We start from the raw sequence: 111,909 nt of genomic DNA, 5'->3' as shown, positions 1-111,909 counted from the left end.
CGACCTTCGTCCTCTTCGCGTCCGACGACATCGGCCAGGCCCAGACGTGGTTCAGCTGGCTGGAGACGTCCGCACGTGTGCTCCCCGTCCTCGGCCTCGTCCTGCTGGCCACCGCGGTCCTCGTCGCGCGCGACCGACGGCGCGCGCTGCTCGCGGCGGCACTCGCGGTCGCCGTCTCGATGGTCCTGCTCGGCCTCGTGCTCAACCTCGTGCGTCCGCTCTACCTCGACGCGGTCCCGGACGACGTCCTACCCGCCGAGGCGGCTGCGGTGGTCTACGACCAGCTCATCGGCTTCATCCGCACCGCGTTGCGGGCGGTCCTCGTCGTCGCCCTCGCGGTCGCGGTCACGGCGTTCCTGCTCGCGCGTGCCGGCCCTGGGGCAGCGATCCGGACCGGCGCTGCCGGGCTCGCCGCCCGCCTGCGCGAGCGCAGCGGGATCCGGCGCGGCCCGGTGTCGACGTTCGTCGCCACCTACCGCAACGGCGTCCGCGGCGCCGTGGTCGGCATCGCGGTCCTCTGGTACGTCATGCTCGACCACCCGACCGGCGGAAGCGCGCTGCTCATCGTCGTTCTTGCCGTCCTCGGGATCGTCGTCGTCGAGGTGGTGGCCGGACCCCGCACCGCTGCCCCTGTAGTCACCGACCCTGTCAGCTCGCGTCCGCCTCCCCCGCCGTCTCCACCGACGGGGTGACCTCGAGGAGCTCGACGCCCAGCTCTTCCAGCGCCTGGAGCGCCCCCATCAGCTCGGCCCGGTCGCGGAACGTGCCGCGGAGCGACACCGGCCCCTCGGTCTCGACGCGCAGCCGCAGGGCCGCCAGCACAGCGACGAGCGCCTCGCTCAGATGTCCCCGCACCACGATCTCGAAGGAGGTGGGGCGACTGGGCGAGGCGCTCGTCATGGCGGGCTCCGTCAGCTCTCGAAGTCTGTTGAGTAGGCCGTCAGTGCCCAGATCACCACGACGTCGAAAGCGATGATCACGACGGCCCAGATCGGGTAGTAGGGCAGCCACAGGAAGTTGGCGATGATCGAGAGGATCGCGATGCCGATACCCGCGCCCCGCGCGAACGCGTTGCCCGACATGATCGCGAACGCGATCACGATCAGCAGCACGCCGAGCACCAGGTGGATCCAGCCCCACGTGGTCGTGTTGAACGCGTAGACGTAGTCCTGGGTGCGGACGAGCACGTCGTCCTTGGCGATGGCAGCGATGCCCTGGAAAATCTGGACGAAACCGACGATCGCGAGCATCGACGCCGCGAAGATCGTGATGCCCTGTGCCCATGGGTTGCTTGCCGCGTTGCGGGTGGACATACGTGTCTCCTTCGTGAGGCGGCGGCCACCCCGCCGCATGACCTCAGCCTGTCGGCGCACCGGCGGGACAGCATCACTCCCGTGGGGTGATTCGCTCCCGGCCCGGCACCGGGAGGTTCGAGCGTTCAGCCGTTGAGGATCCTGGCCTTCTGCGCTGCGAACTCCTCAGGCGCCAGCCGGCCCTGCTGCTGCAGGGCGGCGAGGCGCTCGAGCTGGCTCACCGCGTCGGTGCCGCCCGACTCGGCGGGCGCGCTGGGCCTGCCACCGGTCAACGGCGGCGCTGCCAGCAGGGCGTGTGCCAGTGACGCCGCTCCTCGATGCCCGACGCGCTCAACAGACCCGGCTCGAGCGGCCAGACGACCACGTGCGGCGTGGCGGGCCGGATCTGCTGCGAGCAACCGGGGCAGACGTAGGTCTTGGTCGACGACGAGCCGGTGATGGACCGGACCACCCAGTCACCGTCCGTACGCTCCTCGACACGCTGGTTGCCTCCGTTCAGAGGCGGGGCTGCACCGCGAGGACCACGAGGCGTACGGCGGCGGCGCGACATGAGCCCAGGGTACGGGCCGGCCGCACGGGGACGGCCGGCCCGTACGGGTCAGCGACGGGCGTACTCGCGGAACCCGCGTCCCGTCTTGCGACCCAGGTATCCGGCCGTCACGAGGTGCTCGAGCAGCGGCGCCGGCGCCCAGGCCGGCTCGCGGAACTCCCGGAAGAGCGTCTGCTCGATCGCCAGCGACACGTCGTTGCCGACCACGTCGAGCAGCTCGAACGGTCCCATCGGCAGGCGGCAGCCGAGCTTCATCGCGACGTCGATGTCGTCGGCGGTCGCGTAGTGCGCCTCGAGCATCTTGACCGCATCGTTGAGGTACGGGAAGAGCAGCGCGTTGACGATGAAGCCCGCACGGTCGCCGCACGAGACGGCGTGCTTGCCGACGTTCGCACAGAGCGCGGTGACCGTCTCGGTGACGTCGTCGGCGGTCGCGACCGTGGACACGACCTCGACCAGCTTCATCACCGGCGCGGGGTTGAAGAAGTGCATCCCGATGACGTCCTGCGGACGGTCGGTCGCCGACGCGCAGGCGATGACGGGGAGCGACGAGGTGGTCGTGGCGAGGATCGCGCCCGGCTTGCAGATGCGGTCCAGGTCGCGGAAGAGCTCGAGCTTGACGTCGAGGTCCTCGGCGATCGCCTCGACGACGATGTCGACGTCGGCCAGCGCCTCCCGCTCGGTGCTGCCGGTGAGCCGGGCGAGGATCTCGGCCTTCTGGTCCTCGCTCGCCCGTCCGCGGGAGATCGCCTTGTCCATCGACTTCGCGATCGCAGCGCGGACGCCGTCGACCTTCTCGGTCGTACGGCCGACGTAGACCACGTCGTACCCGGCCTTCGCGAAGACCTGGACGATCCCCGACGCCATGGTGCCGGTGCCGACGACGCCGACCAGGCCGATCTCGCGCCGCAGCTGCGGCGCAGCGTCCGACGACGGCGTCGTGGCGTCCGCGACGACCTCGGAGGAGTACGGCTCGGCGTAGGTGTAGAAGCCACGGCCCGACTTCCGGCCGAGCAGTCCGGCCGTGACCATCTGCTTGAGGATGGGGGCGGGAGCGTGGACACGCTTGCGGTCCTGGAGGTACATCGTCTCGAGGATCTCGTACGCGGTGTCGAGCCCGATGAGGTCGAGCAGCGCGAGCGGCCCCATCGGGTAGCCGCAGCCGAGGCGCATGGCCGCATCGATGTCCTCGCGCGTGGCGTACTGCGCCTCGTACATGGAGGCGGCGTGGTTGAGGTAGGCGAACAGCAGCGCGTTGGCGATGAAGCCCGCCTTGTCGCCGACCGTCACCGGGCTCTTGCCCAGGCGCTGCGCGAGCGCGACCGCGTCCTCGACGACGTCCGGGGCGGACACCACGGTGCGGACGACCTCGACGAAGTCCTGGACCGGCGCGGGGTTGAAGAAGTGGAGACCGACGACGCGGCTCGGGAGCTTGGTGCTCGACGCGATCTCGGTCACCGACAGCGCGGACGTGTTGGAGGCGAGGATGGCGTCGTCGCGCACGATCTTGTCGAGCTGCTGGAAGACGTCGATCTTGACGTCGAGCTGCTCGACGACCGCCTCGACCACGAGGTCGGCCTCGGCGAGCGCCGTGAGATCGGTGGCGTAGGAGATGCGGCCCAGGAGTGCGTCGCGCTCGGCCGTCTCGAGCTTGCCGCGCTCGGCGGCACGTTGCGTCGAGTGCTCGATGGTCGAGCGCCCGTGCGCGAGCGCTTCCTCGTCCCGGTCGATCCCGAGCACGGTGATGCCGTTGCGGGCGAGAACCTCCGCGATGCCGGCACCCATGGTGCCCAGGCCGACGACTCCGACAGTGTTGATCTCGCGCGCCACGGGAGGCTCCTGATGCTCTGGGACGTAAGTTACTGGCAGGTTACTACCGGTCGTCCGGAGTCTGGCAGGCATGGGCATCTCCGCGCCGTGACTCAGGTCACGCCTGGCCTGTGGAGTTCCGGGCCGGAGCACGTCCCTGCCCCTAGCATGGCCTGATGCGCCGCCTCGACGAACCTCCCCGCCGCGCCCCCGCCATCGCCCTCGCCCTTCTCCTCGCGCTCGCCGGCTGTGGCGACGGCGATACCACCAGCGGGTCGGCCGATCAAACCTCCGCGTCGCCGGAGCCGACCGCCACCTCGCCCGCGCCGCCGGCCACCGAGACGACCGCGACCGCTTCCAGCAGCACGCCCACGCCGACCACGGCCACCACGCCAGCACCGTCGCCGACGGCCAGCGCTCCCTCGACTCCCAGCGCCGACGAGCTCTCCGCGGCCAAAGCGGGTCGCGGGCCGGTCGGAGTCTGGCGCAACCGTGATCTCCAGTGGGTCCTGCGGATCAAGAAGAGCGGTCGCTTCGTCGACGACTTCGCCGGAGTCAAGAACATCCGCTCCGGCACGTGGCGCCTCAAGGGCAAGCGGGTCGTCCTCAAGGGCGGCGACGGCATCACCACGCGCGGCAGGCTGCGCGCCAAGACCTTGACGATCAAGGGGACGGTCCTCGTCCGCGTCCGCTGACGTCCAGGCTCCGCCGGCCCCTGTAGGTTGTCCGGGTGCGACTCGTCATTGCCCGCTGCCAGGTCGACTACGCCGGGCGTCTCACCGCCCATCTCCCGATGGCCACACGGCTCATCCTGGTGAAGTCGGACGGCTCGGTCTCGATCCACTCCGACGACCGGGCCTACAAGCCCCTCAACTGGATGAGTCCGCCCGCCGCACTGCGCGAAGGTAAGACCGAGGACGGTGCGATCGAGTGGACCGTGTCGGCAACCAAGTCCGACGACACCCTCCGCATCCTCATCGAGGAGATGCTCCACGACTCCAGCCACGACCTCGGTGTCGACCCCGGTCTCCAGAAGGACGGCGTGGAGAAGCACCTCCAAGAGCTGCTGGCCGAGCACCCCACCACCCTCGGTGACGGGATGTCCCTCGTACGCCGGGAGTACATGACGGCAATCGGTCCCGTCGACCTTCTGTGCAGGGACCCCGGCGGCGCGTCGGTCGCGGTCGAGGTCAAGCGGCGCGGCGAGATCGACGGCGTCGAGCAGCTCACCCGTTATCTCGAGCTGATGAACCGCGATCCTCGCCTCGCGCCCGTCCGTGGGATCTTCGCGGCGCAGGAGATCAAGCCACAGGCCCGAACGCTCGCCCTCGACCGAGGGATCGAGTGCCGGGTCGTCGACTACGACGCCCTGCGCGGGATCGACGACCCGTCGCTTCGCCTCTTTTAGGACCCGGTCTGGTTCGAGGACGTGTCTCAGGAGCCTCGATCCGGTAAGCAGGAGACATGATCCGGATCGAGGTCGTCCAGGGCGACATCACGACCGTGCGCGCCGACGCGATCGTCAACGCGGCCAACAGCTCGCTGCTCGGGGGTGGAGGCGTCGACGGCGCGATCCACCGGGCCGGCGGGCCGGAGATCCTCCAGGCCTGCCGTGAGCTTCGCGCAACCACGCATCCTGACGGGCTCCCGACCGGGGAGGCTGTGTCCACGACCGGCGGACAGCTTCCTGCGCGGTGGGTGATCCACACGGTGGGCCCGGTGTGGTCGCGCGAGCAGGACCGTACGCCGCTGCTGCGGTCGGCCTATACGAGAAGCCTCGCGGTCGCCGACGAGCTCGAGGCGCGAGTCGTCGCCTTCCCGCTCATCTCGGCCGGCGCGTACGGCTGGCCGCTCGACGACGCGGTGGAGGTCGCGGTCTCCTCGCTGCGCGAGGCGACGACCGAGGTCGAACGCGTGGTGATGGTCGCCTTCGGCGCCGCCCCCGAACGGCTGTTGCGCGGCGCCGTCGACTGATCCGTGCAGACGGCTACGGCTACGGCTACGGCTGCGCGCTGGGTCGCGGCTCAGCCGTCGTTGCCGGGACCGGCGTCGGGGCCTTGCTGCCGTACCCGCTGCACGTTCTCGAGCGACTCCCGGAGCTCGTCGAGCCACGTGTCGGCGTGCTTCTCGACCAGACGCACGCACCAGGCGAGGGCCTCGCTCCTGCTGCGTGCGACCCCGCCCGCGATCAACGTATCGAGGACCTGCCGCTCGGGCTGGCGAAGTCGCGTCATCACGGGCGAGGCGAGGTGCGTGTAGAGCGCGCGGGTGCCGTCGCACTCGACGCCCCACGAGACGGTCCGGTCGAAACGGTGCTGAGCCTCCCGGGCGATCTCCATGCGGTCGGCGCGAGTACGCTCCCTGAACTCCCGGACACGGCCTTCCACGGCCCCACGGCGCTCCGCGTCCGAGGCGCCGGCGTCCAGCGCCGGGCCCGGAATCTCGCCGATGACGACGATCTCCTCGCGATCCACGGTCACACCGACGAGCCTCTCGAACAGGCCGTCGGGAAGCCTCCCGGCGAACCATCCACGAATCTCATCCACCTGCTGCTGCGTAATCATGTAATCCGGCTTACGCCGATGCTTTACCCACATGCAACGCTTGTCCGCTCTCCGCAGACGCTCGGGCTACCGGCCGAAGGGTGGGTGTCAGCAATCTCCTTCGACGGGTGGGGAGGATCGCTAGCATCGCTCGACGTGTGGACCTACCGCGGCGACGAGCCGACCGTCATCCAGTGGCTCGGCAGCATCCGGCTCGGCCACGAGGCCCACCGGATTGCCGCGAAGGCGGTTCGACGACGCCACCGCGCCCTCGCGCTGGTGACCGTGCTGGTCGCCGTACTGGCCGCCGCAGCCGCGTTCACCGCCGCCCTGGGGACGAGCCGCACCTGGCTGCAGGTCAGCGCCGGCACGCTGGCCGCCCTCGCCGCCGCGACCGCCCTGCTGCACGCCGTGGCCGACGACGCCGACGTCATCGCCGCGCACCAGCGCGCCGCCGCCGAGTACGGCGATCTGCGACGCCAGCTCGAGCAGGCCATCCTCTCCGAGCGGATCACCGACGACCGCCTGGCCGAGATCCGTCACGAGTGGACCCGCATCGAGGAGCGCGCGCCCAGCCTGTCCCACCGCACGACGCGACGCGCCGACGACCAGTTACGCCCGGGCGCGCACCTCCCGGTCCCGGCGTCGGCCACCGACGCCCCGCACGGCGGGGTGCCCCAGACCGAGATCGACGACGAGCCCGTCAAGGAGCTCACCGCAGGCTGATCCGTACGCGCCGATCAGCCTGCGGACTCCGCCAGGTCGACGACCTCCCGCGCGCAGCCCCACGACAGCGTCACCCCGGCGCCGCCGTGGCCATAGCAGTGGACGACCGGGCTCGCCCCATCGCGCTCCTCCCGCTCCACACGCACGCTCGGCCGTGCCGGCCTCAACCCGACCCGTACGCCCAGCACCGGGGCACCCTGGAGCTGCGGCACCAGCGCGCCGGCCCGCGCGAGGATGGCGGCAGTGTCCGCGTCGCGCGGTGCGAGGTCCCACACGTCGAGCTCGCTCGTGCCGCCCACGACGACGTCCTCGCCGCGAGGGACGACGTACGTCAGACCGCTGGGTCCGTCGGCGAGGAGCACGTCGTCGACGCCCGGCACCGGCGCCAGGCGTACGACGTGACCACGGATCGGCACGGTCGTCGGGTCCGCGGCGAGGAGGCGACTCCCGAGGCCGGAGGCGTTCACGACCACGTCGGCCCCACGTGGCAGCGCGGGCAGCGCCATCCGCGTCAGCGTGCCACCGTTCTCGGCGAGCCGGCGTACGAGGTAGTCGAGATAGGTCGGCATGTGGGCCACGAGACCGTCGAACGCCCACCCCGCGCCGAAGCCCTCCGGCACCTCGGCGAGCGTGTGGAGCGAGGGGACCGCGTCGGCCCACCAAGGGCGAGAGGCGGGATCGGCGACGAGCTCGGTCGACCGCCGTCTCCTCACCCCTGACGAACCGGGGAGCGCCGCCATCACCTCGTACGTCCGTCGCGACCACTCGAGCACGCGGTCGGCCGGGTGCACGAGAGGGGGGTGCCAGCAGGCGGCGGCGATCGCGGACGTGGTCTCCTGCGGCAGGTCGCGTGCGAGCACGTCGACCTGGTGGCCACGCTCGGCCGCCACCACGGCGCAGGTCAGCCCCGTGACCCCGGCTCCCACGACCAGCACACGCACGCGCCCACCCCCGGCGTCAGGCTCCGGCGACCGGTGGGGCCGTGGGATCGGCCGCCTCCGGCTTCTCCTCGCGCGCCACCCAGTGCTCGATGGCCTCGAGGTCCTCAGAGGAGCGCGTGACGACCGCGAGAAGGTCGCTCATCTTGGAGTTCTCCTCCACCTGCTCCTTGATGAACCACTGCATGAACTGGTCCGAGGCGAAGTCGTTCTCGTCTCGCGCCACCCGGGTCAGCTCGTTGATCTGCTCGGTGACCCGCTTCTCCTGGGCCAGCGCCAGCGCCACCGGCGCGACGACATCGGCGAAGTCGTTGGTGGGATCGGCGACGCCCGGGATGCGTACGGGGGCGTCCGCGTCGAGCAGGTACTGCACCATCATCATCGCGTGGTCGCGCTCCTCGACGGCCTGCTGGAAGAACAGCGACGCCATGCGGGGCATGGTGAGCCCGTCGTAGTAGCAGGCGATCGCCACGTACTGCTGATGCGCCGCGAACTCGTGACCGACCTGCTCGTTGAGCAACGCCGCGAACTTCTCCGATGCCATGACTGCACTCCTCGCTGCGGCCTCCGACCCTCTGTCGTCTGCCTCACCCCCGACGCTAGTGCGAGCGGGAGCGGGCATCCAGCAAGGACTGGCTAGCCTTCGGAGGCGCAGGTGCAGGCGGCGTCAGTCGAGATCGTTCGCGCGCCGGATGACGTCGACGATGTCGTCCATGATCTGCGTCATCCCGTAGTCCTTCGGCGTGTACACCGCGGCAACACCGGCCTCGCGCAGCCGGCGTGCGTCCGACTCGGGGATGATGCCGCCGACGACGACCGGCACGTCACCGACGCCGGCCGCGCGGAGCTGCTCGAGCACATCCGGCACGAGCTCCATGTGCGACCCGGAGAGGATCGAGAGCCCGATGCAGTCGACGTCCTCGTCCACCGCGGCGGCGACGATCTGGGACGGCGTCAGCCGGATCCCCTGGTAGACGACCTCGAAACCGGCGTCACGCGCGCGCACGGCGATCTGCTCGGCCCCGTTGGAGTGCCCGTCGAGCCCGGGCTTGCCGACCAGCAGGCGAAGACGTCCGCCGAGCTCCTGGCCCGTCGCCCGCACTCGCTCGCGCACGGCGGTGAGCTCGGATCCGCCCTCGCTCATGCCCACCACTCCCGTCACTCCGGTCGGTGCACGGAACTCACCGAAGACCTCCCGCAGAGCGCCGGCCCACTCACCCGTCGTCACTCCGGCACGCGCGCAGACCAGCGTCGCGTCCATGAGGTTGGCGTCGGTCTTGGCGTCGGCACGGAGCCGCTCGAGAGCCTCGGCGACCTCCGACTCGTCGCGCTGGCCACGCCACGCGGCGACGCGCTCGATCGCGCTCGCCTCGGCGAGCGGGTCAGCGGTCTGGATCGCGGCGTCGAGGTCGGCCGTCAGCGGCGACTCCTCGGTCTCCTTCCAGGCGTTGACCCCCACCACGAGCTGGTCGCCGGCCTCGATCTTGGCGCGCCTCGCCGCGTGCGAGGCGACCAGCGCCTGCTTCATGTAGCCCGACTCGACCGCCGCCACCGCGCCGCCCATGGCCTGGACGCGATCGATCTCCTCCTTGGCGCCAGCGACCAGCTCGGCGACCTTCGCCTCGATCACATGACTGCCCTCGAAGATGTCGTCGTACTCGAGGAGGTCGGACTCGTAGGCGAGCACCTGCTGGAGTCGCAGCGACCACTGCTGGTCCCACGGGCGCGGGAGACCGAGGGCCTCGTTCCACGCAGGGAGCTGGATCGCGCGCGCACGGGCGTCCTTGCTCAGGCTCACCCCGAGCATCTCCAGCACGATGCGCTGCACGTTGTTCTCGGGCTGCGCCTCAGTGAGCCCGAGGGAGTTGACCTGGACGCCGTAGCGGAACCGGCGCATCTTCGGGTCCTGGACGCCGTACCGCTCGCGGGTGATCTCGTCCCACAGCCGGCCGAAGGCGCGCATCTTGCACGTCTCCTCGACGAACCGCACCCCGGCGTTGACGAAGAACGAGATCCGACCGACGACCTTCTCGAACTCCTCCGGTGGCACCTGACCGGCGTCGCGGACGGCATCCAGCACGGCGATCGCGGTCGACAGGGCGTACGCGAGCTCCTGCACCGGGGTAGCGCCGGCCTCCTGCAGGTGGTAGCTGCAGATGTTGAGCGGGTTCCACTTCGGCATGGTGACGACCGTGTAGGCGATCATGTCGGTCGTCAGCCGGATCGACGCCTCCGGCGGGAAGACGTACGTCCCGCGCGACAGGTACTCCTTGATGATGTCGTTCTGCGTGGTCCCGGCGAGCTGCCCGACCCACTCCTGCGGGTCCTCGCCGGCATCGTGCGCCTGCTCCTCGGCGACGACCTGATACATCGCGAGCAGCCACATCGCCGTCGCGTTGATCGTCATCGAGGTGTTCATCGTCTTCAACGGGATCCCGTCGAAGAGACGGCGCATCTCGCCGAGGTCGGGGATCGGCACGCCGACCTTGCCCACCTCTCCCCGGCTCAGCTCGTGGTCGGGGTCGTAGCCCGTCTGGGTCGGGAGGTCGAAGGCGACCGACAAACCGGTCTGCCCCTTGGCGAGGTTGCGTCGATAGAGCGCGTTGGAGTCCGTCGCCGAGGAGTGTCCGGCGTACGTGCGCATCACCCAGGGGCGATCACGGTGGGTCGAGTCGGCCATGCGGCTTAGGTTAGTTCCTCGTGACCGACGAGTAACACCCACGTGAGCGGAGTCACGTGGGTCACATCCTCCGCCAAGAGGTGCACACTGAAGACATGACCAACAGCGGCTCGGTGGTGGACTATCTCTTCGTCCCGCTGTTCACTCTGCTCGCCATCGGCGGCCTGGCGCTGATCCTGAGGTGGGCGCACTCGCCCGGCAAGCGCATCCGCCTCCCCTCGTACGGGATGCTCGTGCCCGTGGCACGCTGCAAGGACCAGCATGGCGCCGACGTCACGGCGCAACGGCTGCGCGCCCGTGGCGTCCGCGCGAACGTCGCCCACGACGAGATACGGGGCTGGCTGGTGCTCGCCTGGAAGACCCAGGCCGACGTAGCCCGGGCCTGGATCGCGGAGGGTCAGCGTCCCCAGCGCCCGTGACCCCCTCTTTCGCTCGCGGGTCACCCTCTGGCGGCCGCGGGTCACCCTCTTTCGCTCGCGGGTCACCCTCTGGCGGCCGCGGGTCACCCTCTTTCGCTCGCGGGTCACGGCGCCGACATAGGGTGTCGCCATGGTCAACCTCACCCGCATCTACACCCGCACCGGCGATGACGGGACGACACGGCTCGTCGACATGAGCAAGACCTCCAAGCTCGACCTGCGCCTGATCGCGTACGCCGACACCGACGAGCTCAACAGCCAGCTGGGCTTCGCTCGCTCGCTCGGGACGCTCGACGGCGACGTCGACGCGGTGCTCGCACGGGTGCAGAACGATCTGTTCGACGTCGGCGCGGACCTCGGTGCCCCGGTGGTCGAGAATCCGGAGTACCCGCAGCTTCGGGTCGAGCCGGACTACGTGGACCGGCTGGAGGGCTGGTGCGACCACTACAACGAGCAGATCGAGTCGCTCCGCTCCTTCATTCTCCCCGGGGGCACCCCGGCGGCGTCGGTCCTCCATATCGCCCGTACGGTGTGCCGCCGCTCCGAGCGCAGTGCCTGGGCGGCGATCGGGGAGCACGGCGAGACGATGAACGTCCTTACCGCGAAGTACCTCAACCGGCTGTCGGACCTGTTGTTCATCCTCGCCCGCTACGCCAACCGCGAGGCCGGCGACGTGCTCTGGGTGCCCGGCGGCGAGCGCTGACCGACCCGCGGACGCCAGAGAGTGACCCGCGAGCGGCAGAGAGTGACCCGCGGTCAGATGACGTTGTTGACCTCGCGCCCGGGGGGCGAGGACTCGAGCCACGCGAGCAGCCCGGTCAGGGCCTGCGGGCTCAGTGCGAGCTGGATCGGGACGCCCCCGTCGAGCATGCACTCGACGATCGTGTTGCCGGCGTGCAGCGCGTAGGTCTCCGAGCCCACCGGCCGGCGGCGGCGCTCGACCTCCACGTGCCCGCGCTCGAAGCGCAGGACCGGGCGTGGTGAGAACGAGAACGTCCGGAACCACTCGAGATAGCTGTCGTTGTAGCGGCCGATCCCGAGGGTCCAGCCACGCGGGTCGCCCTCGTCACGAGTGGACTCCGGACGACGGTTGACGCTCAGGTCGAAGGTGCTGCCACCGCGGGCCAGCACCCGACGCCGCCCGGCGAGCGCCAGCACGGCCAGGACCGCCAGGCCCAGAAGCACGCCGAGGGAGTCGAGCACCCACAACCAGACCGGCATGTGTGCCCTCCTCCCTCGGCGACTACGTCAGGATTCTTCGGACGACCTCAGGACGCCATCTCGACCGCACGGATGCGGGCTTCGAGACGACGGACTTCTTCAGCGGCCTCGTCGTCGTCCACGCCTGCGGACTTGATCCGGGAGAGGTCGTTCTTGGCCCGCTCGAGGTCGATGTCGTGCGACATCACCGCGCTCTCGGCCAGGATCGACACCCGGTCCATGGCGACCGAGAGGAAGCCGGCGTCGACGGCCGCGACCCAGGTCTCCTTGTCCTCGGTGTCGATCTCGACGACGCCGTCGGCCAGCAACGACATCACCGGGGCATGCCCGGGGAGGATGCCGATGTCACCGTCGAGCGTGCGTGCGAGCAGCGACGTCGCCTCGCCCGACCACAGCAGCCGGTCGGCGCTGACGAGCTCGACGTGCAGTGTGCCTGCCATCAGAGGACTCCTTCTCTACGAACGTGCCGGGTCAGGAGCTCTTCTGGATCTCGGCCCACTTCTTCTCGACGTCTTCGAGACCGCCGCACATGAAGAAGGCCTGCTCGGCCACGTGGTCGTACTCGCCGTCCGCGATGCGCTTGAACGCGTCCACGCTCTCGTCGAGCGGGACGGTCGAGCCCTCGATGCCGGTGAACTGCTTCGCCACGTAGGTGTTCTGCGAGAGGAAGCGCTGGATGCGACGGGCGCGCGACACGACCGTCTTGTCCTCCTCCGACAGCTCGTCGACACCGAGGATCGCGATGATGTCCTGGAGCTCCTTGTTGCGCTGCAGGATCTGCTTGACCCGGGTCGCGACCTGGTAGTGCTCGGCCGAGATGTAGCGCGGGTCGAGGATGCGCGACGTCGACGTCAGCGGATCGACGGCCGGGTAGATGCCCTGCGAGGCGATCTCACGGCTGAGCTCGGTCGTGGCGTCGAGGTGCGCGAACGTCGTTGCCGGCGCCGGGTCGGTGTAGTCGTCGGCCGGCACGTAGATCGCCTGCATCGAGGTGATCGAGTGACCACGCGTCGAGGTGATGCGCTCCTGGAGGACGCCCATCTCGTCGGCCAGCGTCGGCTGGTAGCCCACGGCGGACGGCATGCGACCGAGCAGGGTCGAAACCTCCGAGCCCGCCTGGGTGAACCGGAAGATGTTGTCGATGAAGAGGAGCACGTCCTGCTTCTGGACGTCGCGGAAGTACTCCGCCATCGTCAGCGCCGACAGGGCGACGCGCAGACGCGCGCCCGGCGGCTCGTCCATCTGGCCGAAGACCAGCGCGGTCTGGCCGAGAACGCCCGACTCGTCCATCTCGGCGATGAGGTCGTTGCCCTCACGCGTGCGCTCACCGACACCGGCGAACACCGAGACACCACCGTGGTCACGGGCGACACGGGCGATCATCTCCTGGATGAGGACCGTCTTGCCGACGCCTGCACCACCGAAGAGGCCGATCTTGCCGCCGAGCACGTACGGCGTCAGCAGGTCGATGACCTTGATGCCCGTCTGGAACATCTCCGTCTTGGGCTCGAGCGAGTCGAACGACGGCGCCTTGCGGTGGATGCCCCACCGCTCCTTGATGTCGAGCACCTCGCCCTCGCTGAGGTTGAGGCACTCGCCGATCGTGTTGAACACGTGGCCGAGGGTCACGTCGCCGACGGGGACCGAGATCGGCTCGCCGGTGTCGCGCACCTCCGCACCACGGGTCAGTCCGTCGGTCGGCTGCATGGAGATCGCACGCACCATGCCGTCACCGATGTGCTGGGCGACCTCGAGGGTGAGCGGGCGACCCTCGGCGTCGAGCGCGGTGTGGACGTGCAGCGCGTTGTACATCTCGGGCATCTGGTCGGTGGGGAACTCGACGTCGATGACCGGGCCGATGACGCGGGCGATACGGCCCGTCGTCGTGGTCTCGTTGACAGTGGCAGTCATGGTTTCACTCACTCCCGGCGGTCGCGTCGGCGAGGGCATTCGCACCACCGACGATCTCACTGATTTCCTGGGTAATCCCGGCCTGACGGGCCTGGTTGGCTGTACGGGTGTACTTCTGGATCAGGTCTTCGGCGTTGTCGGTCGCGTTCTTCATCGCCTGCTGGCGTGCCGCGAGCTCCGACGCCGCTGCCTGGAGGAAGCAGAAGTAGAGCCGGTGGTTGACGTACTTGGGCAAGAGCCCGTCGAGGACCTCCGAGGCCGACGGCTCGAACTCGTAGAGCGGGTAGACCTCGCCCTCTGCGGGCGGCTCCTCCCCCTCGACGACCTCCAGCGGCAGCAGCCGGATGACCTCGGGGGTCTGGCTGATCATCGAACGGAAACGGGTGAAGACCACGTGCAGCTCGTCGACCTCGCGCTCCGGGTCACCCGTCTCGGGGTCCTCCGGGTCGATGAGGAACGCCGAGGTGAGCACATCTCCGACCTCGCGCGCGTCAGCGTACGAGGGGTGGTCGGAGAACCCGGTCCACGACTGCACGACCGGGCGCTGCCGGAAGCGGAAGTAGGCCTCGGCCTTGCGGCCGGTGACGTACATGTCCACGTCCTTGCCCTCGGCGTGGAGCTTCTCGACGAGACGCTCCGACTCCTTGAGCACGGCCGAGGAGTACGAGCCGGCGAGCCCGCGGTCGCTGGCGATGACCAGGACCGCGGCCCGCTTGGGCTCCGGGTTCTCGGTGAGCAGCTTGTGATCGACGGCACCGAAGGTCGCGAGGGCGGACACCGCGCGCGTGAGCTCACGGGCGTACGGCGTCGCCGCCGCAGCCTGCTGCTGCGCCTTGACGATGCGCGACGCCGCGATGAGCTCCATGGCGCGCGTGATCTTCTTCATCGACTGCGTCGACTTGATCTTCGCGCGGTACTCGCGCAGTGAGGTGGCCATGAGAGGTCAGCCTCGCTTCTGCGTGACGATCTGCTCCTGCGCGACGTCCTCGTCGGCGAGAGCCTCGTGCTCTTCCTTGCCCGGCTTGATCGAGCCCCCGGTGCTGGTCTCAAACTGGTCGGCGAACGTGTCGTACGCCGAGTCGAGCGAGCCCGCGGTGTCGTCGTCGAACTTGCCCGACTCACGGATCGTGTCCAGGATGCCCGGCTCGCTGCGTCGCAGGTAGTCGAGGAACTCGGACTCGAAGCGCTGGACGTCCTCGACCGGGACGCGGTCGAGCTTGCCGGTCGTGCCCGCCCACAGCGAGACGACCTGGTCCTCGGCCGGGAACGGCTCGTACTGGCCCTGCCGGAACAGCGCCATCAGCCGCTCGCCGCGCGCCAGCTGCTGCTTCGAGGCGGCGTCGAGGTCGGAGGCGAACATCGCGAACGCCTCCATCGCGCGGTACTGCGCGAGCTCGACCTTGATCGAGCCGGTGACGGCCTTCATCGACTTCAGCATCGCCGCGCTGCCGACCCGCGACACCGAGATGCCGACGTCGACGGCGGGACGCTGGTTGGAGTTGAAGAGGTCCGACTGCAGGAAGATCTGGCCGTCGGTGATCGAGATGACGTTGGTCGGGATGTAGGCCGACACGTCGTTGGCCTTCGTCTCGACGATCGGCAGGCCGGTCATCGACCCCGCACCGAGCTCGTCCGAGAGCTTCGCGCAGCGCTCGAGCAGCCGGCTGTGGAGGTAGAAGACGTCACCCGGGTATGCCTCGCGGCCCGGCGGGCGGCGGAGCAGCAGCGACACGGCGCGGTAGGCCTCGGCCTGCTTGGAGAGGTCGTCGAAGATGATGAGGACGTGCTTGCCCTCGTACATCCACTGCTGGCCGATGGCCGAGCCGGTGTAGGGGGCGAGGTACTTGAAGCCGGCCGAGTCCGACGCGGGAGCCGCGACGATCGACGTGTACTCCAGGGCGCCGGCCTCCTCGAGCGCGGAGCGCACCGAGGCGATCGTCGAGCCCTTCTGGCCGATGGCGACGTAGATGCAGCGGACCTGCTTGGTCGGGTCGCCGGTCTCCCAGAACTGCTTCTGGTTGATGATCGTGTCGATCGCGATCGCGGTCTTGCCGGTCTGGCGGTCGCCGATGATCAGCTGACGCTGGCCGCGGCCGATCGGGGTCATCGAGTCGATGGCCTTGATGCCGGTCATCAGCGGCTCGTGGACGCTCTTGCGCTCGACCACCGACGGTGCCTGGAGCTCAAGGGCACGACGTGCGGAGGTCTCCACCTCGCCGAGGCCGTCGATCGGGTTGCCGAGCGGGTCGACGACGCGCCCGAGGTAGCCGTCACCGACCGGGACGGAGAGGACCTGACCGGTCCGCTTGACCTTCTGCCCCTCCTCGATGCCGGAGAACTCGCCGAGGATGACGACACCGATCTGGCGCACGTCGAGGTTCAGGGCGAGGCCGAGCGTGCCGTCCTCGAACTCGAGCAGCTCGTTGGCCATCGTCGACGGCAGGCCCTCGACACGGGCGATGCCGTCCATCGCCTCAGCGACGGTGCCGATCTCCTCGGTCGTCGCCTGCGGCTTGTAGTCGCTGACGAACTGCTGGAGCGCGTCGCGAATGTCGTCGGGACGGATCGTGAGCTCCGCCATGTCAGTGCCTGCCTTCTTCTCGATCGTGCTGGGGAAGTTCTCGGGAGGGGTGTGTGGGGGCCATCGTCAGCCGACGAGAGCCCGTCGCGCGTCGGCGAGCCGCGTCTGGATCGTGGAGTCGATCCGCTCACCCGCGATCTCGACGGACAGGCCGCCGATCACCGACGGGTCCACGGTGACGTCCACGTGTACGTCTCGACCGTACTTGCGGGCCAAGGCTCCAGCCAAACGCTGCTTCTCGTCGGCGTCCAGCGCGTACGCGGTGACGACACGGGCCTGGAGCCGACCCTCGCGGGAGATGGCGTCCTCGGCGAAGGCGACCAGGGTCTCCTCGTAGCCGTGCTTGCGCATCGCCACGGCCTGGCGGGCCAGGGCCAGCGACACGTCGTCGACCTGCCCGTCGAGCAGGCGCGAGACGATGTCGCGACGGCCCTCGACCGAGGCCGCCCGGTCGTTGAGCGTCCGACGCAGCTGCGGGTCGTCGATGACCACCCGCGAGAACGCGAACAGGGTGTCCGCGACCGTGTCGAGCGTGCCCCGCTGGTCGGCCGTGGACAGCACCGCCTGGACACCTGCCAGCTCGAGGGCGTCGGCGAGGTCGCGGGCGCGGCTCCACCGACCGCGCACGGCGGCGACGGCCACGTCCAGCGCCCCCGTACCGATCTTGTCGGCGAACAGCGTCCGGACCAGGCCGGCCTTGGCGTCCGACTCCGTCGCCGGGTCCGACAGCACCCGGCGCAGGACCGGGTTGGTGTCGAGCGCGGCGACCACCGCGAACACCTCGGCACCGACGGTGACGCCCTGGGCGCCGTCGGCGGTCGACCCGCCCACGGTCTCGAGGACCTGGGCGAGCGAGGTTGCCGAGACGCCGCGCATCAGTTCGCCGATCCGTTCGACGAGCCGTCGAGGTCGGCGACGAAGCGCTCGACGGTGCGCCGCTGACGCGCCTCGTCCTCGAGCGACTCACCGACGATCCGCGACGCCAGCTCGGTCGAGAGCTGACCGACCTCACGGCGCAGCGACTGCACCGCCTGGGCGCGCTCGGCCTCGATCTGCTGGTGCGCCGAGGTGACGATGCGCTGGGACTCCTCCTGAGCCTGGGTGCGCATCTCGGCGATGATCTGCGCTCCCTGCTCGCGCGCCTCCTCGCGGATGCGGGCGGCCTCGTGGCGTGCCTCGGAGAGCTGGGCGTTGTACTTCTCCAGCGCTGCCTTGGCCTCGTCCTGCGCCTGCGCGGCCTCCTTCATGCCGCCTTCGATGGCGGCCGTGCGCTCGGCGTACGCCTTCTCGAAGTTGGGCACGACGAACTTCTTGATCAGGAAGACCAGGATCAAGAAGACGACGACGCCGAGAATGATCTCGTCGACGTGCGGGACGAGCGGGTTGAGCCCTTCCGCCGCAAGGATGGTGCTACTCATGAGCTGACCTCGTCATCAGGGATGGTCGGTGGAACGCCGTGGCGTCCGTCAGTTAAGGACGAAGGCGAGCGCGATGCCGATGATGGCGAGCGCTTCGGCGAGCGCGAAGCCGAGGATCGCGATGGTCTGGAGGCGCGACTGCGCCTCGGGCTGACGGGCGACGCCGTTGATGTACGCGGCGAAGATGAGGCCGATGCCGACGCCCGGGCCAATCGCAGCCAGGCCGTAGCCGATCATGTTGAGGGAGCCGCTCACGGCTGTTCCTTTCGTCGTGACGCTGGTTTGCGTCGCTGTGGTGAACCCATCGGGGGGTTCGCTACGGGTTCGGTATGAAGTTGTCGGTCAGGTGGTGGATCAGTGCTCGTCGGCGAGCGCGCCGCCGATGTACTGAGCCGTCAGGAGGGTGAAGACGTACGCCTGGAGGAACATCACCAAGGCCTCGAGGAAGCTCACCGCGATCGCCAGGAGCCAGGCGATGACGCCCACCGGGGCGTACAGGATGTTGCCCGACTCGAAGACCAGGTAGCTGCCGCCGAGGGTGAACAGGATGAGCAGCAGGTGGCCGGCGAACATGTTGGCGAAGAGTCGCAGCGCGAGCGTGACCGGCCGCACCAGGATGTTCGACATGAACTCCAGCGGCACGATCAGCAGCAGGATCGGACCGCCGACGCCGCCCGGCACGGCCTGCAGCTTGAAGTAGCCGGCGAACCCGTGCTTGGCGATGCCGACACCGTTGTAGAGGATCCAGGTCAGCGCGGCGAGCGCGTAGGCGTAGCCCGAGTGCGAGAACGTCGGGAACTGCAGCAGCGGGATGAGGCCGTAGTAGTTGTTGACCAGGATGATGAAGAACAGCGCCGTGAGGTACGGGACGAACTTCATGAAGTCGGCGGAGCCGATCGAGTCGCGCGCGATGCTGTTGCGCACGAAGTTGTAGGCGTACTCGCCGGCGAACTGCATCCGGCCCGGCACGACGGCGGCGCGGCGGGAGGCCGCGTAGAAGAGACCGAAGATGAGCACGCCCGACAGGACGTACAGGACCATCGGCTTCGTGACGTCGCCGAAGATCGGCGGCAGCTGGAAGTCAGCGGGGCCGGGCGGGTGGAACTCGGCGAGGACGGTCCGTCCGGGGGTGGTCACTCGATCACCTCATCTAGGGCGCGGGCGCACCGTGTGTCCACGGGCGTTACGGGTACGGCGGGCAGCGCGGCTGGGAACGTCCCGGGGGTCAGGACCTGTCCTGGAGCGCTGCGAACACGGTGTAGATCCCGAGCGCCGCCCCGAGGACGATGCCGATCACCACCATGAACGAGGTCCCCCACCAGAGGTCTAGCAGGTAGCCGAGGGCTCCGTAGACCAAGACTCCACCGCCGATCCGCCCGACAGCGACCCAAGGGTCGCGCGAGAAGGAGGGGGACGGTGAAGAGTCGCTCATTGCCAGGCACAAGGTAGCACGCCGACGTCATCGCTCCTCCCCCAGGTCGTAGAGAGGAGTGCGGCTCGATGTCGCAGCCACGACCTCGAGCCCGGTGACCACAAGGGTGCACACGATGACGGTGACGCCGAGGGCCTGGGCGTCGACGGGGTCACCCAGCAGCCCCGAGCTCGAGAGCGCCAGGGCGGCGGCCAGGAGGACGAGGATCTTGGTGCCGTAGAGCATGAGCGCGACGAGCATCGTCCCGCCGGTCGCGGGCCGGGTCAGCGGGCGCAGCACCGCGAACGTGGCGCCGAAGAAGGACAGGACGACCACAGCACCGATCAGTGCGCCGAGGGCGCCTGGTCCACCCGACACCGCCGCACCCACCGCGACGCATGCGATCCCGGCGGCGAGCGCAGCCCCACCGAGCACGCGGGTCAGGCGTGCGGTGTGGCGATCGGATCGCTGGGTGGTCGTCATGGGGCGGCCGTCCAAACGTGACTGGGTGGTGTTTGTGAAAAATAGCACAAGGGGTCTTTCACGCCAAAATCAGACGCCCCATCAGAGTCTCACGCGCTGCGAGGCCGCCCTGCGCGGGGTAGCCAGAACACCGCCAGCGCTGTGACGACGACCATGACGGCCACCCCCGCCACCGCGCGCCATCCCCCGATCAGGCCGAGTGCCACGGCACCGAAGGCCACGACCCCCGAGATCATGTACATGACCAGCACCGCCCGGCGGTGCGAGTGGCCGATCTCCAGCAACCGGTGGTGCATGTGCAGCTTGTCGGGCGCGAACGGCGAGCGCCCGGCACGGGTACGGCGTACGACCGCCATCAGCATGTCCACGAACGGGACGAGCAGCACCGCGAAGGGAAGCAGCAGCGGCAGCAGGGCGGGGAAGAGCGACGCCTGGGCGCCGCCGAGGCCCTGGATCGCCTCGGCAGCCGAGAACCTACCCGACAAGGAGATGGCCGAGCATGCGAGCACGAAGCCGAGGAGCATCGCTCCGGCGTCGCCGATGAACATCCGTGCAGGGTTGAAGTTGTGCGGCAGGATCCCCGCGCAGACGCCGGCGAGAGCGGCGCACAGCATCGCCGCGGCGATCGCGTTCGTCTGCCGGTTCTCGGAGACGAGGACGAAGGCGAAGATGAAGAACGACACCGCTCCGATGCCGGCGACGCCGGCGGCCAGACCGTCGAGCCCGTCGACGAAGTTCACCGCGTTGACGCAGATGACGATCGTCAGGACGGAGAACAAGATCGACTGGAGCGGATCGATCGCCCACGTGGTTCCCGGGAGCGGGAGATAGACGAGCTGCACGCCCATCGACACCGTAATGACCGCGGCGAGGACCTGTCCGGCGAACTTCGTGAGCGCGTCCAGCTCGTACATGTCGTCGATCACGCCGACGACCGTGATGACCGTCGCCCCGACCATCACTGCGCCCGCGTCCGAGAGCACGGCGTCCTCCGAGCGCGACAGGAACGGCATCTGCGACGCCACCAGGTAGGCCGCGAGCAGGCCGAGCAGCATCGCGATCCCGCCGAAGTACGGGATAGGGATGGCGTGCACGTCGCGGTCGCGCACCCGCGCGTAGGCCCCGACCTTCATCGCACTCTCGCGCGCCAGGACGGCCAGGACATAGGTCACCGCGACGGCGACGAGGAAGACGACGAGATACTCGCGCACGGGTCAGCCGACCTCGACCCCGAGCTCGACGATCTGCTCGACCGTGATCGCGCCGGAGCGCACGACTCTCGGGAGGTCGCCCGTGCAGTCGACGATCGTCGAGGGCACGCCGCTGCCCGCAGGCCCGCCGTCCAGATAGACCGCGACACTCTCGCCGAGCTGCTCCTCGGCCTCCTCCACCGTGGTGGCGGCGGGACGCCCGGTGAGGTTGGCGCTCGACACGGCGAGCGGCCCCGTACGGCGCAGCAGCGCCAGGGCGTTCTCGTCCGCGGGCATGCGGATCGCCACGGTCCCTCGTGTCTCGCCGAGGTCCCACACCAGCGACTCCTGCTGGCGGCAGATCAGGGTCAGCGGCCCGGGCCAGAACGCCTCGGCCAGCGTGTGCACGTACGGCTCCATCCGTGACGCCAGCGCGTCGAGCGTGGTGGTGGAGGCGACGAGGACCGGGGGCGGCATGTGCCGGCCGCGTCCCTTGGCGGCCAGCAGTGCTGCGACCCCCTCCGGCTCGAAGGCGTCCGCGGCGATCCCATAGACCGTGTCGGTCGGCATCACGACCAGGGCGTTGTCGCGGATCGCCGCCCGGGCAGCCTCCAGCCCGGCGTCACGCTGGTCGTCGTCGAGGCAGGAGAACCGTTCGCTCACAGGGCCATCGTGCCAGCACCGGTCCTGGACCCGCCGTACCCCTGCTGGTTGGGGCGGCAACAGGGCGGGAGGTCCCTACCGACGAGCGCGGCGCGCGGTGACGAACCGCGGCCTCCCGGCCAGGTCGGCGCGATCGCGGACCTCTTCGAAGGCACCGTGCGCGACGAAGACGGCGGGCGCGGAGGCCCCCTGAACGTCGGCGTGCTCGGCGCCGACCCAGCCGCCGTGGCGCAGCAGCCGAGCCGCCGTCGCGGCGACGTCACGCATCGCGTCGAGCCCGTCCTCCCCCGACCACAGCGCCAGGTCGGGATCGTGGTCACGGGCCTCGACGGCGACCGACTCCCACGCCGTGAGAGGGATGTACGGCGGGTTGGCCAGGACGAGGTCGACGGTCCCGTCGAGGTCGGGGAACGCCTCCGCGAGGTCACCGTGGCGAAGGTCGACGCCGAGGCCGGCCAGGTTGTTCTCGGCGTAGGCAAAGGCCGCGTCGCCCAGCTCGACGGCGTGGACGCGGGTGTGCGGCCGCTCGGAGGCGACGGCACCGGCGATCGCACCGGATCCCGTCCCGAGGTCGACGACCACGGGGTGCTCGACCTCGAACGAGTCGAGGACCGATAGGCCCCACTCGACCAGCGACTCGGTCTCGGGGCGGGGCACGAAGACCCCCGGGCCTACGGCCAGGTCGCGGTAGCGGAAGGCGGCCGAGCCCGTCAGGTGCTGCAGCGGCTCTCGGGCCGCACGGCGGACGACCAGCTCCTCGTACGCCGCCGCCTGGGCGTCGTCGATGCCGTCCACGAGCAGCAGACCCGACCGCCCGGTCCCGAGCACGTGGGCGAGGAGCAGCTCGGCGTCGTTGCGCGGCGAGGCGACCCCCGCCTCGGCGAGCCGACGGGCGGCCTCGGCCAGTGCCGTACGGACCTGGGTCACGCCGAGCTCTCGACGGCGGCGAGCCGCGCGGCGAGGTCGGCATCGACGCAGGCCTCCACGACGTCGTCGAGCGCGCCGTCCATCACCTGGTCGAGGTTGTAGGCCTTGAAGCCCACGCGGTGGTCGGAGATGCGGTTCTCGGGGAAGTTGTAGGTCCGGATCCGCTCGGAGCGGTCGACCGTGCGGACCTGTGAACGGCGGGCGTCCGAGGCCTCGGCGTCGGCGGCGTCCTGAGCGGCCTGCAGCAGCCGCGAGCGGAGGATCCGCAGCGCCTGCTCCTTGTTCTGGAGCTGGCTCTTCTCGTTCTGGCAGCTCACCACGATGCCGGTGGGAAGGTGGGTGATCCGGACGGCGGAGTCGGTCGTGTTCACGCTCTGCCCGCCCGGCCCCGACGACCGGAAGACGTCGATCCGGAGGTCGTTCTCGTTGACGTCGACATCGACGGACTCGGCCTCGGGGAGGACGAGCACGCCGGCGGCGGAGGTGTGGACGCGGCCTTGCGACTCCGTCACGGGCACGCGCTGGACCCGGTGGACGCCGCCCTCGAACTTGAGCTTCGCGTACGGCGCCTCCCCCGGCTCGGGCCTTCCCTTGGCCTTCACGCCGACCGTCACCGACTTGTAGCCGCCGAGGTCGGAGGCGTTCTCGTCGATCAGCTCGGTCTTCCAGCCGCGGCTCTCCGCCCAGCGCAGGTACATCCGGAGCAGGTCGCCGGCGAACAGCGCGGACTCCTCGCCACCCTCGCCCGCCTTGATCTCGAGGATCGCGTCCTTGGAGTCGGCGGGGTCCCGCGGGACCAGGAGGCGCTGCAGCCGCTCAGCGAGGTCGTGCTCGCGGCTCGCGAGGGACGCCACCTCGGAGGCGAAGTCGGGGTCCTCGTCGGCGAGCTCGCGCGCGGCCTGGACGTCGTCCACCGTCTGCTGCCAGTCGTGGTAGGTCCGGACGATGCTCGTGAGCTCGGCATAGCGCTGGCCGAGCCGCTTGGCGCGCGCAGGGTCGGAGTGGACGGCGGGATCGGCCATCTGCGTCTCGAGGTCGGCGTGCTCGCGCACGAGCGACTCCACGGCGTCGAACCGGTTGCTCATCGGTCTCCTCCCTCCCTGCGTGACGGGTCCTGACATGACAACGGCGCCGGCGCACGCGAGGTGCGTGGCCGGCGCCGCGACGGGGTTACTTCTTGCCGTAGCGCTTCTCGAAGCGGGCGACGCGGCCGCCGGTGTCGAGGATGCGCTGCTTGCCCGTGTAGAACGGGTGGCAGGCAGAGCAGGTCTCGACGCGCATGACGCCCTCGGTCGAGGTGCTGCGGGTCGTGAACGTGTTGCCGCAGGTGCAGGAGACCTCGGTCGCGACGTACTTGGGGTGGATGTCGTGCTTCATGTGTCTTCCTCTCGTCAGCCGCTGGGTCGTCCCGCTGGTCGGGCCGTGAACCAGAGCCGTAGGCATTGTGCCACCGTCGCTCGGTGAAACACGAATCGTCGGGGTTGCATTCCCTGGTCAGGCCGCGATCATCGAGCCCGCCAGGAGGATCACCGAGAGCGCCATGAGCCCCACCGCGACGGTGAGGTAGACCGCGGTCTCGGAGATCGGCACACCCTTGTTGGCCTCGGTCAGCGCGAACAGCACCGAGGCCCCGGCGAGTGCGTTGAGCAGCACCACCGTGACCACCAGAGGGTTCACCGCAGGAGCTTCTCGATGTCGTCGGCGAGGTCCTCGGGCTTGGTGGTGGGCGCATAGCGGTCCACCACGTTGCCCTCGGGGTCGATGAGGAACTTGGTGAAGTTCCACTTGATCCGGTCGCCGAGGACACCCGACTTCTGGTCGCGCAACCACTGGTAGAGCGGGTGCGCCTCCGGCCCGTTGACGTCGACCTTGGCGAACATGGGGAAGGTCACGTCGTAGGTCAGGGAGCAGAACTCCTTGATCTCGGCCTCGTCGCCCGGCTCCTGGTTGCGGAACTGGTCGCACGGGAAGCCGAGCACCACGAGGCCCGCGTCCTGGTACTCCCGGTACAGCTTCTCGAGCCCCTCGTACTGCGGGGTGAAGCCGCACTTGCTCGCCGTGTTGACGACGAGGACCGCCTTACCCCGGAACTCGTCGAGATCCCGCTCCGTGCCGTCGATGTCGACGGCGCGGAAGTCGTAGACGCTGCTCATCAGTCGTCGTCCCCATTGCCCCGGCGTCCGGTGGCGGGGGTGCTCTGGTTGATCTGCATGAGGAACTCGACGTTGCTCTTGGTCGTCTTGAGCTTCTCGATCATGAGCTCCAGGGCCTGCTGACCGTCCAGGCCCGACAGCACGCGACGCAGCTTCCAGATGATGGACAGCTCCTCGCGGCTCATCAGGAGCTCCTCGCGCCGGGTGCCGGAGGACTCCACGTCGATCGCCGGGAAGATCCGCTTGTCGGCGAACTCGCGGCGGAGACGCAGCTCCATGTTGCCGGTGCCCTTGAACTCCTCGAAGATCACCTCGTCCATCCGCGAGCCGGTCTCGACCAGCGCGGTGGCGAGGATGGTCAGCGACCCGCCGTCCTCGATGTTGCGAGCGGCGCCGAAGAACCGCTTCGGCGGGTAGAGCGCCGACGAGTCGACGCCACCGGAGAGGATGCGCCCGCTCGCCGGGGCGGCAAGGTTGTAGGCACGTCCGAGGCGCGTGATGCCGTCGAGCAGGACGACCACGTCGTGCCCGAGCTCGACGAGACGCTTGGCGCGCTCGATCGCCAGCTCGGCGACCGTCGTGTGGTCGGTGGCCGGCCGGTCGAAGGTCGACGCGATGACCTCGCCCTTGACGGTGCGCTGGAAGTCGGTGACCTCCTCCGGGCGCTCGTCGACGAGGACGACCATCAGGTGGCACTCGGGGTTGTTGGTCGTGATCGCGTTGGCGATCTGCTGCATCACCATCGTCTTGCCGGCCTTGGGGGGCGACACGATCAGTCCGCGCTGGCCCTTGCCGATGGGCGACACGATGTCGATGATGCGGCCCGCGAGCTGGGTCGGCTCGGTCTCCAGGCGGAGCCGCTCCGAGGCGTAGAGCGGGGTGAGCTTGGAGAACTCGACCCGCTGCTTGGCCTCCTCGATCGTCATGCCGTTGACCGACTCGATCTTGACCAGGGGGTTGAACTTCTCCTTGCGCTCGCCCTCACGGGGCTGGCGCACCTGACCCACGATCGCGTCGCCCTTGCGCAGGCCCCACTTGCGGACCATCGACAGCGAGACGTAGACGTCGTTCTCGCCGGGCAGGTAGCCGCTGGTGCGCACGAACGCGTAGTTGTCGAGCACGTCGAGGATGCCGGCAGCAGGGATGAGGACATCGTCGTCGCCCACCATTGGCTCGGACTCGCGCCCGGTCCGCTCACTGCGGTCACCCCGGTCGCCCCGGTCGCCCCGGTCGCTGCGGTCGCCCCGGTCGCTGCGGTCGCGATCACGGTTGCGGTTGCGGTTGCGGTTTCGGTTTCGGCGGCGTCCGCCGCCCTCGCCGTCGCGGTCGTTGCCGCGGTCGGCGTCACCGCGGTCGCGGCTCTCGGTCTTGTCGGCGCGCTGGGCGTCGGCAGCATTCTGGTCGCCGCTGCGGTCGTCGCGGGACTTCTCCGCGCGCTCATCCCGAGGCTTCTCCTCGCGGGGCTTGTCGCCGCCGCGGTCGCCCCGGTTCTCACGGGGCTTGTCGCCGCCGCGGTCGCCCCGGTCCTCGCGGGCCTTGTCGCCGCCGCGGTCGCCCCGGTCCTCGCGGGGCTTGTCGCCGCCACGGTCGCCCCGGTCCTCGCGGGGCTTGTCGCCGCCGCGGTCCTCGCGGGCCTTGTCGCCGCGGGCGTCCCGCTTGTCGCCGCGGGCCTGCTGGCCACGATCCTCACGCGTCTCCGCGCGAGGGGCACTCTCGGTCGTCGCGGCGGCCGCCTCGGGCGTGGTCGCCTCGGGAGCGCTCGTACGCGCCGGCGCCGCGGTGGTCGAGCCGCCCTGTGCAGACTGGATGGCTTCGATCAGCGCGCCCTTGCGCATCTTGCCGACCCCCTTGATGCCGAGGCCGGAGGCGATCTGCTGCAGCTCCGGGAGAACCATGGCGTTGAGGCCGGTCCCCCGTCGACGGGAGGTCTTCGCCACGGGCTCGGCTGCGGGCTCGCCGGCGCCACCGAGCAGGGTGGGTGTTTCGGTCACGTGAGGTCCTTCCCACGTCAGGCGGCACTCGGGCGCCGCTCGTTGTGAGCGGTCCGTACGAGGTAGCGGACCGCCAGGCCCGACCCCGTGAACCGGAGGCGGACAAGCATGTGCGGTTCCCACGCGGTCCTGGAACTTCTGAACATCGACGGACGTCAGGAGGATGCGGGGAGAGATGGGGTCGAGGAGGTGCGAGCGAGTCGTACCCTCTCGGATCACCCGATGCGACTGTAACACCCCCCACAGTCCACATGTTCCCCTGGTGAACAGATCGTGAGACAGCGCCCTCCGAGGATCGGTCAGGCCCGGCAGGCGCCGCGGGCGGCGATCTCGAGCGGGAGCGCCGCCCAACCCTCGGGCGCGCGTCCGACCAGCGGCGCCGCCTCGTAGATGTCGGTCGCGAAGGCCAGCACGGTCGGGCCGGCGCCGGAGATGATCGCCGGGACGCCGTCAGCCCTCAGCTCCTGCACGAGCGCGTACGACGCGGGCATCGCCGGCGCCCGATAGGCCTGGTGCAGCGCATCCTCGGTCGCGTCGAGCAGCAGCTCGGGCCGCCCGTCGAACGCGGCCACGAGCAGCGCCGCGCGACCGGCGTTGCGGGCGGCGTCGGCGTGCGGGACCTGGTCGGGCAGCAGCCCGCGCGCAACCTCGGTGCTCACCCCGTCCGGGGGCACGAAGGCCACCACGGAGGCCTGCACGTCGAGGCGTACGGCACGTGTCCGGGCACCGTCGTCCCAGGCGATGGTGAGGCCGCCGAGGAGTGCGGCAGCGACGTTGTCCGGGTGACCCTCGATCCGGGTCGCCAGCTGGAGAGCGCTGGCGTCGTCCACCGTCACCGCGCCGGGCGGCGCGATGGTCCCGGGAGCGGTCGCGGTCAACAGCGCCCGCGCCGCGGAGATCCCGCCGACGATCGCCGCGGAGCTCGACCCGAGCCCACGCGCGTGCGGGATGCGGTTGAGGCAGCGCACCCGCAGACCCGGCTGGTCGAGGCCGGCCTCGTCGAAGACGGCGCGCAGGGCGCGGACCACGAGGTGCGACTCGTCACGAGGCACGTCGTCGGCACCCACGCCCTCGACCGTCACCTCGAGCCCTGACCCGTCTACGACCTCGGCCGTGACCTCGTCGTAGAGGCCGAGTCCGAGGCCGAGGGTGTCGTAGCCGGGGCCGAGGTTCGCCGACGAGGCCGGAGTCACCACCGTCACCGGCCCCGAGACGAAGGGGCTCATGCCAGACCGGCGAGCTCGGCCGCCTTGCGGACATCGGCGTCCACGACGTTCTCGGCGATGTCACCGAGATGGGTCAAGGGAGTGTCGATGTCCTTGAGGCCGTTGCCGGTGACGACGACCGCCACCGTGGCGCCGGTCGGCACCTCACCCGCAGCCGTGGCCTTGAGCAGCCCAGCCACGCCGGCGGCCGACGCCGGCTCGACGAACACGCCGTCGTGCCGGGCCAGCTCGCGCTGCGCGTCGAGGATCTCGCGGTCCGACACCGAGGCGATGCGTCCGCCGGACTCCTCGCGCGCGGCGACCGCGAGGTTCCAGGACGCGGGGTTGCCGATCCGGATGGCGCTGGCGACCGTCTCGGGGTCGGGCACCGGAGCACCGAGCACGAGCGGTGCCGCACCCTCGGCCTGGAAGCCCCACATCTGCGGACGACGCGTCGCCACGCCGTCGGCGGCGTACTCGCTGTAGCCCAGCCAGTACGCCGAGATGTTGCCGGCGTTGCCGACCGGCATGACGTGCAGGTCCGGCGCGTCGCCGAGGGCGTCGACCACCTCGAAGGCGCCTGTCTTCTGGCCCTGGATCCGCACCGGGTTGACGGAGTTGACGAGCGCGACGGGATAGCTGTCGGCGAGCCCGCGGGCGATGTCGAGGCAGTCGTCGAAGTTGCCGCGCACCTGCACGACCAGGGAGTCGAACATCAGGGCCTGAGCCATCTTGCCCGCGGCGATCTTGCCCTGTGGGACGAGGACGATGGGGCGCAGGCCGGCGCGGGCGGCGTAGGCAGCCATCGACGCCGACGTGTTGCCGGTCGACGCGCACACGACCGCCTCGGCCCCCTCGGCCGCTGCCACCGTGATCGCGGCCGTCATGCCACGGTCCTTGAACGAGCCCGTGGGGTTGCTCCCCTCGACCTTCAGGTGGACGTCGCAGCCCGTGATCTCAGAGAGCCAGCCCGAGTGGACCAGGGGCGTGCCACCCTCCCCCAGCGTCACCGCCGGCGTGTCCCCGACGACGGGCAGACGGTCGCGGTACTCGTCGATCACGCCGCGCCACAGGCGGGCACCGTGCTGCTCGGTCACAGTCCTTCTCCTTCGACCCGCATCACCGACGACACGTCACGGACCATCGGCAGGTCACGGAGCTGTCGTACCGTGCGCGAGAGCGCGGCGTCGGTCGCGGTGTGGGTGATGACGACGAGCTGGGCGTCGTCGCCGTGGCCTTCCTGCTGGACGGCCGAGATCGAGACCTCGTTCTCCGCGAACGCCAGGGCGACCGAGGCGAGCACGCCTGCCTTGTCGTCGACGTCGAGGGCGATGTGGTAGCGGGTCAGAGCGTCGCCGATGCCGAGGACGCGGCGACGGGCGTGGGTCCGCTCGGGCGGGCCGGTCACCCCGAGCAGCCGGTTGCGGGCCACGGCCACGACGTCGCCGAGGACGGCGCTCGCCGTCGGGGACCCCCCTGCGCCGGGACCGTAGAACATCAGCTGTCCGGCGGACTCGCTCTCCACGAAGACCGCGTTGTAGGCCCCGCGCACGCTGGCGAGAGGGTGGTCCTTGGGGATCATCACGGGGTGGACTCGGGCGGAGACCGCCTGACCGTCCGAGCTCTGGTCGCAGATCGCCAACAGCTTGACGACGCAGCCCATGTCGTCGGCCGAGGCGATCTCTGCCGCGGTGACGCTGCTGATGCCCTCGCGGTGGACGTCGTCGATGGTCACCCGGGTGTGGAACGCGAGGCTCGCCAAGATGGCTGCCTTCGCGGCGGCGTCGAAGCCCTCGACGTCGGCGGTCGGGTCGGCCTCGGCGAACCCGAGACGCTGGGCCTCCGCGAGCGCCTCGTCGAAGCTCTGGCCGGTGCTCGTCATCGCGTCGAGGATGAAGTTGGTGGTCCCGTTGACGATGCCAAGGACACGACGCACGTGGTCGCCGGTCAACGACTCGCGCAGCGGCCGGACGATCGGGATCGCTCCGGCGACGGCCGCCTCGTACGACAGGTCGCGACCGGCGGCATCGGCCGTGGCGAAGAGCGTGGTGCTGTCCTCGGCGAGGAGCGCCTTGTTGCCCGTGACCACCGATGCTCCATGCTCGAGCGCCGCCAGCACCAGCGACCGGGCAGGCTCGATGCCCCCGATCAGCTCGATCACCACGTCGACGTCCCCGCGCGTGACCAGCGACATCGCGTCGGTGGTCAGGAGAGCAGGGTCGAAGACGGTCTCGCGGTCGCTGCGCGCGCTGTTGACGGCGACGCCGACCAGCTCGAGGCGGGCACCGACACGCTGGGCCAGCTCGTCGGCGTCACGGGTGAGCAGGCGAGCCACCTCGCTGCCGACGGCGCCGTGCCCGAGCAGCGCCACGCGCAGGGTGCGAGGTTGATCAGGGTGGGAGGTCACAGGGCCAGCCTAGTCGTGGAGGCGGGCGCCGGACGCCGGTGTCCGGCGCATGAGCGACAGGCGGGTCAGCCGACGTCGAGGCGCAGCAGGTCGTCCTCGGTCTCCCGGCGTACGATCAGCCGAGCGGCCCCGTCCTTGACCGCGACCACCGCGGGGCGTGGGACGTGGTTGTAGTTGGAGGCCAGCGAGCGGCAGTACGCGCCGGTGCCAGGCACCGCGATCAGGTCGCCCGGGGCCACGTCGGACGGCATGAACTCGTCCTTGACCACGATGTCGCCGGACTCGCAGTGCTTGCCGACGACACGACTGAGCACCGGCGTGGCCGTGGAGGCGCGGGAGGCGAGCGTGCACGAGTAGTCGGCGTCGTACAGAGCGGTGCGCATGTTGTCGCTCATCCCGCCGTCGACGGCGACGTAGCGTCGCATCGCTCCGCCGTCGAGCGCCACCTCCTTGGTGGTGCCCACCTCGTACAGCGTGAACGTGGAGGGTCCGGAGATCGCGCGACCCGGCTCGACGGACAGTCGCGGGACGGCGACGCCCAGCCCGCGGCACTCCCGCTCGACGATCTCGCGCATGCCGTCGGCGAGCTGCTGCGGGGTGGAGGGGTCGTCCTGGGTCGTGTACGCGATGCCGTAGCCGCCGCCGAGGTCGAGCTCGGGGGCGACGTAGCCCAGGTCGGCGCAGATCCGGGCGTGCAGGGCCAGCACCCGGTGCGCCGCAACCTCGAAGCCCGCGGTGTCGAAGATCTGCGACCCGATGTGCGAGTGCAGCCCGAGCAGCTCCAGCGACGGCCGCTCGAGCACCTGCCGCACCGCCTCGAAGGCGTCGCCCTCGGTGATGGAGAGGCCGAACTTCTGGTCCTCGTGCGCGGTGGCGATGTATTCGTGGGTGTGTGCCTCGACGCCGGCGGTCACCCGCACCATCACCCGCGCCGTCACCCCCAGCTCGGCAGCGACCGTCGCGACGCGCTCCACCTCGAGGAGCGAGTCGACGATGATCCTGCCCACCCCGGCCTCGAGCGACCGGCGGATCTCACTGATGCTCTTGTTGTTGCCGTGCAGGCCGAGGTTCTCCGGGGGTACACCGGCACGCAGCGCGACGGCGAGCTCGCCCCCGGTGCACACGTCCATCCGCAGGCCCTCCTCGGTGATCCACCGCGCGATCGCGGTCGAGAGGAAGGCCTTCGCGGCGTAGTAGACGTCCCACCCGGCGAACGCCTCGCGGAAGGCGCGCGCGCGTCCGCGGAGATCGTCCTCGTCGACGACGTAGAGGGGCGTCCCGAACTCCGCGGCCAGCTCTGTCGCGCCGACGCCGGCGACGGCCAGCTCGCCGTCCTCGCGCCGCTCGACATGGTCGGACCACAGGTGCCGCACCAGCTCGTTGGTGTCGTCGGGCTCGCGCAGCCATGCCGGACCCCGGCTCCCGGCCTGCCCGTGCAGCGCACCGGCCTCGTGCGAACGCACCGGATCACATCCGCTCGGGAGCGGAGACGCCGAGCAGCTCCAGCCCGTTGGCCAGGACCGTGCGGGTGGCGTCGATGAGGACCAGGCGTGCCGTGTGGACGGGCTGCACGTCCTCGTCGCCCTGCGGAAGGACGCGGCACACGTCGTAGAACTTGTGGAACGCCGCCGCTGTGTCCTCCAGGTAGCGCGCGACGCGGTGCGGCTCGCGCAGCTCCGCGGCGCGGGCCACGACCCGGGGGAACTCCGCCAGCGCGCGCAGGAGGTCGCCCTCGCGCTCGGTCGAGAGGTACGACAGGTCGGCGGCGTCGGGCGCCGGGACGATCCCGAGGTCGGCGCCGTTGCGCAGGATGCTGGAGAGGCGCGCGTGCGCGTACTGGACGTAGTAGACCGGGTTGTCCGGGCTCTGCCGCGTCATCTCGGCCACGTCGACCGTCAGCGGGGAGTCGACCGGGTGCCGTACGAGCGTGTAGCGCAACGGGTCCACACCGACCATGTCGATCAGCTCCGAGAGCGTGACGAGCGTGCCCGCCCGCTTCGACAGCTTGAGCTCCACCCCGTCGGAGAGGATCTTGACGAGCTGGCCGATGAGCACCTGGAGGTTGTAGCCCGGCTCGTCCCCGGCGCACGCCGCCATGGCCTGGAGCCGTCCGACATAGCCGTGGTGGTCGGCTCCCAGGAGATAGAGGCACTGCTCGAAGCCACGGGCCCGCTTGTCGAGGTAGTAGGCCGTGTCGGACGCGAAGTAGGTCTGCTCCCCGTTGGAGCGGATCAGGACCCGGTCCTTGTCATCACCGAAGTCGGTCGTCCGCATCCAGGTGGCACCGTCGGCCTCGTACAGATGGCCCTCCTCGGCGATGACCTCCAGCGCCCGGTCGACGGCGCCGGACGCGACGAGCGAACGCTCGGAGAACCAGGAGTCGAACACGGTCCGGAAGGTGGCGAGGTCGGCCTTCTGGTGGGCGAGCTGGAGCTCGTAGCCGTTCTCGCGGAACGCGGCGAGCTGCTCGTCGGCGGGCAGGTCGAGGATCCCCGGGACCGCGGCGACGACCTCCGCGGCGAGGTCGACGACGTAGCCACCGTGGTAGCCATCCTCCGGGACCTCGTCGCCGTTGGCCACCGCCATCAGCGAGGCCGCGAACTTGTCCATCTGGGTGCCGCGGTCGTTGACGTAGAACTCGGTCGAGACCTGGGCCCCGGCCGCGCTGACGACCCGGGCGATCGCGTCACCGACGACGGCCCAGCGGGTGTGGCCGAGGTGCAGCGGACCCGTGGGGTTGGCCGAGATGAACTCGAGGTTGACCCGTCGGCCGCCCAGCGTGTCCGTGATGCCGTAAGCGCTGCCGGCACGGACGATGTCGCCGGCGAGGGAGCCTTGAGCCCCCGTGTCGACGCGGACGTTGAGGAACCCAGGCCCGGCGACCTCGACGGAACCCACTCCCGGGGCCTTCGCGAGCTGCTCCGCGAGCGCGGCAGCCAGGTCCCGCGGCGCCATCTGGGCCTGCTTGCCGAGCCGCATCGCGACGTTGGTCGAGTAGTCGCCGTGGTCCTTGACCTTGGGTCGCTCGACGACCACCGACGCGGGAACCTCGGGCAGGGAGACCGTCCCCGACGCCACCAGGGCGTTGAGGGCGTCGACGATCGCATCGGAGAGCTGTTCGGGAGTCACCTACGAATCGTATCGAGGCCCGTCAACGCAGGCGCCGCAGTCTCACTCGGCTATCCGGGCTGGGACGCCCCCTCGATCACCGCGCGCACGGTACGGACCAGCACCGCGGGGTCGAAGGGCTTGGTGACGTAGGCGTCCACGCCGACGTCCTGGCCCCGCTGGAGGTCGTACGCCTGGGCCTGGGTCGTCACCATGACGACCGGGATGTCACGGGTGCTCGGGGACCTGCGGAGCGCGCGTACAGTCTCCAGCCCGTCCATCCGGGGCATGACGACGTCGATCGTCACCACGTCGGGCCGGGTGTCCACAACGACGTCGAGGCACTCCAGGCCGTCGGCCGCCTCCAGGACGGTCCATCCCTCCAGCTCGAAGTTGGTCCGCAGCAGCAGGCGGATCGAGTCGGTGTCGTCGACCACCAGGACACGCGGCGGCCGGCCGTTCGGGAAGGGCATGTGCGCAACCGTACTCGGCGTGCGCTACCGTTGTCGGGCTCGCTCGAGAAGCGCGCACGCCCCCGTAGCTCAGGGGATAGAGCACCGCCCTCCGGAGGCGGGAGCGTAGGTTCGAATCCTACCGGGGGCACCGACAGATCAAGCCGCTGACCTGCACCGACAGGTCAGCGGCTGTTCTTCTTCCGGGCGCTTCGTCCGTCGCGATGCTGTCCGAACGTGCCCGCGCCGACGTACCCTGGTGGGCATGCGAGCGAACCGCGGCAACCGCCTCCCCAGCTGGGCGGCCTGGCTCAGCGTGGCGGCCCTGGTCGGTCTCACCGTCGGACCGGTGGTCGCCGTGGTCGCAGCAGGCGCGTGCATGGCGGCACTGACCGCCGAGGAGGTGGGCTACCGTCGCCGCGCGCGGGCCTACTTCGCCCGCCTGCACCGTACGTCGCTGCACCGGCACGACGGGATCCTCGACGCCTGGATGGACATGCGCGAGGAGGTCCACGGCCACGAGTCCGCGGCGCTCGCCGACGACGTACGCCGTCGCCCGACCGCGCGCTTCGTGGCGCTCGCCTCGACCGCCTCCTCCCGGCGGGACGCGGCGCGGCCGCGCGACCACGCGAGCATCGCCGCCTACGCCGATGCCGTGGCCGACCTGGAGCGCGCGTGGCGGCGTCTCGAGCTGCAGGCACGCGGCCTCGACCTGTGGGGTGACGCTCGCCGCTGGGGTCGCCAGCACCTGCCGGCCTCGGCGACCGCCGCCGTCGCGCCGCTGGTCCCCGTGGTCCGTTCGGCCGCGCAGTCGGCCTGGCGCGCCGCCGAGGCACGCTTCGTCGCCGCCTCCGCCCGCGACGACCGGACGGCCTAGACGCTCGAGGCCGGCCGCCTACGACCTGCTCGCGGCGGCCGCACCGAGGACGGCGCCCGCGTGCCCGAGCAGGGCGACGTATGTTCCCGTGCCGGCCACGACGTCGACGACGACGCCGAGGAGGGCGAGGACGAGGAAGCCCGCCCACGCCCCGAGGACCCCGACCGCGACACCACGGGGCCTGCTCCTCCGTACCGGTGGAGAGGGCCGGAGGAGGAGACCGGCGACGATGCCGATGACGGTGACCGAGACCAGTGGCAGGAGCATGCTGTCATCCTGGGCGCACCCGGGGCCCGTTGTGATCGGGGACGCCCCCGGACGTGCCCCTGATCTGGACGTCCGAACCCGGACGTCACCGCCTGGATGTGAGCCTGGACATGCTTCGGTACCGTCGATGACGCCCCTTCCTTCGGGGTCTACCCTGGTACGCGTATGCCCTGCGGGGCGTCGGAGACAACGGACAACCCGGAAGAGGCGATCGAGGCCGTGGCCCAGAGCGACAGCCCCCTGCCAGATTTTGGCACCAACCAGTGGCTCGTCGAGGAGATGTACGAGCGCTACAAGTCGGACCCCGCGTCGGTCGACGCGTCGTGGTCTCGCCTCTTCGAAGGCGATGGAGCAGCGCCGAGCAGTCCCCCGACGTCGAACGGCTCGAGCAGCGCGCGGCCGGTGAAGGCGACGGCGACCGCTGTCCGTCCGCCCACAGCCAAGCCGACGGCGGCCGGGGACATCCCCACGCCGGCCGGTGACGGCGCCCGCCCGGCGGTAGCCTCGCCCCCGACCGAGAGCGTGGAGGCCGCACCCACGGGCGACGCCGACAAGGCTGCCAAGCCGGCCAAGGCGAAGCCGAAGCCCAACGCCCCGGCGGCCAAGACGTCGGCTCCCGCCCCCGGCGCCGACGTGGAGAAGAAGGTCCTTCGCGGCGCTTCGGCCCGTACGGCGCTGAACATGGACGAGAGCCTCTCGGTCCCGACCGCGACGAGTGTCCGCTCGGTGCCGGTCAAGCTCTTGATCGACAACCGCATCGTCATCAACAACCACCTCGCCCGCGCGCGTGGTGGCAAGGTGTCGTTCACCCACATCATCGGCTACGCGCTGGTCAAGGCGCTCACGGCGATGCCGGAGATGAACGCCGGCTTCGAGGTCGTCGACGGGAAGCCCAACCTCCTCCAGCCCGCTCACGTCAACCTCGGTCTCGCGATCGACCTCGCCAAGCCCGACGGCACCCGTCAGCTGGTCGTGCCGTCGATCAAGCAGGCCGACACGATGGACTTCGCCCAGTTCTGGACGGCGTACGAGGCCGTCGTCGACAAGGCGCGCAACAACAAGCTGACGGTCGCCGACTTCCAGGGCACGACGATCAGCCTGACCAACCCGGGCACGATCGGCACCAACCACTCGGTGCCGCGCCTGATGAAGGGCCAGGGCGCCATCATCGGCGTCGGCTCGATGGACTACCCGCCGGAGTTCCAGGGCGCCTCCGAGCACACCCTCGCCACCCAGGCCATCTCCAAGATGATGACCCTGACGTCGACCTACGACCACCGGATCATCCAGGGCGCGCAGTCGGGCGACTTCCTGCGCCGCGTGAGCGGTCTGCTCCTCGGCGAGGAGGGCTTCTACGACGAGATCTTCGCGTCGCTGAAGATCCCGTACGAGCCGATCCGCTGGGCCCGCGACATCGCCGTCAGCCACGACGACGAGGTCCACCGCCAGGCCCGCGTGCTCGAGCTCATCCACGCCTTCCGCGTGCGCGGCCACCTGATGGCCGACACCAACCCGCTCGACCACTCCCCCCGCAGCCACCCCGACCTCGAGATCTCCTCGCACGGGCTCACGCTGTGGGACCTCGAGCGCGAGTTCGCGACGGGCTCGTTCGGGGGCCGCGAGCGCCGCTTCATGAAGCTCCGCGAGATCCTCGGCATCCTCCGCGACTCCTACGCCCGCACCTCCGGCATCGAGTACATGCACATCCAGGATCCCGAGCAGCGGCGGTGGATTCAGGAACGTGTGGAGCGGGAGCACTCCAAGCCGCCCCGCGAGGAGCAGCTGCGGATCCTGCACAAGCTCAACCAGGCCGAGGCCTTCGAGGCCTTCCTCCAGACGAAGTTCGTCGGCCAGAAGCGCTTCAGCCTCGAGGGCTCGGAGACGACGATCCCGCTCGTCGACGAGATCTGCGAGGCCGCTGCGGCCGACAACCTCGACGAGGTCTGCATCGGCATGGCGCACCGGGGCCGGCTCAACGTGCTGGTCAACATCGCCGGCAAGAACCCCGGCTACGTCTTCCGCGAGTTCGAGGGCAACATCGACCCGCGGACCGTGCAGGGCTCGGGCGACGTGAAGTACCACCTCGGTGTCGAGGGCGAGTTCACGGCGGCCAGCGGTGACAAGATCAAGGTCTCCGTCGCCGCCAACCCGTCCCACCTCGAGGTCGTCGACCCGGTGCTCGAGGGCATCACCCGCGCCAAGCAAGACCGCCTGAACCGCGGCGAGGAGTTCCCGATCCTCCCGCTGCTCATCCACGGAGACGCGGCGTTCGCCGGCCAGGGCGTCGTGGCGGAGACGCTGAACCTCTCCCAGCTGCGCGGATACCGCACCGGCGGGACGATCCACCTGATCGTCAACAACCAGGTCGGCTTCACCACCTCGCCGAGCTCGTCGCGCTCGTCGACGTACGCGACCGACGTCGCCCGGATGATCCAGGCGCCGATCTTCCACGTCAACGGCGACGACCCGGAGGCGTGCATCCGGATCGCACAGCTGGCCTACGAGTACCGCAGGACCTTCAAGCGCGACGCGGTCATCGACCTGATCACCTACCGCAAGCGCGGTCACAACGAGGGCGACGACCCGAGCTTCACCCAGCCGCAGATGTACGACGTGATCGAGAAGAAGAAGTCCGTGCGTGTGCTCTACACGTCGGCGCTCATCGGTCGTGGCGACATCACGATGGAGGAGGCCGAGAGCGCGCTCAAGGACTACCAGGACCAGCTCCACCGCGTCTTCGCCGAGGCCAGCACCGTCGACGAGTACCAGACGGCGCCGGAGTACCCGGAGAAGCCGGAGCTCGCGCGACTCGAGACGGCCGTTTCTCCGGAGACGCTCAAGACCATCGCCGAGGCCTACACCAGCGTCCCCGACGGCTTCACGGTCCACCCGAAGGTCCTTCCGCAGCTCCAGCGCCGGGCTGCCGCGATCACGGCCGGTCCGATCGACTGGGGCACGGGAGAGATCATCGCCATGGGCTCGCTCCTGCTCGACGGGCGTCCCGTGCGCCTCGCCGGCCAGGACTCGCGTCGCGGCACCTTCTCGCAGCGCTTCGCGACGATCATCGACCGTCGCACCGGAGCCGAGTGGACGCCGCTGGCGCGCATGACGGAGGACCAGGGCACCTTCTACATCTACGACTCGCTCCTCAGTGAGTACGCCGCGCTCGGCTTCGAGTACGGCTACTCGGTGGCGCGGCCCGAGGCGCTCACGATGTGGGAGGCGCAGTTCGGCGACTTCGTCAACGGCGCCCAGTCCGTCATCGACGAGTACATCTCCGCCGGTGAGGCGAAGTGGGGCCAGAAGTCGGGCGTCGTGCTGCTGCTGCCGCACGGCTTCGAGGGCCAGGGGCCCGACCACTCCTCGGCCCGGATCGAGCGTTTCCTCCAGCTCGCCGCAGAGGACGCGATGGTCGTCGCCCAGCCGTCGACCCCCGCCTCGTACTTCCACCTGCTGCGTCGCCAGAACCTCGAGAGCGAGCACCGCCCGCTCATCGTGTTCACCCCCAAGCAGCTCCTGCGCCTGAAGGCCGCCACCTCGCAGCCCGAGGACTTCACGACGGGCACGTTCCAGCCGGTGCTCGCCGATCCGGCCGAGGGCGGCATGGACGCGAGCAAGGTCGAGCGGGTCGTGCTCACCTCCGGTCGGGTCGCGTACGACATCCTCGCGACCCGTGACAAGGTCGAGAAGGACGGCATCCGTACGGCGGTCGTCCGCGTCGAGCAGCTCTATCCGCTGCCGCTGGCGGAGATCGAGGCCGAGCTTGCCAAGTACGGCAACGCCCGTGAGGTCCGCTGGGTTCAGGACGAGCCTGCCAACCAGGGTCCGTGGCCGTTCATGGCGCTGAACCTGGCGCCGGAGCTGTCGCTGCCCGTGGTGCGGGTCTCGCGTGACGCGTCGGCGGCGCCGTCCGTGGGCAACCACAAGCGGCACGTGGAGGAGAACAAGGCGCTCATGGAGCGCACGTTCGCCTGAGGCGCGAAGGAGGAACGGTGTACTTCACCGACCGAGGGATCGAGGAGCTCGCCTCCCGCCGCGGCGAGGAGGAGGCCACGTTCGCGTGGCTCTCTGAGCGGCTGCAGGAGTTCGTCGACCTGAACCCCGAGTTCGAGGTGCCGGTCGAACGGCTCGCGACCTGGCTCGCGCGCCTCGACGACGAGGACGACTGAGCAGGACAGACGCACGAAGGCCCGCCGATCTCCGGATCGGCGGGCCTTCGTCGTCGGGTGGGTCAGCGCGTGAAGACGATCTTGCCGAACACGTCGCCGGACGCGACCGCCGCGAAGCCCTTCGGCGCGTCCGTCATCGGGATCACCTGGTCGATCAGGGGCCGGGTGCCCGTGACGTCGAGGAGCTCGACGAGCTGAGCCAGCTCCGTGCGGGTGCCCATGGTCGAGCCCTGCACCCGCAGCTGGAGGAAGAAGATCCGGGTCAGCTCGGCGTGCGAAGGGTTGTTGCCCGACGTGGCACCGGCGATCACGATCGTCCCGCCCGGCTTGAGCGACTTGACCGAGTGCGACCAGGTGGCGGCACCCACGGTCTCCATCACGGCGTCCACGCGGACGGGCAGGCGGGCACCGGCCTCGAAGACCTCGTGCGCGCCGATCTCAAGCGCCCGTGCCCGCTTGCCCTCGTCCCGGCTCGTCGCGTACACGCGCATCCCGGCAGCTCTCGCCAGGACGATCAACGCGGTCGAGACCCCGCCACCGGCACCCTGGACCAGGACGGTGTCGCCAGGCTTGAGCCCGGACTGGGTGAAGAGCATCCGATAGGCGGTGAGCCACGCCGTCGGCAGGCACGCGGCCTCCTCGAACGACAGCCCGGACGGCTTGGGCACCACGTTGCGACGCGGCACTGCGACCTTGTCGGCGAACGTCCCCTGGAACCGCTCCGACAGCAGCGAGCGCCTCGGGTCGTGCGTCTCGTCGCCAGTCCAGGAGGGGTCGCTGACGACAGCGTGGACGACCACCTCGTTGCCGTCCTCGTCGTAGCCCGCCGCGTCGCAGCCGAGGATCATCGGCAGCGACTCCTCGCGCAGGCCGACACCCCGCAGGGACCAGACGTCGTGGTGGTTCAACGAGGCCGCCTTGACGGTGACGGTCGTCCATCCGTCAGGCACCTGGGGGTCGGGACGCTCACCGACCACGAGGCCGGAGAGCGGGTCGTCGGGACTGAAGGACTCGGCATACACGGCGAACATGCACGCACCCTACGGGGTCCGGCGTCGCCCTACCGACGCGCGACCCCGTCGCCCTACCGACGCGCGACCCCGTCGCCCTACCGACGCGCGACCCCATCGCCCTACCGACGCGCGACCCCATCGCGACGCGCCGCCGCCATCACCGCCCCCGCCACCACCGGCGCCACCCGCTCGTCGAACGGCGACGGGATCACGTACGACTCGCTGAGCGCGTCGCCGACAAGGTCCGACAGCGCCCGCGCGGCGGCAACCTTCATGCCCTCGGTCACCCGCGAGGCACGCACGTCGAGCGCCCCGCGGAAGACCCCGGGGAACGCCAGGACGTTGTTGATCTGGTTGGGGTAGTCGGAGCGACCGGTCGCGACCACGCGGGCGTGGCGGCGCGCGATGTCGGGGTGGACCTCGGGCGTCGGGTTGGCCAGCGCGAAGATGATCGCGTCCTCCGCCATGCGCTCGATCGCCGACTCCCCCACGGTGCCGCCGGACACGCCGATGAACACGTCGGCGCCGTCGAGGGCGTCGGAGAGCTGGCCTGTGCGACCCCACTCGCGCGTCTCATAGGCGAGCTCGGCCTTGATCGGCGTGAGGTCTGTCCTGCCGCGGTGGATGACTCCACGGCGGTCGACCACCGCCAGCATGCGGACACCGCTGGCCTGGAGGATCCGGGCGATCGCGACACCGGCGGCGCCGGCCCCGGAGATGACGACCTTGGTGTCCTCGACCCTCCGACCCGTGAGCCTCAGGGCATTGAGCAGCGCCGCCAGGGTGACGATCGCCGTACCGTGCTGGTCGTCGTGGAAGACCGGGATGTCCACCCGCGCCTGGAGCGCGCGCTCGATCTCGAAGCAGCGGGGAGCAGCGATGTCCTCGAGGTTGATGCCGCCGAAGCTCGGCGCCATCCGGGCGACCGTGTCGACGAAGTCGCCGGGGTCACGCACGTCGAGCGCCAGCGGGATCGCGTCGACCCCGCCGAACTGCTTGAACAGGATCGCCTTGCCCTCCATCACCGGCAGGGACGCCGTCGGCCCGATGTCACCGAGTCCCAGGACCGCCGAGCCGTCGGTGACCACCGCGACCGTGTTGGGGACCCAGGTGTAGTCGTCGGCGACGGAGGGGTCCGCGGCGATGGCCTCGCACACACGGGCGACCCCGGGAGTGTAGGAGAGCGAGAGGTCGTGGGCGTCGCGCAGCGGGGCGGTCGCCGCGATCTCCATCTTGCCGCCGCGGTGTACGTCGAAAACCGGGTCTCCCACGTGCTGCGACGGGAAGGGGAGACGGTCGACTGATTCGGCAACCACGACAGAACCTCACTGGGAAGAAGGGTGAAAGCACGTCCACGACGGCACCAGAGTGCCGCGCAGAGGACGGCCGGTCAGGAACGGGACCGGGAACCGGAGCCCCGCACACGGCCGGTCTGGCCGCGGGAGCGGTGGAGAGGGGGTGACCCGAAGCCCATTGAACCACACGCGTCACTGCTGAGAGGCGCGCGACTCCTCGTCGACGGCCGCGAGGATCCGGCTCGTCCCCGGCGACAGGATGCCCCACAAGACGGCGCCGGCGACGACGGCGAAGAGCCCGGACAGCGGCGGGGCAGCCTCACGGAGGTTCCACGCCAGGCCGAGCTGGATGAGCTGCGTGAACACGATGGGTGCCCTCACCCAGGTCTGGAGGCGCCACAGTCCGCGCGCGGAGGCCAGGAGCAGACCGGCGTAGGCGAACAGGAACAGCGAGGTCCCGATCGCCAGGACGGCGCGGTCGGCGTGCAGGTCCAGGAGGTCGAGCGTGGCGAAGACGGCGAGCCCCAGCCCTTCGACGGCCACGAGGAGGACGGCGGCGACGATCCTGACTGTCCGCCCAGGTGTGGTGTGACCCACGGAACAGGCTCCTTCGTTCAGATTGCCCTTGTGTTAACCGGCGTTTATTGCGACGATCTTATTGCTGCTGTTCAGCGCCGGTTTCACGGTGTTTTCCTCCGGGCGCAGGACAAACAGATCGGACGCCCAGAACCCCCTCACCTACGGTAAGGGACTAGTAGGCTTCCGCCCCCGATCGTGAAGTGATTCACAAACCTAAGATCGCGCCCTCCCGCGGTCAGAAGAAAGGACGTTTCGCCATGGACTGGCGTCACCACTCTGCGTGCCTCGACGAGGATCCGGAACTCTTCTTCCCCATCGGGAGTACGGGGCCGGCCATCTCGCAGGTCGAGGAGGCCAAGGTGGTGTGCCGCCGTTGCGACGTCCGCGAGCAGTGTCTCACGTGGGCGCTGGAGTCCGGTCAGGACCACGGCGTCTGGGGTGGCATGAGCGAGGACGAGCGCCGCGCACTCAAGCGTCGCACCGCGCGTGCCCGGATCCGCACCGCCTGACCCAGCGCCCTTCACCGGGCTGCTGCACCTTTTCGTACCGAGGCCCCGTACCCGCCAACCGCGGGACGGGGCCTTCGTCCGTCAGCGTCCCCCGAGCGGCACCTGGATGCGCACGCGCGTGCCACCACCGCCGGTCGCCGGATGCCGTGGGCCGAAGGACAGCACTCCCCCGAGCTCGGACTCCACGAGGGTCGCGACGATCGAGACGCCGAGACTCGTCGTCCCGCGGGGGTCGAACCCCGCGGGCAGTCCGACCCCGTCGTCCAGGACCGCGATGTCGAGCCGGTCACCACGCCTGTGCGCCTCGACGACGACGTGGCCACGCTCCTCTTCTCCGAAGGCGTGCTCGGCGGCGTTCTGGATCAGCTCGGTGAGCACCATGGCCAGCGGCGTCGCCACCTCGGCAGGAAGCTCCCCGAAACTCCCGATCCGCTCCGTGGTGACGCTCCTGGCTGCCGAGGCGACCTCGGCGACCATGGTGCGGAGCCGGTCGGCGACGTCGTCGAACGGGACCTTCTCGTCGAAGGCCTGACTCAGCGTCTCGTGCACCACGGCGATCGACTCGATCCGTCGCACCGCCTCCTCGAGCGCCTCGCGACCGGCACCGGTGTCCATCCGGCGGGCCTGCAGCCGCAGCAGCGCCTGCACCGTCTGGAGGTTGTTCTTGACCCGGTGGTGGATCTCCCTGATCGTCGCCTCCTTGCTCATCAGCTCCCGCTCACGACGACGCAGCTCCGTCACGTCGCGCAGCAGCACCAGGGCGCCGGACGGCTCCCCCGAGGAACGGAGCGGGATCGAGCGCAGGCTCAGTGACGCGTCACCGTTCTCGAGCTCGGCCTGGGTGACGTTGCGTCCGGTGAGCGCAGGAAGGATCGCTTGCTCGGTGGGACGGTTCGGGGCGCTCAGCAGAGATCTGGTGACCTCCGCGAGGTCGACGCTCTCGAGGTCCCCTGTCACGCCGAGACGACGGAAGGCCGACACGCCGTTGGGGCTGGCATAGATGACCCGGCCGTCAGCGTCGGTGCGGATCAGCCCGTCGCCCACCCGCGGCGAGTGAGACAGGTCAGACTGCTCGCCCAGCAACGGGAACTCGCCCTTGCTGATCATCTCCGTGAGGTCGTCGGCCATCGCGAGGTAGGCGAGCTCGAGCCGGCTCGGCGTCCGCACTCCCAGGAGATTGGTGCTGCGGGCGATCACCGCGATGACGGCCCCGTCGCGGCGTACCGGGATGGTCTCGAGCCGGACCGGGATGTCGTCGCGCCACTCCGGGTCGCCCTCGCGCACCACGCGGCCCTGGCGGAAGGCCGCGTCGATGGTGGGTCGGCGGTTGCGGGGAACGAAGTCACCGACGACGTCGTCGAGGTGCGCCGTCACGCCGGTGGTGGGCCGCATCTGCGCCCCGGCCCAGAATCCTTTGCCCTCCGCATCGGGCAACCACAGGACCAGGTCCGCGAACGAGAGATCGGCGAGGATCTGCCAGTCGGCGACGAGCTGGTGCAGCCACTCCATGTCGGCAGCGTCGAGGCTGGTCTGGTGAGTCGCGACGTCGTCGAGGGAGGGCACGGAGTCCAGCGTATCCAGCGGGCGGCGGAGGCGGTCTGACTGCCGAGACGAGTGTGGGCCGGGTCTCGCCTGCACCGCTCGGCGTGCAAACATGTCCTCGTGTCCGAGTCGTACTGGCGTTCCGTGATCGACGCCGGGATGCATGTCCCGGACGACCGATCACTCAACGACCTCACGCTCGAGCTGATCGACATGCTGGCGAGCCCCGACGCCCACACGCGTGACGCCATCGCCTTCCCGCTGCTGGCGACGTGGATCCACTCCGGCGAGTACGACGCGTTGCTGCGCGGCTTCGGCAACGGCGTCGTCACCGGCCTCCAGACAGGACTCGGCACGCAGGGCGACCTGACGATCCTCCGGCGGTCCTACACGGCGCTCGTGCTGTCCGAGATCATCGTGCGCGACAACGAGATGCAGCTGCTGCCGGCGGCGACCGTGATGGGCTGGGGCGACCAGGCCACGTCGTGGTTCGTGCGCGAGAAGGACCTGCGGGGATGGATCCCGGACGTCGGATGGGCCAACGCCGGGTCTCACGGCGCCGACCTGCTCGGCGCCCTCGCGCGCTCGCCGCACTTCGACAAGCTCGAGCTGACGGTGCTCCTCGACGTCCTGGCCGACCGGCTGCTCTCCCCCACCGAGCACGTGCTGCACCACGGCGAGGAGGACCGGCTGGCGTACGCGGCGATGGCGGTGCTGCACCGCGACGTCGTCGCACCCAACGTCGTCGAGCCGTGGCTCGCTCGACTCGGAGCGGGAACCCGTCGCCCTCGTACCCGCGGCAGCTCGCCGGGTGAGTGGCCGACCCCGGCGGCGTACAACACCTCACGCTTCCTCCGCGCCCTCTACGTCCAGCTCGCGCTGGGCGTGAAGGGGCGCGTGGAGGTGATCGGCGACGACGCGCTCTTCGCCACGCCCACCCCGCACCGCGCCGACCTGCTGCTCGCGGTGATCGAGCAGATCCGTGCCGAGACGCCGTGGCTGTTCGCGACGGCCGGCGGGCGACGGACGGTGACCACCGCGCGGTGACCGAGGATTACCCCTGGGTAACCTAGGTCACATGACAGCTGAGACCCCCACCGCGCCCGACGCTCCGGCCCCCGAGGGTCGGGAAGGCCACGGAGGCGACCACGCCCTCGACGCAGCCCGCGCGCACGGCGTGGAGACGATGTTCACCCTCTCGGGTGCCCATGTCTTCCCGCTCTACGACGCCGCGGTGAAGGCCGACCAGCCGATGCGTCTCATCGACGTGCGCCACGAGCCGTCCGCGGTGTTCGCCGCCGAGGCGACGGGGAAGCTCACCCGTACGCCTGGCCTGGCCGTGCTGACGGCCGGACCGGGCGTCACCAACGGCGTCAGCCCCATCGCGCAGGCGCACTTCGCCGGGTCGCCGCTGGTCACGATCGGCGGCCGTGCGGCGACGCACACGTGGGGCATGGGGAGCCTCCAGGAGCTCGACCACCCGCCGATCGTCTCCACCGTCTCGAAGTGGGCGGGCACGGCCAAGACCACCGATGAGATCGGTCCGACGGTCGACCAGGCGTTCGCGCTCGCGGGCTCGTCGCACCGGGGGCCCACGTTCCTGGACGTCCCGATGGACCAGCTCTTCAGCCGGACGACGGCGCCCGCCGACGCCGCGTACGGGAGCCTTCCCGACACGATCGAGCCCGATGACGACCAGGTCGGGCAGGTGGCGCGTCTGATCGCCCGGGCAGAGCGTCCCCTCCTCGTCCTCGGGACGGACGTCTGGGCAGACGGCGCCGAGGAGGCGGCTCTGCGGTTCGTCGAGGAGACGGGCATCCCCGCCGTCTCCAACGGCATGGGCCGCGGGGTGGTCCCGCGCGGTCATCGACTGCTCGTCACGAAGGCGCGGTCCCAGGCGCTCGGCAAGGCCGACCTCGTCGTGGTCGTGGGGACACCGCTCGACTTCCGCCTCGGCTACGGCGTCTTCGGCGGCAAGGACGGCGCCACCCCCGCACAGGTCGTGCACGTCGCCGACAGCCCGGGCCAGGTGTCGACCCGCGCAGACCTCGCGGCCTCCCTCTCGGGCGACCTCACGGCGTGCTTCGACCAGGTGCTCCGCGCGCTGGAGGCGACGACCGGCACCCGCCCCTCCTGGTCCGGCTGGGCCGAGCAGCTCAGCGACGCCGTCTCGGCGGCGGTCACCCGCGACGCCGAGCTCCTCAGCGCCTCCGCCGACCCCATCCACCCCGCGCGCATCTACGGGGAGCTCATCCCGCGCCTGGCCGACGACGCGGTCGTCATCGGTGACGGAGGGGATTTCGTGTCCTTCGCCGGCAAGTTCCTCGAGCCGGCACGCCCGGGCTGCTGGCTCGACCCCGGACCGTACGGCTGTCTCGGCGCCGGTCTCGGCGCCGCGATGGCGGCACGGATCGCCCGACCCGACAGCCAGGTCGTCGTGCTCTTCGGCGACGGAGCCGCCGGCATGTCGCTGATCGACGTCGACACGCTCGTACGCCACAACCTGCCGGTCGTCATGGTCGTCGGCAACAACTCGGCATGGGGCCTGGAGAAGGCGCCGATGAAGTTCCTCTACGGCTACGACGTCGCTGCCGACCTCGCTCCGCAGACGCGCTACGACGAGATCGTGACGACCCTCGGCGGTGGTGGCGAGGCGGTCACCGACCCCAAGGAGATCGGTCCCGCACTCGACCGGGCGTTCGCGTCCGGCGTCCCCTACCTCGTCAACGTGATGACCGACGTCGACGCGATCTACCCGCGCAGCACCACCGGGGTCTGAGGTCGCGTACGGGCCACTCGGCCCCACGTGCGACCATGGGAGAAGCACAGTTCGAGGAGGACCCATGGGCAAGACTGGCCGCAAGCGCCGGGCGCGTCGCAAGAAGAACGCGAACCACGGCAAGCGTCCCAACGCTTGATCACACCGAGAGGGCCCCGCACCACACGGTGCGGGGCCCTCTCGTGTGTGGTCTCAGGCGACCGGCCGGCTGAAGCCGACGAGCTGCGTGCCGGGGACCGGCGACCAGTCGAGGTCGGTACGCCGGACGAACCCGTGCCGTCGATAGAGCCGGTGCGCAGCGGTCATCTCCGGCAGCGAGCTGATCACCACCTCGGCGAGGCCCTCCTGGTGTGCACGATCGAGGCACCACGTGATGAGCGCGGTGCCGACACCACGGCCCACGGCACCCGGGTCCACGCCGAGCATCCGGAACTCGCCCTGGTCATGGCGCGTCGCGAGCTCACGCATCGACGAGCCCGGCGTGCACCAGGTCACCGAGCCCACGAGTCGTCCGTCGAGCTCGACGACGAGGACGACAGAGTCCGCGGCACGCGTCGCCACGTCGGCGAGCTTGGCGGCGTAGGCGTGGTCCTCCGAGCCGTCGGAGAACCGGAGGTAGCCCTCGCTGCGGTAGGCCGTGACGACGATCTCGCCGGCGCGCGCGTACTCCTCAGGCCGGACCGGCCGGACGAGCAGCCGTCCGGCCCCGACCGACGCGGCCGAGGTCACGGGCGGACGCGGGCAAGGAAGCGGTCGGTGTCGACGACGACCCGGCGCACCTCGCCCTCGGCCAGCAGCGTGCCGTCGGCGCTCATGACGACGACCTCGAACGACACCATGCGGCCGTCGACCGCGGTCACCGCGGCGGCGACCGTCACGGTCGCACCGACCGGACTCGCCGCGAGGTGGTCGAGGCGGACCCGGGTCCCGACAGACGTCGACCCGTCCGCGACCGCCGACGCGATCGCCTCGCAGGTGGCTTCCTCGCACCACGCGAGCGTGCGAGGCGTCGCGAGGACCGGCAACGAGCCGCTCCCGAGGGCGAGCGCCGTGTCGCTGTCACCGACCGTCCGCGACAGCGTGGCGGACATGCCCTTCTCGAGCGCGCTCACGCGCCGGGCTCGACGCCACGGTCGCTCCGCGTGACCGTCACGGTCGTGCGGATGGACGTGAGCACCTTGGCCCGCAGGACCTCGGGGGCCTTCTCGCGGCACGAGCGGGCGACGAGCTCCTTGACGATGCGCTCCACGTCGAACTGAGAGAGGCACGGTGCGCAGTCGGCGATGTGCGCGTGCACGGCGTCCCAGTCGCCCTCGGCCATCTCGTGGTCGAGGAACAGGTAGAGGTTCTCCAGGGCGCTCTGGCAGTCGGGGCCGAGCCTGATGTCGTCACTCATGCTTTGTCACCTGCTGAGACCATGCCGCGCTCCCGTGCGTAGTCGGTGAGCAGCTCGCGGAGCTGCTTGCGTCCACGGTGAAGACGCGACATCACGGTGCCGATCGGCGTCTCCATGATCTCGGCGATCTCCTTGTAGGGGAAGCCCTCGACGTCAGCGAGGTAGACCGCGTAGCGGAAGTCCTCGGGGAGCTGCTGCAGCGCCTGCTTCACGTCGCTGTCGGGAAGGTGCTCGAGGGCTTCCATCTCCGCTGACTTCAGACCGCTCGAGGTGTGCGCGGCCGAGCGGGCGAGCTGCCAGTCCTCGATCTCCTCCGTCATCTGCTGCTGCGGTTGCCGCTGCTTCTTGCGGTAGGAGTTGATGTAGGTGTTGGTGAGGATCCGGTAGAGCCAGGCCTTGAGGTTGGTCCCCGGACGGAACTGGTGGAACGACTGGTACGCCTTGGCGAACGTCTCCTGGACCAGGTCCTCGGCGTCGTGCGGGCTCCGTGTCATCCGCAGCGCGGCGGAGTAGAGCTGGTCGAGGAACGGCAGCGCGTCCTGCTCGAAGCGGGCGGTGCGCGCCTCGGCCGACTCACCGGCCTCGGCCCGGTCCGTCCCCTCGTCGGCGGGCGTCGCGGCTACGTCATTGGGTTCGGTCATCGCAGTCCAGCCTACCCCGGCGATGCCGGCCGGGACCGGGGTGATGACCCCGGCGGGAGCCGGGCGGGTCAGAGTCGCGAGCACGCATCCTCCTCGGATCGAGGCGTCCGCCACAGTCGGGCGGCACCGTGTGGGTTCAACACGGGTCCGCCGGGCGTCATTCCCCGACGGGAGCCGCCCACCCGACCCGGCGGCGTACGAAGTCGTGCACGCCGTCGACGAGCAGGGCGTCCACCGCAGCCTGGTCGGGGACCGCGCGCTTGCCGACCCTGAGGGAGTGGTCGGCGCCCGGGAGCACCACCATCGAGGTGCCCGCCGGGAACTCCGGCGGCGTCCCGAAGGGGTCACGCTCACCCTGGACGACCACGGTCGGCAGTCCCGACCCCTCGAGCTCGGCCACCCGGGTGCGCTCAGGCTTCCCGGGCGGGTGCAGGGGGAAGGCGAGCGCCACCACGCCCACCGCACCCAGAGCCCGGGCGCGACGGCACGCCACCCGTGCGCCGGCGCTGCGCCCGCCGATCACGAGCGGGACCCGTGGACGCAGATGGTCGACGAGCGCCGTGAACGACGCGTCGAGCACCGAGGGTGCCGGGGCGATCCGCCTGCCGGCCGTACGCCAGGGCATCTCCACGCGGACGACGCCGATCCCGAGGCGTGGCAGCCCGCGGTTGAGCACCTCGAGATCGTGGCTCTCGATGCCTCCGCCGGCACCGTGGGTGAGGACCAGGGTCGCCCAGGGGCGGTCGGGGCGCCGTGAGACGAGCCGCCCGGGCCCGTGAGGAGTGTCGTACGTGGCCTCGGCCAGGGTCGTCATCAGAGGCCACCGAGCGTCGGCTGCTCGCCCTCCTCGGCTGCGCCGGGCTCGTCCTCGAGGGCGAGCGGCTCCACCAGCTGAGGGCCGTTGTTGCGGACGTTGTTGACCTCCCGGGACACCGGGTAGGCCTGCAGCGCCCCGGGTGCGGCGGGGACGAGCAGACGGGCGAGCTCGTCCTTGTCGTCGGTGTCAGGGTCGAGCCAGGTGGCCCAGCGGTCGCGCGGGACGAGCATCGGCGCCCGGTCGTGGATCCGGCCGACGTCATCGGTGGCGGTCGTCGTGATGATCGTGAAGCTCCACAGCCAGGCGGTGTCGTCGTCCTCCGGCAGCGAGCGGTCCCGCCAGATCTCATAGAGCCCCGCCATGGCGAGCGTGCTCCGGTCGGGCGCATGGATGAAGAAGGGCTGCTTGACCGGTCTGCCCTTGGCGTCGCGCTTCTCGCTCGCGTACCACTCGTAGAAGCCGTCCGCCGGCACCAGCGCGCGCCGCTTCGCGTAGGCCGCGCGGAACGACGGCTTCTCGGCGAGAGTCTCGGCGCGCGCGTTGATCAGGCGGTTGCCGATCGTCCGGTCCTTGGCCCAGCTCGGCACCAGGCCCCAGGTGACCGCCTTGACCAGCCGGTGCTTCGCGGCGGGGTCCTCGCTGGAGCGCCGCTCCAGGATGAGCGGGACGACCTTGGTCGGGGCGACGTTGTAGTCGGGGTCCAGCTCAGGCAGGTCCTCGGCCGGCTCGGCCTCGAACTCGGCGCTGAGGTCGGACGGGGATCGCGTGGTGGCGTATCGGCCGCACATGGCACCAGCGTTCCACACGTCGGTGACGGGGCCGCCGAGCGTGCACCGTGAGCCCCGGCGTCCGCCCGCCCCGAGAACGAGCGGACGCCGGAACAGTCAGCCGAGCCCGTCCGCGGATCCCCCGCGGCCGAGCTCGCCCAGCAGGCGGGAGGCCGCCTCGCTGGTCCCCGGGACACCCTCGATCCACACCCGCGTGGGCGGGACGTCGGGTGAGGAGTCGACAAGGCCCCGCAGCGCGCTGTAGCCGCGGGTCGCGTCCCAGCGTCGCACCAGCGCGACGGCTCGGCGCTCGCCGAGCCGTGAGACGGTCTCGTCGCCGTCGAAGCAGGAACGAAGGAGCTCGGCGACGACGATCATCGAGAGCGACCTCAGCAGGCCGCTCTCCGCACCGCCGCTCGGACGCACCTCGACGACCACGAACGCCCACAGGTCGGACGCGCTCGCACCGGCGCGCTCGGCGAGACGATAGGCATCGTCGAGCCGGGTCCGCAGGTGTGCGGGCGAGGTGAGCCCGGTGAGGGGGTCCTCGCAGGAGACGACGTAGCTGTCCTGCGCGGCGGTCTCGGTCCACGCGATGCTCATCGCGCGGACCAGCTCGTACGGAGGGAGCGAGCCCGAGACGCTGCGACTCACGTCCTCGACGTCGCGCAACAGCTCGCTCCAGCCGATCCCCTCCGTGGCTGCGGCCGCCCCGAGCTCAACCGCAACCCCTTCGGGGTCCTCACCACCGCGAAGCACGTCCCGCAGCGCGTCCAGATGACGCCGGGGGACGAGGAACAGAGACTCCGCGGCCAGCCCGCGTACGGCCGGAGGGTGCCACTGGTCCTGCCGACCGGAGCTTGTCGCCGTAGGGCGTGCCATGTCGTCGCGCTTCATGCGAGTGAGACGGGCGCTTCGCCGGTCCATGACGCGGGTTCGACAACTTTTTTGCGCGACACGCCTGCGACACGTCGATCTCGCCTACCGTGGGAGGCGCCATGACAGAGCCCACCGCCGATCCGAGCACGCCGAGCGACGCCGAGCTGATCTCGGCCGTCCGGGCCGGCGACAACGCCGCGTACGGCGTGCTGTTCGAGAGACACCGTGACGCGGCGCGTCGGATGGCCGCTCAGCTGGTCCGCAGCCCCGACGGTGACGACCTCGTGTCCGAGGCCTTCATCAAGGTGCTGGACCAGCTGAGGGCGGGCGCCGGGCCCGACGTCGCCTTCAGGGCGTACCTCCTCACCGCGATCCGCCGGCTCCACATCGACCGCGTGCGCGCCGACCGACGGGTTCAGCCCTCCGACGACCTCGAGAAGTACGACGGTGGCGTCGAGTTCGGCGACACGGCCGTGGCCAGCTTCGAGAGCTCCGCCGCGGCGCAGGCGTTCGTCGCCCTCCCCGAGCGTTGGCAGCTGGTCCTGTGGCACCTCGACGTCGAGGGGGCCAAGCCGGCCGACATCGCCCCGATGCTGGGCATGTCGGCCAACGGCGTCTCGGCGCTGGCCTACCGGGCACGAGAAGGACTGCGGCAGTCCTATCTCCAGGTCCACCTGGCCGACACCGCCGAGGAGAGCTGCCGTGGGACGACCGAGCGCCTCGGCGCTTACGTCAGGCAGGGCTTGGGCAAGCGCGAGACGACCAAGGTCCGTGAGCACCTCGACGGCTGCGCGCGCTGCACCGGTGTCTACCTCGAGCTGGTCGAGGTCAATTCGGGGCTCCGTGGACTGCTGGCTCCGGCGCTATTGGGGGCGGTCGGACTTCGGTACGTCGCCGATCTCCAGGGTCAGGTGGCGGCCGCCGGCGCCGGTGCGGGGGGATCCGCCGCCGGGGGCGCCGGTCACACGAACCCAGGACGCTGGGCCGGGAACACCGCAGGGCGCGCCCGCGACTGGGTGACGACGGCACCCGCCCATGGGGTGGCCGCGGCCGGGATCACGCTGGGCGTGATCGGCGCCGCGGTCGTGGCCGCGATGGCGTTCATGACGCTGGAGAGCCCGGGCGGTCCCACCTCCGACGAGGTGTCCGACGGGCCGTCGCTCTCGCTTCCCGGCCCTACGCGCCCCGGAGACTCCGACCCACGGGTCCGTCCCCAGACGGTCCCCCCGGCGGCGGTCATACCCCCGACCCTTCCCGGGTTGGTGCCACCCGGATCCCCGTCGACCATCCCGGGCATCCCGGGTGTCGAGGACCCCGGAGCTCCTGACGCGCCAGAAGGACCGGGCGCACCCGACGACCCCGGGCCTGGCGGACCAGGCCCGGACGACCCACGCAACCCGGAGGAGCCGCAACCTCACGACCCCGGGCCCAACGACCCCGGGCCAACAGAGCCGGCACCCCCCGAGCCGACAGAACCGACCGAGCCGGCACCGACCCCTCCCGTGGCACCACGAGACCTCGCGCTCACCGACGAGCCGGGCGGGCTCACACTCGCGTGGTCAGCCGTCGCCGGCGCCGACGGGTACGAGGTCTACCGGAGGGTGGGCACGGGCCTGGCGGGTGCGGGCCGCTCCGCAGCGGCGGTGGTGAGCGGCGACCTCGTGTCGGGCCCCGACCCACTCGTCACCACCTCGTTCGTCGACACCGGAGCACCGAACGGCGCCCGTGTGGTCTACGAGGTGGTCGCACTGAACGCCGCCGGGAGGTCGGAGACCGCGACCCTGGGCCCGATCCGGCTGCCCGCCGTCGCGCGCATCTCCGTGCGCCCGATCGGTCTCGGCACCCGCTGCATCGAGGCGACCGGTCGTCCCGGCTCCGCGTCGACGCGTCTCGGGAGCTGTGGCACCGCGACGGTGTGGCGGGTCTGGGACGCCGGCAGCGGCACGGGGTGGTGGACGATCCGCGCGGTCAGCGGGCCTGCGACCGGAGCATGCCTGACCTCGGCGGCGAGGCCCGTCGTCTCGACCGTGACGACGGAGGCCTGCGCCGGCAGCACCCGTCAGCAGTGGGCGTTCGACCCCGGCTCCACGGCGTCGCAGCACGTGTCGGCGAGGGCACGTCCGGGTCAGGTCCTGGACGCCACCACGGCGAGCGCCGGCGGCCCGCTCTTCACGCTGCCGCGCACCGCGAGTCCGCGGCTCGATCGCAACCAGCGGTTCAGCGCGCTGCTCGAGGACGTCGCTGCCACGTTCCGCTAAGACCTGGCATCCGTTCCGTGGCGCCCGTCACCGGGAACGGCGTACGGTCACCGGCATGAGCGATGAGACGTACGTGGTCGTGGGTGGCGGGCTGGCAGGCGGGAGCGCGGCGGCGACCTTGCGCGAGGAGGGCTTCGACGGCGCGGTCGTGCTGGTCACCGTCGAGGACAGGCCGCCGTACGAGCGGCCGGTGCTCTCCAAGGGCTACATGCTCGGGTCGGAGAAGGAGTCCTCGGCGTACCTGCACGACTCCGGGTGGTGGAGCGACCACGACATCGACCTCCGGACGGAGACGATGGTGACCGGGGTACGCCTCGAGGACAGGGTGCTCGAGCTCGAGGACGGCGGCAGCCTGGCGTACGACAAGCTCCTCCTCGCGACCGGCTCGTGGCCGCGACGGATCGAGGTGCCCGGCGCCGACCTCGACGGTGTCCTCTACCTGCGCGACATGCCCGAGGCGGAGCGGATCCGGGCGGCCATCGAGGCCGGTGGTCCGCTGGTGATCGTCGGCGCCGGATGGATCGGGCTCGAGATCGCCGCGGCCGCACGGACGCACGGCGTCGCGGTGACGGTCCTCGAGACGGCGACCCTCCCCCTGCAGCGGGTGCTCGGCGACCGCGTGGCCGAGGTCTTCGCCTCCCTCCACCGGCACCACGGCGTCGACCTGCGGCTCGGCAGCGGGGTGGCGCAGATCCGGGGAGACGGCGGCTCGGTCACGTCGGTCGTGACGAGCGAGGGTGAGGAGGTGCCCGCGGCGGCGGTGGTCGTGGCGATCGGCGCGGCACCGCAGAGCGACTGGGGACAGGCAGCGGGGCTGTCCGGCGACCCCGGCATCGACACCGACGCGTCGTTGCGCACCTCCGACGTCGCGGTGTGGGCAGCGGGCGACATCGCGGCGGTGGACAACCCTCGTCTCGGGCGGCGCGTGCGGGTCGAGCACTGGGCGATGGCGCACGACTCCGGTCCGGTGGCGGCGCGGTCGATGCTCGGCCAGGACGTCACCTTCGACAAGCTGCCGTTCTTCTTCACCGACCAGTACGACCTGGGCATGGAGTACGTCGGTCACGTGGAGGACGTCGACGAGACCGAGGTCGTCGTGCGGGGTGACGCCGACCCGGCGGGCCCGTTGGCCTTCCAGGCGTTCTGGCTGCGCGACGAGGTCGTGCAGGCGGCGATGCACGTCAACATGTGGGACGACGGTGTCGACCCGCTCGAGGCGCTCGTGGGACGCCGCGTGGACGCGGGACGCCTCGGCGACCGGGGCGTCCCGCTGGCCGACCTCTGAGGTGACCGGCGCCGGTGATGTGTGGCGGTGGGCCGAAGGGGGTAGTAAAGAACCATGACTCTGCTGCGTACCGTCGCCCGTCCGTTGCTCGCCTCGATGTTCGTCTACGGCGGAGCGAGCGCCCTCCGTAACGCTCCGATGATGGCCGAGCACGTAAAGCCGACGACCGACAAGATCGCCGGGTTCGTGCAGTCGGTGGTCCCGGGAGCGTCGATCCCGACCGATCCGGAGTCGATGGTGCGCATCAACGGCGCCCTCCACCTCGGCTTCGGCACGGCGCTGGCGCTGGGGCGTTTCCCGCGCCTGTCCGCGGCGGTCCTGGCCGCGACGTTGGTCCCGACCACCCTGGCGGGCCACTCGTTCTGGGACGAGGACGACGCCTCGACGGCGGCCAACCAGAAGATCCACTTCACGAAGAACCTCTCCATGATGGGTGGCCTGCTGATGGCGACCCTCGACCCCGAGCCGCACAAGAAGATCCTGCCCCGGCGCGCGAAGGACCAGGTCGTCAAGGCCGGCGGCCATGTCCAGGACTCGGTCCAGAGCACGGCCAAGCAGGTCAAGAAGTCGCTGCCGCTCTGAGCGTCGCCACGACGTCGTCGCAGTCGTGGTCGGATAGGCTCGGCTGCGATGACGTCACCGCTGTGGGCCGCCCCGTTCCGTCTCGATCCCGTCGACGCGACAGTGTCGCTCCCGGGGTCGAAGTCGCAGACCAACCGCGCGCTCGTCCTGTCGGCGCTCGCGGACGGCCCGTCGCGGCTCGCCCGCCCCCTCGTCTCCCGCGACACGTCGCTGATGGCCGAGGCGCTGCGGACACTGGGCGTGGGCGTCGTCGAGGACGGTGACGCCTGGGTCGTGACGCCGGCCGCGTGGGGCACGCCGCTCGGTGTGGTGCACATCGACGTCGGTCTCGCGGGGACCGTCATGCGCTTCGTGCCCCCGGTGGCCGCGCTGGCCGACGGCGAGGTGACGTTCGACGGCGACGTCCGGGCGCGTGAACGCCCCATGGCGACCACCGTCAGCAGCCTCCGCGCGCTGGGTGTCACGGTCGTCGACCGCGGCGACGGGCGGCTCCCGTTGGCGGTGCGCGGTGACGGGCACGTGCGCGGTGGCCAGGTGACCATCGACGCGTCGGCGTCGAGCCAGTTCCTCTCCGCGCTGCTGCTCGCGGGCGCCCGCTACGCCGAGGGCGTGGACGTACGCCACGAAGGCCCGCCGGTCCCCTCCGCGACCCACGTGGAGATGACGCTCACCGAGCTCAGGCGCCGTGGCGTGACGGTGGAGGCGAGCACCGACCGCTGGACCGTCGAGCCCGGCCCCATCGCCGCGTACGACACCGCGATCGAGCCCGACCTCTCCAACGCCGGTGCGTTCCTCGCCGGTGCCCTGGTCACCGGGGGGCGGGTCCGGGTCACCGGATGGCCCCGCGCGACCGACCAGGCTGGAGACCGGTGGCGCTCGATCGCCGAGGCGTTCGGGGCCGAGGTCTCGTTCGACGGCGACGACCTGGTCGTGACCGCTCCCCCCGCCCTCGACGGTGTGACGCTCGACCTCCGCGACGAGGGCGAGCTCGCCCCGGTGGTCGCCGCCGTCGCCGCACTCGCCTCGGGGCCGTCGACCTTGACCGGGATCGGTCACCTCCGCGGCCACGAGACCGACCGTCTCGCCGCGCTCGCCGCCGAGATCAGCCGACTCGGTGGCGAGGTCGAGGAAGGCACCGACCAGCTGACGATCCGTCCGCGTCCCCTGCACGGCGCCACGCTCCGGACGTACGCCGACCACCGGATGGCACACGCGGCGGCCGTGCTCGGGCTCGCGGTCAAGGACGTCCGTGTCGAGGACGTCGCGACGACCGCCAAGACCTACCCGGGCTTCGCGCAGGACTGGGAGCGGTTCGCGTCGTGACGCAGCGCTATGACGAGGACCGTCCGCACGAGCAGTTCGACCGCCCGCGCCGGCACACGCGTCCACGGACGAAGGAGCGCCCGAGCTACGACGACGCCGAGACCGGCTGGGTCGTCGGCATCGACCGCGGGCGCTACGGCCTGCTCGTCGGCGACGACGACCGCGTCGTGACGGCGATGAAGTCCCGGTCGCTCGGTCGCAAGGCGGTCGTGGTGGGCGACCGGGTCCGGATCGTCGGGGACACCTCGGGAACCCACGACACCCTCGCCCGCATCGTCGAGGTCGAGGACAGGACGACGGTGCTCCGCCGTACGGCCGACGACAACGACCCGATCGAGCGCGTCATCGTCGCGAACGCCGACCAGATGGTCATCGTCACCGCGCTCGCCGACCCTCCACCTCGACCTCGCCTCATCGAACGCTGCCTCGTCGCGGCGTTCGACGCGGGGATGCGCCCTCTGGTGTGCCTCACGAAGTCCGACCTCGGCGATCCGGACCCCCTGGTCGCGATGCTCGTCCCGCTCGAGGTCGACGTCGTCGTCACGCACCGAGGCGGTGACCTGGAGATGCTGCGCGAGCGGCTGCGCGGCCGGACCAGCGTGCTCGTCGGCCACTCCGGCGTCGGCAAGTCGACCCTCGTCAACGCGCTCGTCCCTGACGCCGAGCTGGCGACAGGCGACGTGAACGCCGTCAGCCGTCGCGGTCGGCACACCTCGACCTCGACCCACGTGCTTCCGCTGCCGTTCGGTGGCTGGATCGTCGACACCCCGGGGATCCGGAGCTTCGGGCTGGCCCACGTCTCGATCGACCGGCTGCTCGCTGCGTTCCCCGACCTGTCCGACGTCACCGAGGAGTGTCCACGCGGCTGCCAGCACACCGTGGACGACCCTGAGTGCGCCCTCGACGTCGCGGTCTCCGAGGGCCGCCTCGACGCGGCGCGGGTCGACTCCTTCCGCCGACTCGTGGTCAGCCGTGAGGACGCCGACTGACGTGGTCCGCGTGTGCGGCGGCGGCACCGATCAGGGAGTCAGGCACTCCTCGAGCGACGCCGTCTCGCCTGCCGCGACGCCGGTGGCGCACCACACCGCACGCGAGCCCCGGTCACCGGTCTCGTAGGTGATCCACGCGGCCGTGACCCCGGAGACGGCCAGCAGGACGGCGACCAGGGTCGAGGCCAGACCGGCCGTCCTGGTCGCGACGATGGCCGCGAGCACGGCCAGGACGGCGAGCACGATCGCGGCGTAGAGCAGACGGTTGCCCCACGTCTGGTGGACGTCGATGGCGTCCGCGATCTCGCCGCCCAGCTCGAGTCGATCCTTGAGCTGCTCCCCCGACCGGACGGTCGCGTACGTCCCAGCGGCGGAGATCACGGCCAGCACGGCGACGGGCCAGCGCAACGCCCACCGCCACCGCGGCACCAGGAACGCGAGCGTCAGGAGCGCGGTGACCGGGATCAGCACGATCGGCGCGTGAAGGAAGAGCGGGTGGAGCGGAACTCCGTCGATGAAACCGAACATGGCTGCCTCCCAGGACGGTGTCCATCGTAGGGGTGCGTACCTCTACTGTGGGCCCATGGCGCACTCCCACCACGACGATCTCCGGCTCTGCCACGTGCTCGCCGACAACGCCGATGCGATCTCGATGGAGAAGTTCAGGGCCGCCGACCTCGTGGTGACGACCAAGCCGGACACCACCTGGGTGACCGAGGCGGACCAGGCCGTCGAGCGGACGATCCGGCGTACGCTGCGCAGCGCGCGCACCCGCGACACCGTGCTCGGCGAGGAGTCGGGCGAGCAGGTCGGCACCGTCGAGGACGCCCCGCGGCGCTGGATCATCGACCCGATCGACGGGACCTCCAACTACGTGCGAGGCGTGCCGGTGTGGGCGACCCTGATCGCGCTGGCGGTCGAGGACGAGGTCGTCGCCTCGTGCGTCTCCGCTCCCGCGCTCGGTCGACGCTGGTGGGCCTCGAAGGGCGGAGGCGCCTACACCGGCAAGTCGCTCATGTCGGCGACCCGCCTCCAGGTGTCGAAGATCGATCGGATCGACGACGCGTCCCTGGCCTACGCGTCGCTCGGGGGCTGGGAGGACATCGGCAAGCTCGAGAGCTTTCTCGCGCTCACCCGGCGCTGCTGGCGCACCCGCGGCTACGGCGACTTCTGGTCCTACATGCTGCTGGCCGAGGGCGCTGTCGACATCGCCGCCGAGCCGGAGCTGGCGCTCTGGGACATGGCCGCGCTCGACCCCATCGTCCGCGAGGCGGGTGGCACCTTCACGGCGCTCAACGGCCAGCCCGGCCCGTGGCACGGCAACGCGCTCGCGACCAACACCCTGCTGCACGACGCGGCGATGGCCTACCTGGGCTACTTCCCCGACCCGGTCCCGCACGACGAGCCCGGAGACAGCGACGAGCACGAGGGTGCCCAGCGAGCCACCGCACCGACCAACGTCACGAACCTGGCGGCCCGTCGCCGCTCGGACTCCTGATCCACGCATCCCCGCCCTGCCGGCCTCGGTAGGATCAGCGTCATGTCCACGCCGACGCCGCCGTACCCCTCTGTGCCGGGCGGGCCGTCCGGATCCGGGCAACCGGCGTACGGACAGCAACCCCCGTACGGACAGCCGCCGTACGGACAGCCGCCGTACGGACAGCCCTCGCCGTACGGACAGCCCTCGCCGTACGGACAGGCACCGTACGGACAGCAACCCCCGTACGGCCCGCCCGGCTACGACCCGTACGCCCAGGGCCTGCCGCAGGCGAGCTTCCCCATCCCGAGAGATCCCGACGCACGCCCGGCCACCGTGACGATCGCCGGCTGGATCACGATCGTGACCGCGACGCTGGCCGTTCTCGGGTGGATCGCCATCCTGCTGGCCATCGACCCGCTCCTGGACGAGATCGCCAAGCGCCCCAACGACTTCGACCAGACCGGGCGCGACATCGCGACGATCGCCGACAGCATGTCCGTGATCTATACGACGGCCGTCGCCTTCATCGTCGCCTCGCTGGCCGCGGCGGCGCTTGCCGTCCTCACGTTGCGACGCGTCGGATGGGCCCGGATCGCCCTCGTCGTCCTCTCGGGTCTGACGATCGCCGTCGGGATGCTGATGATCATGGCGCTCGTCTCGCTCCTGTGGGTCGTGGCGGGTGTCGCGGTGGTGGTGCTGCTCTTCACCGGCGGCGCCAATGAGTGGTTCTCCAGGACCGGCTCGGAGTGGGACGCTTCAAGGAGCGGCTACGGCACCGGGTACGACGCCTACGGCAACTCCAGCAGCTCCTACCAGCGGCCCGGACCGCCTCAGGGCTGGTGACCGCGAGTCGGATCGCGCTAGGTTGACCCCATCGTCCACGCCTGGGGGGATCAACGATGAAGGTCAGCGACGTCATCACGTCCAAGGGGAGCACCGAGGTCTTCACGATCGCGCCTGACGCGCCGATCTCCGACCTCCTCGACGAGCTCGCCGAGCACAACATCGGTGCGCTCGTCGTCTGCGAGGACGAGCGCCGCCTGGTGGGGATCGTCTCCGAGCGCGACGTGGTCCGCAAGCTCCGTGGCATCAGCGACCCGACGTCGCAGCCCGTGTCGTCGATCATGACGACCGACGTCCACACCTGCGCGCCCGAGGACTCCATCACCGCGATGCTGGAGACCATGACGAACCTGCGCATCCGGCACGTCCCGGTGATCAGCGAGGACGGCGACCTCGTCGCGCTGCTGTCGATCGGTGACGCCGTGAAGTACCGGATGCAACAGCTGAAGTTCGAGCGCGACCAGCTCAACCAGTACGTCGCCTCCGCACGCTGACCTGGAGTGCCGACGACCCGCGTGACCCGCCTGGCCGGCAAGCAGCGCCACGACCGGGCCGCGCTCGACCGACTTCTCGACTCGTCACGGATCTGCCACGTCGCCGTCGACGTCGACGGATTCCCCACGGTGTTCCCCACCGCGTTCGCACGCGACGGTGACGTGCTGCTCATCCACGGGTCGACCGGCTCACCCTGGATGCGCGGGCTCGCCCGGGGTGCCCCGATCTCCGTGGCGGTGACGGCCCTCGACGGCATCGTGGTCGCCCGTTCGGCGTTCGAGTCGTCCTTGCACTACCGCAGCGCGATGCTGTTCGGCGCCGCGTCGCCGCTCACGGGGGACGCGCAGGCACGTGCTCTGGACCTGCTGACCGAAGCCCTGGTCCCCGGTCGCCTCTCGGAGGTCCGGCGCCCGACGTCACGCGAGACCGCGGCGACCCTGGTGCTCGGGCTGCCGATCGAGCACTGGTCGCTCAAGGTGTCCGAAGGCTGGCCCGAGGATGACCCCGACGACGTGGCCGGACCGGCCTGGGCGGGCGTGGTCCCGCTCACCGAGGCTGCGGGCAGCCCGCTGCCCGCTCCCGACCTCCGACGCGGTGTCGTCGTGCCTTCGTCGGTGAGGCGGCTGACGTCGCCCGACGGCATCGCGCAGCCGTCGTCGCGTCAGCCGTCGAAGTAAGACTCCATCAACCGCTGCGCCCACTCCGGCTGCTCGACGTGCTCGGGGAGGAACGCCGGCATCGCCGGCTTGATGTCGAGCACCGGTGTCCCGTCGACCGCGTCGAGTCCTCGCACGGTCAACCGCCGGCCCTCGACGGCGACGATCTCGCACGCCGAGTGTCCGAGCCTGTTGGGGCGGACCGGGCCACGGTCGGCGAAGATGCCGATCGCCGGCATGTCGCGGCGACCGAGCGGACGCTGCGGCTCACGGTAGTCGGCGCGCTCTTCGACCTCGTCGAAGACGAAGACGAGCTCCACGTGGGAGAACCCGTCCAGACCCTCGAACGGGCGTTCCCCAAACCTCTCGTCGACCTCGACCACGCTGTCGACATCACCCCAGCCGCGGTCACCGGACGGGTCCTCGGCGGGGCCGTGCACGACGCCCACCGGCTTCATCGGGAAGGTGGTCACTGCGCTCCTCTCGTCCTTTCTCTCAGGCGTGCGGGAAGTCGCTCCCGTCGTACGCACGCCGCTCGACGAGCACCAGCCAGTTGCCGGAGCTGTCGCGCATCACCGCCTCCACGCCGTACGGGCGCTCCGAGGGCGGCTGGACGAACGTGACCCCGCGGGCGGTGAGGTCCTCGTACGTCTTCTGGCAGTCGTCGACGGTCAGCCCGATCCCGCTCATCGTCCCGTTGTCGAGGGCTCTCGCGACCGCATCGGCCACCCCCGGGTCGAGGGGTGGGCCGGGCACCATCAGCGTGACCTCGAGCTCGGGCTGCGAGGGGTGACCGATGGTGAGCCACCGGAACCCGTCGCCGAGGCGCTGGTCGGTGCGCGTCTCGAAGCCGAGCAGGTCGACGTAGAAGTCTCGGGCAGAGTCCTGGTCGGTGACCCAGACGGTCACCAGCGAGATGTTTGTGATCATGACGTGACGCTACGACGGTCACCGGCCGAGGCGCTTCTCCGATGTTGCGCCGTGCTGGCGACATCGCTCGGCCCGCGCATGAAGACCCAGCACCCGGGGATGTGCGGAGCCCCGTCGGCGAAGCGTCGCTGGTAGTCCGACGGCGAGACGCCGACCAGCGTCGTGAAGGTCCGGCTGAACGTGCCGAGGCTGCTGTATCCGACGTGGTGACAGATCTCGGTGACGGTCAGGTTGGTGGCTCGGAGCAGGTCCTGTGCGCGCTCGATGCGGCGCTGTCGCAGGTAGGCTCCCGGCGTCACACCGTAGGCGGCGGCGAACGCCCGCAGAAAGTGGTGCTTCGACAGTCCGGCGGCACGGGCGAGAGCACCGAGGTCCAGCGGCTCGGCGTAGCACCGATCCGCCAGGTCGCGAGCGCGCCGCAGGTGGACGAGGAGGTCCCGCGGGACCTCGGTGACGGTGGGCGCCGTCACCCCTGCTGCTCCTCGGTGCGGTCCCCGCCCCAGCGTGTGTGGAAGGTGCCCGGCTTGTCGACGCGACGATACGTGTGGGCACCGAAGTCGTCGCGGAGCCCCTGGATCAGGGCGGCGGGCAGGCGCTCGGCCCGCAGGGCGTCGAAGTAGGCGAGCGACGAGGCGAACGCCGGCGCCGGGATGCCCGCGTGCGCCGCGATCCCGACGACCCTCCGCCACGACTCGAGCCCCTCCTGGACGGCGTCGACGAAGTAGGGCGCGACCAGCAGCGTGGGCAGGTCCGGGTCGGCGTCGTACGCCTCACGGATGCGGTCGAGGAAGCGTGCGCGGATGATGCAGCCACCCCGCCAGATCGTCGCCATCGCGCCCGGGTCTACGCCCCACTCGTAGTGCTTGCTGCCGGCCTGGATCTCGTCGAACCCCTGGGCGTAGGCCACCACCTTGGACGCATAGAGCGCACGACGGACGTCCTCGACGAACGCGTCCACGTCGTCCGGTCGCCACGCCGTGTCGGCGTGCCCGTCCGGATAGGCCGCACGCGCGGGCTCACGCTGCTCTGCGTGGCCCGAGACCGAGCGCGCGAACGTCGCCTCGGCGATCCCGGTCACCGGCACCCCGAGGTCGAGTGCGGTCTGGACGGTCCAGCGTCCGGTGCCCTTCTGCTCGGCCTCGTCGAGCACCACGTCGACGAACGGGCGTCCGGTCTCGGCGTCGGTGTGGCCGAGGACGTCTGCCGTGATCTCGATGAGGTACGACTCGAGGTCACCACCGTTCCACTCCCGGAAGATGTCCGCGATCTGGGCGGGCTCTGCACCCAGCCCGTGCCGCAGAAGGTCGTAGGCCTCGGCGATCAGCTGCATGTCGGCGTACTCGATGCCGTTGTGCACCATCTTGACGAAGTGCCCCGCGCCGTCGGGTCCGACGTGGGTGCAGCACGGCGTGCCGTCGACCTGGGCCGCGATCGCCTCGAACATCGGCCCGAGCGTCTCGTACGACTCCGCGGACCCGCCGGGCATGATGCTCGGTCCGTTGAGCGCCCCCTCCTCGCCGCCGGAGACGCCCGCACCCACGAAGTGCAGACCCTTCTCCCGCAGTGCTGCCTCCCGACGTCGCGTGTCGGCGAAGTGCGCGTTGCCGCAGTCGATGACGATGTCCCCCTCGTCGAGCAGCTGGACCAGCTCCTCGATCACGGCGTCGGTCGGCTCTCCCGCCTTGACCATCACGATGATCGGACGCGGGCGCTCGATCGAGGCGACGAAGTCACGCATCGACTCCGACGGGACGAAGGTGCCTTCGTCGCCGTGCTCGTCGACGAGGCTCTGGGTCCGCGCGTACGTGCGGTTGTGCAGCGCGACCGGATTGCCGTGCCGCGCCAGGTTGCGAGCGAGGTTGCGTCCCATCACGGCGAGTCCGGTGACGCCGATGCGGGCCTTCGGGGTGTCGTTCACGTCGTCCTCCTGATCTGTTGAGCGGTCAGGCACGCTGCGATGCGGCGGCGACCGGCTCGAGCTGAGAGAGCCTGAGCGGGTGTCGCAGCGGGCCGAAGGGAGAGGTGCGGGTCGTGACCAGGTCGCTGTCCACGTGCAGGAGCTCTCCTGGCTCCAGAGCGGTCCATCCCGCCTCCGCGTCCATCTGCTCAGAGGCGACGACCACGGTCCGCTCGCCGGTGACGCCGTCGGGCTCGACCTGGGCTCGAATGCGGTCGCTGGAGCGATCCCAGCCATCGCCGACCTCGCGCTCGGTGTGCTCGAGGAACCACAGCGCGTGCACCTCGGGGTAGCGCAGCGCCCACAGGTCGGTTGCGGTCGTGAGCACCAGATTGAGCGCGAGCACCGGCACGTTGTCGGCGATCCAGGCGATCGCCGTACGCAGGGCCGCCTCGATGTCCCCGCCGTTGCGTCGCGCGACCGCCGTGATCAGCGCGAACACGCGCTCGCTGTCGGTCTGTCCCCCCACGAGCCCGCCGGCGTCGAGCTCGTCCAGACGTGCGTCGAGCGCGTCGAGGCCACCCACCACACCGTTGTGGGCGAACAGGCGGCCGTCGAGCTCGAAGGGGTGGGTGTTGGCGACGGTGTGGGCGCCCGTGCTCGCATACCGGACGTGCGCCACGAAGGTCGTGCCGCGAAGCGTCTGAGCGTCCCGCGCGAAGTCGGTGTCGTCCCACGCGTCGATCGGCTGCTTGTCGAGCGTCGCGCTCCCGTCCGCCGCAAAGACCCCGATGCCCGTGCCGTCCGGATTGCGCCGACCCTGGGCGCGCAGGCTGTCGGGCGCGTCGAGCAGCCAGAACGTCGCGGTCGTCGGCTGACGCCCGCAGTGCAGACCGAACAAGCGGCACATGCTGGTCAGCCTCTCAGCGTGCGCGGGTTCTCGCTCATCACGCGACGGCCGAGTGAGCGGCTACGGTGCCGGGATGCTGTACGTGTGCCAGCGGCACCATGCCCGTGTCCTCCACCACGACCTCAGGCTGGAGGTCGCGGGGGTCCTCGTCTCGTGGGCCGTCCCGAAAGGGCCCTCTCCCGATCCGTCGGTGCGGCGGCTCGCCATCCGCACCGACGACCACGACCTCGCGCACGCCACGTACGAAGGGGCGTACGCACGCGACGGGGGCCGCCCCGGCAGCGTCATCGTGTGGGACAGCGGCACGTACGACCACCTCACGAACCGTGCCGGGACACCGGTCTCCGCAGGCGATGCGCTCGCCGATGGGCACCTGGTGGTCGACCTTCACGGTCGACGGCTGAGCGGGCCCTACGCGCTGACCCGAACGGGTGAGGCAGGCGGGAAGGAGCAGTGGATCCTGGTGAAGATGCGCGGGCCCGGGGTGGAAGCCGGTGCAGATCCCGCTCGCGACGGGCTCACCTCCGTGCTGAGCGGACGGACGAACGCCGAGCTCGAGCGGGCCTTCAAGCCCTCTGACGACGTGCGATAGCGGCCGCCTCGGTGCGTGTGGCCGCACCGAGCTTGGCGAGGATGTTGGAGACGTGCACCGACACCGTCTTGGTGCTGATGAACAGCAGCGTGGCGATCTCGCCGTTGGTACGGCCTTCGACAAGGTGGTCGAGCACCTCACGCTCGCGTGCGGTCAGGGGCTTCTCTCCGGCCGATGCCTGCGGCACCGCCGTCCGGCCACCCGCAACAGCCGTCGCCCCCGCGAGCTGCTCGAGCTGGCGCACCAGCGGCTCGGCGCCCAGCGACACCGCCGTCTCGTGGGCAGCGCTGGCCACCTGCTTGGCTCCGGCGATGTCGCCGGCGGCGTGCAGGACGGAGCTGAGACGCGAGGTCGAGCGCGCCTCCTCGTAGACATGGCCGAGCTTCGCGAACGCACCTGTCGCCCCGCGCCACGCCTCAAGCATCACTGGGAGGCCGAGGTCCTCTCCCGCTGTCCAGCGCACGCGCAGGATCTCGGCATCGAGCCGGCGCCCCCATGCCTCACCCTCGGGCCCGAACGGCCCGCGCTCCTCGACCGCCCGGTCGGCGTCGACGCGCAGCTGAGCGGCACGCTCGACGAAGGCGCTTCGCTCCGACGCCGACACGTGCGGCGCCGCGTCGGCGTAGCGGCCGGCGAGCAGCGCCCCCATCCGCAACCGCGCCGGGACGCGGCGGCCGCCCCAGTCGGTGACCAACGAGGCGACGAGATCGTCGTGCCAGGCCTGCGCCGACGCGACGTCGGGCGCGAGGTCGATGGCCGCCGTGCCGCTGTGGATCGCGAGCGCGATGTCTCTGTGCCAGAAGGAGTCGCGCAGGCGACGCGCGCGCGGCAGGACAGTCGTGTCACCACGCGCTGCGGCGACGAGCAGCTGCACCGACTCCAGAGAGCCGGCATGGACCGCCGGAGGGCGCAGGGCCGAGACGTCGCACAGCTCCTCGACGAGGTCCCACCGGCCACGGAGATAGGCCGTGAGGGCTGCGAAGAAACGGCCGTCGAAACCGTACGGGGCCCACCGTCGTCCCGCCTTCTCCGCCGCCTGCATCGTCGTGAGGAACTCCGCCGTGGCAGCGTCGAGGTCACCACGGTCGTGGTACAGGAACGCGAGATGCTGGTGGGCGCGCAGCTCGGTGACGACGTTGCCGGATGCTCGGGCGGTCTCGGCAACCTCCCGGAACCGCCGCTCGTCACCGGCCGGGTCGTCGCCCCTGAGAGCTCGCACCCGGGCCTTCGTGGCGGCAGCCTCGTCGACGACGCGGCTGAGGCCGAGGCGCTGGCCCAGCGTCATGGCCTGGGTCGCCCAACGCATCGCGTCGTCGTGGCGCCGCTGAGCTCCCGCGACGTGGGCGGCTACGGCCTCGAGCGAGGCGCGCAGCGCCGTCGGCTGCTCGGGCACGAGCGCGAACGCCTGCTCGACCGCCTGTGCGGCCTCGGCGTCGCGGTCGCCCAGGACGGTCGCGGTGCCGTAGGCGACGAGGAGCCGCGCGCGTTCGGTGTCGGAGAGCGTCGCCGCACCGTCCTGGAGGTAGTCGTCGACGACCCCTGCCGCCCGACGGACGTATCCCGACGCGGTCAGCGCCTCGCTGGTGGCGACGACGAGGTCGACCAGATCAGTGCCGGGTGGCGCCGCGGACGCGACCGACAGCGCGCGCTCGTAGTGCTGGGCGGCCTCGTCATGCCCACCGACCCGCCTCGCCCGGTCTGCGGCGCGCACGCTGGCGGTGAAGGCCATCTCCGCCATGCCGGCCTCGAACGCGTGACGCGCGACGTCAGCGGAGTCGCCACGACCCGCCAGTGCTTCGGCGTATGCCTTGTGGAACCGGCGACGCTCGGCGGGGAGGAGGTCGTCGCGGACCACCTCTGCGAGGAGGGCGTGGCGGAAGGCGTAGCCGTCGTTGCTCGTGCGGCTCAGGATGCGGTGGTCCAACGCGGCCCGGACACCGTCCTCGAGGGTGTCCGGAGGGAGGTTGACAACCGCGGCGAGCAGGTCGTCGTCCACCTCGGCACCGGCGCACGCGACCGCTCTCACCACCTGCCTGCCGCCGTCGTCGAGGCGGTCGAGACGCACGAGCAGCAGGTCGGCCAGCGTCGGGGGCAGCGGACCGTTCTTGTCGTCGACGTCGACGAGCTCCTCAGCGATGAACGCGTTGCCCTCGGCCCGACGGACGATCGCGGCGAGGCCGGTGGCGTCGATCGAGGCGGTCGCTCGTGACCGGACGAGCGCACGGACCTCGTCGTCTGCGAGGGGACCGAGGTCGAGTCGTTGCACGCCCGGCAGCCGACTCCACTCGGCCACGTCGGCACGCAGCGGATGGCGGCGGTGGAGGTCGTCGCTGCGGTAGGAGATGACGAACCGGACAGCGCCGTCGTAGCGCTGGGAGAGCACGTAACGGATGAGATGACGCGTCGAGGTGTCGGCCCAGTGGGCATCCTCGACGAGCACCAGCACAGGCTGGCTGGAGGCGAGCAGCTCGAGGGCGGCCACGACGGAGGCGAACAGCTCGCCCCGGTCGACTCCCGTGCCGTTGGCGGCGCCCCACATCAGGGGGCCGAGGGGCGGCAGGGCGTCGGACAGCGCCTTGCGGGAGGGGTCGTCGAGGGCGGCCAGCACCTCGGCGAACGGCTGGAACGGGATCGCGCTGTCACCGAGGTCGAGACAGTGGCCGACCAGCACACGGTGACCGGCGTCGGCGGCTCGGATCGCCAGCTCGCGCAGCAGACGGGTCTTGCCGATCCCGGCGTCGCCGCTCAAGAGGACACCCCCGCGGGCCTCGGGATCGGCGACACCGGCAGCGATCAGCAGCCGCTCGAGCTCCCCTTCTCGTCCGACGAGGGGCTCGGTCGTTCTCCAGTCGGCGGGCATGTGCCCATGATCGCGTACCCCACTGACAAGGTCCGAGCTCATTGACCCGGGGGCACCTCGATCGTGTCCACGACGGACATCATGCCGTCGGGTGCTCGGAGCGCGCTCCGGTCTCGCGTGCACGAAGCCGGCGGCGGACGGTGCGGCGCCTGACCGCGCCATGCGCCTGCTCCATCCGACGGTCCATCTCGGTCTTCACGTAGTACTCCGGCATGAGGATCATGACGTCGATCCTCGTTCTCTGAGGTAGGCGCCTCCATCGGGCGAACGCCTGAGTCGGCGCCTCCAGCTACCTCAGATCTCCACTTGCCATTTGTTTTTGCCTACGCAATATTCGGGTAACAGTATGACGTAGGTCACACCGGACCTGGAGGAATTCATGAACGTGAGACGTCGAGACAGAGATTCATCGGGCCGGTCGTACCGACCGTCCGCCCGCCGCGCGGCTCTGGTCACCGGTGCCGCAGCGGCTCTGGTCGCCGGCCTGGTCGGGGTGGGCGCCGGGTCCGCCCCGGCAGCCAGTACGGCCAGCGCGGCGTCAGCGACCGCGGGTGAGCGGGGCGGCACGCCGGCCTACCTGAACGAGCGGCTGTCGACCAAGAAGCGGGTCGCCGACCTGCTCTCCCGGATGACGCTGGCCGAGAAGATCGGCCAGATGACCCAGGCCGAGCGCGCCAACGCGTCGCAGGCCGACGTCACCGACCTCGCGCTCGGCAGCATCCTGTCCGGCGGCGGGTCCACCCCCACGCCCAACACCGCCGAGGGCTGGGCCGACATGGTCGACGGCTACCAGGACGCCGCCCTCGCCACACGGCTCAAGATCCCCGTCCTGTACGGCGTCGACTCGGTGCACGGACACGCCAACCTCAACGGCGCGACCGTCTTCCCCCACAACATCGGGCTCGGAGCCACCCGAGACCCGAGGCTCGTCGAGAAGATCTCCCACATCACCGCCGAGGAGACCCGTGCCACCGGCCCGCAGTGGAGCTTCGCTCCCTGCCTGTGCGTCGCGCGCGACGACCGCTGGGGCCGCACGTACGAGAGCTTTGGCGAGTCGCCGAGGCTCGTCTCGGAGATGGCGGTCGCAGTGCGCGGCTTCCAGGGACGGCGCGGCCAGCTGGACAACCCGGACCGCGTGCTGGCGACGCCGAAGCACTTCGCCGGTGACGGTCTGACCACCTACGGGACGTCGGCCGGTGACTACACGATCGACCAGGGCATCACGATCGTCAGCCGCCGAGACTTCGCTCGCCTCGCGCTCGCGCCGTACTGGCCCGCCATCCAGCGCTACGGCGCCGGGTCGGTCATGCCGTCGTTCTCGTCGGTCGACTGGACCGAGGACGGCGTCGGCACGAACGTCCTCAAGATGACCGCGCACAAGGAGCTGCTCACCGGCGTCCTCAAGGGCCGGATGGGCTTCGATGGCCTGGTGATCAGCGACTGGGAGGCCATCCACCAGCTTCCCGGCGACTGGAACACCCAGGTGCGCACGGCGATCAACGCCGGGATCGACATGGCGATGGAGCCGGCGCAGTTCGAGGAGTTCATCACCGCGCTCACCGAGGAGGTCCAGGCCGGTCGCGTCCGGATGTCGCGCATCGACGACGCGGTCAGGCGGATCCTCACGCAGAAGTTCGAGCTCGGGTTGTTCGAGAAGCCGTACACCGACCGGCGCAACATCGACGAGATCGGCAGCGCCCAGCACCGCAAGGTCGCCCGCGAGGCCGTCGCGAAGTCGCAGGTCCTCCTGAAGAACCGGGGGCGCGTCCTCCCGCTGTCGAAGCGGGCGCCGCTGTACGTGGCCGGCAGCAACGCCGACAACATCGGCAACCAGGCCGGCGGGTGGACGATCACCTGGCAGGGCGGGTCCTACCACCAGATCCCGGGCGACACGATCCTCGACGGCATCGACGACGCCTCCCGGCGCGACGTGACCTTCGACGAGACCGCGTCCACGCCGGTGCCCCGCAACGCGACGGGTGTCGTCGTGGTCGGCGAGACGCCGTACGCCGAGGGCTTCGGCGACGTCGGCGGGCCCCGGTGGGAGTCCGACCCGGGGGACAACGGCGTCCCCCGCCCGGTCAAGGACATGAAGCTGTCCACCGCCGACCAGCGGGCCGTGGACACCGTCTGCACCCAGGCCGCGGAGTGCGTCGTGATCGTCATCTCCGGCCGGCCGCTGGAGATCCCGCCGGCGCTGCTGTCGAAGATCGACGGTCTCGTGGCCGGCTGGCTCCCGGGCAGCGAGGGCGCCGGTGTCGCCGACGTCCTGTTCGGCAAGAAGCGGTTCACCGGCACGCTGCCCGTGACCTGGCCGCGGAGCGTCGACCAGGAGCCGATCAACGTGGGTGACGCGGACTACGACCCGCTCTACCCGTACGGCTTCGGCCTGCGAGCCCGATGAGACCAGGGCCCGTCATCGGCGCCCCCGACGCCGGTGACGGGCCCTGCCCAACTCTGCGGCCGCCAGCCTCAGCGGCGTCCGGACGTGTCGGTCGAGGTGGTCCAGGCCACCGTCTCGTCGACGTCCACGTGGTTGCCGCTCGGCGTGGTCGAGTAGGTGCCGGTGATGTCGTCTTCTGCGGAGCGCACGCCCGACGTGCCAGGGCCACCCCGTCCGAGATCGCGACCCGTCACCTTCTTGGCCTGCGCCACGATCTGGTCGTAGCGCTCCCGGCCCGCCCTGGCGCCGAGCACGTACCCCGCACCTGCGGCGAGGAGAAGGGAGATCTTGCGCATGGGGTTCCTCTCGATCGCTGACTTGAACCCTCGACGCTAGCGCGGTCTCGCGCCTTCAGCCACCCTCCTCGGGCGGCAGCTCGGCACCCTCGGCCTCGTCGCGATCGGCCCACTCGAGAAGCGGCTCGATCGAGAACACGGCGTCGTCGATGCCGGCGTGCAGATCCCCGAGCTCGGCGAACCGGCGGGGCATCGTCGCGATCGTCATGTCGGCAGGCTCGACATCGTCGACCTCGTCCCAACGGATCGGCCCCGAGACCCGTGCGTCCGCGACACCGCGCACGGAGTACGCCGCGGCGATCGTGTGGTCACGAGTGTTCTGGTTGTAGTCGACGAACAGGTTGGCCGGGTCGCGGTCCTTTCGCCACCAGGTCGTCGTCACGTCGTCGGGGACGCGTCGCTCGACCTCGCGTGCGAAGGCGAGCGCGGCGCGGCGGACGTCAGCGAAGCCGTGGTCGGGCGCGATCCGGACGTAGACGTGCATCCCCGCGCCACCCGACGTCTTCGGCCAGCCGACCGCGCCGAGCTCCTCCAGGATCTCGTGGCTCACGTGCGCGACACGGCGCACGGTGGCGAAGTCGCACTCCGGGCCCGGATCGAGGTCGATGCGCCACTCGTCGGGCTTCTCGGTGTCGGCACGGCGGGAGTTCCAGGGGTGGAACTCCACCGTCGACATCTGCACGGCCCAGACCACGCTCGCGAGCTCGGTGACGCACAGCTCGTAGGCGTGCCGGTGGTAGCGCGGGAACTCCACGCGCACCGTCTCCAACCACGGCGGGGCGCCGGCGGGGACGCGCTTCTGGTGCACCTTCTTGTCGGCGACGCCCTTGGGAAACCGGTGCAGCATGCAGGGCCGTTCGCGCAGGGCGTTGACGATGCCGTCGCCGACCGACAGGTAGTAGTTGACGAGGTCGAGCTTGGTCTCTCCCCGCTCGGGGAAATAGACGCGGTCCGGGTTCGAGATGCGGACGTCACGGGTCCCCACCTCCACCTCGATCGCGTCGCCCATGCGAGCGATCCTCGCACGGGCGACGCGATCTCGGGCGGCGCCGCTCAGTGGCGCCGTCCGCGGCGGCGGAGGGTACTCGCGCCACGGACGCTCTCGGCACGGCGGTCGTCTCCGGAGATCGACAGCCGCTCGATGCGGTGCTTCATCTCCGTCACGACGGAGGACTCGGGATCGATGTACATCAGGGTCTCCTTCTCTCGTCCTGATGCCTCGACTCTCGTCGTCTGAGGTAGCAGCCCACATCGGGCTCATGCCCTAGTCCGGCGCAGAGGTGCCTCAGATCGGTCCGACGCTCCGAGCGAAGACCCCCGGCGTCGTGCCGAGCACCCTGCGGAAGTGACGGGTCAGGTGCGCCTGGTCGTGGAACCCCGCCTGGTGGGCAGCGTCCGCGACCGCGTGGCCGTCAAGGATGAGCCGACGCGCCAGGTCCACCCGCCGACTCGTGAGGTAGCGGTGCGGAGCGATCCCGTAGGCCTGGGAGAAGGCGCGTACGAGGTGGCTCGGATGGGCGCCCAGGAGGTGGGAGGCCTCGTCGAGCGTCACGCCGGCGACCACCGCCTGGTCGAGCAGCTCGCGCAGCCGGCGTGCCAGCGGCGCGTCGGGTGCCGTCGACGGCGCGGGTCCGTGCAGGTGCTCGCCGAGAACGTCGTGGAGGCGCGCCAACCACGACTCCACCTCGAGGACGTCTCCGCCCGCGAGCGCGCGGTGCACGCCCTGGACGCCCTGGGCCGCGTCGGGACGGGCCACCGTCGGGTGGTCGACGCTGTGGCCCACCGCCCCGGTGGGCAGCCAGGACTCGTCGAGATAGAGCACGCGCTTGCGGAAACCGGTCCCGAGCCGCGCCGAGCGGCCGTCGTGGGGCACGTGAGGTGGGAGCAGCGTGACCGTCGTCGGCTCGGCGGTGTGCGGGTGCCGGTCGAGGTCGTATGAGACGGCCCCGGCGTCGACGACGAGCACCGTCCAGTCGCCGTGGGTGTGACTGGGGTAGGCGTGCTCGGTGAACTCGGCGTGCAGCACCTCCCGCAGGTGCGGCACGTCGGGTCGCCACGCGCGGACCCGGTCGACCATGCAAAGAACGTACAAGACCACGCTGCCGGGACGCAGCGATCCTGAGCGCATGACGACCGCCGTGGAACCGACGCCCACCACCCGTTTCGACACCAAGATCGCGATCGTCCTGAGCGACGACCTCCTCCCCTGGCAGGAGCTCAACGTCACCGCGTTCCTGGTCAGCGGCATCGCGACCAGGGACGACGCCATGGTCGGCGAGCCGTACGAGGACGCCGACGGCCGGCAGTACCTGCCGATGATGCGCCAACCGATGCTCGTCTTCAGCGCGACGTCCGACGACGTGCGCCGCATCCACGCCACCGCCCTGCGACGAGGGCTGCCGATGGCGATCTACACACGGGACCTCTTCGCCACCGGCCACGACGACGCGAACCGTGCGGTGGTGCGTGCCGTGCCGACCGAGGCCCTCGACCTCGTCGGCGTCGCCGTCCACGGACCGCGCAACGCCGTGGACAAGACGGTCAGAGGCGCACGGCTCCACCCCTAGACGGCTGCGGAGCCGGCTCCACCGTCAGCCTTCGCAGCCCGCACCACGTAGTTCTTGGGCATCCCGCTCGCGGTGTACTTCCAGCGCAGGTCCAGGCGCGCGAACACGCCGGAGAGCACGAAGGCCGTCGCCCGGGTCACGGCGAGGAACGGGCCGAGCACGACCCGCCGCCGCAGCGTCAGCGTCCGTGCTCGCGGGAGCTGGCGGTGCATCTGCTCGAGCTGGAATGCCACCGTGCCGAAGTAGCCCTCGAGCCACGAGACCGTCACGTCGGTGAAGCCCGCGTCCCTGAACATCGTGCGCAGCGCGAACTGCGTGTAGCGGAAGTAGTCGTAGGGCTCCTGGTGCTCGGGGTAGAACAACGGCGCCGACAGCAGGATCCGTCCGCCGGGCGCGAGAACGCGGTAGAGCTCCGCCAGTGCCTCGGCAGGGGCGTCCAGGTGCTCGAGCACCTGGTTGCACAGGATCCGCGCGAAGCGTCCGTCCTCGACCGGGATGTCGGTCAGGGTGCAGACGTAGTCGAGCGGCGTGTACCGCGTGCTGAGCTGGGCGAAGTCGGCCGCCTCGTAACGGGCGTGGGAGAACAGGCGCCGGTACGGCCCGTGTCCCGCACCGGCGTCGAGCACCAGCGCACCGGCAGGGGTCGACCTCGCAAACCTCCGGTTGACCCGGCGGAGCCGGACGCGCGAGGTGTTGATGAGCCAGGGCCGCTTCCGCCGCGTTGCCATGGCGGTCACCGTAGCGGCGACGCGGCTCACCCGGCCGAAGGCGTGATGGTCCGCCGGACGAGAGGAACGCCCGGCCGGTAGGCCAGGTGGACGGCGGACGGAGCGTCCAGCACGACCAGGTCGGCCCGGGCCCCGGGCCGCAGGTGTCCGACGTCGTCGCGGCGAAGCGAGGCCGCGCCGCCGAGCGTGGCGGCCCGCAGTGCCTCGTACGGGGTCATCCCCATCTCGCGGACGGCCAGAGCGATGCAGAAAGGGATCGACGAGGTGAAGCTGCTGCCGGGGTTGCAGTCGCTGGCCAGCGCGACGGTGACACCGGCGTCGAGGAGACGCCGGGCGTCGGGGTAGGGGTGACGGGTGGAGAACTCGACCCCCGGCAGCAGGCCCGCGACGGTGCCGGAGGACGCGAGCGCCTCGACGTCGGCGTCGCTCAGGTAGGTGCAGTGGTCCACCGCCGCCGCACCGAGCTCGCAGGCGAGCCGGACGCCCGGGCCGTGGCCCAGCTGGTTGGCGTGGACGCGCAGCCCGAGTCCCGCCTCGTGCCCGGCCCTCAGGACCGTGCGCGAGGCCTCGGCGTCGAACGCACCCTCCTCGCAGAAGACGTCGATCCACCGTGCGTGCGGGGCACAGGCGTCGAGCATCGGCCCCGTGACGAGGTCGACGTAGGACTCGGTGGTCGTCCCCTCCGGCACCACGTGGGCGCCGAGGTACGTCGTCTCGTCGGTGTGCCGGGCCGCGATCGCCAGGGAGCGCGCCTCGTCGTCGACGGTGAGTCCGTACCCGCTCTTGATCTCGACGGTGGTCGTCCCCTGCCTGCGCATCTCGGCGAGCAGCCTGCGCACCTGCCTGTCGAGCGTGTGGTCGCTGGCCTCGCGGGTGGCCGCGACCGTCGCGCGAATCCCGCCCGCGGTGTACGCCCGACCCGCCATCCGAGCCTCGAACTCCGCAGCCCGGTCGCCGGCGAAGACGAGGTGGCTGTGGGAGTCGACGAACCCGGGGACGACCGTGCCCCCGTCGACGTCCACCACGTCGTCGGCCGGCGGCGCCTCGGCGGCCTCGCCGACCCAGGCGATGCTTCCGTCGTCCACGACGAGCGCGGCGTCACGACGGACCGGGCGGTCGTCGTCCCACGTGACCAGCTCGCCGATGTCGGTCAGCAGGAGGCTGGTCACGCGCGCTCCCAGATCGTGGCGACCGCGCGTCGCATCATCTCCGCCACGTCCGCCTCGTCGTACGGGAGGCTCGTGGGCGGCTCCACGTCCGCCGCGGTCGCGGCCCACAGGGGCTCGGACACACCGGACAGGCGTACGGAGTCGCGCAGCCTGATCGCGTCGGCGTCCGCGAGCTCGGGCGGCAGGCCCAGGGATGCGTAGCCGGTCCGGGTCGCGGCCTCGCCGAGCTCCTCGGCGGTCCACCACCCTCGCCGCCCGCTCACCAGCCGCTGGTGCATCTCCACCGCCCTCGCCTCCGCGAACACGTCGATCACCGTGTTGCTGTCCGAGCCGAGCGTCAGGCGCGCGCCTGCCTCGCGCAACCGCGTCGACGGCCCGACGCCGTCGGCGAGCTCGGCCTCGGTGGTGGGGCAGAGGCAGACGTACGCCTGTGCGTCACCGAGGGCCGCGACGTCGTCGTCGGTGAGATGCGTGGCGTGCACGGCCGTGGTCCGCGGCGACCACACCCCCGCCTCGGCGAGCAGGGCCACCGGGGTACGTCCGGTGGCCGTGACGCAGTCGTCGTTCTCCCGCGGCTGCTCCGAGACGTGCACGTGCAGCGGGGCGTCGGGGAGGGCCTGCGCGACCGTGGCGAGCGCCTCGACGGGCACCGCGCGTACGGAGTGCAGCGCCGTACCGACCACGACGTCGTCCGCACCTGCGTGGCGACCGGCGAGGTCGTCGACCCGCGACGCCCACGCGTCGGCGTCTCCGTCGCAGAAGCGGTGCTGGACTCCCTCGACCGGCACCCCGAACCCGGCCGCGAGATAGCAGGTGTCGAGGAGGCAGATGCGAAGGCCGACGTCGCGAGCGGCGGCGACCACGGCCTCGCCCATCGCGTTCGGGTCGTCGTAGGGGGTGCCGTCAGGGCCGTGGTGGAGGTAGTGGAACTCGCCGACGGCACCGATCCCCGCCAGCCGCATCTCCGCGTAGGTCGCCACGGCGAGGTCGTGGAGGAGGTCGGGGTGGAGCACGGACGCGACGGCGTACATCCGCTCGCGCCATCCCCAGAACGTCCCACCGCCGACCTCGCGACCGCGCAGGGCGCGGTGGAAGACGTGGCTGTGGCAGTTGGCGAGGCCGGGGAAGGTGGTCACGCGAGCTCCCGCACCACGGTCGCCAGGGCGTCGACCCCGGCCGCACAGTCGGCGTCGTCGGCGTGCTCGTCCGGCGAGTGCGAGACGCCCGTGGGGTTGCGCACGAAGAGCATGGCGGTGGGGACCACGCGGCTCAGTACGCCCGCGTCGTGGCCGGCGCCGGTCGGCAACGACGGCGCCGCGAGCACCGCGGCGAGCCTCTCGCGCAGCGCCGTGTCAAACCCGACCGCGGGACTCGCGGACTCCACGGTGACCCCCAGTCCCACGCGGGCCTGCTCAGCCGCCGCGCGAGCCTCGACCAGGACGGTCTCGATCAGCCGCGCGAGGGCGCCGTCGTCCGGCGCGCGGGCATCGAGCCAGCCCGACACGCGCGACGGCACGGCGTTGGCCCCGCCCGGCTCGACGACGACCCTTCCGAAGGTCGCCCGCGCCTGGGCGTCGACGGCGCGCGCGGTCGCCGCGACGACGGTGGCGGCGTACGCGGGCATCGGGTCGCGCCGGTCCTCCATCGGGGTGGTCCCGGCGTGGTCGGCGCGACCGGAGAAGTCGAGGCGCCAGCGCCCGTGCGGCCAGATCGCCGTCGCTACGCCGACGGCGTCGCCGGAGTGGACCAGCGCGCGGCCCTGCTCGACGTGGAGCTCGACGAAGGCACCGACACGGTCCAGCCACGCGCTGCGGCCGACCCTGCGCGGGTCGCGGCCACGCGCCCTCATCACCTCGGCCAGCGTGCAGCCGTCGACGTCGGTGAGCGCCAGGGCCTTCTCCGGCGCGAGGGTCCCCGCTGCGAGGCGCGAACCGGCGCAGGCGACCCCGAAGCGTGCGCCCTCCTCGTCGGCGAAGCAGGCCACGGCGATCGGCCGCGACGGGACGAAGCCGTCCCGTCGCAGCTGGTCGAGCGCCGCGAAGGAGGACACGACGCCGAGAGGCCCGTCGTACGCGCCGCCGTCGGGCACGGAGTCCAGGTGCGACCCGAGGAGCAGGGCGTCCGCGCCCTCTCCCCCGCTGGCGCGGTGTCCTCCGCTGGGGCCGGCGCCCAGCCAGGCGACCTGGTTGCCGTTGCCGTCCTCCTCGTACGCCATGCCGCGCGCCGCCGCCTCGCCGGCGAACCACTCGCGCAGCTCCATGTCCGCGTCGTTCCATGCGAAGCGGCGGTAGCCTCCCGTGCGACGGTCGCGGCCGATGCGCTCGATCGCGTCGAGCATGCTCACCGCGTTCACCCCTCCTCCATCGGGATGCGCACGCCGCGCTCGTGCGCCACCTCACGCGCCCGGTCGTACCCGGCGTCGACGTGCCGCATCACGCCCGTCCCGGGATCGTTGGTGAGGACGCGTTCGATCTTCTCGGCGGCGAGGCTGGTCCCGTCGGCGACGACGACCTGACCGGCGTGGATCGAGCGCCCGATGCCGACACCGCCCCCGTGGTGCAGCGACACCCAGGTCGCGCCCGAGGCGGTGTTGAGCAGGGCGTTGAGCAGCGGCCAGTCCGCGATCGCGTCCGAGCCGTCGGCCATCGACTCGGTCTCGCGGTACGGAGAAGCGACCGAGCCGGAGTCGAGATGGTCGCGTCCGATCACGACCGGAGCGGTGAGCTCCCCGGAGGCGACCATCTCGTTGAACCGCAGTCCGGCGCGATGACGCTCGCCGTACCCGAGCCAGCAGATCCTGGCAGGCAGCCCCTCGAAGTGCACCTTCTCCCCTGCCCGGGTGATCCAGCGGCGGAGGTGCTCGTCCTCGGGGAAGAGGTCGAGGACCGCGCGGTCGGTCGCGGAGATGTCGGCCGGGTCGCCGGACAGCGCGACCCACCGGAACGGTCCCTTGCCTTCGCAGAACAACGGGCGGATGTAGGCCGGGACGAAGCCCGGGAAGGCGAACGCACGGTCGTACCCGCCGAGCCTCGCCTCCTCACGGATCGAGTTTCCGTAGTCGAAGACCTCGGCACCGGCGTCCATGAAGCCGACCATGGCCTCGACGTGGCGGGCCATCGATGCGCGGGCGCGGCGGGTGAACTCCTCGGGGTCGCGGTCTGCCAGCGTCCTCCAGTCGGCGACGGAGACCCCTTCGGGGAGATAGCTCAAGGGGTCGTGCGCGCTGGTCTGGTCGGTGACCACGTCGATGGCGACACCGCGCGCGAGCAGCTCGGGGAACACCGTGGCGGCGTTGCCGACCACCCCGACCGAGAGAGGGAGGCGGTCCTTCTTGGCGGCGAGGACGCGCTCGACCGCCTCGTCGAGGTCACGGGTGTGCTCGTCGAGGTAGCCGTGCTCGACCCGCCGGGCGAGCCGCGACTCGTCCACGTCGACCACGAGCGCCACGCCCTCGTTCATGGTGACCGCGAGGGGCTGGGCGCCTCCCATGCCGCCGCAACCCGCGGTCAGGGTCAGGGTCCCGGCGAGGCTGGGCTGATCGAGCCGGCCGGACGCATGGAGCGTGCGCGCCACCGCGCCGAACGTCTCGTACGTGCCCTGGAGGATGCCCTGGGTCCCGATGTAGATCCACGAGCCCGCGGTCATCTGGCCGTACATCGTGAGCCCTTCGGCCTCGAGCCGCCGGAACTCCGGCCAGGTCGCCCAGTCACCGACGAGGTTGGAGTTGGCGATGAGGACGCGCGGTGCCCACGCGTGGGTACGGAACACGCCCACGGGCTTGCCGGACTGCACCAGCAGCGTCTCGTCGTCGGCGAGGGTGCGCAGGGCGTCCACGATCGCGTCGTACGCCGCCCAGCTCCGGGCGGCGCGTCCCGTACCGCCGTAGACGACGAGGTCCTCCGGGCGCTCGGCGACGTCGGGGTCGAGGTTGTTCATGAGCATCCGCAGCGGAGCCTCGGTCTGCCACGAGCGGGCGGTGAGGGTGGTCCCTCGGGCCGCCCGTACGGGTGGGTGCGTGCTCATCGTGGTGCCTCCTGTGTCGGTCCCGTCCCCGATGTGTGCACGTCATCAGGGTTTTCGGTACCGGATTCCGTGACCAGCTGCACAAATCGGGGACGGAGCGCGCCGCTGCGTACGAGGGCCACCGCCGCGTCGATCTCGGGGGCGAGGAAGCGGTCGGGACCGGGCCCGGGGACGTGCTCGCGCAGCAGCCCGACCGCGGCACCGGTCATCGCCGCCGGGGCGAGCGGCGCGCGCAGGTCGAGGCCGCGTGCCGCCACCATGACCTCGATCGCGAGGACGCGCGTGAGGGCGTCCAGCGACCGGCGGAGCTTGCGCGCCGCCGACCACCCCAGCGAGACGTGGTCCTCCTGCATGGCGCTGGACGGGATCGAGTCGACGCTGGCCGGTACGGCGAGGCGCTTGAGCTCGGCGACCAGGGCGGCCTGCGTGTACTGCGCGATCATCGCCCCGGAGTCGACGCCGGGGTCGTCGGCGAGGAAGGGGGGCAGCCCGCGGCTGCGCGCCACGTCGAGGAACCGGTCTGTACGCCGCTCGCTGATGCCCGCGACGTCCGCGACCGCGATCGCCAGGAAGTCGAGGACGTAGGCGAGAGGCGCGCCGTGGAAGTTGCCGTGCGACGAGACCGTCCCGTCCGGCAGCACCGACGGGTTGTCGATCGCCGACGCGAGCTCGCGCTGCGCCACGCTCTCCGCGTGGTCGACGGTGTCACGAGCAGCGCCGTGGACCTGAGGGGTGCAGCGCAACGAGTACGCGTCCTGGACCACGCCGTCGCCGTGCCGGTGGCTCGCCACGATCTCCGAGCCGGCCAACAGCGCTCGGAGGTGCGCTGCCGACGTCGCCTGACCCGGATGCGGCCGCAGGGCCATCAGCTCCTTGGCGAAGACCCGGTCGGTCCCGAGCTGGCCCTCGACGCTCATCGCCGCAGCGAGGTCGGCGGTGTCGAGCAGCATCCGCAGGTCGTGCAGCGCAAGGACGAGCATGCCGAGCATCCCGTCGGTGCCGTTGATGAGGGCGAGGCCCTCCTTCTCGGCGAGGACGACCGGGGTGAGCCCGTGGTCGCGGAGCGCCTCGGCCGCAGGGCGTACGGCACCGTCGCCCGTGCTGCGGTCCACCACCTCGCCCTCTCCCGTGACGGCCAGCGCGCAGTGCGCGAGGGGCGCGAGGTCGCCCGAGCAGCCGAGGCTGCCGTACTCGCGGACGACCGGGGTCAGGTGGGCGTTCAGGAGTGCGGCGTACGCGTCCGCGGTCTCGAGCCGGACACCGGTCCGGCCGGTGGCCATGGTCGAGAGACGCAGGAGCATGAGCGCCCGGACGACCTCGTCCTCGACCCGCGGTCCTGTGCCGGCCGCGTGGGAGCGGATCAGGCTGCGCTGGAGCTGCGTACGCCGGTCGGCCGGGATGTGCCGCGTGGCGAGAGCGCCGAAGCCGGTCGAGACGCCGTAGACCGGCTCGTCGGACGCAGCGAGCGCCTCCACATGGGTACGGGCGGTCTTGATCGCCGTGCGGGCGTCCTCGGACAGCACCGCGCGGGCTCCCTCGCGGGCCACGGCGACGACCTCCCCGGGTGCGAGCGGCCCGGGACCGACGATGACGGTGCGCATGGGTCCATTGCACGGGGCGACGGCAGGCGGCCGCTACGGCGTCACGCACACCGACGTCTCGGATACGAGACACTGGCGAGGTGACTCGTCCGGTCCCGGCCGCCACCGCCACCCTGCGCGTGCTGCGCTTCCTGTCGGGCCAGCCCGTGCCCCTCCCTGCCAGCCGGATCGCCGCCGAGATCGGGCTCCCCCGTTCGTCGGCCTACCATCTGCTCGCCGCGATGGCGGAGGAGGACTTCGTCGTCCACTACCCCGACGACCGCACGTGGGGGCTCGGGATCGGCGCGTGGGAGGTCGGGCTCGCCTTCGCCCAGCAGGAGCCGCTCGCCCGCCTGGCCCGCGTCCCGCTGGCACGGCTGGTCGACGCGCTCGGCCAGTCGGCGCATCTCGCCGTGCTCCACGGGTCGGACGTCCTGTACGTCCTCGAGGAGCGCGCTCGGGGTCGGCCGTCGCTGGTGACCGACGTCGGCGTACGGCTGCCGGCGCACCTGACCGCGTCCGGACGGGCGATCCTCGCGACCCTGGCGCGCCCGCAGGTCCGTGCGCTCTATCCCGACGCGTCGGCGTTCGTCAGCCGTACCGACGTCGGCCCGCGCACGCCGACCCAGCTGCGCAACCTCCTCGGCACGACCCGCCGACGGGGCCACGCCACGGAGGACGGCGAGGTGACGCCAGGGTTTCGGTCCGTCGCCGTCGCGCTCACCGGCCCCTCCGTCCGTGCCGCGGTCGCCGTCACCTGGGAGTCGGCGGCGGAGGTGTCCGACGGCGCGGTCGTCACCGCCGTGCGCGCCACCGCCGACACCCTCGACCGCCGTCTCCACGCACGCTGAGCGACGTCCTACTGGCCCGTGCGGCCGTCGATGCACTCGCGGAGCAGATCGGCGTGGCCGATATGCCTGGCGTACTCCTCGATCATGTGCACCAGCACCTCCCGCAGCGCGATCTCGCCACGCTCGGTGTTGCGCGCGATCACACCGAGATCGTCGGCCGCCTCGACGAACGTCTCCGCGTAGTTGACCTCGTCCTCCCACCGCCGCCACGCGTCGGCCACGACCTCCTCGTCGGCGACCGCACCGTTGAAGTCCGCGTCGCGGTCCTCCGCCGTGCGGTAGTGACGCGGCACGTCCTCACCGGCGAGGACCTGCCGGAACCACGTCCGCTCCACGTCAGCCATGTGCCGGACCAGACCGAGCAGCGACATCGACGACGGGGGGACCGACCGGCGCGCCATCTGCTCGGCGTCGAGCCCCTCACACTTCATCGGCAGCGTCAGCCGGTAGACCCGGAGGTATTCGAGCAACGTCGCCCGCTCGCCGACGGGCAGGGAGTCGCTCTCGCGAGGGTCGTCCTGCCTGTCCATCCACATGTCCGGAGACTGTCGTTGGTTGCTCACCCCGACAGTCTCCACGGTCGACGGCCTACTCGTCGACCCAGTAGCCACGCCCCCCGAACCATCCTCCGTACGAGCCACCGTCGTACGACGAGCTGCCGCGCGATCCGAGATAGCTGTCCACGACCGCGACGCCGAGGTCGTCGAGCTCGGGCGCGACGACTCGCCCGTCGACGCGACGCGCCATCTGCTCGATGAACCTCGCGAGGCCGGGGTCGTCCCCGAGCCGGAAGAACGTCGTCTGGGCCCCGAAGCGGCCGACGTCGTCGAGCGCCTTGACGGTCACCGCCACCGTCCGTGTTGCCGGCGGGTACGAGAAGAAGACCTCGCCGTCCTGCTCCAGGTGCGACGTCGGCTCGCCGTCGGTCACGATCAGCAGCACGGGCTGGGCGTTGGGGTGCTTGCGGAAGTGGCGGCTCGCGAGCATCAGCGCGTGGTGCAGGTTGGTGCCCTTGTCCCACTTGGCGTCGAGCGCGGTGAGCTGGTCGATCTCCATCACCTCGGCGTACGGCCCGAAGCCGACCAGCTGCAGGTGGTCGCCGCGGAACCGGCTCTGGATCAACGTGTGGAGAGCGAGCGCCGTCCGCTTCATCGGCACCCAGCGGCCGTCCATCGCCATCGAGAAGGACGTGTCGACGAGCAGCGCCACCGCCGCCTGCGTCCGCGCCTCGGTCTCGCTGACCTCGACGTCACCGATGTCGAGGCGAACGCCGCCGCGTGGGTCGCGGCCCTCGGACGCCGTCCGGGCGACGGCGTTGGTCACAGTGCGCGTGACGTCCCACGGCTCGGTGTCGCCGAACGCCCACTCGCGCGTCGCCCCCGACATCTCGCCCGCGGCGCCGGCCCGGCGTACGTCGCGGGCACCCTGGCGACCCGACATCCGCTGGGAGACGTCGCGCAGGAGCGACTTCCCGAGCTGACGGATCGCCTTGGGCGACAGCCGCAGAGCGCCGTCGGTCCCCCGCTTGAGGGCGCCGCTGTCACGCAGCGCCCGCTCGAGGTCGGTGAGCGTGCGCGCGTCGACCGCCGCCTCCCCACCGAGGTGCCGCTCCAGCGCATCGAGGTCGATGTCACTCATCCGCGCCCCCGGGTAGGCCTGCGACAGCTGCTCGCCGAGCGCGTCCAGAGCGGCGATCTCCTGCAGGACGCCGGTGCCGTCCCCGAGCCCGAGGCCCTGGTCGCCGCCGAACTCCTCGGAGCCCGACCAGTCCTCGCCGGGCCGTAGCGCCTGGAGGTTGGCGTCGAGCTGCCCGAGCGCCTCCTGGAGGTCGGGGCTGCCGAAGGCGTTCGCTGACAGCGCCATCAGCTCCTCGCGCTGCTCCGCAGTCATCGAGCCGAGCATCCGCTGCGCGGCAGCCGCCCGCGCGGCCAGCGAGTCGATCAGCTCCTCGACCGTCTCCGGGTTCTCCGGGAAGAAGTCGCCGTGGCGCTCCATGAACTCGGCGAACTGGTCGTCGGTGTCCTCACCGCGACGGTGCGCCGCGAGGAGGTCGTTGAGATCGCCGATCATCTGCGCGACCCGGGCGCGGTCCTCGTCGGTCGCGCTCTCGAGCGCCTGCTTCATGCCGGCGAAGTGCTGATCGAGGAGCTCACGACCGAGCAGGTCCTTGATCCGCTCGTAGTCCTCGCGCGCCTGCGTGCTGCGCCACTGGTAGTCCGAGAGCTCCGAGACCGCCGCTGCGGTGGACGGCGGCAGGTCCTGGATCCGCATCTCCGCGAACCGGGCGTCGTCGTCCAGGTCGCGAGCGAGCTGCTTGCGCTCCTCGAGAACCGCACGGTCGAGGAGCTCACGCGCCTCACGCAGCGTGCCGTCGAGGTCGTGGCGGTCGAGGAGGTCACGTCGGCGCTGGGCGACACGTCGCGCCAGGTCGTCGAGCCCGGCCTGACCGTTCGTGCCGCGCCGCAACACCTCGCGCACCGCACGCTCCGGCGACGACCCCGCCATGACGTCCTCACCGATGGCGTCGAGCGCCTCCCCGAGGTCCACCGGGGGCGCCAGCGGGTCTCCGCCGGTGTAACGCCCGTACGAGCTGCCGCGCCTGGTCATCCGTACACCGTCTCGCCTCCGGCGGAGTCCTTCCCGATCCGGCGGGCGAGGAACAGCCCTTCGAGGGCCAGCTCCATCGCGCTCGCCCGCTCTCCGTCGTCGGCCGCCGCCCCCAGGCGATCCATCACCTCGTCGTACAGCTCCGACTCACCGAGGACCGGCAGGCCCGCCAAGACGTCCGAGGCCGCGACCTGCTCACCCGTCATCACGGTCGCACCGGCCGCGAACGCCTCGACCAGGAGCGCGAAGTCGATGCCGCGCAGGCGGTGCCGCACGGTCTCCGCCGTCGCCGTCCGGAGGACGTGGTCCAGGATCTCCCGCTCACGACCCTCCTCGCCGGTCTCGAACTCGATCTTGCCGCCGAGCACGTCGACCGCGGTCTCGAGGTCGACCACGCGGGCGACCGCGGTGGCCTCTCCCTGGATCGTCGCGCGGTGCAGCGCCGACGCCGCGACGGTCTCAGCGCCGGCGATCGAGAACCGGGCCGAGACCCCCGACCGCTGGTCGACGGCGTTCGACTCGCGCAACGACCGTGTGAAACGGGCCAGGATCTCCAGGAGGAAGTCGGGAACCGTCGCGACGAGATGCGCCTCCTGCTTGACGACGGCGATCTCGTCCTCGAGCTCGAGCGGGTAGTGGGTACGGATCTCCGCGCCGAAGCGGTCCTTCAAGGGCGTGATGATGCGTCCGCGGTTGGTGTAGTCCTCAGGGTTGGCGGTGGCCAGCACGAGGACGTCGAGCGGCAGGCGCAGCACATAGCCGCGGATCTGCACGTCGCGCTCCTCCATCACGTTGAGCATCGCGACCTGGATCCGCTCCGCCAGGTCGGGAAGCTCGTTGATCGCGACGACGCCGCGGTGCGAGCGTGGGACGAGGCCGAAGTGGATGGTCTCCGGGTCGCCGAGCGACCGGCCCTCGGCCACCTTCATGGGGTCGACGTCGCCGATCAGGTCGGCGACGCTCGTGTCGGGGGTCGCGAGCTTCTCGGCGTACCGCTCGTCGCGGTGCCGCCACGCGACCGGCAGCGCATCGCCCAGCTCGGCGGCCCGCCGGCGGGAGGCCGGGGTGATGGGCTCGTACGGATGCTCGCCGAGCTCTGACCCGTCGATGACCGGGGTCCACTCGTCGAGCAGGCCGACCAGCGTCCGCAGAAGGCGGGTCTTGCCCTGTCCACGCTCACCGAGCAGGACGACATCGTGCCCGGCGATGAGCGCGCGCTCGAGCTGAGGGAGCACCGTGTCCTCGAGACCGTGCAGGCCGGGCCACGGGTCGCGCCCCTCGCCGAGCGCGGCGAGGAGGTTGTCACGGACCTCCTCGCGGACGGACTTCTGGACGTGGCCGGCGGCGCGCAGCTCACCGACGGTGGAAGGAGAGGCGTTCACGTCTCCACGCTAGTCCGGGACCCCAGGATCCACCGACGACGTTTCGCTGAGCGCAGACAGACGAGGCCCAGCGCGTCAGAGCCGGAGCTCCCCCGTCGCAACCAGGACGACGCCTACCCCGGCCGCTGCGACGAGCACCGCGCAGCACAGGGCCTCGGCACGGGTGAACACCCGCTGGTGCTGCTCTCGACGCGCCACCACGTAGAGGACCACTCCGGGCGCGTAGACGATGCACGCCATCAGGAGGTACTCGACGCCCGCCGCGTAGAGGAGGAACAGCGCATAGAGCACGGCGAGCACGGCGATCCGCTGCTGCCGTCGCCGGACGGGCTCGTCCTGCGCACCGTAGGTCTCGCGGGTCACCGTGAGCTTGAGCGCGTAGGCGGCCGCCAGGAGGTACGGGATGAGGACGAGCGCGGTGTCGAGCTTGAGCATGAAGCTCAGCGCGTTCTCGATCACCAACGACACGAGCAGCAGCGCCTGGACCGCCAGGTTGGTCACGAGCAGCGCGAGGATCGGCGTCGCGTGCTCGTTGGTGCGGGCGAGGAAGCGTGGCATCACCCGGTCACGGGCCGGCGTGTAGAGGATCTCGGCGCTGATCAGGGTCCAGGCCAGGAAGGCGCCCTGGACCGACACGACGACACCGACGCTGACGAATGTCGCCCCCCAGCCGCCCACGACCGACTCCAGCACGGCGCCCATCGAGGGTTGGCGCGCGTCGGCGAGCTCGCCGCGGGGAAGCACCCCGTACGAGACCATGGTGACGGCCACGAAGATCCCCAGGACGGAGAGAAGACCCGTCACGGTCGCCCGCCCGACATCGCCCCGGCGGCGTGCCAGCCGCGAGTAGACGCTCGCCCCCTCGACCCCGAGGAAGACGAACGTCGTCACCAGCATCGTGCTCTTGACCTGCTCGAAGACCGCACCGGCGGTGTGCGTCCTACCGCCCCAGAGGTTGTCGGCGAAGACCGTGGGATCGAAGGCGAGCGCGACAACCACGACGAAGGTCAGGATGGGCACGAGCTTGGCCGCCGTGACCACCCGGTTGATCACGGCCGCCTGCCGCACGCCTTGCGCGATCAAGGCGTGGAAGACCCACACGACCACCGACGCCACGGCGACGGCCAGCACGGTGGTGCCGTCCCCGAGCGACGGGAAGAACTCTCCGAGGGTCGCCATGGTCAGCACCATGAAGAAGACGTTCCCGGCGACGTTGCTCGCCCAGTACCCGAACGCGGCATTGAACCCGAGGTAGGAGCCGAACCCGGCCTCGGCATAGCTGTACATGCCGGTGTCGAGGTCGGGCCGCCGGACCGCGAGCGACTGGAACACGAAGGCGAGCATCATCATCCCCGTGCCCGCGATGGTCCACGCGATCACCGCGGCGATCACCCCCGCGGCCGTCCCGAACTCCTGCGGCAGGGTGAAGACCCCGCCCCCCACCATCGAGCCGACGACCAGCCCGGTCAGGGTGAGGACCGAGACCTTCTGCAGCCCGGGAGCGGCCTCGCGCGTCACCATCCCCGCCACCCCGTCAGGCGTCTGGACGGACGAGGGGGAACAGGATCGTGTCTCGGATCGACAGGCCGGTCAGATTCATGACCAGGCGGTCGATCCCCAGGCCCATGCCGCCGGTGGGAGGCATCCCGTACTCGAGGGCTCGCAGGAAGTCCTCGTCGACCTGCATCGCCTCCGGGTCACCGGCGGCCGCGCGCAACGACTGGGCGACGAGCCTCTTCCGCTGGTCGACGGGATCGATGAGCTCCGAGTACGCCGTCCCCTGCTCGGCGGCGAACATCACCAGATCCCACTTCTCCGCCAGGCGCGGATCGACCCGGTGCTCCCGGGTCAGTGGCGCGTTCTCCTTCGGGAAGTCGGTGTAGAACACCGGCGTGGTCGTCCTGCTCTCGCAGAGCTCCTCGTAGATGTCCTCCAGCACCGGGCCCCAGTGCGCCTCCGGGTCGACGTCGAGCCCGAGCGCCTCGGCGTGGCGCAGCAGTGCTGAGACCGGCGTGTCGGGCGTGATCTCTTCACCGAGCTTCTCCGACACCGCCTCGCAGACCGACTTCGCCGGCCAGTCGCCCGAGAGGTCGATCTCGACCCGCTCCCCGTCCTTGCCCGTGCGCCGTGCCAGCGGCGACCCGTAGACCGCCGTGGCAGCCTCCTGGATCAGCTCCTGGGTCAGGACGCGCATCGTGGTGTAGTCGCCGTAGGTCTCGTAGACCTCGAGCGAGGTGAACTCCGGGTTGTGCTTGAAGTCGACGCCCTCGTTGCGGAACTGCCGTCCGACCTCGAAGACCTTCTCCATGCCGCCGACCAGGAGCCGCTTGAGATGGAGCTCGGTGGCGATCCGGAGATAGAGGTCGAGGTCGTAGGCGTTCAGGTGCGTCTCGAACGGTCGCGCGTTGGCCCCACCGTGCACCAGCTCCAGGACCGGCGTCTCGACCTCGACGAAACCACGAGCCTGCAACGAGTCACGGACGCTGCGCACGATCGTCGACCGGGTGTAGGCGAGGTCGCGTGCCGCCGGCCGCACGATCAGGTCGACGTAGCGGTTGCGTACCCGGGCCTCGGGGTCGGTGAGGCCCTTGTACTTGTCCGGGAGCGGACGCAGAGCCTTGCTCGTGATGAGAAGGTCCTCCGCCCGCACCGACAGCTCCCCACGCCGCGTGGTGACGACCCTGCCGGTGACGCTGACCTGGTCGCCGAGGTCGATCTCATGACGCCAGAGGTCGTACGTGGGCGCCGGGACCTCCGAGGCGTCGACCATCACCTGCAGGTCGCCGCTCCCGTCGCGCAGCGTCGCGAACCCCAGCCCGCCGAGCTTGCGCTTGAGGAGCACCCGGCCGGTGACGGAGACGTGGAGACCCGTCTCGGCGTCGGGCGGCAGGGTCCCGGCCTCCTCCACGACCTGCGCCAGCGTGTGCGTGCGGGGAGCGACCACGGGATAGGGGTCGATCCCCTTCGCGCGCAGACGGTCGAGCTTCGCTCGCCGTACGCGCATCTGCTCGGGGAGTCGCTCGGTCGACAAGGCCTCGGCGACCGGGTCGGGCTCCGGCGGCATCAGCGCGAGGACAGCGGCCGCGTGGGACTCGCCGGCGGTGTCGAACGCGTCGTCATCGTCGCTGCGGCGGAGCAACCGTGCCAGCGACGGTCGGATGAGGAACCCCTCCGCGCTCCCCGCCGCGGTCCCGACGCGCGGCAGGTCCGAGGCGTACTCGAAGCACATGTAGCGCGGCTGCCAGGACGGTTGGTACTTGGCGTTCGACCGGTAGAGCGACTCGAGCTGCCACCGGTGGCTGGCGATCAGCAGCGCCTGTCGCCAGAGCCGGGCGACCGGCCCCGCTCCGATCTGGGCTCCGCGCTCGAAGGCCTCACGGAACATCGCGAAGTTCAGTGAGACCCGGCCCGCGCTGAACTCGACGGCGTGCTCGGCGAGCGAGGTCACCATGAGCTCGACCAGCCCGTTCTCGGCCGACGGGTCGCGGCGCATCAGGTCGAGCGACAGCCCGCCACGCCCCCAGGGCACGAAGCTGAGGAAGCCGCGCAGCGCTCCGTCGGCGTCCTCCGCCCGGACCAGGAGGCAGTGGCCGTCCAGCGGGTCGCCGAGGCGCCCGAGCGCCATCGAGAAGCCTCGCTCGTCACCGCCGTCGCCGCGCCAGTCGGCAGCGACCCGCTCGAGCGCGGCGAAGTCGTCGGGCGTCAGGCTGGAGTGCCGGACGATCGTCGCGGTGTAGCCGTGCCGCTGGATCCGGCCCACCGACTGGCGTACGTCCTTCATCCCCGGACCGTTGAGCGAGAACGACTGCAGGTCGACCACCGCCTCGTCGCCGATGTCGAGCGCGATGAGACCGGCCTTCGCGTACGCCGCGGCGCCCTTCTCCCCCGCGCCCATGACGGCGAGCGAGAGTCCGCTCGCACGCGCCGCGTCGCGCCAACGGGCGATGGCGGCGTCCCACCGAGCAGGGTCCCCGACGGGATTGCCGCTCGCCAGGCTGACCGAGCCGACTCCCCGGTACGACACGCCGGCACTGGCGTCGGCGGCCTCCTCGGTGTCCCAGACGACTGCCTTGTCGCGTCGGGTGGCGAAGTAGCCCAGCGAGTCCTCGTCGCCGTAGTCGCGCAGCAGCGTCCGCACCCGGGCCTCGTCGGCGACGTCGAGCACACGGCTGGACCGAGGCGGCCGGAACAGCAGCTGGACGGAGAGCAGCACCACCGCGGCACCGGTGAGGCCGACGAGGGCGCGGAGCCAGAGCGGCGCAGACACCGTCGACTCGCCTGCGACCCGGCCGACGTCGGCCAGCATGCCGTTCCAGACGTACTGGACGGCATCCTCGAAGCTCGGCGCCTCGCCGACTCGGAAGACGAGGGCCGCTCCACCGAGGACGACCACCGCACCCCCGACGAGGAGGCATCCGGCGGCGAGACTCACGCTGCCGGGCACCCGGCGCGCGGTGAACTGCGGCCGGGCCACCCACGCGACCACGATGGCGGCGGCGGTGATGGCGATGCCTCCGACCACGGGGACGCTCGGACCGTCGTCGACGAGCGTCACGACGCGGCCGATCTCGGGCACCAGGAGCCACCACACGACCACGAACCACCAGGCTGCGCGCAGCCGACGGCGGAGGGCCACCGCCGTCACGACGAGCAGCGCGGCATAGACGATGCTCGGCACGATCGGGATCGTCAGCAGCGACACGGGGTCGTTGTCCTCCGAGAAGTAGCGTCGCCACGAAGGGACGACCGAGGCGATCAGCACGACCGTCGCGAACCCGAACATCACCGCGGCGAAGACGTCGGGCCACCGGTCGTCGCGCGGGCGGTGGAGGACGGCGATCGAGCGCCTCTCCCGTTCGTCGGCGGCGGCCGTGCCGCGACGTTGTCCGACGCGGCTCATGCGGACGCTCCTTCCTTCGGGTGCACGTCACGGTCGTCCGCCGAGACGTCACCGTGGCGAGCAAGGCCGACGGCACCGGCGACGGCGAGCGTGAACCCGACGACGGCGGCCCACTCCCACCCCGGACGTGTCTGGTCGCCGAGCAGCACGACGCCGACCACGGCAGGCGCGACGGTCTCACCGACGACCAGCGGGCCGGTGGCCTGGGTGACGGTGCCGCGCTGGAGTGCGGTCGAGTAGGTCAGCATGGCGATCGCGCCCGCGACCACCAGCGCGTACGCAGCGGGCTCGAGCAGGAGGAGCCGCAGGTCCCCCGGCAGATCCTCGAGCGTCACGGTCTCGGGCAGCATGCGTGCGGCCACCGAGGTCGCGCCGTACTCCAGACCGGCGACCGCGCCGAGCCCCACCGCCCCCGCGGGTCCGGCGAGACGTGCGAGCGGCACCGCGACGACCCCGAGGGCGACCGCGGCGACGAGCACACCCCACCGCTCGACGTCGCTCACGTCGACGCTGCGGTCCTCGGTCGCCGAGAGCCCGACCAGGACGAGCCCTCCGAGGACGACGACGAGCGCCACCTTGTCGGTGCGGTTCAGCGGCATGTGCAGCACGATCGCGCCCAGGACAGCGGTGACCGCGAGGAAGCTGGCGACGATCGACTGGACCACGAAGAGCGGGAGCGACAGGACGGCGACCAGCGAGAGCAGCCACCCGAGCCCGTCGAGCCCGACGCCGAGGAGATAGCGCCAGGACCTGGCGAGGCGTAGGAGGAGCCGAGGGTCGAGCCCTGCAGCGGCCTCCGTACGGCGCGCCGCGAGCGCCTGCAGCACCGAGGCAACGCCGTAGCAGGCCGACGCACCGAATGCTCCCAGAAGGCCCCATATCACCCCGTGAAGGTAGCGGACTTCACGGGCGGCGGCACGGTTCCTGGACGACACTGGCCCCATGGGGAGGACGCGTCGACTATTCCGCCGTACCTCCGTCATGGATGCGTTGGACGGGATGTTCCTCGCCTTCTCGGCGGTTGCCGCCGGGTGGTTCGCGTACCTGCTGCTCGTGGACGGTGTACGGCCGGGGCAGACTCTGCTGCTGGTCGTGTTCTGGGTGTTCGTCGCCTATCTCCTGCTTCCGCGACTGCACCGGATCTTCACGCACATCTATCTGCCGGACTACTTCATCGGGCAGGCGCGCACCAGTGACGGCCGGATCGGAGACCCGGTCAACCTCGCCTGGCGCGGGCGCGAGGCACAGCTGCACAAGGTGATGTCGACCGCCGAGTGGGTCCGCGCCGACGATCTCGACTTCCGCGCGGGCCGCCGTATCGTCACCTCGACCCTGAGTCGGCGCAGCTATCCCGAGGCTCCGGTGAGCCCGTTGGTCCTCTTCGACCGCCAGCAGGACTTCGCCTACGAGAGGGAGGTCGCGGGAAGCCCGTCGCGACGGCACCACGTGAGGTTCTGGCGGTGCCCGGAGGGGTGGATGCTTCCCGGCGGGTTCGCGGTGGACTGGCTGGCCGCCGCGACGTACGACCGGAGGGTGGGGTTGTCGACGTTCACGCTCCAGGTGACGCACAAGATCGACGCCCACGTCGACGTCGAGCGCGACTTCGTCGTCTCGAGTGTGACGCGCGCCGTCCCCGCGGTCGACGTCTCGGTCATCGACCACTTCTCCAGCGGCTACCACTCCCGCAACGGAGGCGGTGACGTGGTCGAGACCGACGGCGACCTGCCGGTGGTCGACGTCACTCGCGTGGAGGTCGTCGACCAGGATCTGCCGACCCACACCGACAGCCGCCGCCGCCTCCCAGCTCCGACCGTGTTCGGCGCGGGTGTGGCCGCAGCACGCTCGATCAGCTACGTCGTGCTGTTCGTGCTGCTGCTGGTCTCTCCCGCGTCGGTGTCGGCCGGTCTCGATCTGCTCGGCACCGACATCGCGACGCGCGACGTGCGTGGAGTCGTGCTGCCTGTCAGCACAGTCCTCGCGGTCTCGGGCCTCGTCGACCTCGCCCTCGCCGTCGGCGTGCTGCGTGGCAGCAACACGGCCCGTCTCCTCCTGATGTCGATCTGCGTCGTGGTGACGATCGTGACGTCCCTGGGGTCCGACGGCCGCCCCGACCAGTTCGCCCTCACACATCTGCCCACCGTCGGCGTCAACATCCTGGTGATCCTCGCCCTGTCCAGCCACCGCGCCCGCGACTACGCGACGCACGCCGGGCAGCCCACCGTGACGACGAGGACGAGGCTCCCGGCGTGACGGGCGAGCGCATCCTGCTGGTCGGCATCGGCGTCGTCGCGGGTTTCCTCTACTCGAACTTTCTGTTCGACGCGATCTTCTCCCAGAACCACGACTGGTTCACGGTCGTGAGCGACCTCGCCGCCTCCGGAACGCCGATGGCCGACCTCATCCGGATCACCGACGTGATCTGCGGCGTGCTCGTCCTTGTCCTGCTCCCCGGTATCCGCGCGGCCCTGCCGCCAGGACGCTGGCGTCGGGCCGCCCTGTGGCTCACCGCGGTCTTCGCAGTCGGGAGCATCGTCGCGGCCGTCGTCCCTCTGCCGTGCGACACGGACGCCGTCTGTAAGAGCACCGTCGACGAGCTCCAGCGCCTCGTCCACGACGGAGCCAGCGTGGTCTCCGCCGCCGCCTTGTTCCTCGGCGCCGTCGCGGTGGCCCTTGCGGTTGCAGACCGTCGCCACTGGGTTCGCCGCGCCGCCTGGCTCACGTTCTGGATCGGCGGCATCGTAGGAATCCTGCTCTTCGGAGGATTCGCCCTGCTGGACCCCTCCTCGTGGGAGTCAGGGGTCGCCCAGCGGTTCCAGATCGTGGCCATGAGCGTCTGGATCGTCTGCCTCGCCGTCCTCGCCGCGACCGACGGACTCGCGAACCGGCGCGCTGTCGCACGACGTGAGGGCGCACGCGGCGGCGAGCCGGACTGACGCCGAACGAGCCAGGCGGCGGCGACCTGCCCGTCATCCACCCTCGACGGACGGGGCCGTACGCTGTGCCGGTGACCATGCACCGTCCACCGACAGGGCCCCGCGCGTGAGCGCCGGCCTCGCGGCTCTCCTCGACGACATCGCCGCGCTCGCCCGACTGGCAGCCGCCTCCGTCGACGACGTCGGAGCCGCAGCGGCGCGTGCGAGCACCAAGGCCGCCGGGGTCGTCGTCGACGACGCCGCCGTCACGCCGAGGTACGTCCACGGACTGCGCCCCGAGCGCGAGCTGGCGATCATCAAGAAGATCGCGATCGGCTCGCTGCGCAACAAGTTCGTCTTCATCCTTCCTCTCGCGCTGCTGCTGAGCCAGTTCGCGCCGTGGCTGCTCACACCGATCCTCATGCTCGGCGGCACCTATCTGTGCTATGAGGGTGCGGAGAAGCTCTGGGAGAAGGTCTCGGGGCACCACCCCCCGGAGGCTCCCGCGTCGTCGCAGGGCGCCGAGGCGGAGGGTCGTGTCGTGAGCGGTGCCGTCCGGACCGACCTGATCCTCTCCGCGGAGATCATGGTGATCGCTCTCAACGAGGTCGCCGACGAGCCTCTCCTGTCGCGGGCGGTCATCCTGGCCGTCGTCGCGCTCGGCATCACCGCGCTCGTCTACGGAGTCGTCGCCGTCATCGTGAAGATGGACGACATCGGCCTCTCCCTCGCCGCGCGCAGCTCCGCGGCTGCCCGTGCTGTCGGTCGGTTCCTCGTCAAGGCGATGCCCGTCGTCCTCGCGACGCTCTCCGTCGTCGGTGTGGTCGCGATGCTCTGGGTCGGTGGCCACATCCTCCTCGTCGGGATCGACGAGCTCGGGTGGCACGCGCCGTACGACCTGGTCCACCACCTGGAGGAGATCGTGCACGACGCCGTGCCGAGCCTGGGCGGCGCGCTTCCGTGGATCGTCAATACGACGGCTTCGGCACTGCTGGGTGTCCTGGTGGGCGCGATCGTGGTCGCGGCATCCCACCTGGTGCCGCGCCGCCGGGCGCACTGAGACCGGGCGTACGCCGCGACAGCGTCAGCTCCATCCCCTGCGGCATGAGGGTGAGGCGCTCGTCGATGCGCAGCTCGTACGCCGGGTCGCCCGTGACGTCGTAGCGGTGCAGGATGCGCGCCAGCGCCATCGTCGCCTCGTGCACCGCGAACTGGCGCCCGATGCACGCCCGCTCCCCCGTCCCGAAGGGCTTGGCCGTGCTCGCGAGCCGCGGCGGCCTCGGGCGGTCGGGGTCGAAGGCGTCCGCCGTCTCCCCCCACACGGCCGGGTCGCGCTGGACGAGGGGCAGGAACACGAGGGCCCAGTCGCCGGGGGTCATCGTCCAGCGACCGCCCAGCGTCGTCGTCTCGCGAGGGGTGCGCGCATAGCCGGGGGCGGTCGGCCACAACCGCAACGCCTCGTCGAGCACCTTGCGGATGTAGCGGAAGCGCGCCACCTGCTCGTACGAGGGGGTGGCGTCGGGGTCGGGGCCGAGGATCGCATCGGTCTCCGCCTGCACCTTCGCGAGCGCCTCGGGATGGCGCACCAGGTAGTACAGCGCGAACGACAGCGCCCCGGACGTCGTCTCGTGGCCGGCGACGAGGAACGTGAGGATCTGGTAGCGGATGTTCTCGTCGCTGAGCCGCGCCCCGGTCTCGGGATGAGCCTGATCGAGCATGATGCCGAGCAGGTCGTCGCCGCCGCTGGTCGGCGCCCGGCGGCGGGCGACGACGATGTCGTCGAGGAACCGGTTGACGTAGTCGAGCTGCTCGGCGTGCTGGCGGTCCAGGCGTCGTTCGAGCAGCTTCGCTGCCGGCAGCGCGCCGATGACTCCCTTGCGGCGCCCGATGGTCAGCGCGGTCACCATCCCCTCGACGAACGGGTGGAGCTCGGTCGTGGTGAACGACCCGAAGGCCTGGCTGAACCCCGTGCGTCCGATCGTCTCCAGCGTCAGTCGAGTCATGTCCGCGGAGGCGTCGACGCGCCCCGTCCCCGCGTCCCACACGGTGAAGAGCTCGTCGAGCGTCTCGGCCATCACCGGGTGGTAGCGCTGCATGGCCTGCTTGGTGAACGCGGGGACGAGGAGGTCGTGGGCGAGCTGCCAGTTGGGCTCCTCGTTGTAGGCGGTGAAGAGGCCGTCACCGGCGATCCCGCGCAGGCCGTCGAGCGCCGGAGAGTTCGCCTTGGCGAAGCGCGACTCGTCGTTGAGCTCGGCCGCCAGCTCCGCGTCGGTCACGAAGACGAACTTCTGTCCGAAGACAACGATCTCGAAGATCGGTCCGAGGTGACGGTGGTGCTCGAGGATGTACTGGACCGGGCGGTCGGGATCCATGCTGCTGGCGTCCTTCATCCAGCGTCGCCGTCCGGCAGGGTGCGGGAACGTGTGGCCGGACCAGGCGTTGCGCATCGAGACTCCTTGTTGCACGTCGGTTCAGCAAGACTGGGCCTCTTGTTGAACCCGTGTCAAGTAGTGTTCGCAGCATGGCGGTCCGTACGAGGCTCACCCCCGAGCAGCGACGCGCGCAGCTCCTCGAGCTGGGCGCCCAGCTGTTCGCCACCGCGCCGTACGAGGACGTTCACATCGAGCGCGTGGCCGAGATGGCGTCGGTGTCACGCGGCCTGCTCTACCACTACTTCCCGACCAAGCGAGCGTTCTTCGCCGCGTTGCTCTCGGAGGCGGCCGACCACCTCGCGGAGGCGACGACACCCGACCCGGACGTCGACCCGCGCCGCCAGCTGGTCGATGGCATCGAGAGCTACCTGCGGCACTGTGCCGCGAACCGGCTCGGCGTCAGCACCATCCACCGCGGGGCCGCCAGCGGCGACCCCGAGATCGAGGCCATCCTCGAACGCTCGACCCGTCTGCACGAGGAGCGCATCCTGACGGTGCTCGTCCCTGGGCACGAGCCAGACCCGCTGCTCACGCTCGCCGTACGGGGGTGGCTGCTGCATCTGCGCACGGTCGGACACGAGTGGGCGACCACGGCTCCCGACGTGCCGCTCGGCGAGGTCCGCGACATGTGCGCGGGTGCGCTCGTCGGTGCGCTCAGCGCCCTGCCTCCCGATGCCCGCCCGGCCACGCTTGCGGCGCTGACCGTCTGACGGCTCGCAGCGCGCGTCAGCGCCACGAGGAGGTGACGCTAGCGCCGGGCCCGGTAGTCCGCGAGCATGCTGCCGGACGGCGTCCCCACGACGCGCTCGGGCTCCCACCGCTGGGGGTCGCGGGCACCGTCCCACAGACGACGCCCCTCACCGACCGCGACCGGCGCGACCACCAGGCGGAGCCGGTCCACGAGGTCGGCGGCGAGCAGAGAGGAGGTGAGCGTGAGGCTCCCGTGCACGCCGATGTCACCGCCAGGCCGGCCCTTGAGCTCCCGTACGACGTCCTCGAACGAGCCGTCGACGACCGTGGTGGCGTTCCACCCCGGCTCAAAAGGGCGGGCGGTGGCGACGTACTTCGGCACGGCGTTGATGAAGCCGGCGAACGGCTCGTGGTCGCTGTCCGGCCAGTACGTCGACCACTCCTCGTACATGGCGCGACCCAAGAGGACGGCGTCCTGCGACGCGATCACGGCGCGCAGGTTGTCGTACATGACCTCGTCGAAGTCGAGGACGAACTGGTCGGGCGTCTCGGCGACACCGTCCAGGGACAGCAGCATGTAGGCGACGACGTCGCGCATGGTTCCTCCGTACGGTCGTGGCAGGTACGACAGGGTGACCGTCAACGGCGCGCGGAGTCATCGGTCCGCGCCGGCGGCGTCCGCGAGCTGCGTCGCAGACTGGGCTAACTAGCGCCGAGCGGCCACGACCTGCGCGGCGAGACCGTCGAGAACCCTCGGGAGATCGGTGTCGACGACGAGCGCGTCGACCAGACCGCGACTCATGAAGCCGTGCTCGGCGATCCGGTCGAGCATCATGACGAGCGGGTCCCAGAACCCCGCCGGGTTGAGCAGTCCGAGCGGCTTGGCGTGCAGGCCGAGCGTCTGCCACGTCCACACCTCGAACATCTCCTCCAGCGTCCCCAGCCCACCCGGGAGGACGAGAAAGGCGTCGGCACGCTCGGCCATCGTCGCCTTGCGCTGATGCATCGTCCCCACGACCTCCAGCTGCAGCCCGGGCTCGTCCGAGCGTGCCCACTCGCGCTCCACCATGAAGCCGGGGATCACGCCGTACACCCGACCGCGGTGGTCCAGCGCGCCACGCGAGAGTGCGCCCATGAGACCGCTCCCGCCACCTCCGTAGACGAGCTCGATGCCACGTTCGGCGATCTGCGCGCCGACCTCGTACGCCATCTCCCGCAGGCTCGCGTCCTCCCCGTCACGCGAGGCGAGGAAGACGGCGATGCTGTGCAGGTCGCGAGGCCTACGAGTCGAGGAGCGCTGCATCCACCGGATGCTACCTAGGCCTCACCCCGGCGTACCCGGAACCAGTGGTGGCCGTACCCCTCCAGCGGCAGCTTGGCCTCGCCGCCCTCCAGCTCCACGCTCCGGTGGTCGAACAGGTCCTCGAGCCACACCGGCTCCTCACCCTCCAGGTCGTCGGGGTGCAACGAGATCAGTGTCGTCACCGGCTCCGCGGAGAGGTTGTGCACCGCGATCACCGACGACCCCTCCCAGTGGCAGCGGTGAGCCATCACCTCGTGGTGAGACTGCTGAAGGACCGCAAAGTCCCCCCACCCGAGCTCGGGGCACTCGCGATAGGTCTGGATCAACGAGCGCATGAAGTTCCACAGTGAGTCCGGGTCGCGCTTCTGGTCCGCCACGTTGACGTGCTCGGGTCCGTAGCCGTCGGGCACCATGCGCTGGACCAGTCGACTCGTCGGCGCGGTGGAGAACCCGCCGTTCCGTGTCGGCTCCCACTGCATCGGCGTCCGCACCGCCATCCGGCCCTCGGCCTCGGGGTCCTCTCCCATCCCGATCTCCTCGCCGTAGTAGAGCGTCGGCGTGCCGGGGAGGCTGAAGAGCAGGCTGTAGGCCATCCGGATGCGGCGTGGGTCGCCGTCCATCATCGGAGGGAGCCGGCGTTTGAGACCGCGCCCGAAGATCTGCATCGACGGGTCCGGCCCGAACGCGGCGAACACCTCCTGGCGCTCCTCCTCCGACAGCTTGTCGAGGGTCAGCTCGTCGTGGTTGCGCACGAACGTGGCCCACTGGCAGTCGGGGTGGATCGACGGTCGCGCCTTGAGCGCCTTGGCCAGCGGACGGGCGTCCTCCCGCGCGAACGAGAGGTAGAGCGCCTGCATGCTGATGAAGTCGAACATCATGGTGAGCTCGTCGCCGTCGGAGCCGCCGAAGTAGGCGCGCTGCTCCTTGTGGGGCAGGTTGACCTCGCCCAGCAGGATCGCGTCCCCGCGTCGCCGGCCGAGGAACGACCGCAACGCCTTGAGGTAGGCGTGGGGATCGCCCGGTACATCGTCGCCGGCGGTGTCGACGTCGGCGATCAGGAACGGCACGGCATCGACCCGGAATCCGGCGAGCCCGAGCTGGAGCCAGAAGCCGAGGGACTTCGCGATGTGGTCACGGACGACGGGGTTGGCGAAGTTCAGGTCGGGCTGGTGGGAGTAGAAGTGGTGGAGGTACCACTCGCCCGTGCGCTCGTCCAGCGTCCAGATGCCGTCCTCCTTGTCGGGGAAGACGACGGAGTCGGACGTGTCGGGAGGCGGGTCGGAGCGCCAGACGTAGTAGTCGCGGTACGGGTTGTCCTTGCTGCGACGTGCCTCCTTGAACCACGGGTGCTCCGCCGAGGTGTGGTTGACGACGAGGTCCGCGATCACCCGGATGCCACGGTCGTCGGCAGCACGGAGGAGCTCCACGAGGTCGCCGTGGGTGCCGAGCCTGCTGTCGACGCCGAAGAGGTCGGTCACGTCGTAGCCGTCGTCACGGTCCGGTGTCGGGTAGAAGGGCATCAGCCACAGGCACGTCACCCCCAGCTCGGCGAGGTAGTCGATCCGCTGGGTCAGTCCGACGAGGTCTCCGACGCCGTCCCCGTCGGAGTCGGAGTACGTCTCGACGTCCGCGCAGTAGATGACGGCGTTCTTCCACCAGAGGTCTCCGGTGCTCACACTTCGTGCCACGACTCAGCCTTCCTTGAGCTGGGGGATCACGTGCTCACCGAACGCGTCGAGGAAGCGCTCCTGCGACTGTCCGACGTGATGGAGATAGATCTCGTCGAAACCGAGCGAGGCATACTCGGCGAGGCGCTCGCAGTGGCGGCCGAGATCGGATGAGATGTCGACCACCGTGCGCACCTTCTCCACGGTGACGTCCTCGGAGACGGCGTCGAACGCCTCGGGCGTCTCCAGGTCCCACGGGATCGGCTCGCTGAAGACGTTGCTGCGCCACTGCTCGTGGGCGATCTGCTCCGCCTCCTGCTCGGTCGGCGCCCACGCCAGGTGCACCTGCAGGGCGAGCGGCCCGGCGCCTCCGGCCTCCCGGTAGGCGTCCACGCGCTTGCGCAGGTCCTCGAGCGGCTGGTTGACCGTCACCATCCCCTCGCTCCAGGCGGCGACACGAGACGCGCTCGCGAGCGAGACGGCCGGGCCGACGAGACGCGGCCGTGGGTCGGGGACGTCCCAGAGGCGGGCCCGGTCGACCGTGACCAGACCGTCGTGGCTGACCTCCTCACCCTCGAGCAGCCGGCGGATGACGTCCACGCACTCCTCCAGCCGCCGCGTCCGTACCTCCTTGGCCGGCCACCGGTCGCCGGTGATGTGCTCGTTGCCGGCCTCGCCGCTGCCGAGGGCGACCCAGAAGCGGCCGGGGAACATCGTGCCGAGGGTGCCGATGGCCTGGGCGATCACTGCGGGGTGGTAGCGCTGCCCGGGCGCGCTGACCGCACCGAAGGTGAGGTCGGTGGTGGCGAGCGCAGCACCGAGCCATGACCAGGCGAACGCCGAGTGTCCCTGCCGCTGGCTCCAGGGCGAGAAGTGGTCGGAGCACATCGCCATCTGGAACCCCGCCCGCTCAGCGTGCTGGACGTCGGCAAGCAGCTGCCGCGGGGAGATCTGCTCGTGACTGGCATGGAACCCGTAGCGCGTCATGGGCCCCAGACAACCGGATCACGCTGCGGCGCGCAGACTGCCAGAGGCATGCAACCGGCTCCTCCGGGCACGGAGCAGGCATGAGTGATCCCCTCGAGGTCTACCGCCGCAAGCGCGACTTCACTCGTACGCCGGAACCTGCCGGTGGTGAGACGCCGGACGCGGGTGCCGCGAGGTTCGTCGTGCAGCGCCACCGCGCGAGCCGCTTGCACTACGACCTTCGGTTCGAGGTCGACGGGGTCCTCGTGAGCTGGGCCGTGCCCAAGGGGCCCACGCTCGACCCGTCGGCGCGGCGGCTCGCGATGCACGTGGAGGACCACCCGATCGAGTACCTGCTCTTCGAGGGAGTCATCCCGTCCGGCGAGTACGGCGGCGGGGACGTCATCGTGTGGGACACCGGCACCTGGGAGCCGGTCAAGACCGACGACCCGCGTGCCGCCGTCAAGGCCGGCGAGCTGCACGCCGAGGTCCACGGCGAGAAGCTGCGTGGACGGTTCGTGCTCGTGCGGCGCGAGAGCGATGACGGGTCCGACGCCTGGATGCTCCTGCACAAGCACGACCCGCACGCCGTGGACGGCTGGGACGCGGAGGACCATCCCCGTTCCGTGCTGAGCGGACGCACCAACGACGAGGTTGCGGCCGACCCCCACCGGCTGTGGCGCTCCGAGGCGCCGGCCGCCGAGGCCAGCGTCTCTCTCCTCCCCGACCCGCTGCCCGACGAGGCGATCGACGCGCTGAGAGGGCTGGGCAAGCAGGGGACCTGGGAGGTCTTCGGGCGATCGCTGAAGGTGACCACCTCGACAAGGTCCTGTTCCCCGGTGACCCGCCGGTGACCAAGCGCGAGCTGCTCGCCTACGCCGCCCGCGTCGCACCGGTCGCGGTCCCCTACCTCGAAGGACGGGCGCTCAACCTCCACCGATATCCGGACGGTGCCGACTCGAAGGGTTTCTGGCACAAGCAGCGCCCGGCCCACGCACCGGACTGGCTCGGCGAGTGGGACAACCCCGAGGCCGACGACGGCGAGACCACCACCTACGTCGTGGCCGACGAACCCGCCGCACTCGTGTGGGCGGCGAACTTCGGGGCGCTCGAGTGGCACCCGTGGACCTCACGCATCGAGGCACCGCGCGAGCCGACGTACGCGCTGATCGACCTCGACCCCGGCGAGCGTACGACCTGGGACGACCTGCTCGTCCTCGCCCGTCTGCACCGTACGGCGCTGGACCACCTCGGGGTGACCGCGCGGCCCAAGGTGACCGGCCGCCGTGGCATCCAGATCTGGATCCCGGTCGTCCCCGGCTACAGCTTCGACGACACCCGTGTGTGGGTCGAGAAGCTGTCGAAGACCATCGGGCAGGTCGTCCCCGAGCTGGTCAGCTGGAAGTGGGAGGTGAAGGAGCGCAAAGGGCTCGCCCGGCTCGACTACACGCAGAACGCGATCAACAAGACGCTGGTGGGGCCGTACTCGCCGCGTCCGGCACCAGGTGCCCCTGTGTCGGTCCCCCTCACCTGGGACGAGCTCGACGATCCCGACCTCCGTCCTGACCGCTGGACGGTCCGCTCCGTGCTCGACCGCCTGGAGACGAAGGGCGATCCGTTCCGCGTGCTCCTCGGGGCGGCGCAGGAGCTCCCGGAGATCTCCTGATCACCGTCCCCGATCTGCGCGAAGCCTCAGAGCGTCAGGACAGGACCGCGAGCATGCCGCCCGCGGCGAGACTGCCCACCACGACGACGCCTGCGGTCAGTCCCGTCGCCCGCCACCCGAACGACCGCCCGACCATGAGCATCGAGGGCAGCGAGAGAGCCGGCAGAGCGATCAGCAGGACTCCGCCGACGCCGGCGCTCGCCCCCGCGGCGGTCACCGCCGCGATGACCGGAATCTCTCCGCCGGTCGGCACCACCAACGCGGTCGCGACGACCGCGACCAGGAGCACCGCAACCACGCCGAGCTGCTGAGTGATCCCGTCGAAGTTCGACAGCGGTCCGCTGACCATCCCGACCGCGAACACGGCGACGACGTACTCGGGGACGAGCACGACGGTGAAGCGGGTGAGCGAGCGCAGGTAGCGGCCGGGCATCTCACGCAGCGAGCCGGCGTCGTCGTCCGGGGCAGCGTCGACGTCGGCGACCGCCGCCGCGACCTGCCGCCGCTCGAGGAACCGCGACACCGCAACCCCGGCCCCGACCACGACCACGACACCGACGAGGAGCCGCACCACGGCGTACTGCCAGGGGAGGACAAGCAGGAGGAAGACGAGGACCGCGGGGTTGAGGACCGGGTTGCCGACCCAGTAGGCGATGCAGCCCGCCACCGGCGTCCCACGCTGTCGAAGGCTTCTGGCCACCGGCGCGCTGCAGCACGTGCACATCATGCTGGGCATCGACACGATGCCACCGACCAGAGACTGGCTGACGGCCGTACGGCGTCCGAGCGCCGCCAGCAGCCACCTGCGGGGAATGAGGGCGTCCACGGCGGCCGCGACCAGCACCGCCACCACGAGCGCCCGCCAGACTGCCGTGAAGTAGGCGACGGTGAAGTCCCAGCCGGCCGCCCACGGGGAGGACGCGGTGGTCGCGGTGTCGAAGATCGCCGCTCCGTCCCATGCTCCCGTGTCGGACAGCGAGGTCGTCTTGTCGAGGTAGGGCAGCCACTTCGCCCACGACAGCCCGACCACCAGCAGGGCGACCAGCAGGGCAGCACCGACGAGGCCGACCACGAGCCGCCGCCGCAGGTCGTCGGTCTCCGCTCGCGACAGCGAGTTCTCGGCGCTCATGAGCCCGGAGTGCCCGGCCGTGGCCGGGCGAAACACAGCAGTCGATGGATCGTCTGAGTCACGCCATGCCCCTCGCTGTCGTCCGGTGTTCTGCCGACCGTACGACCGCGCTCCCCCTTCCGCCACGTGGAGCAGCACTCAGGCCCGAGAGCGCACGATCTCGGGCCCGGGTGTCGCGAACGGCTCAGAGGTCGGTGACACCTCGCGCCGCTGCGTCGATCAGGTCCGCGACCGCCTTCGGCTGAGAGACCGTCACGGCGTGGGAGGCGTCGATCTCGACCGTGTGCGACTGCGCACGCTCGGCCATGAAGCGCTGGGACTCCGCAGGGATGGCAAGGTCCTGGTTGGCGACCATCGTCCAGGACGGGATGCTGCGCCAGGCAGCCCTCGTGGCCGTGTCCGTGAGGGCACTGCCCGCGATCGGGCGTTGCGTGACGGCCATCACCCGCGCGATGTCGGGCGCCACGTCGGCGGCGAACACCTCGTTGAACCGGTCCTGCTGGATGTAGACGTCAGAGCCGGTGTCGCCGTCTGCCGTCGGGAAAGGCACCGGCTCGGCGGCCGACCCGAGCTCGGCACCGGGGAACTTGGTCGTGAGGTCGTCGGCGCTCTCACCGACCTCGAGGGTGAAGCTGGCGAGGTAGACGAGCGCGGCGACCACCGAGGACCCCTCCGCGGCCTCGCTCATCACTACCCCGCCGTACGAGTGCCCGGCCAGGACCACGGGCCCGTCCCGGGTGTCGAGGAAGCTGCGGAGGTACTCGGCGTCGGAGCTGAGCCCTCGGAGCGGGTTGGCGATCGCGACGACGTGGTAGCCCCGTCGCTGAAGCTCGGGCACGACGCCGTTCCAGCTGGAGGAGTCGGCGAAGGCACCGTGGACGAGCACGATGGTCGGGCGTGGTGTGGACGGGGACGACGATGCAGCGGTCATGACGAGCTCCTTCTCGAAGGCCTGTCGGCCGTGGGTGGACCTCGAGCCTGACGCGACATTCCCCTCGTTCGCCCCCGTGTGATCCCCGGTCTGGCCCCCGGGGTGCCTGACACGGGTCCCCGGCGTCACCTCATGCCGTCAGCGCGTCCCGCCGTGGGCGCGACGTCTGGGCGGCCCCGATGACGTCGCGCAGCTGACGGCGCGAGGAGATGCCGAGCTTGCCGAAGACCTTCCCCATGTGCCACTCCACCGTGCGAGGGCTGAGGAAGAGCTCGGTGCCGATGTCGGGGTTGGTCAGTCCCTCCGCAGCGAGACGGGCGACGTGCATCTCCTGCGGGGTGAGCTCGTCCCGTGTGCCGTGGGCACGCTTGCGCACCGTCTCACCAGTGGCGGCCAGCTCTCGGCGTGCGCGTTCGGCGAAGGCGGCTAGTCCCAGGGCGACCAGCATCTGGTGAGCGGTCCGCAGCTGCTCGCGCGCCTCGACACGCCGGCCGGCCCGCCGCAACCACTCGCCGTACAGCAGGTGCGCCCTGGCGAGCTCGGGAGGAACGGCCGTGCGCCCGAGCCTGTCGATCGACTCGCGATAGAGACTGTCCGCGCGGTCACCGTCGTGCAGCTGCGCCTCGCAGCGCGCGGCCACCCCGAGCGCCCAGTCGCTCCCGCTGGCCCGCGCGAGCGGTGCCAGCTGCGCGAACGCGTCCGCCGCCGTGGTCGGTTCGCCGGCCCGTGAAGCGGCCTCGACCAGCTCGACGAGTGCCCAGGTCGCGACCGCCATCCAGTCGGGCCGGTCGACGGCCTCACGAGCGGCGACCAATGCCTCCCGGTAGCGGCCGAGTCCGTTGTAGAGGAGCGCTTGCGCCCACTGCACGACCCAGGTCCCGAGACCGTCGTCGCGCGCGACAGCCTCTTCGCGCACCGCAGCGAGGAGCGGCTCGGCCTCTGCCTGGTCGCCGCGGAAGGCGGCGAGCCCGATGGCTCCGTACGGCGTCAGCGCCGTACCCGCCGCGGCGTCAACGGCGTGGATCTCCTCGAGCAGCGTCCTTGCGGCCCCCAGGTCACCCCCGAAGAGGGTGACGTAGACGCGGGTGTTCAGGGCGACCGTGAGGGCATCGCCGGCTCCTGCTTCGCGGGCCCGCCTCACGTCCCGACCGGTCAACCTGTCCCACGCGTGCTCGTCCCACAAGCCGGCAGCCACCAGCTCGACCAGCCAGGAGAACCGTGCGCCCTCCCCGGGAGTCAGCTCGTCGGTGTCGAACGCCTCGACCGCACGCCTGAGCAGCGGAACGGCCTCGGCGTATCCATCGGCGTACAGCACGGCCATCGCCTGGACCGCCAGGTCACCCGGCCTGCGATCGACCGGGACGCGCGCGTCACGCACGGCGTCGGCCACGGCTCGCACGCCGATGCCGGCGGTTGACCGAGCCGAGAACAACGCAGCGGTGAGCGCGTCCGCATAGCTGTCGAACGCCAGCTGTGGATCGAAGGCCTCGAGCCGCCGAGCGGCGGAGAGCAGCGGCGGGAGCACGTCCGCACCGCGGCAGGATGCACTCTCGATCCGCGCACGCAGCTGGTCGAGCCGGGCCCGATGAAGATCGCCCAGCACCTCACCCTCCGCCACGCCGCACAGCTCCCGCGCCGCGTCCACGGCGCCGGCGTTCAGCAGGGCGTCGATCGCAGCGATCTGCCGGTCGACACGCGGCCGTACGTCGGGCGTCAGCGTGGCTGCCTGCTGCAGGAAGGCCGCAGCCGCGGCCGGGCCGCCCTGCGCTGCCGCGCGCCCGACGGAGCGCTCGAGGTCGCGGGCCACGCGCTCGTCCGGGCGCGCGACGGCGTGGGCGAGGTGCCACGCGCGCCGGTCAGGGTCCTGCACGGGGTCGGTGGCGTCCGCGAGCGCCTGGTGGACCACCCGACGGTCGGCGGCAGCGGCGGCTCCGTAGACCACCGACCGCGCCGTCGGATGCCTGAACCGGACCGTCTCCTGGATCTCGAGCAGCCCGACGGCTTGTGCTGGGGCGACGGCCTCGCTGCCGAGCCCGAGATTCTCGGCGGCGCGCCACAGCAGAGCCGCGTCTCCGGTCGGCTCCGCAGCGGCGGCAAGCAGCAGCAGACGCGACGGCTCGTCCAGCCCTTCGAGCCCGCGCGCGAGCGTTGCTTCGGGGCAACCGTCGGTCACCGCTGTCACGCTCGCCTGCGGACCGAACGCCAGCTCGGTGGTCGAGAACCGCCGCGTCACGTCCCACAGCGCGGCGGGGTTGCCGTGGGTCTCGGCGACGAGGCGGGTGCGCACCCGCCGGTCGAGCGGTGCGGCGATCGCCGACCGCAGAAGAGCCTCGGCATCGACCGTGGCCAGTGGAGGGACCGTCAGTCGAGGCAACCTCCCCCAACGCCGATCGTCATCTGCGGCCCTCGTCGCCACCACGAGGACGACCGCGTCCGACTCAAGCCGCCGAGCCACGAACGCCAGGGTCTGTGCCGAGGCATCGTCCAACCAGTGGGCGTCGTCGACCACGCAGACGAGCGGTCGGTCCCGTGAAGCCTCTGACAGCAACGACAAGGTCGCCAGGCCGACGAGAAATCCGTCCGCCGACGACCCCGTGCGAAGTCCGAGGGCGACGCCGAGAGCATCGGCCTGCGGCGCCGGCAACCTGCCGATGAGGTCGAGCAGCGGGCTGCACAGCTGGTGCAACCCGGCGAACGCCAGGTCGGCCTCGGACTCCGCCCCGCTGACCCGGACCACCCGGCCGTTCCTGGCAGCGTGTGCGAGGTGAGCGAGCAGTGCAGACTTCCCGACACCCGGCTCACCGTCGACGACCAGCACCCCGCTCCGGCCCGCCTCGGCGGCCCGCACCAGCTCGTCGAGCCTCTGTCGCTCGCTGCGACGCCCGTACAGCGTCGGTGGCGCACCCTCCCGTTGCATCATCCCGGCCCCCTCCGGTCGGCCACACTGTCCAGCCGGACCGTCCGCCGAGAGACGACGTGGCTGGGGTCATTCCTTGTCCGCCGCGACCTCCACCTCGAGCTCCGCGGACAGGCTGGCGAACGTGCTGTACTCGATGGCGCCGGCCCCGTCGCCGTCGCCCGCCTCGCACCGGTCGATGAGACGCTCGTGACGCGCGATCGACTCGCGTGCGGCCGACGACGAGAACCGAACCCTCTCGGCCCGCCGCAGGACGGGGACGTACTGGTCGAGCACCGAGGTCAATGCTCGGTTGGCGGCGAGTCTGACCGGAACGCTGTGGAGCTCCCCGTCGGCCTGGAGGGCGGCCACCACGTCACCCGCCGCGATCGCCTCGGCGAAGCGGTGGTTGGCGTCGCGCATCTCGTCGATGTCGAACGGAGTGAACCGGTCGATCGCCTCCCTGACCGCCGCCGCGTGCATTGCCGCCACGACGACCCGAGCGTCGTGGACGTCCTGGACCTGGAGTGAGCTCACGGTGGTCGACCGACCGGGCCGCGCGACCACCAGACCCGCGTCGGCCAGGCGCAGCAGCGCCTCACGCACCGGCGTACGGCTCACGCCGAGGCGAGCGGCCAGCTCGCTGTCGCGCAGCTGCTCTCCGGGCGCCAGAGCGCCGTCCACGATCCCGTCGCGCAGGCGTCGGTAGACGTCGTCGCGCAGCAGGCTCCGGTCGATGGTGACCGAGTTGTCCGAAAGCGGCATGCGATATATTACACATCGCGCATCGCGTGTACGGCAAGGCGATTGTCAGCTGACCCGAGGAGAAACCATGTCGCTGCGGGACTTCCGCCGCTATCCGTTGCTCTTCGGCCCGAGCCCGATCCATCCCTTGGACCGGCTCACCGGGCATCTCGGCGGCGCCCGCATCTGGGCCAAGCGCGAGGACTGCAACTCCGGCCTGGCGTACGGCGGCAACAAGACCCGCAAGCTCGAGTACCTCGTGCCCGACATCCTCGAGCAGAGAGCGGACACCCTCGTCTCCATCGGCGGCTACCAGTCCAACCACACGCGCCAGGTCGCGGCCCTCGCCGCCCGGCTCGGCCTGAAGGCCGTCCTCGTCCAGGAGCGCTGGGTCGACTGGCCCGATCCGCTCAACGACCGGGTCGGCAACATCATGCTGTCGCGCATCATGGGCGCCGAGGTGCGCCTCGACCCGTCCGGCTTCGGCATCGGAGTCAAGGGCAGCTGGGAGCAGGCGCTCGAGGACGTCCGCGCGCGCGGCGGCACGCCCTACGGCATCCCGGCGGGCGCGTCGGACCACCGGCTCGGCGGGCTCGGCTTCGCGAACTGGGCGTTCGAGGTCCAGCAGCAGGAGCGCGAGCTCGGCGTCTTCTTCGACGAGGTCGTCGTCTGCGCGGTGACCGGGTCCACCCAGGCCGGCATGATCGCCGGATTGGCGCTGCAGGACCGACCGCGGCGCGTGATCGGCATCGACGCCTCCGCCGAGGTCGACGCGACTCGCGCCCAGGTCGCTCGCATCGCGCGGGGCACCGCAGAGCTGATCGGCCTCGGGCGCGAGCTCACCGACGACGAGATCACCGTGCTCGAGGGGTGGGCGGGCGACCGCTACGGCATCCCCGTGCACTCCACGCTCGATGCCATCGGGCTGTCCGGCCGCCTGGAGGGGATGATCATCGACCCCGTCTACGAGGGGAAGTCGATGGCGGGTCTCGTCGACCTGGTGACGAGCGGCGAGATTCCGCGCGGATCGAACGTCCTCTACGCCCACCTGGGCGGTCAGCCGGCGCTCAACGCCTACAGCGCTCTCTTCACTGCCTGAGCGACTGACGAGACGGTCACCAGGGCGACGGCTCGTAGTCCTTCACGAAGCAGCCGTAGAGGTCCTCCCCACGCTCGCCGCGCACGACCGGGTCGTAGACCCGGGCCGCACCGTCGACCAGGTCGAGGGGCGCGTGCCACCCCTCCGCAGCGATCCGGAGCTTCTCCTGGTGAGGACGCTCGTCGGTGATCCAGCCGGTGTCGACGGCGGTCATCAGGATCTTGTCGGCCTCGAACATCTCACCCGCACTGGTACGGGTCATCATGTTGAGCGCCGCCTTGGCCATGTTGGTGTGGGGGTGGCCAGGGCCCTTGTAGCGACGGGAGAACTGCCCCTCCATCGCCGAGACGTTGACGACGTACGCCCGTCGGGCGCCCGCCTGGACCGCCGCGCGCATCGCCGGACGGAGCCGGGAGACCAGCAGGAACGGTGCGATCGAGTTGCAGAGCTGGACCTCCAGCAGCTCCAGCGGGTCGACCTGGTCGACGACCTGGGTCCAGGAGTTGGTCGTCTGCAGGTCGGGGAGCAGCCCGCCGGCGTCCACGGCGGTCCCGTCGAGGTGCGCAGCCAGGGACGCCGAACCGGCCGAGAGCGCCAGCGCGGTGATCGAGGCCGCCGTGTGCGCGGCCTCGGCGACCTCGAGCGACTCCCCCTCGTGATGGGCCACGGCCGCGGTGGACAGCGCTCCGGCGATCGCAGCGGGGTGGGCCTCGGAGACGCCGTCGAAGGAGACCATCTCGGGCAGCGCGGTGTGATCCGGAAGGGGTGCACCCTCCATCTCGACCAGACGCGAGTACGCACCCGGCGTCCGCCGCACAGTCTGGCAAGCGTTGTTGATCAGGATGTCCAGCGGTCCCGCCGCGGCGACGTCGTCGGCCAGGCTGATCACCTGGGCGGGGTCGCGCAGGTCGATACCGACGACCTTGAGACGGTGCAGCCACTCGGGCGAGTCCTCCATCGCGGCGAAACGGCGCACCGCGTCCTTGGGGAACCGGGTGGTGATGGTGGTGTGCGCTCCGTCGCGAAGCAGGCGCAGCGCGATGTACATGCCGATCTTCGCGCGGCCGCCGGTGAGCAGGGCGCGCTTGCCGGTGAGGTCGGTCCGCTGGTCGCGCTTGGCGTGCGACATCGCGGCGCACCGAGGGCAGAGCCAGTGGTAGAACGCGTCGACGAGAGTGAAGTCCTCTTTGCAGATGTAGCAGCCGCGCGCGGTGATCAGCTCGCCGGCGAAAGCACCCGGCGCGTGCGAGACCAGCGGGATACCGGCGGTCTCGTCGTCGATCCTCATCGGGGAGCCGGTGGCCGTCTTCTCGATGATCTCCTGGTCGTGTCGCTGCCGCTCCTGGCGGATCTCGTCGCGACGAGCCTTCTTGATCAGCTTGTACATGAACGACGCCTCGCGCTTGACCGTCCGGAGGTCGGGGTGGTCGGGGTGGAGGTCGGGGAGCTGTCGGAGGACCTTGAGGGTGGTCGCGAGGTCGTCGGGGTCGATGCGGGGCTGATCGTGCACCCGGGGATCCTACGTCACCGCCCCTGGCGGTCTTCGAGGTCGATCCCCGCGGCGTCGTACGATGAGGAGGTGAGTGAGACCCACGCGGGTGCGAGCGAGCCGGGCACCGAGAACGACATCGGCTGGGCCCTGGGCGTGCTTCTTCGCACCTACCGGGACGCCGTCGCGCCGGCGCTGGGCAGCTTCCCCCACGGGCCTCGCGGCTACCAGACCATGCTCGAGGTGCTCGAGGGCGACAAGCCCAGCCAGCTGGCCCTGGCCAACCATCTCGGCATCGACCGCACGGTGATGACCTACCTGATCGACGACCTCGTCGAGGCGGGTCTGGTGGAGCGGCGACCCAACCCCAACGACCGTCGCCAGCGCCAGATCGTGGCGACCGATCGCGGGCGCCGGGCCGTCGAAGACCTCTACCGCGAGGTCTCGGGGGCGGAGCGCCAGCTGCTCAGCGCCCTCGACGACGACGAACGCGCGAGCTTTCGCCGTCTCCTCTGCAAGGCGGCGTCAACGACGGGCGACCCGGACTTCGATCCCTGTCTCGAGGCTGCCGAGGCGTAGCCCGGCGCTCCATCGCGGCGGGACGCCCGTCGTCGTGGCGTCTACGACGCCAGCGAGCCCTGGCCGTACGGTTCGCTGCTGCCGCGCAGGTGGAGGGTCACCGAACGCGCCCCTCGGCGCGCCGCCTCGTG

General features: G+C 70.9%; 116 protein-coding genes and 1 tRNA gene (2 of these 117 cut by a window edge). 36 read left to right on the top strand and 81 right to left on the bottom strand.

Going from position 1 to position 111,909, the window contains the following annotated elements; all coding sequences use genetic code 11:
* Positions 1–692: the 3' portion of a hypothetical protein gene (locus tag KV102_RS12725; protein WP_220346507.1), read on the top strand. Its footprint begins 676 nt before the window's first position; 692 of the gene's 1,368 nt are visible here — the last part of the coding sequence; its start codon lies off the left edge, out of view; it ends in the stop codon at positions 690–692.
* Here the strand turns inward: KV102_RS12725 and KV102_RS12720 are convergent.
* From KV102_RS12720 to KV102_RS12700, 5 genes are all read right to left on the bottom strand, one after another.
* Entirely contained in the window at positions 649–900 is a 252-nt protein-coding gene (locus KV102_RS12720) for a hypothetical protein (protein ID WP_220346506.1), read from the bottom strand. The two genes, KV102_RS12725 and KV102_RS12720, sit on opposite strands and share 44 nt — an antisense overlap.
* 11 nt (positions 901–911) lie before the next feature.
* Positions 912–1,313: a hypothetical protein gene (locus tag KV102_RS12715; RefSeq protein WP_220346505.1), complete on the bottom strand. Its 402-nt coding sequence runs from the start codon at positions 1,311–1,313 to the stop codon at positions 912–914.
* 125 nt (positions 1,314–1,438) lie between these two features.
* Positions 1,439–1,585, bottom strand: a complete 147-nt coding sequence (locus tag KV102_RS12710; protein ID WP_220346504.1) for an SHOCT domain-containing protein — start codon at positions 1,583–1,585, stop codon at positions 1,439–1,441.
* The gene (locus KV102_RS19210; RefSeq protein WP_255559418.1) at positions 1,582–1,863 is read right to left on the bottom strand and encodes a hypothetical protein; all 282 of its coding nucleotides are present in this window, start codon (positions 1,861–1,863) and stop codon (positions 1,582–1,584) included. Before KV102_RS19210 ends, KV102_RS12710 begins: the two co-directional genes overlap by 4 nt.
* A gap of 48 nt (positions 1,864–1,911) precedes the next feature.
* On the bottom strand, positions 1,912–3,693 hold the full coding sequence (locus tag KV102_RS12700; protein WP_301022349.1) for a 3-hydroxyacyl-CoA dehydrogenase family protein: 1,782 nt from the start codon (positions 3,691–3,693) through the stop codon (positions 1,912–1,914).
* 155 nt (positions 3,694–3,848) lie between these two features.
* Between KV102_RS12700 and KV102_RS12695 the strand changes: the two genes are divergently transcribed.
* From KV102_RS12695 to KV102_RS12685, 3 genes are read left to right on the top strand one after another with little or no spacing between them, the layout of a single operon-like run.
* Complete coding sequence (locus tag KV102_RS12695) at positions 3,849–4,367, top strand: hypothetical protein (protein ID WP_220344077.1); 519 nt, start codon at positions 3,849–3,851, stop codon at positions 4,365–4,367.
* A gap of 35 nt (positions 4,368–4,402) precedes the next feature.
* Complete coding sequence (gene nucS / locus KV102_RS12690) at positions 4,403–5,080, top strand: endonuclease NucS (protein ID WP_220344076.1); 678 nt, start codon at positions 4,403–4,405, stop codon at positions 5,078–5,080.
* 56 nt (positions 5,081–5,136) lie between these two features.
* A complete protein-coding gene (locus KV102_RS12685; RefSeq protein ID WP_220344075.1) occupies positions 5,137–5,646 on the top strand; it encodes an O-acetyl-ADP-ribose deacetylase in 510 nt (169 codons plus the stop codon).
* Positions 5,647–5,696: 50 nt separating this feature from the next.
* Here KV102_RS12685 and KV102_RS12680 read toward each other — a convergent pair whose 3' ends face one another.
* Positions 5,697–6,218, bottom strand: coding sequence for a hypothetical protein (locus tag KV102_RS12680; RefSeq protein ID WP_301022350.1), 522 nt, complete (start codon positions 6,216–6,218; stop codon positions 5,697–5,699).
* Between the two features lie 153 nt (positions 6,219–6,371).
* Between KV102_RS12680 and KV102_RS12675 the strand changes: the two genes are divergently transcribed.
* Positions 6,372–6,941 carry an SLATT domain-containing protein gene (locus KV102_RS12675; protein WP_220346502.1) on the top strand — a complete coding sequence of 190 codons (570 nt, stop codon included), beginning with the start codon at positions 6,372–6,374 and terminating at the stop codon, positions 6,939–6,941.
* Positions 6,942–6,955: 14 nt separating this feature from the next.
* Here the strand turns inward: KV102_RS12675 and KV102_RS12670 are convergent, their stop codons facing one another.
* From KV102_RS12670 to KV102_RS12660, 3 genes are all read right to left on the bottom strand, one after another.
* On the bottom strand, positions 6,956–7,882 hold the full coding sequence (locus KV102_RS12670) for an FAD-dependent oxidoreductase (RefSeq protein ID WP_220346501.1): 927 nt from the start codon (positions 7,880–7,882) through the stop codon (positions 6,956–6,958).
* A gap of 16 nt (positions 7,883–7,898) precedes the next feature.
* Positions 7,899–8,423 (bottom strand): ferritin, encoded by a 525-nt coding sequence (locus KV102_RS12665; RefSeq protein WP_220344071.1) that lies wholly within the window; start codon positions 8,421–8,423, stop codon positions 7,899–7,901.
* Positions 8,424–8,546: 123 nt separating this feature from the next.
* Positions 8,547–10,559, bottom strand: coding sequence for a protein meaA (locus KV102_RS12660; protein WP_220344070.1), 2,013 nt, complete (start codon positions 10,557–10,559; stop codon positions 8,547–8,549).
* Between the two features lie 95 nt (positions 10,560–10,654).
* Here KV102_RS12660 and KV102_RS12655 point away from each other — a divergent pair, with 95 nt between their 5' ends.
* The gene (locus KV102_RS12655; protein ID WP_220344069.1) at positions 10,655–10,978 is read left to right on the top strand and encodes a hypothetical protein; all 324 of its coding nucleotides are present in this window, start codon (positions 10,655–10,657) and stop codon (positions 10,976–10,978) included.
* 130 nt (positions 10,979–11,108) lie between these two features.
* Complete coding sequence (locus KV102_RS12650; RefSeq protein ID WP_220346500.1) at positions 11,109–11,681, top strand: cob(I)yrinic acid a,c-diamide adenosyltransferase; 573 nt, start codon at positions 11,109–11,111, stop codon at positions 11,679–11,681.
* A gap of 53 nt (positions 11,682–11,734) precedes the next feature.
* Here the strand turns inward: KV102_RS12650 and KV102_RS12645 are convergent, their stop codons facing one another.
* The 25 genes from KV102_RS12645 to KV102_RS12525 all read right to left on the bottom strand — a co-directional run bounded on the left by KV102_RS12645 (position 11,735) and on the right by KV102_RS12525 (position 34,120).
* Positions 11,735–12,199 (bottom strand): DUF2550 domain-containing protein, encoded by a 465-nt coding sequence (locus tag KV102_RS12645; protein ID WP_220344067.1) that lies wholly within the window; start codon positions 12,197–12,199, stop codon positions 11,735–11,737.
* Between the two features lie 47 nt (positions 12,200–12,246).
* Positions 12,247–12,639, bottom strand: a complete 393-nt coding sequence (locus tag KV102_RS12640; protein ID WP_220344066.1) for a F0F1 ATP synthase subunit epsilon — start codon at positions 12,637–12,639, stop codon at positions 12,247–12,249.
* Between the two features lie 31 nt (positions 12,640–12,670).
* Positions 12,671–14,110, bottom strand: coding sequence for a F0F1 ATP synthase subunit beta (atpD, locus tag KV102_RS12635; RefSeq protein WP_220344065.1), 1,440 nt, complete (start codon positions 14,108–14,110; stop codon positions 12,671–12,673).
* 4 nt (positions 14,111–14,114) lie between these two features.
* A complete protein-coding gene (locus KV102_RS12630; RefSeq protein ID WP_220344064.1) occupies positions 14,115–15,047 on the bottom strand; it encodes a F0F1 ATP synthase subunit gamma in 933 nt (310 codons plus the stop codon).
* A gap of 6 nt (positions 15,048–15,053) precedes the next feature.
* A complete protein-coding gene (gene atpA, locus KV102_RS12625; protein WP_220344063.1) occupies positions 15,054–16,691 on the bottom strand; it encodes a F0F1 ATP synthase subunit alpha in 1,638 nt (545 codons plus the stop codon).
* Positions 16,692–16,757: 66 nt separating this feature from the next.
* Positions 16,758–17,567: a F0F1 ATP synthase subunit delta gene (locus tag KV102_RS12620; protein ID WP_220344062.1), complete on the bottom strand. Its 810-nt coding sequence runs from the start codon at positions 17,565–17,567 to the stop codon at positions 16,758–16,760.
* Complete coding sequence (locus tag KV102_RS12615; RefSeq protein ID WP_220344061.1) at positions 17,567–18,109, bottom strand: F0F1 ATP synthase subunit B; 543 nt, start codon at positions 18,107–18,109, stop codon at positions 17,567–17,569. Before KV102_RS12615 ends, KV102_RS12620 begins: the two co-directional genes overlap by 1 nt.
* 48 nt (positions 18,110–18,157) lie before the next feature.
* Positions 18,158–18,346 (bottom strand): ATP synthase F0 subunit C, encoded by a 189-nt coding sequence (gene atpE / locus KV102_RS12610; RefSeq protein WP_220346617.1) that lies wholly within the window; start codon positions 18,344–18,346, stop codon positions 18,158–18,160.
* Positions 18,347–18,463: 117 nt separating this feature from the next.
* The gene (atpB, locus tag KV102_RS12605) at positions 18,464–19,246 is read right to left on the bottom strand and encodes a F0F1 ATP synthase subunit A (protein ID WP_301021693.1); all 783 of its coding nucleotides are present in this window, start codon (positions 19,244–19,246) and stop codon (positions 18,464–18,466) included.
* A gap of 88 nt (positions 19,247–19,334) precedes the next feature.
* Positions 19,335–19,541 carry an AtpZ/AtpI family protein gene (locus KV102_RS12600; RefSeq protein ID WP_220344060.1) on the bottom strand — a complete coding sequence of 69 codons (207 nt, stop codon included), beginning with the start codon at positions 19,539–19,541 and terminating at the stop codon, positions 19,335–19,337.
* A 27-nt stretch (positions 19,542–19,568) separates the two neighbouring features.
* A complete protein-coding gene (locus KV102_RS12595) occupies positions 19,569–20,003 on the bottom strand; it encodes a hypothetical protein (protein WP_220346499.1) in 435 nt (144 codons plus the stop codon).
* 89 nt (positions 20,004–20,092) lie between these two features.
* Positions 20,093–21,214, bottom strand: a complete 1,122-nt coding sequence (locus KV102_RS12590) for an MraY family glycosyltransferase (RefSeq protein WP_220346498.1) — start codon at positions 21,212–21,214, stop codon at positions 20,093–20,095.
* A gap of 3 nt (positions 21,215–21,217) precedes the next feature.
* Complete coding sequence (locus KV102_RS12585) at positions 21,218–21,856, bottom strand: L-threonylcarbamoyladenylate synthase (protein WP_220344057.1); 639 nt, start codon at positions 21,854–21,856, stop codon at positions 21,218–21,220.
* A gap of 75 nt (positions 21,857–21,931) precedes the next feature.
* Entirely contained in the window at positions 21,932–22,783 is an 852-nt protein-coding gene (prmC, locus tag KV102_RS12580) for a peptide chain release factor N(5)-glutamine methyltransferase (RefSeq protein WP_220346497.1), read from the bottom strand.
* Positions 22,780–23,868: a peptide chain release factor 1 gene (gene prfA, locus KV102_RS12575; RefSeq protein WP_220344055.1), complete on the bottom strand. Its 1,089-nt coding sequence runs from the start codon at positions 23,866–23,868 to the stop codon at positions 22,780–22,782. The genes prmC and prfA overlap by 4 nt, the downstream gene beginning before the upstream one ends.
* An 85-nt stretch (positions 23,869–23,953) precedes the next feature.
* Complete coding sequence (rpmE, locus tag KV102_RS12570; RefSeq protein WP_220344054.1) at positions 23,954–24,160, bottom strand: 50S ribosomal protein L31; 207 nt, start codon at positions 24,158–24,160, stop codon at positions 23,954–23,956.
* Positions 24,161–24,277: 117 nt separating this feature from the next.
* A complete protein-coding gene (locus KV102_RS12565) occupies positions 24,278–24,460 on the bottom strand; it encodes a hypothetical protein (protein ID WP_220344053.1) in 183 nt (60 codons plus the stop codon).
* Complete coding sequence (locus KV102_RS12560; protein ID WP_220346496.1) at positions 24,457–24,936, bottom strand: glutathione peroxidase; 480 nt, start codon at positions 24,934–24,936, stop codon at positions 24,457–24,459. Before KV102_RS12560 ends, KV102_RS12565 begins: the two co-directional genes overlap by 4 nt.
* Positions 24,936–26,831 carry a transcription termination factor Rho gene (rho, locus tag KV102_RS12555; RefSeq protein WP_255561010.1) on the bottom strand — a complete coding sequence of 632 codons (1,896 nt, stop codon included), beginning with the start codon at positions 26,829–26,831 and terminating at the stop codon, positions 24,936–24,938. The genes KV102_RS12560 and rho overlap by 1 nt, the downstream gene beginning before the upstream one ends.
* A gap of 395 nt (positions 26,832–27,226) precedes the next feature.
* Positions 27,227–28,153 carry a homoserine kinase gene (gene thrB / locus KV102_RS12550; protein WP_220346495.1) on the bottom strand — a complete coding sequence of 309 codons (927 nt, stop codon included), beginning with the start codon at positions 28,151–28,153 and terminating at the stop codon, positions 27,227–27,229.
* Positions 28,150–29,229, bottom strand: coding sequence for a threonine synthase (gene thrC, locus KV102_RS12545; RefSeq protein ID WP_220346494.1), 1,080 nt, complete (start codon positions 29,227–29,229; stop codon positions 28,150–28,152). Before thrC ends, thrB begins: the two co-directional genes overlap by 4 nt.
* Positions 29,226–30,539: a homoserine dehydrogenase gene (locus KV102_RS12540; RefSeq protein ID WP_220346493.1), complete on the bottom strand. Its 1,314-nt coding sequence runs from the start codon at positions 30,537–30,539 to the stop codon at positions 29,226–29,228. The genes thrC and KV102_RS12540 overlap by 4 nt, the downstream gene beginning before the upstream one ends.
* Before the next feature lie 65 nt (positions 30,540–30,604).
* A complete protein-coding gene (gene lysA, locus KV102_RS12535) occupies positions 30,605–32,002 on the bottom strand; it encodes a diaminopimelate decarboxylase (RefSeq protein WP_220346492.1) in 1,398 nt (465 codons plus the stop codon).
* A 4-nt stretch (positions 32,003–32,006) separates the two neighbouring features.
* Positions 32,007–33,668, bottom strand: a complete 1,662-nt coding sequence (gene argS / locus KV102_RS12530) for an arginine--tRNA ligase (RefSeq protein WP_220346491.1) — start codon at positions 33,666–33,668, stop codon at positions 32,007–32,009.
* A gap of 50 nt (positions 33,669–33,718) precedes the next feature.
* A complete protein-coding gene (locus KV102_RS12525) occupies positions 33,719–34,120 on the bottom strand; it encodes a two-component system response regulator (protein WP_220346490.1) in 402 nt (133 codons plus the stop codon).
* A 58-nt stretch (positions 34,121–34,178) separates the two neighbouring features.
* Between KV102_RS12525 and KV102_RS12520 the strand changes: the two genes are divergently transcribed.
* Positions 34,179–34,250, top strand: a tRNA-Arg gene (locus tag KV102_RS12520).
* A 114-nt stretch (positions 34,251–34,364) separates the two neighbouring features.
* On the top strand, positions 34,365–34,976 hold the full coding sequence (locus KV102_RS12515) for a hypothetical protein (protein ID WP_220344045.1): 612 nt from the start codon (positions 34,365–34,367) through the stop codon (positions 34,974–34,976).
* 18 nt (positions 34,977–34,994) lie between these two features.
* Here the strand turns inward: KV102_RS12515 and KV102_RS12510 are convergent, their stop codons facing one another.
* Positions 34,995–35,243: a hypothetical protein gene (locus KV102_RS12510; protein WP_220344044.1), complete on the bottom strand. Its 249-nt coding sequence runs from the start codon at positions 35,241–35,243 to the stop codon at positions 34,995–34,997.
* A gap of 165 nt (positions 35,244–35,408) precedes the next feature.
* Between KV102_RS12510 and KV102_RS12505 the strand changes: the two genes are divergently transcribed.
* Together KV102_RS12505 and KV102_RS12500 are read left to right on the top strand one after the other, a co-directional pair.
* On the top strand, positions 35,409–39,218 hold the full coding sequence (locus tag KV102_RS12505) for a multifunctional oxoglutarate decarboxylase/oxoglutarate dehydrogenase thiamine pyrophosphate-binding subunit/dihydrolipoyllysine-residue succinyltransferase subunit (RefSeq protein ID WP_220346489.1): 3,810 nt from the start codon (positions 35,409–35,411) through the stop codon (positions 39,216–39,218).
* A 17-nt stretch (positions 39,219–39,235) separates the two neighbouring features.
* Positions 39,236–39,412 carry a DUF6104 family protein gene (locus tag KV102_RS12500; RefSeq protein WP_220344042.1) on the top strand — a complete coding sequence of 59 codons (177 nt, stop codon included), beginning with the start codon at positions 39,236–39,238 and terminating at the stop codon, positions 39,410–39,412.
* 62 nt (positions 39,413–39,474) lie between these two features.
* Here KV102_RS12500 and KV102_RS12495 read toward each other — a convergent pair whose 3' ends face one another.
* The 3 genes from KV102_RS12495 to KV102_RS12485 form a co-directional block, all read right to left on the bottom strand.
* The gene (locus KV102_RS12495) at positions 39,475–40,443 is read right to left on the bottom strand and encodes a zinc-binding dehydrogenase (RefSeq protein ID WP_220344041.1); all 969 of its coding nucleotides are present in this window, start codon (positions 40,441–40,443) and stop codon (positions 39,475–39,477) included.
* Positions 40,444–40,544: 101 nt separating this feature from the next.
* Positions 40,545–41,741: an NADP-dependent malic enzyme gene (locus KV102_RS12490; RefSeq protein ID WP_374106988.1), complete on the bottom strand. Its 1,197-nt coding sequence runs from the start codon at positions 41,739–41,741 to the stop codon at positions 40,545–40,547.
* A 171-nt stretch (positions 41,742–41,912) separates the two neighbouring features.
* On the bottom strand, positions 41,913–42,317 hold the full coding sequence (locus tag KV102_RS12485; protein ID WP_220344040.1) for a hypothetical protein: 405 nt from the start codon (positions 42,315–42,317) through the stop codon (positions 41,913–41,915).
* A 239-nt stretch (positions 42,318–42,556) separates the two neighbouring features.
* Here KV102_RS12485 and KV102_RS12480 point away from each other — a divergent pair, with 239 nt between their 5' ends.
* Complete coding sequence (locus KV102_RS12480) at positions 42,557–42,808, top strand: WhiB family transcriptional regulator (RefSeq protein WP_220344039.1); 252 nt, start codon at positions 42,557–42,559, stop codon at positions 42,806–42,808.
* A gap of 81 nt (positions 42,809–42,889) precedes the next feature.
* On the opposite strand, the gene KV102_RS12475 is transcribed toward KV102_RS12480, so the two are convergent.
* On the bottom strand, positions 42,890–44,371 hold the full coding sequence (locus tag KV102_RS12475; RefSeq protein WP_220344038.1) for a sensor histidine kinase: 1,482 nt from the start codon (positions 44,369–44,371) through the stop codon (positions 42,890–42,892).
* Between the two features lie 99 nt (positions 44,372–44,470).
* Between KV102_RS12475 and KV102_RS12470 the strand changes: the two genes are divergently transcribed.
* From KV102_RS12470 to KV102_RS19750, 3 genes are all read left to right on the top strand, one after another.
* On the top strand, positions 44,471–45,397 hold the full coding sequence (locus tag KV102_RS12470) for a DUF2785 domain-containing protein (RefSeq protein WP_308289409.1): 927 nt from the start codon (positions 44,471–44,473) through the stop codon (positions 45,395–45,397).
* A 31-nt stretch (positions 45,398–45,428) separates the two neighbouring features.
* Positions 45,429–47,129: an acetolactate synthase gene (locus KV102_RS12465; RefSeq protein ID WP_220346488.1), complete on the top strand. Its 1,701-nt coding sequence runs from the start codon at positions 45,429–45,431 to the stop codon at positions 47,127–47,129.
* A gap of 64 nt (positions 47,130–47,193) precedes the next feature.
* Positions 47,194–47,268, top strand: coding sequence for a 50S ribosomal protein bL37 (locus tag KV102_RS19750; RefSeq protein WP_373887156.1), 75 nt, complete (start codon positions 47,194–47,196; stop codon positions 47,266–47,268).
* Positions 47,269–47,321: 53 nt separating this feature from the next.
* Here KV102_RS19750 and KV102_RS12460 read toward each other — a convergent pair whose 3' ends face one another.
* The 7 genes from KV102_RS12460 to KV102_RS12430 form a co-directional block, all read right to left on the bottom strand.
* Complete coding sequence (locus tag KV102_RS12460; protein ID WP_220346487.1) at positions 47,322–47,858, bottom strand: GNAT family N-acetyltransferase; 537 nt, start codon at positions 47,856–47,858, stop codon at positions 47,322–47,324.
* On the bottom strand, positions 47,855–48,241 hold the full coding sequence (locus KV102_RS12455; protein ID WP_308290326.1) for a hotdog domain-containing protein: 387 nt from the start codon (positions 48,239–48,241) through the stop codon (positions 47,855–47,857). Before KV102_RS12455 ends, KV102_RS12460 begins: the two co-directional genes overlap by 4 nt.
* Positions 48,238–48,525 carry a mycothiol system anti-sigma-R factor gene (gene rsrA / locus KV102_RS12450; protein WP_220346486.1) on the bottom strand — a complete coding sequence of 96 codons (288 nt, stop codon included), beginning with the start codon at positions 48,523–48,525 and terminating at the stop codon, positions 48,238–48,240. The genes KV102_RS12455 and rsrA overlap by 4 nt, the downstream gene beginning before the upstream one ends.
* Positions 48,522–49,166 (bottom strand): sigma-70 family RNA polymerase sigma factor, encoded by a 645-nt coding sequence (locus KV102_RS12445; protein ID WP_220344035.1) that lies wholly within the window; start codon positions 49,164–49,166, stop codon positions 48,522–48,524. Before KV102_RS12445 ends, rsrA begins: the two co-directional genes overlap by 4 nt.
* 157 nt (positions 49,167–49,323) lie before the next feature.
* Positions 49,324–49,980, bottom strand: a complete 657-nt coding sequence (locus tag KV102_RS12440) for an alpha/beta family hydrolase (RefSeq protein WP_220346485.1) — start codon at positions 49,978–49,980, stop codon at positions 49,324–49,326.
* Positions 49,980–50,771 (bottom strand): SOS response-associated peptidase, encoded by a 792-nt coding sequence (locus tag KV102_RS12435; protein ID WP_220346484.1) that lies wholly within the window; start codon positions 50,769–50,771, stop codon positions 49,980–49,982. The genes KV102_RS12440 and KV102_RS12435 overlap by 1 nt, the downstream gene beginning before the upstream one ends.
* A 96-nt stretch (positions 50,772–50,867) precedes the next feature.
* Positions 50,868–51,632 carry a hypothetical protein gene (locus KV102_RS12430; RefSeq protein WP_220346483.1) on the bottom strand — a complete coding sequence of 255 codons (765 nt, stop codon included), beginning with the start codon at positions 51,630–51,632 and terminating at the stop codon, positions 50,868–50,870.
* A 116-nt stretch (positions 51,633–51,748) separates the two neighbouring features.
* Between KV102_RS12430 and KV102_RS12425 the strand changes: the two genes are divergently transcribed.
* The 5 genes from KV102_RS12425 to rsgA are packed head-to-tail and all read left to right on the top strand — an operon-like array spanning position 51,749 to position 58,066.
* Positions 51,749–53,887, top strand: coding sequence for a sigma-70 family RNA polymerase sigma factor (locus tag KV102_RS12425; protein ID WP_220346482.1), 2,139 nt, complete (start codon positions 51,749–51,751; stop codon positions 53,885–53,887).
* A gap of 55 nt (positions 53,888–53,942) precedes the next feature.
* A complete protein-coding gene (locus tag KV102_RS12420; protein ID WP_220346481.1) occupies positions 53,943–55,172 on the top strand; it encodes an NAD(P)/FAD-dependent oxidoreductase in 1,230 nt (409 codons plus the stop codon).
* A gap of 54 nt (positions 55,173–55,226) precedes the next feature.
* The gene (locus KV102_RS12415; RefSeq protein ID WP_220346480.1) at positions 55,227–55,754 is read left to right on the top strand and encodes a DoxX family protein; all 528 of its coding nucleotides are present in this window, start codon (positions 55,227–55,229) and stop codon (positions 55,752–55,754) included.
* 48 nt (positions 55,755–55,802) lie between these two features.
* Positions 55,803–57,077: a 3-phosphoshikimate 1-carboxyvinyltransferase gene (aroA, locus tag KV102_RS19205; RefSeq protein ID WP_255560919.1), complete on the top strand. Its 1,275-nt coding sequence runs from the start codon at positions 55,803–55,805 to the stop codon at positions 57,075–57,077.
* Positions 57,074–58,066, top strand: coding sequence for a ribosome small subunit-dependent GTPase A (gene rsgA / locus KV102_RS12410; RefSeq protein WP_301021706.1), 993 nt, complete (start codon positions 57,074–57,076; stop codon positions 58,064–58,066). Before aroA ends, rsgA begins: the two co-directional genes overlap by 4 nt.
* A 30-nt stretch (positions 58,067–58,096) precedes the next feature.
* Here the strand turns inward: rsgA and KV102_RS12405 are convergent, their stop codons facing one another.
* Positions 58,097–58,594, bottom strand: a complete 498-nt coding sequence (locus KV102_RS12405; protein ID WP_220346478.1) for a DUF2231 domain-containing protein — start codon at positions 58,592–58,594, stop codon at positions 58,097–58,099.
* Positions 58,595–58,649: 55 nt separating this feature from the next.
* Here KV102_RS12405 and KV102_RS12400 point away from each other — a divergent pair, with 55 nt between their 5' ends.
* The 4 genes from KV102_RS12400 to KV102_RS12385 are packed head-to-tail and all read left to right on the top strand — an operon-like array spanning position 58,650 to position 61,561.
* Positions 58,650–59,564, top strand: coding sequence for an inositol monophosphatase family protein (locus tag KV102_RS12400; RefSeq protein WP_220346477.1), 915 nt, complete (start codon positions 58,650–58,652; stop codon positions 59,562–59,564).
* Between the two features lie 42 nt (positions 59,565–59,606).
* Positions 59,607–60,389, top strand: coding sequence for a hypothetical protein (locus KV102_RS12395; RefSeq protein WP_220346476.1), 783 nt, complete (start codon positions 59,607–59,609; stop codon positions 60,387–60,389).
* A gap of 56 nt (positions 60,390–60,445) precedes the next feature.
* Complete coding sequence (locus KV102_RS12390) at positions 60,446–60,883, top strand: CBS domain-containing protein (RefSeq protein WP_220344023.1); 438 nt, start codon at positions 60,446–60,448, stop codon at positions 60,881–60,883.
* A 6-nt stretch (positions 60,884–60,889) separates the two neighbouring features.
* The gene (locus KV102_RS12385) at positions 60,890–61,561 is read left to right on the top strand and encodes a pyridoxamine 5'-phosphate oxidase family protein (RefSeq protein WP_220346475.1); all 672 of its coding nucleotides are present in this window, start codon (positions 60,890–60,892) and stop codon (positions 61,559–61,561) included.
* On the opposite strand, the gene KV102_RS12380 is transcribed toward KV102_RS12385, so the two are convergent.
* The 5 genes from KV102_RS12380 to KV102_RS12360 all read right to left on the bottom strand — a co-directional run bounded on the left by KV102_RS12380 (position 61,546) and on the right by KV102_RS12360 (position 65,277).
* The gene (locus KV102_RS12380; RefSeq protein WP_220346474.1) at positions 61,546–62,013 is read right to left on the bottom strand and encodes an SAM-dependent methyltransferase; all 468 of its coding nucleotides are present in this window, start codon (positions 62,011–62,013) and stop codon (positions 61,546–61,548) included. The genes KV102_RS12385 and KV102_RS12380 overlap by 16 nt on opposite strands.
* A gap of 22 nt (positions 62,014–62,035) precedes the next feature.
* A complete protein-coding gene (locus tag KV102_RS12375; protein WP_220344020.1) occupies positions 62,036–62,470 on the bottom strand; it encodes a VOC family protein in 435 nt (144 codons plus the stop codon).
* A complete protein-coding gene (locus KV102_RS12370) occupies positions 62,467–62,940 on the bottom strand; it encodes a helix-turn-helix domain-containing protein (protein ID WP_220346473.1) in 474 nt (157 codons plus the stop codon). Before KV102_RS12370 ends, KV102_RS12375 begins: the two co-directional genes overlap by 4 nt.
* Positions 62,937–64,340 carry an NADP-dependent phosphogluconate dehydrogenase gene (gene gndA / locus KV102_RS12365; protein WP_374106990.1) on the bottom strand — a complete coding sequence of 468 codons (1,404 nt, stop codon included), beginning with the start codon at positions 64,338–64,340 and terminating at the stop codon, positions 62,937–62,939. The genes KV102_RS12370 and gndA overlap by 4 nt, the downstream gene beginning before the upstream one ends.
* A gap of 73 nt (positions 64,341–64,413) precedes the next feature.
* Complete coding sequence (locus tag KV102_RS12360) at positions 64,414–65,277, bottom strand: class II glutamine amidotransferase (protein ID WP_220346472.1); 864 nt, start codon at positions 65,275–65,277, stop codon at positions 64,414–64,416.
* Between the two features lie 73 nt (positions 65,278–65,350).
* On the opposite strand from KV102_RS12360, the gene KV102_RS12355 reads away from it, so the two are divergent.
* Entirely contained in the window at positions 65,351–65,869 is a 519-nt protein-coding gene (locus tag KV102_RS12355) for a DNA polymerase ligase N-terminal domain-containing protein (RefSeq protein ID WP_220346471.1), read from the top strand.
* Here KV102_RS12355 and KV102_RS19405 read toward each other — a convergent pair.
* Together KV102_RS19405 and KV102_RS12345 are read right to left on the bottom strand one after the other, a co-directional pair.
* Positions 65,844–68,729, bottom strand: coding sequence for a LuxR family transcriptional regulator (locus KV102_RS19405; protein ID WP_220346470.1), 2,886 nt, complete (start codon positions 68,727–68,729; stop codon positions 65,844–65,846). The two genes, KV102_RS12355 and KV102_RS19405, sit on opposite strands and share 26 nt — an antisense overlap.
* A gap of 79 nt (positions 68,730–68,808) precedes the next feature.
* Positions 68,809–68,952, bottom strand: coding sequence for a hypothetical protein (locus KV102_RS12345; RefSeq protein WP_220346469.1), 144 nt, complete (start codon positions 68,950–68,952; stop codon positions 68,809–68,811).
* Positions 68,953–69,108: 156 nt separating this feature from the next.
* Between KV102_RS12345 and KV102_RS12340 the strand changes: the two genes are divergently transcribed.
* Positions 69,109–71,133 (top strand): glycoside hydrolase family 3 protein, encoded by a 2,025-nt coding sequence (locus tag KV102_RS12340; protein ID WP_220346468.1) that lies wholly within the window; start codon positions 69,109–69,111, stop codon positions 71,131–71,133.
* A gap of 68 nt (positions 71,134–71,201) precedes the next feature.
* Here the strand turns inward: KV102_RS12340 and KV102_RS12335 are convergent, their stop codons facing one another.
* The 4 genes from KV102_RS12335 to KV102_RS12320 all read right to left on the bottom strand — a co-directional run bounded on the left by KV102_RS12335 (position 71,202) and on the right by KV102_RS12320 (position 73,545).
* Complete coding sequence (locus tag KV102_RS12335) at positions 71,202–71,468, bottom strand: hypothetical protein (protein WP_220346467.1); 267 nt, start codon at positions 71,466–71,468, stop codon at positions 71,202–71,204.
* A gap of 55 nt (positions 71,469–71,523) precedes the next feature.
* Entirely contained in the window at positions 71,524–72,477 is a 954-nt protein-coding gene (gene ligD, locus KV102_RS12330; RefSeq protein ID WP_220346466.1) for a non-homologous end-joining DNA ligase, read from the bottom strand.
* Positions 72,478–72,521: 44 nt separating this feature from the next.
* Positions 72,522–72,659, bottom strand: a complete 138-nt coding sequence (locus tag KV102_RS12325) for a hypothetical protein (RefSeq protein WP_220344010.1) — start codon at positions 72,657–72,659, stop codon at positions 72,522–72,524.
* A 94-nt stretch (positions 72,660–72,753) separates the two neighbouring features.
* Complete coding sequence (locus KV102_RS12320) at positions 72,754–73,545, bottom strand: AraC family transcriptional regulator (RefSeq protein ID WP_220346465.1); 792 nt, start codon at positions 73,543–73,545, stop codon at positions 72,754–72,756.
* Between the two features lie 49 nt (positions 73,546–73,594).
* Between KV102_RS12320 and KV102_RS12315 the strand changes: the two genes are divergently transcribed.
* Positions 73,595–74,035, top strand: a complete 441-nt coding sequence (locus tag KV102_RS12315; protein WP_220346464.1) for a DUF2000 domain-containing protein — start codon at positions 73,595–73,597, stop codon at positions 74,033–74,035.
* On the opposite strand, the gene KV102_RS12310 is transcribed toward KV102_RS12315, so the two are convergent.
* From KV102_RS12310 to hutH, 6 genes are read right to left on the bottom strand one after another with little or no spacing between them, the layout of a single operon-like run.
* The gene (locus KV102_RS12310) at positions 74,032–74,763 is read right to left on the bottom strand and encodes a class I SAM-dependent methyltransferase (protein WP_220344007.1); all 732 of its coding nucleotides are present in this window, start codon (positions 74,761–74,763) and stop codon (positions 74,032–74,034) included. The genes KV102_RS12315 and KV102_RS12310 overlap by 4 nt on opposite strands.
* A 26-nt stretch (positions 74,764–74,789) precedes the next feature.
* Positions 74,790–75,932, bottom strand: a complete 1,143-nt coding sequence (gene hutI / locus KV102_RS12305; RefSeq protein ID WP_220346463.1) for an imidazolonepropionase — start codon at positions 75,930–75,932, stop codon at positions 74,790–74,792.
* The gene (locus tag KV102_RS12300; protein WP_308290324.1) at positions 75,929–77,068 is read right to left on the bottom strand and encodes a formimidoylglutamate deiminase; all 1,140 of its coding nucleotides are present in this window, start codon (positions 77,066–77,068) and stop codon (positions 75,929–75,931) included. Before KV102_RS12300 ends, hutI begins: the two co-directional genes overlap by 4 nt.
* Positions 77,065–78,270 carry an allantoate amidohydrolase gene (locus KV102_RS12295; protein WP_220346612.1) on the bottom strand — a complete coding sequence of 402 codons (1,206 nt, stop codon included), beginning with the start codon at positions 78,268–78,270 and terminating at the stop codon, positions 77,065–77,067. Before KV102_RS12295 ends, KV102_RS12300 begins: the two co-directional genes overlap by 4 nt.
* Positions 78,271–78,281: 11 nt before the next feature.
* The gene (hutU, locus tag KV102_RS12290; RefSeq protein WP_220346462.1) at positions 78,282–79,955 is read right to left on the bottom strand and encodes a urocanate hydratase; all 1,674 of its coding nucleotides are present in this window, start codon (positions 79,953–79,955) and stop codon (positions 78,282–78,284) included.
* Positions 79,952–81,556 carry a histidine ammonia-lyase gene (gene hutH, locus KV102_RS12285; RefSeq protein WP_220346461.1) on the bottom strand — a complete coding sequence of 535 codons (1,605 nt, stop codon included), beginning with the start codon at positions 81,554–81,556 and terminating at the stop codon, positions 79,952–79,954. The genes hutU and hutH overlap by 4 nt, the downstream gene beginning before the upstream one ends.
* 80 nt (positions 81,557–81,636) lie before the next feature.
* Between hutH and KV102_RS12280 the strand changes: the two genes are divergently transcribed.
* Positions 81,637–82,386, top strand: coding sequence for an IclR family transcriptional regulator (locus KV102_RS12280; RefSeq protein WP_220344003.1), 750 nt, complete (start codon positions 81,637–81,639; stop codon positions 82,384–82,386).
* Positions 82,387–82,394: 8 nt separating this feature from the next.
* Here KV102_RS12280 and KV102_RS12275 read toward each other — a convergent pair whose 3' ends face one another.
* The 6 genes from KV102_RS12275 to KV102_RS12250 form a co-directional block, all read right to left on the bottom strand.
* On the bottom strand, positions 82,395–82,949 hold the full coding sequence (locus KV102_RS12275; protein WP_308290323.1) for a DinB family protein: 555 nt from the start codon (positions 82,947–82,949) through the stop codon (positions 82,395–82,397).
* A gap of 25 nt (positions 82,950–82,974) precedes the next feature.
* The gene (locus KV102_RS12270; RefSeq protein ID WP_220344002.1) at positions 82,975–84,993 is read right to left on the bottom strand and encodes a VWA domain-containing protein; all 2,019 of its coding nucleotides are present in this window, start codon (positions 84,991–84,993) and stop codon (positions 82,975–82,977) included.
* Positions 84,990–86,375 carry an AAA family ATPase gene (locus tag KV102_RS12265; protein ID WP_220346460.1) on the bottom strand — a complete coding sequence of 462 codons (1,386 nt, stop codon included), beginning with the start codon at positions 86,373–86,375 and terminating at the stop codon, positions 84,990–84,992. Before KV102_RS12265 ends, KV102_RS12270 begins: the two co-directional genes overlap by 4 nt.
* Before the next feature lie 75 nt (positions 86,376–86,450).
* On the bottom strand, positions 86,451–87,896 hold the full coding sequence (locus KV102_RS12260; RefSeq protein WP_220346459.1) for a basic amino acid/polyamine antiporter: 1,446 nt from the start codon (positions 87,894–87,896) through the stop codon (positions 86,451–86,453).
* Between the two features lie 13 nt (positions 87,897–87,909).
* Positions 87,910–91,275, bottom strand: coding sequence for a bifunctional lysylphosphatidylglycerol synthetase/lysine--tRNA ligase LysX (lysX, locus tag KV102_RS12255; RefSeq protein ID WP_220346458.1), 3,366 nt, complete (start codon positions 91,273–91,275; stop codon positions 87,910–87,912).
* Positions 91,272–92,159, bottom strand: a complete 888-nt coding sequence (locus KV102_RS12250) for a hypothetical protein (protein ID WP_220346457.1) — start codon at positions 92,157–92,159, stop codon at positions 91,272–91,274. Before KV102_RS12250 ends, lysX begins: the two co-directional genes overlap by 4 nt.
* Before the next feature lie 58 nt (positions 92,160–92,217).
* Between KV102_RS12250 and KV102_RS12245 the strand changes: the two genes are divergently transcribed.
* The 3 genes from KV102_RS12245 (at position 92,218) to KV102_RS12235 (ending at position 95,247) form a co-directional block, all read left to right on the top strand.
* Entirely contained in the window at positions 92,218–93,525 is a 1,308-nt protein-coding gene (locus tag KV102_RS12245; protein ID WP_220346456.1) for an LssY C-terminal domain-containing protein, read from the top strand.
* Positions 93,522–94,208 (top strand): DUF998 domain-containing protein, encoded by a 687-nt coding sequence (locus tag KV102_RS12240; RefSeq protein WP_220346455.1) that lies wholly within the window; start codon positions 93,522–93,524, stop codon positions 94,206–94,208. The genes KV102_RS12245 and KV102_RS12240 overlap by 4 nt, the downstream gene beginning before the upstream one ends.
* A 106-nt stretch (positions 94,209–94,314) precedes the next feature.
* Positions 94,315–95,247, top strand: coding sequence for a DUF808 domain-containing protein (locus KV102_RS12235; RefSeq protein ID WP_220346454.1), 933 nt, complete (start codon positions 94,315–94,317; stop codon positions 95,245–95,247).
* Here the strand turns inward: KV102_RS12235 and KV102_RS12230 are convergent.
* The gene (locus KV102_RS12230; RefSeq protein WP_220343994.1) at positions 95,156–96,634 is read right to left on the bottom strand and encodes a cytochrome P450; all 1,479 of its coding nucleotides are present in this window, start codon (positions 96,632–96,634) and stop codon (positions 95,156–95,158) included. The two genes, KV102_RS12235 and KV102_RS12230, sit on opposite strands and share 92 nt — an antisense overlap.
* A 74-nt stretch (positions 96,635–96,708) precedes the next feature.
* Here KV102_RS12230 and KV102_RS12225 point away from each other — a divergent pair, with 74 nt between their 5' ends.
* On the top strand, positions 96,709–97,329 hold the full coding sequence (locus KV102_RS12225) for a TetR/AcrR family transcriptional regulator (RefSeq protein WP_220343993.1): 621 nt from the start codon (positions 96,709–96,711) through the stop codon (positions 97,327–97,329).
* 38 nt (positions 97,330–97,367) lie between these two features.
* On the opposite strand, the gene KV102_RS12220 is transcribed toward KV102_RS12225, so the two are convergent.
* The 4 genes from KV102_RS12220 to KV102_RS12205 all read right to left on the bottom strand — a co-directional run bounded on the left by KV102_RS12220 (position 97,368) and on the right by KV102_RS12205 (position 101,266).
* Positions 97,368–97,907 (bottom strand): dihydrofolate reductase family protein, encoded by a 540-nt coding sequence (locus KV102_RS12220; RefSeq protein WP_220346453.1) that lies wholly within the window; start codon positions 97,905–97,907, stop codon positions 97,368–97,370.
* Positions 97,908–98,015: 108 nt separating this feature from the next.
* Positions 98,016–98,612 (bottom strand): TIGR00730 family Rossman fold protein, encoded by a 597-nt coding sequence (locus KV102_RS12215; RefSeq protein ID WP_220346452.1) that lies wholly within the window; start codon positions 98,610–98,612, stop codon positions 98,016–98,018.
* Positions 98,613–98,626: 14 nt separating this feature from the next.
* Positions 98,627–100,300 (bottom strand): alpha-amylase family protein, encoded by a 1,674-nt coding sequence (locus KV102_RS12210; protein WP_308290320.1) that lies wholly within the window; start codon positions 100,298–100,300, stop codon positions 98,627–98,629.
* Between the two features lie 3 nt (positions 100,301–100,303).
* The gene (locus KV102_RS12205) at positions 100,304–101,266 is read right to left on the bottom strand and encodes a TIGR03885 family FMN-dependent LLM class oxidoreductase (protein WP_220346451.1); all 963 of its coding nucleotides are present in this window, start codon (positions 101,264–101,266) and stop codon (positions 100,304–100,306) included.
* Positions 101,267–101,346: 80 nt separating this feature from the next.
* Here KV102_RS12205 and KV102_RS12200 point away from each other — a divergent pair, with 80 nt between their 5' ends.
* Together KV102_RS12200 and KV102_RS12195 are read left to right on the top strand one after the other, a co-directional pair.
* A complete protein-coding gene (locus KV102_RS12200; RefSeq protein ID WP_220346450.1) occupies positions 101,347–102,099 on the top strand; it encodes a DNA polymerase ligase N-terminal domain-containing protein in 753 nt (250 codons plus the stop codon).
* Positions 102,096–102,911, top strand: coding sequence for a DNA polymerase domain-containing protein (locus tag KV102_RS12195; RefSeq protein ID WP_220346449.1), 816 nt, complete (start codon positions 102,096–102,098; stop codon positions 102,909–102,911). Before KV102_RS12200 ends, KV102_RS12195 begins: the two co-directional genes overlap by 4 nt.
* Before the next feature lie 34 nt (positions 102,912–102,945).
* Here the strand turns inward: KV102_RS12195 and KV102_RS12190 are convergent, their stop codons facing one another.
* The 4 genes from KV102_RS12190 to KV102_RS12175 form a co-directional block, all read right to left on the bottom strand.
* A complete protein-coding gene (locus tag KV102_RS12190; protein ID WP_220346448.1) occupies positions 102,946–104,040 on the bottom strand; it encodes a permease in 1,095 nt (364 codons plus the stop codon).
* Positions 104,041–104,224: 184 nt separating this feature from the next.
* Positions 104,225–104,971: an alpha/beta fold hydrolase gene (locus KV102_RS12185; protein ID WP_220343987.1), complete on the bottom strand. Its 747-nt coding sequence runs from the start codon at positions 104,969–104,971 to the stop codon at positions 104,225–104,227.
* A 130-nt stretch (positions 104,972–105,101) separates the two neighbouring features.
* Complete coding sequence (locus KV102_RS12180) at positions 105,102–107,891, bottom strand: LuxR family transcriptional regulator (protein WP_220346447.1); 2,790 nt, start codon at positions 107,889–107,891, stop codon at positions 105,102–105,104.
* A 66-nt stretch (positions 107,892–107,957) separates the two neighbouring features.
* On the bottom strand, positions 107,958–108,632 hold the full coding sequence (locus tag KV102_RS12175; RefSeq protein WP_220346446.1) for a GntR family transcriptional regulator: 675 nt from the start codon (positions 108,630–108,632) through the stop codon (positions 107,958–107,960).
* 67 nt (positions 108,633–108,699) lie between these two features.
* On the opposite strand from KV102_RS12175, the gene KV102_RS12170 reads away from it, so the two are divergent.
* On the top strand, positions 108,700–109,710 hold the full coding sequence (locus KV102_RS12170; RefSeq protein WP_220346445.1) for a 1-aminocyclopropane-1-carboxylate deaminase: 1,011 nt from the start codon (positions 108,700–108,702) through the stop codon (positions 109,708–109,710).
* 16 nt (positions 109,711–109,726) lie between these two features.
* Here the strand turns inward: KV102_RS12170 and KV102_RS12165 are convergent, their stop codons facing one another.
* Positions 109,727–111,220, bottom strand: coding sequence for an SDR family NAD(P)-dependent oxidoreductase (locus tag KV102_RS12165; RefSeq protein WP_220346444.1), 1,494 nt, complete (start codon positions 111,218–111,220; stop codon positions 109,727–109,729).
* Positions 111,221–111,289: 69 nt separating this feature from the next.
* Here KV102_RS12165 and KV102_RS12160 point away from each other — a divergent pair, with 69 nt between their 5' ends.
* The gene (locus KV102_RS12160) at positions 111,290–111,778 is read left to right on the top strand and encodes a MarR family winged helix-turn-helix transcriptional regulator (RefSeq protein ID WP_220343982.1); all 489 of its coding nucleotides are present in this window, start codon (positions 111,290–111,292) and stop codon (positions 111,776–111,778) included.
* 41 nt (positions 111,779–111,819) lie between these two features.
* On the opposite strand, the gene KV102_RS12155 is transcribed toward KV102_RS12160, so the two are convergent.
* Positions 111,820–111,909 carry the 3' end of an FMN-dependent NADH-azoreductase gene (locus KV102_RS12155; protein ID WP_220346443.1) on the bottom strand. Its footprint extends 597 nt past the window's final position, so the window shows 90 of its 687 coding nt (coding positions 598–687); its start codon lies off the right edge, out of view — the gene reads right to left on this strand; the stop codon is at positions 111,820–111,822.

It is taken from the genome of Mumia sp. zg.B53, from assembly GCF_019550935.1.
GTDB lineage: Bacteria > Actinomycetota > Actinomycetes > Propionibacteriales > Nocardioidaceae > Mumia.
Note: the sequence above shows the minus strand (reverse complement) of the source record. Positions and strands in the feature narration are given on the sequence as shown.

Excerpts from the sequence above, each read along its gene's own strand:
- KV102_RS12720 (WP_220346506.1), bottom strand. The coding sequence starts at position 900 with ATGACGAGCGCCTCGCCCAGTCGCCCCACCTCCTTCGAGATCGTGGTG.
- KV102_RS12715 (WP_220346505.1), bottom strand. The coding sequence starts at position 1,313 with ATGTCCACCCGCAACGCGGCAAGCAACCCATGGGCACAGGGCATCACG.
- KV102_RS19210 (WP_255559418.1), bottom strand. The coding sequence starts at position 1,863 with ATGTCGCGCCGCCGCCGTACGCCTCGTGGTCCTCGCGGTGCAGCCCCG.
- KV102_RS12695 (WP_220344077.1), top strand. The coding sequence starts at position 3,849 with ATGCGCCGCCTCGACGAACCTCCCCGCCGCGCCCCCGCCATCGCCCTC.
- KV102_RS12685 (WP_220344075.1), top strand. The coding sequence starts at position 5,137 with ATGATCCGGATCGAGGTCGTCCAGGGCGACATCACGACCGTGCGCGCC.
- KV102_RS12665 (WP_220344071.1), bottom strand. The coding sequence starts at position 8,423 with ATGGCATCGGAGAAGTTCGCGGCGTTGCTCAACGAGCAGGTCGGTCAC.
- KV102_RS12660 (WP_220344070.1), bottom strand. The coding sequence starts at position 10,559 with ATGGCCGACTCGACCCACCGTGATCGCCCCTGGGTGATGCGCACGTAC.
- KV102_RS12655 (WP_220344069.1), top strand. The coding sequence starts at position 10,655 with ATGACCAACAGCGGCTCGGTGGTGGACTATCTCTTCGTCCCGCTGTTC.
- KV102_RS12650 (WP_220346500.1), top strand. The coding sequence starts at position 11,109 with ATGGTCAACCTCACCCGCATCTACACCCGCACCGGCGATGACGGGACG.
- KV102_RS12645 (WP_220344067.1), bottom strand. The coding sequence starts at position 12,199 with ATGCCGGTCTGGTTGTGGGTGCTCGACTCCCTCGGCGTGCTTCTGGGC.
- KV102_RS12640 (WP_220344066.1), bottom strand. The coding sequence starts at position 12,639 with ATGGCAGGCACACTGCACGTCGAGCTCGTCAGCGCCGACCGGCTGCTG.
- atpD (WP_220344065.1), bottom strand. The coding sequence starts at position 14,110 with ATGACTGCCACTGTCAACGAGACCACGACGACGGGCCGTATCGCCCGC.
- KV102_RS12630 (WP_220344064.1), bottom strand. The coding sequence starts at position 15,047 with ATGGCCACCTCACTGCGCGAGTACCGCGCGAAGATCAAGTCGACGCAG.
- atpA (WP_220344063.1), bottom strand. The coding sequence starts at position 16,691 with ATGGCGGAGCTCACGATCCGTCCCGACGACATTCGCGACGCGCTCCAG.
- KV102_RS12620 (WP_220344062.1), bottom strand. The coding sequence starts at position 17,567 with ATGCGCGGCGTCTCGGCAACCTCGCTCGCCCAGGTCCTCGAGACCGTG.
- KV102_RS12615 (WP_220344061.1), bottom strand. The coding sequence starts at position 18,109 with ATGAGTAGCACCATCCTTGCGGCGGAAGGGCTCAACCCGCTCGTCCCG.
- atpE (WP_220346617.1), bottom strand. The coding sequence starts at position 18,346 with ATGATCGGCTACGGCCTGGCTGCGATTGGCCCGGGCGTCGGCATCGGC.
- KV102_RS12600 (WP_220344060.1), bottom strand. The coding sequence starts at position 19,541 with ATGAGCGACTCTTCACCGTCCCCCTCCTTCTCGCGCGACCCTTGGGTC.
- KV102_RS12595 (WP_220346499.1), bottom strand. The coding sequence starts at position 20,003 with ATGACGACCACCCAGCGATCCGATCGCCACACCGCACGCCTGACCCGC.
- prfA (WP_220344055.1), bottom strand. The coding sequence starts at position 23,868 with ATGAGCAACCGGTTCGACGCCGTGGAGTCGCTCGTGCGCGAGCACGCC.
- rpmE (WP_220344054.1), bottom strand. The coding sequence starts at position 24,160 with ATGAAGCACGACATCCACCCCAAGTACGTCGCGACCGAGGTCTCCTGC.
- KV102_RS12560 (WP_220346496.1), bottom strand. The coding sequence starts at position 24,936 with ATGAGCAGCGTCTACGACTTCCGCGCCGTCGACATCGACGGCACGGAG.
- rho (WP_255561010.1), bottom strand. The coding sequence starts at position 26,831 with ATGGTTCTCCCGGAGCTGCAGCAGATCGCCTCCGGCCTCGGCATCAAG.
- thrB (WP_220346495.1), bottom strand. The coding sequence starts at position 28,153 with ATGAGCCCCTTCGTCTCGGGGCCGGTGACGGTGGTGACTCCGGCCTCG.
- KV102_RS12525 (WP_220346490.1), bottom strand. The coding sequence starts at position 34,120 with ATGCCCTTCCCGAACGGCCGGCCGCCGCGTGTCCTGGTGGTCGACGAC.
- KV102_RS12515 (WP_220344045.1), top strand. The coding sequence starts at position 34,365 with ATGCGAGCGAACCGCGGCAACCGCCTCCCCAGCTGGGCGGCCTGGCTC.
- KV102_RS12510 (WP_220344044.1), bottom strand. The coding sequence starts at position 35,243 with ATGCTCCTGCCACTGGTCTCGGTCACCGTCATCGGCATCGTCGCCGGT.
- KV102_RS12505 (WP_220346489.1), top strand. The coding sequence starts at position 35,409 with ATGCCCTGCGGGGCGTCGGAGACAACGGACAACCCGGAAGAGGCGATC.
- KV102_RS12495 (WP_220344041.1), bottom strand. The coding sequence starts at position 40,443 with ATGTTCGCCGTGTATGCCGAGTCCTTCAGTCCCGACGACCCGCTCTCC.
- KV102_RS12480 (WP_220344039.1), top strand. The coding sequence starts at position 42,557 with ATGGACTGGCGTCACCACTCTGCGTGCCTCGACGAGGATCCGGAACTC.
- KV102_RS12465 (WP_220346488.1), top strand. The coding sequence starts at position 45,429 with ATGACAGCTGAGACCCCCACCGCGCCCGACGCTCCGGCCCCCGAGGGT.
- rsrA (WP_220346486.1), bottom strand. The coding sequence starts at position 48,525 with ATGAGTGACGACATCAGGCTCGGCCCCGACTGCCAGAGCGCCCTGGAG.
- KV102_RS12445 (WP_220344035.1), bottom strand. The coding sequence starts at position 49,166 with ATGACCGAACCCAATGACGTAGCCGCGACGCCCGCCGACGAGGGGACG.
- KV102_RS12440 (WP_220346485.1), bottom strand. The coding sequence starts at position 49,980 with ATGACGACCCTGGCCGAGGCCACGTACGACACTCCTCACGGGCCCGGG.
- KV102_RS12435 (WP_220346484.1), bottom strand. The coding sequence starts at position 50,771 with ATGTGCGGCCGATACGCCACCACGCGATCCCCGTCCGACCTCAGCGCC.
- KV102_RS12430 (WP_220346483.1), bottom strand. The coding sequence starts at position 51,632 with ATGGCACGCCCTACGGCGACAAGCTCCGGTCGGCAGGACCAGTGGCAC.
- KV102_RS12425 (WP_220346482.1), top strand. The coding sequence starts at position 51,749 with ATGACAGAGCCCACCGCCGATCCGAGCACGCCGAGCGACGCCGAGCTG.
- KV102_RS12420 (WP_220346481.1), top strand. The coding sequence starts at position 53,943 with ATGAGCGATGAGACGTACGTGGTCGTGGGTGGCGGGCTGGCAGGCGGG.
- KV102_RS12415 (WP_220346480.1), top strand. The coding sequence starts at position 55,227 with ATGACTCTGCTGCGTACCGTCGCCCGTCCGTTGCTCGCCTCGATGTTC.
- aroA (WP_255560919.1), top strand. The coding sequence starts at position 55,803 with ATGACGTCACCGCTGTGGGCCGCCCCGTTCCGTCTCGATCCCGTCGAC.
- KV102_RS12405 (WP_220346478.1), bottom strand. The coding sequence starts at position 58,594 with ATGTTCGGTTTCATCGACGGAGTTCCGCTCCACCCGCTCTTCCTTCAC.
- KV102_RS12400 (WP_220346477.1), top strand. The coding sequence starts at position 58,650 with ATGGCGCACTCCCACCACGACGATCTCCGGCTCTGCCACGTGCTCGCC.
- KV102_RS12395 (WP_220346476.1), top strand. The coding sequence starts at position 59,607 with ATGTCCACGCCGACGCCGCCGTACCCCTCTGTGCCGGGCGGGCCGTCC.
- KV102_RS12390 (WP_220344023.1), top strand. The coding sequence starts at position 60,446 with ATGAAGGTCAGCGACGTCATCACGTCCAAGGGGAGCACCGAGGTCTTC.
- KV102_RS12375 (WP_220344020.1), bottom strand. The coding sequence starts at position 62,470 with ATGATCACAAACATCTCGCTGGTGACCGTCTGGGTCACCGACCAGGAC.
- gndA (WP_374106990.1), bottom strand. The coding sequence starts at position 64,340 with ATGGGACGCAACCTCGCTCGCAACCTGGCGCGGCACGGCAATCCGGTC.
- KV102_RS12360 (WP_220346472.1), bottom strand. The coding sequence starts at position 65,277 with ATGTGCCGCTTGTTCGGTCTGCACTGCGGGCGTCAGCCGACGACCGCG.
- KV102_RS12355 (WP_220346471.1), top strand. The coding sequence starts at position 65,351 with ATGCTGTACGTGTGCCAGCGGCACCATGCCCGTGTCCTCCACCACGAC.
- KV102_RS19405 (WP_220346470.1), bottom strand. The coding sequence starts at position 68,729 with ATGCCCGCCGACTGGAGAACGACCGAGCCCCTCGTCGGACGAGAAGGG.
- KV102_RS12345 (WP_220346469.1), bottom strand. The coding sequence starts at position 68,952 with ATGATCCTCATGCCGGAGTACTACGTGAAGACCGAGATGGACCGTCGG.
- KV102_RS12340 (WP_220346468.1), top strand. The coding sequence starts at position 69,109 with ATGAACGTGAGACGTCGAGACAGAGATTCATCGGGCCGGTCGTACCGA.
- KV102_RS12335 (WP_220346467.1), bottom strand. The coding sequence starts at position 71,468 with ATGCGCAAGATCTCCCTTCTCCTCGCCGCAGGTGCGGGGTACGTGCTC.
- ligD (WP_220346466.1), bottom strand. The coding sequence starts at position 72,477 with ATGGGCGACGCGATCGAGGTGGAGGTGGGGACCCGTGACGTCCGCATC.
- KV102_RS12325 (WP_220344010.1), bottom strand. The coding sequence starts at position 72,659 with ATGTACATCGATCCCGAGTCCTCCGTCGTGACGGAGATGAAGCACCGC.
- KV102_RS12320 (WP_220346465.1), bottom strand. The coding sequence starts at position 73,545 with ATGGTCGACCGGGTCCGCGCGTGGCGACCCGACGTGCCGCACCTGCGG.
- KV102_RS12315 (WP_220346464.1), top strand. The coding sequence starts at position 73,595 with ATGACGACCGCCGTGGAACCGACGCCCACCACCCGTTTCGACACCAAG.
- KV102_RS12310 (WP_220344007.1), bottom strand. The coding sequence starts at position 74,763 with ATGGCAACGCGGCGGAAGCGGCCCTGGCTCATCAACACCTCGCGCGTC.
- KV102_RS12295 (WP_220346612.1), bottom strand. The coding sequence starts at position 78,270 with ATGCTCGACGCGATCGAGCGCATCGGCCGCGACCGTCGCACGGGAGGC.
- hutU (WP_220346462.1), bottom strand. The coding sequence starts at position 79,955 with ATGAGCACGCACCCACCCGTACGGGCGGCCCGAGGGACCACCCTCACC.
- hutH (WP_220346461.1), bottom strand. The coding sequence starts at position 81,556 with ATGCGCACCGTCATCGTCGGTCCCGGGCCGCTCGCACCCGGGGAGGTC.
- KV102_RS12270 (WP_220344002.1), bottom strand. The coding sequence starts at position 84,993 with ATGACCAGGCGCGGCAGCTCGTACGGGCGTTACACCGGCGGAGACCCG.
- KV102_RS12260 (WP_220346459.1), bottom strand. The coding sequence starts at position 87,896 with ATGGTGACGCGCGAGGCCGCTCCCGGGCTGCAGAAGGTCTCGGTCCTC.
- lysX (WP_220346458.1), bottom strand. The coding sequence starts at position 91,275 with ATGAGCCGCGTCGGACAACGTCGCGGCACGGCCGCCGCCGACGAACGG.
- KV102_RS12245 (WP_220346456.1), top strand. The coding sequence starts at position 92,218 with ATGGGGAGGACGCGTCGACTATTCCGCCGTACCTCCGTCATGGATGCG.
- KV102_RS12230 (WP_220343994.1), bottom strand. The coding sequence starts at position 96,634 with ATGCGCAACGCCTGGTCCGGCCACACGTTCCCGCACCCTGCCGGACGG.
- KV102_RS12225 (WP_220343993.1), top strand. The coding sequence starts at position 96,709 with ATGGCGGTCCGTACGAGGCTCACCCCCGAGCAGCGACGCGCGCAGCTC.
- KV102_RS12220 (WP_220346453.1), bottom strand. The coding sequence starts at position 97,907 with ATGCGCGACGTCGTCGCCTACATGCTGCTGTCCCTGGACGGTGTCGCC.
- KV102_RS12215 (WP_220346452.1), bottom strand. The coding sequence starts at position 98,612 with ATGCAGCGCTCCTCGACTCGTAGGCCTCGCGACCTGCACAGCATCGCC.
- KV102_RS12205 (WP_220346451.1), bottom strand. The coding sequence starts at position 101,266 with ATGACGCGCTACGGGTTCCATGCCAGTCACGAGCAGATCTCCCCGCGG.
- KV102_RS12200 (WP_220346450.1), top strand. The coding sequence starts at position 101,347 with ATGAGTGATCCCCTCGAGGTCTACCGCCGCAAGCGCGACTTCACTCGT.
- KV102_RS12190 (WP_220346448.1), bottom strand. The coding sequence starts at position 104,040 with ATGAGCGCCGAGAACTCGCTGTCGCGAGCGGAGACCGACGACCTGCGG.
- KV102_RS12185 (WP_220343987.1), bottom strand. The coding sequence starts at position 104,971 with ATGACCGCTGCATCGTCGTCCCCGTCCACACCACGCCCGACCATCGTG.
- KV102_RS12180 (WP_220346447.1), bottom strand. The coding sequence starts at position 107,891 with ATGATGCAACGGGAGGGTGCGCCACCGACGCTGTACGGGCGTCGCAGC.
- KV102_RS12175 (WP_220346446.1), bottom strand. The coding sequence starts at position 108,632 with ATGCCGCTTTCGGACAACTCGGTCACCATCGACCGGAGCCTGCTGCGC.
- KV102_RS12170 (WP_220346445.1), top strand. The coding sequence starts at position 108,700 with ATGTCGCTGCGGGACTTCCGCCGCTATCCGTTGCTCTTCGGCCCGAGC.